100 protein-coding genes, 3 tRNA genes and 5 pseudogenes (1 of these 108 cut by a window edge) are annotated in these 114,421 nt (G+C 68.7%); 56 read left to right on the forward strand and 52 right to left on the reverse strand.

The window, feature by feature from the left end; genetic code table 11:
- The 11 genes and pseudogenes from HQM25_RS18065 to HQM25_RS00050 form a co-directional block, all read left to right on the forward strand.
- Positions 1-169 (forward strand): annotated as a pseudogene (locus HQM25_RS18065) (chromosomal replication initiator protein DnaA); the annotation flags it as partial.
- Positions 142-1,479 (forward strand): annotated as a pseudogene (dnaA, locus tag HQM25_RS00005) (chromosomal replication initiator protein DnaA); the annotation flags it as partial. The pseudogenes HQM25_RS18065 and dnaA, both read left to right, overlap by 28 nt.
- Positions 1,480-1,938: 459 nt before the next feature.
- Positions 1,939-3,090, forward strand: coding sequence for a DNA polymerase III subunit beta (gene dnaN, locus HQM25_RS00010; protein WP_172988339.1), 1,152 nt, complete (start codon positions 1,939-1,941; stop codon positions 3,088-3,090).
- Between the two features lie 28 nt (positions 3,091-3,118).
- The gene (gene recF / locus HQM25_RS00015; protein ID WP_172988340.1) at positions 3,119-4,276 is read left to right on the forward strand and encodes a DNA replication/repair protein RecF; all 1,158 of its coding nucleotides are present in this window, start codon (positions 3,119-3,121) and stop codon (positions 4,274-4,276) included.
- The gene (locus HQM25_RS00020; RefSeq protein WP_172988341.1) at positions 4,269-4,787 is read left to right on the forward strand and encodes a DUF721 domain-containing protein; all 519 of its coding nucleotides are present in this window, start codon (positions 4,269-4,271) and stop codon (positions 4,785-4,787) included. Before recF ends, HQM25_RS00020 begins: the two co-directional genes overlap by 8 nt.
- Before the next feature lie 122 nt (positions 4,788-4,909).
- Entirely contained in the window at positions 4,910-6,937 is a 2,028-nt protein-coding gene (gene gyrB, locus HQM25_RS00025; RefSeq protein ID WP_172988342.1) for a DNA topoisomerase (ATP-hydrolyzing) subunit B, read from the forward strand.
- A gap of 32 nt (positions 6,938-6,969) precedes the next feature.
- Positions 6,970-9,519, forward strand: coding sequence for a DNA gyrase subunit A (gene gyrA / locus HQM25_RS00030; protein WP_172988343.1), 2,550 nt, complete (start codon positions 6,970-6,972; stop codon positions 9,517-9,519).
- Positions 9,516-9,920, forward strand: coding sequence for a DUF3566 domain-containing protein (locus HQM25_RS00035; protein WP_172988344.1), 405 nt, complete (start codon positions 9,516-9,518; stop codon positions 9,918-9,920). Before gyrA ends, HQM25_RS00035 begins: the two co-directional genes overlap by 4 nt.
- A gap of 104 nt (positions 9,921-10,024) precedes the next feature.
- Positions 10,025-10,101: transfer RNA gene (locus tag HQM25_RS00040), tRNA-Ile, on the forward strand.
- A 14-nt stretch (positions 10,102-10,115) separates the two neighbouring features.
- Positions 10,116-10,188, forward strand: a tRNA-Ala gene (locus HQM25_RS00045).
- A gap of 70 nt (positions 10,189-10,258) precedes the next feature.
- Positions 10,259-10,711: an NUDIX hydrolase gene (locus tag HQM25_RS00050; RefSeq protein WP_172988345.1), complete on the forward strand. Its 453-nt coding sequence runs from the start codon at positions 10,259-10,261 to the stop codon at positions 10,709-10,711.
- On the opposite strand, the gene HQM25_RS00055 is transcribed toward HQM25_RS00050, so the two are convergent.
- Both HQM25_RS00055 and HQM25_RS00060 read right to left on the reverse strand, forming a co-directional pair.
- Positions 10,694-11,167 (reverse strand): aminoacyl-tRNA deacylase, encoded by a 474-nt coding sequence (locus HQM25_RS00055; protein WP_172988346.1) that lies wholly within the window; start codon positions 11,165-11,167, stop codon positions 10,694-10,696. The two genes, HQM25_RS00050 and HQM25_RS00055, sit on opposite strands and share 18 nt — an antisense overlap.
- Positions 11,164-11,754 (reverse strand): DNA helicase, encoded by a 591-nt coding sequence (locus HQM25_RS00060; RefSeq protein WP_172988347.1) that lies wholly within the window; start codon positions 11,752-11,754, stop codon positions 11,164-11,166. Before HQM25_RS00060 ends, HQM25_RS00055 begins: the two co-directional genes overlap by 4 nt.
- A gap of 97 nt (positions 11,755-11,851) precedes the next feature.
- Here HQM25_RS00060 and HQM25_RS00065 point away from each other — a divergent pair, with 97 nt between their 5' ends.
- Both HQM25_RS00065 and HQM25_RS00070 read left to right on the forward strand, forming a co-directional pair.
- Positions 11,852-12,424, forward strand: coding sequence for a peptidylprolyl isomerase (locus HQM25_RS00065; RefSeq protein WP_172988348.1), 573 nt, complete (start codon positions 11,852-11,854; stop codon positions 12,422-12,424).
- 13 nt (positions 12,425-12,437) lie between these two features.
- A complete protein-coding gene (locus tag HQM25_RS00070; RefSeq protein ID WP_172988349.1) occupies positions 12,438-13,316 on the forward strand; it encodes a rhomboid family intramembrane serine protease in 879 nt (292 codons plus the stop codon).
- Between the two features lie 152 nt (positions 13,317-13,468).
- Here the strand turns inward: HQM25_RS00070 and HQM25_RS00075 are convergent, their stop codons facing one another.
- Complete coding sequence (locus HQM25_RS00075; RefSeq protein ID WP_172988350.1) at positions 13,469-13,708, reverse strand: cell division protein CrgA; 240 nt, start codon at positions 13,706-13,708, stop codon at positions 13,469-13,471.
- A 54-nt stretch (positions 13,709-13,762) separates the two neighbouring features.
- On the opposite strand from HQM25_RS00075, the gene HQM25_RS00080 reads away from it, so the two are divergent.
- Genes HQM25_RS00080 through HQM25_RS00090 form a run of 3 tightly spaced genes read left to right on the forward strand, consistent with a single transcriptional unit; the run spans position 13,763 to position 15,332 of the window.
- Positions 13,763-14,542, forward strand: coding sequence for a class E sortase (locus HQM25_RS00080; protein ID WP_254359443.1), 780 nt, complete (start codon positions 13,763-13,765; stop codon positions 14,540-14,542).
- Positions 14,542-14,697, forward strand: a complete 156-nt coding sequence (locus tag HQM25_RS00085) for a hypothetical protein (protein WP_172988351.1) — start codon at positions 14,542-14,544, stop codon at positions 14,695-14,697. The genes HQM25_RS00080 and HQM25_RS00085 overlap by 1 nt, the downstream gene beginning before the upstream one ends.
- A complete protein-coding gene (locus HQM25_RS00090; RefSeq protein ID WP_172988352.1) occupies positions 14,694-15,332 on the forward strand; it encodes an anthranilate synthase component II in 639 nt (212 codons plus the stop codon). Before HQM25_RS00085 ends, HQM25_RS00090 begins: the two co-directional genes overlap by 4 nt.
- A gap of 11 nt (positions 15,333-15,343) precedes the next feature.
- On the opposite strand, the gene pknB is transcribed toward HQM25_RS00090, so the two are convergent.
- The 7 genes from pknB to HQM25_RS00125 all read right to left on the reverse strand — a co-directional run bounded on the left by pknB (position 15,344) and on the right by HQM25_RS00125 (position 24,362).
- Entirely contained in the window at positions 15,344-17,041 is a 1,698-nt protein-coding gene (pknB, locus tag HQM25_RS00095; RefSeq protein ID WP_172988353.1) for a Stk1 family PASTA domain-containing Ser/Thr kinase, read from the reverse strand.
- Between the two features lie 66 nt (positions 17,042-17,107).
- Complete coding sequence (locus HQM25_RS00100) at positions 17,108-18,901, reverse strand: serine/threonine-protein kinase (protein WP_172988354.1); 1,794 nt, start codon at positions 18,899-18,901, stop codon at positions 17,108-17,110.
- Complete coding sequence (locus HQM25_RS00105; RefSeq protein WP_172988355.1) at positions 18,898-20,355, reverse strand: peptidoglycan D,D-transpeptidase FtsI family protein; 1,458 nt, start codon at positions 20,353-20,355, stop codon at positions 18,898-18,900. Before HQM25_RS00105 ends, HQM25_RS00100 begins: the two co-directional genes overlap by 4 nt.
- A gap of 78 nt (positions 20,356-20,433) precedes the next feature.
- The gene (locus tag HQM25_RS00110; protein ID WP_172988356.1) at positions 20,434-21,825 is read right to left on the reverse strand and encodes an FtsW/RodA/SpoVE family cell cycle protein; all 1,392 of its coding nucleotides are present in this window, start codon (positions 21,823-21,825) and stop codon (positions 20,434-20,436) included.
- Positions 21,825-23,060, reverse strand: a complete 1,236-nt coding sequence (locus tag HQM25_RS00115; RefSeq protein ID WP_172988357.1) for a PP2C family protein-serine/threonine phosphatase — start codon at positions 23,058-23,060, stop codon at positions 21,825-21,827. Before HQM25_RS00115 ends, HQM25_RS00110 begins: the two co-directional genes overlap by 1 nt.
- 19 nt (positions 23,061-23,079) lie before the next feature.
- The gene (locus HQM25_RS00120) at positions 23,080-23,619 is read right to left on the reverse strand and encodes an FHA domain-containing protein FhaB/FipA (protein WP_172988358.1); all 540 of its coding nucleotides are present in this window, start codon (positions 23,617-23,619) and stop codon (positions 23,080-23,082) included.
- Positions 23,616-24,362 (reverse strand): FhaA domain-containing protein, encoded by a 747-nt coding sequence (locus tag HQM25_RS00125; RefSeq protein WP_172988359.1) that lies wholly within the window; start codon positions 24,360-24,362, stop codon positions 23,616-23,618. Before HQM25_RS00125 ends, HQM25_RS00120 begins: the two co-directional genes overlap by 4 nt.
- A 145-nt stretch (positions 24,363-24,507) precedes the next feature.
- On the opposite strand from HQM25_RS00125, the gene HQM25_RS00130 reads away from it, so the two are divergent.
- A tRNA-Leu gene (locus HQM25_RS00130) sits at positions 24,508-24,591 on the forward strand.
- Between the two features lie 282 nt (positions 24,592-24,873).
- Here HQM25_RS00130 and HQM25_RS17920 read toward each other — a convergent pair.
- Together HQM25_RS17920 and HQM25_RS00135 are read right to left on the reverse strand one after the other, a co-directional pair.
- Entirely contained in the window at positions 24,874-25,002 is a 129-nt protein-coding gene (locus HQM25_RS17920) for a hypothetical protein (RefSeq protein WP_302182833.1), read from the reverse strand.
- Positions 25,003-25,217: 215 nt separating this feature from the next.
- On the reverse strand, positions 25,218-25,766 hold the full coding sequence (locus tag HQM25_RS00135; protein WP_172988360.1) for a type 1 glutamine amidotransferase domain-containing protein: 549 nt from the start codon (positions 25,764-25,766) through the stop codon (positions 25,218-25,220).
- Positions 25,767-26,003: 237 nt separating this feature from the next.
- Here HQM25_RS00135 and HQM25_RS00140 point away from each other — a divergent pair, with 237 nt between their 5' ends.
- A complete protein-coding gene (locus HQM25_RS00140) occupies positions 26,004-26,285 on the forward strand; it encodes a hypothetical protein (protein WP_172988361.1) in 282 nt (93 codons plus the stop codon).
- Positions 26,286-26,356: 71 nt separating this feature from the next.
- Here HQM25_RS00140 and HQM25_RS00145 read toward each other — a convergent pair whose 3' ends face one another.
- Genes HQM25_RS00145 through HQM25_RS00155 form a run of 3 tightly spaced genes read right to left on the reverse strand, consistent with a single transcriptional unit; the run spans position 26,357 to position 28,863 of the window.
- Positions 26,357-27,712, reverse strand: coding sequence for an amidase family protein (locus HQM25_RS00145; RefSeq protein WP_172988362.1), 1,356 nt, complete (start codon positions 27,710-27,712; stop codon positions 26,357-26,359).
- Complete coding sequence (locus HQM25_RS00150) at positions 27,712-28,203, reverse strand: GNAT family N-acetyltransferase (RefSeq protein ID WP_172988363.1); 492 nt, start codon at positions 28,201-28,203, stop codon at positions 27,712-27,714. The genes HQM25_RS00145 and HQM25_RS00150 overlap by 1 nt, the downstream gene beginning before the upstream one ends.
- 27 nt (positions 28,204-28,230) lie before the next feature.
- Positions 28,231-28,863: a GntR family transcriptional regulator gene (locus HQM25_RS00155; RefSeq protein WP_172988364.1), complete on the reverse strand. Its 633-nt coding sequence runs from the start codon at positions 28,861-28,863 to the stop codon at positions 28,231-28,233.
- A 311-nt stretch (positions 28,864-29,174) separates the two neighbouring features.
- Here HQM25_RS00155 and HQM25_RS00160 point away from each other — a divergent pair, with 311 nt between their 5' ends.
- Positions 29,175-29,381 (forward strand): cold-shock protein, encoded by a 207-nt coding sequence (locus HQM25_RS00160; RefSeq protein ID WP_172988365.1) that lies wholly within the window; start codon positions 29,175-29,177, stop codon positions 29,379-29,381.
- A gap of 58 nt (positions 29,382-29,439) precedes the next feature.
- Here HQM25_RS00160 and HQM25_RS00165 read toward each other — a convergent pair whose 3' ends face one another.
- The 5 genes from HQM25_RS00165 to HQM25_RS00185 form a co-directional block, all read right to left on the reverse strand.
- Entirely contained in the window at positions 29,440-31,530 is a 2,091-nt protein-coding gene (locus HQM25_RS00165) for a bifunctional lysylphosphatidylglycerol flippase/synthetase MprF (RefSeq protein WP_172988366.1), read from the reverse strand.
- Positions 31,531-31,544: 14 nt separating this feature from the next.
- The gene (locus HQM25_RS00170; protein ID WP_254359444.1) at positions 31,545-32,828 is read right to left on the reverse strand and encodes a hypothetical protein; all 1,284 of its coding nucleotides are present in this window, start codon (positions 32,826-32,828) and stop codon (positions 31,545-31,547) included.
- On the reverse strand, positions 32,821-33,552 hold the full coding sequence (locus HQM25_RS00175) for an HAD hydrolase-like protein (RefSeq protein WP_172988368.1): 732 nt from the start codon (positions 33,550-33,552) through the stop codon (positions 32,821-32,823). Before HQM25_RS00175 ends, HQM25_RS00170 begins: the two co-directional genes overlap by 8 nt.
- A gap of 104 nt (positions 33,553-33,656) precedes the next feature.
- Positions 33,657-34,352 (reverse strand): endonuclease NucS, encoded by a 696-nt coding sequence (gene nucS, locus HQM25_RS00180; RefSeq protein ID WP_172988369.1) that lies wholly within the window; start codon positions 34,350-34,352, stop codon positions 33,657-33,659.
- 59 nt (positions 34,353-34,411) lie between these two features.
- On the reverse strand, positions 34,412-35,644 hold the full coding sequence (locus HQM25_RS00185) for an MFS transporter (protein ID WP_172988370.1): 1,233 nt from the start codon (positions 35,642-35,644) through the stop codon (positions 34,412-34,414).
- Positions 35,645-35,724: 80 nt separating this feature from the next.
- Here HQM25_RS00185 and HQM25_RS00190 point away from each other — a divergent pair, with 80 nt between their 5' ends.
- The 7 genes from HQM25_RS00190 to mnhG are packed head-to-tail and all read left to right on the forward strand — an operon-like array spanning position 35,725 to position 43,153.
- Complete coding sequence (locus tag HQM25_RS00190) at positions 35,725-36,822, forward strand: LacI family DNA-binding transcriptional regulator (RefSeq protein ID WP_172988371.1); 1,098 nt, start codon at positions 35,725-35,727, stop codon at positions 36,820-36,822.
- Between the two features lie 54 nt (positions 36,823-36,876).
- Complete coding sequence (locus tag HQM25_RS00195) at positions 36,877-39,813, forward strand: Na+/H+ antiporter subunit A (protein ID WP_172988372.1); 2,937 nt, start codon at positions 36,877-36,879, stop codon at positions 39,811-39,813.
- Complete coding sequence (locus tag HQM25_RS00200) at positions 39,813-40,304, forward strand: Na(+)/H(+) antiporter subunit C (RefSeq protein ID WP_172988373.1); 492 nt, start codon at positions 39,813-39,815, stop codon at positions 40,302-40,304. Before HQM25_RS00195 ends, HQM25_RS00200 begins: the two co-directional genes overlap by 1 nt.
- A complete protein-coding gene (locus HQM25_RS00205; RefSeq protein WP_172988374.1) occupies positions 40,301-41,908 on the forward strand; it encodes a Na+/H+ antiporter subunit D in 1,608 nt (535 codons plus the stop codon). Before HQM25_RS00200 ends, HQM25_RS00205 begins: the two co-directional genes overlap by 4 nt.
- Positions 41,905-42,534, forward strand: coding sequence for a Na+/H+ antiporter subunit E (locus tag HQM25_RS00210; RefSeq protein WP_438803611.1), 630 nt, complete (start codon positions 41,905-41,907; stop codon positions 42,532-42,534). The genes HQM25_RS00205 and HQM25_RS00210 overlap by 4 nt, the downstream gene beginning before the upstream one ends.
- Positions 42,531-42,800, forward strand: a complete 270-nt coding sequence (locus HQM25_RS00215) for a monovalent cation/H+ antiporter complex subunit F (protein WP_172988375.1) — start codon at positions 42,531-42,533, stop codon at positions 42,798-42,800. Before HQM25_RS00210 ends, HQM25_RS00215 begins: the two co-directional genes overlap by 4 nt.
- On the forward strand, positions 42,797-43,153 hold the full coding sequence (gene mnhG / locus HQM25_RS00220) for a monovalent cation/H(+) antiporter subunit G (RefSeq protein ID WP_172988376.1): 357 nt from the start codon (positions 42,797-42,799) through the stop codon (positions 43,151-43,153). Before HQM25_RS00215 ends, mnhG begins: the two co-directional genes overlap by 4 nt.
- A 62-nt stretch (positions 43,154-43,215) precedes the next feature.
- On the opposite strand, the gene HQM25_RS00225 is transcribed toward mnhG, so the two are convergent.
- Positions 43,216-45,921 carry a penicillin acylase family protein gene (locus HQM25_RS00225; RefSeq protein WP_172988377.1) on the reverse strand — a complete coding sequence of 902 codons (2,706 nt, stop codon included), beginning with the start codon at positions 45,919-45,921 and terminating at the stop codon, positions 43,216-43,218.
- Between the two features lie 451 nt (positions 45,922-46,372).
- On the reverse strand, positions 46,373-47,815 hold the full coding sequence (argG, locus tag HQM25_RS00230) for an argininosuccinate synthase (protein ID WP_172988378.1): 1,443 nt from the start codon (positions 47,813-47,815) through the stop codon (positions 46,373-46,375).
- Positions 47,816-47,986: 171 nt separating this feature from the next.
- On the opposite strand from argG, the gene HQM25_RS00235 reads away from it, so the two are divergent.
- Entirely contained in the window at positions 47,987-55,066 is a 7,080-nt protein-coding gene (locus HQM25_RS00235) for a DUF5979 domain-containing protein (protein ID WP_172988379.1), read from the forward strand.
- 51 nt (positions 55,067-55,117) lie between these two features.
- Here the strand turns inward: HQM25_RS00235 and HQM25_RS00240 are convergent, their stop codons facing one another.
- A complete protein-coding gene (locus HQM25_RS00240) occupies positions 55,118-55,822 on the reverse strand; it encodes a Pr6Pr family membrane protein (protein WP_217275167.1) in 705 nt (234 codons plus the stop codon).
- Between the two features lie 214 nt (positions 55,823-56,036).
- The gene (locus HQM25_RS00245; RefSeq protein WP_172988381.1) at positions 56,037-57,050 is read right to left on the reverse strand and encodes a TerC family protein; all 1,014 of its coding nucleotides are present in this window, start codon (positions 57,048-57,050) and stop codon (positions 56,037-56,039) included.
- Between the two features lie 299 nt (positions 57,051-57,349).
- On the opposite strand from HQM25_RS00245, the gene HQM25_RS00250 reads away from it, so the two are divergent.
- A complete protein-coding gene (locus tag HQM25_RS00250; protein ID WP_172988382.1) occupies positions 57,350-58,636 on the forward strand; it encodes an adenylosuccinate synthase in 1,287 nt (428 codons plus the stop codon).
- A 364-nt stretch (positions 58,637-59,000) separates the two neighbouring features.
- Positions 59,001-60,200, forward strand: a complete 1,200-nt coding sequence (locus tag HQM25_RS00255) for a lactonase family protein (RefSeq protein WP_172988383.1) — start codon at positions 59,001-59,003, stop codon at positions 60,198-60,200.
- Positions 60,201-60,480: 280 nt separating this feature from the next.
- On the opposite strand, the gene HQM25_RS00260 is transcribed toward HQM25_RS00255, so the two are convergent.
- Positions 60,481-61,605 carry an AI-2E family transporter gene (locus HQM25_RS00260; RefSeq protein ID WP_172988384.1) on the reverse strand — a complete coding sequence of 375 codons (1,125 nt, stop codon included), beginning with the start codon at positions 61,603-61,605 and terminating at the stop codon, positions 60,481-60,483.
- Between the two features lie 80 nt (positions 61,606-61,685).
- On the opposite strand from HQM25_RS00260, the gene HQM25_RS00265 reads away from it, so the two are divergent.
- On the forward strand, positions 61,686-61,979 hold the full coding sequence (locus HQM25_RS00265) for a chorismate mutase (RefSeq protein WP_172988385.1): 294 nt from the start codon (positions 61,686-61,688) through the stop codon (positions 61,977-61,979).
- A gap of 26 nt (positions 61,980-62,005) precedes the next feature.
- Here the strand turns inward: HQM25_RS00265 and HQM25_RS00270 are convergent, their stop codons facing one another.
- From HQM25_RS00270 to HQM25_RS00280, 3 genes are read right to left on the reverse strand one after another with little or no spacing between them, the layout of a single operon-like run.
- On the reverse strand, positions 62,006-62,701 hold the full coding sequence (locus tag HQM25_RS00270; protein WP_172988386.1) for a hypothetical protein: 696 nt from the start codon (positions 62,699-62,701) through the stop codon (positions 62,006-62,008).
- Positions 62,698-63,612, reverse strand: coding sequence for an ABC transporter ATP-binding protein (locus HQM25_RS00275; protein WP_172988387.1), 915 nt, complete (start codon positions 63,610-63,612; stop codon positions 62,698-62,700). Before HQM25_RS00275 ends, HQM25_RS00270 begins: the two co-directional genes overlap by 4 nt.
- On the reverse strand, positions 63,609-63,998 hold the full coding sequence (locus tag HQM25_RS00280; RefSeq protein ID WP_172988388.1) for a GntR family transcriptional regulator: 390 nt from the start codon (positions 63,996-63,998) through the stop codon (positions 63,609-63,611). Before HQM25_RS00280 ends, HQM25_RS00275 begins: the two co-directional genes overlap by 4 nt.
- Before the next feature lie 111 nt (positions 63,999-64,109).
- Between HQM25_RS00280 and HQM25_RS00285 the strand changes: the two genes are divergently transcribed.
- The 6 genes from HQM25_RS00285 to HQM25_RS17645 all read left to right on the forward strand — a co-directional run bounded on the left by HQM25_RS00285 (position 64,110) and on the right by HQM25_RS17645 (position 71,772).
- Positions 64,110-64,898, forward strand: a complete 789-nt coding sequence (locus tag HQM25_RS00285) for a patatin-like phospholipase family protein (RefSeq protein ID WP_254359446.1) — start codon at positions 64,110-64,112, stop codon at positions 64,896-64,898.
- Entirely contained in the window at positions 64,895-65,953 is a 1,059-nt protein-coding gene (locus HQM25_RS00290; RefSeq protein WP_172988389.1) for a 1-acyl-sn-glycerol-3-phosphate acyltransferase, read from the forward strand. The genes HQM25_RS00285 and HQM25_RS00290 overlap by 4 nt, the downstream gene beginning before the upstream one ends.
- Before the next feature lie 301 nt (positions 65,954-66,254).
- Positions 66,255-67,583: a quaternary amine ABC transporter ATP-binding protein gene (locus HQM25_RS00295; protein WP_254359447.1), complete on the forward strand. Its 1,329-nt coding sequence runs from the start codon at positions 66,255-66,257 to the stop codon at positions 67,581-67,583.
- On the forward strand, positions 67,583-68,482 hold the full coding sequence (locus HQM25_RS00300) for an ABC transporter permease (RefSeq protein WP_172988391.1): 900 nt from the start codon (positions 67,583-67,585) through the stop codon (positions 68,480-68,482). Before HQM25_RS00295 ends, HQM25_RS00300 begins: the two co-directional genes overlap by 1 nt.
- Positions 68,483-68,630: 148 nt before the next feature.
- Entirely contained in the window at positions 68,631-69,542 is a 912-nt protein-coding gene (locus HQM25_RS00305) for a glycine betaine ABC transporter substrate-binding protein (protein ID WP_172988392.1), read from the forward strand.
- Positions 69,543-69,657: 115 nt separating this feature from the next.
- A complete protein-coding gene (locus HQM25_RS17645; RefSeq protein ID WP_172988393.1) occupies positions 69,658-71,772 on the forward strand; it encodes an alpha/beta hydrolase in 2,115 nt (704 codons plus the stop codon).
- Between the two features lie 4 nt (positions 71,773-71,776).
- Here the strand turns inward: HQM25_RS17645 and HQM25_RS00315 are convergent, their stop codons facing one another.
- Complete coding sequence (locus tag HQM25_RS00315; protein ID WP_172988394.1) at positions 71,777-74,527, reverse strand: helix-turn-helix transcriptional regulator; 2,751 nt, start codon at positions 74,525-74,527, stop codon at positions 71,777-71,779.
- A gap of 131 nt (positions 74,528-74,658) precedes the next feature.
- Here HQM25_RS00315 and HQM25_RS17985 point away from each other — a divergent pair.
- The 3 genes and pseudogenes from HQM25_RS17985 to HQM25_RS00325 all read left to right on the forward strand — a co-directional run.
- A pseudogene (locus tag HQM25_RS17985) lies at positions 74,659-74,814 on the forward strand (SAM-dependent methyltransferase); the annotation flags it as partial.
- 54 nt (positions 74,815-74,868) lie between these two features.
- Complete coding sequence (locus HQM25_RS00320) at positions 74,869-75,600, forward strand: class I SAM-dependent methyltransferase (protein WP_254359449.1); 732 nt, start codon at positions 74,869-74,871, stop codon at positions 75,598-75,600.
- An 89-nt stretch (positions 75,601-75,689) separates the two neighbouring features.
- The gene (locus HQM25_RS00325) at positions 75,690-77,090 is read left to right on the forward strand and encodes an AAA family ATPase (RefSeq protein ID WP_254359450.1); all 1,401 of its coding nucleotides are present in this window, start codon (positions 75,690-75,692) and stop codon (positions 77,088-77,090) included.
- A gap of 24 nt (positions 77,091-77,114) precedes the next feature.
- Here HQM25_RS00325 and HQM25_RS00330 read toward each other — a convergent pair whose 3' ends face one another.
- The 3 genes from HQM25_RS00330 to HQM25_RS00340 all read right to left on the reverse strand — a co-directional run bounded on the left by HQM25_RS00330 (position 77,115) and on the right by HQM25_RS00340 (position 78,888).
- Positions 77,115-77,684 carry a GNAT family N-acetyltransferase gene (locus HQM25_RS00330; protein ID WP_172988396.1) on the reverse strand — a complete coding sequence of 190 codons (570 nt, stop codon included), beginning with the start codon at positions 77,682-77,684 and terminating at the stop codon, positions 77,115-77,117.
- 104 nt (positions 77,685-77,788) lie between these two features.
- Complete coding sequence (locus HQM25_RS00335; RefSeq protein WP_172988397.1) at positions 77,789-78,370, reverse strand: hypothetical protein; 582 nt, start codon at positions 78,368-78,370, stop codon at positions 77,789-77,791.
- 59 nt (positions 78,371-78,429) lie between these two features.
- A complete protein-coding gene (locus HQM25_RS00340; protein ID WP_172988398.1) occupies positions 78,430-78,888 on the reverse strand; it encodes a MarR family winged helix-turn-helix transcriptional regulator in 459 nt (152 codons plus the stop codon).
- 121 nt (positions 78,889-79,009) lie between these two features.
- On the opposite strand from HQM25_RS00340, the pseudogene HQM25_RS00345 reads away from it, so the two are divergent.
- The 3 genes and pseudogenes from HQM25_RS00345 (at position 79,010) to HQM25_RS00355 (ending at position 81,427) form a co-directional block, all read left to right on the forward strand.
- Positions 79,010-80,043, forward strand: a pseudogene (locus tag HQM25_RS00345) (LLM class flavin-dependent oxidoreductase).
- Positions 80,044-80,059: 16 nt separating this feature from the next.
- Positions 80,060-80,716 (forward strand): hypothetical protein, encoded by a 657-nt coding sequence (locus HQM25_RS00350; RefSeq protein ID WP_172988399.1) that lies wholly within the window; start codon positions 80,060-80,062, stop codon positions 80,714-80,716.
- A 30-nt stretch (positions 80,717-80,746) separates the two neighbouring features.
- A complete protein-coding gene (locus HQM25_RS00355) occupies positions 80,747-81,427 on the forward strand; it encodes a pentapeptide repeat-containing protein (protein WP_172988400.1) in 681 nt (226 codons plus the stop codon).
- A gap of 176 nt (positions 81,428-81,603) precedes the next feature.
- Here the strand turns inward: HQM25_RS00355 and HQM25_RS00360 are convergent, their stop codons facing one another.
- The 3 genes from HQM25_RS00360 to HQM25_RS00370 are packed head-to-tail and all read right to left on the reverse strand — an operon-like array spanning position 81,604 to position 82,647.
- Complete coding sequence (locus HQM25_RS00360; RefSeq protein ID WP_172988401.1) at positions 81,604-81,960, reverse strand: iron chaperone; 357 nt, start codon at positions 81,958-81,960, stop codon at positions 81,604-81,606.
- A gap of 13 nt (positions 81,961-81,973) precedes the next feature.
- On the reverse strand, positions 81,974-82,366 hold the full coding sequence (locus HQM25_RS00365) for a VOC family protein (RefSeq protein WP_302182834.1): 393 nt from the start codon (positions 82,364-82,366) through the stop codon (positions 81,974-81,976).
- Between the two features lie 2 nt (positions 82,367-82,368).
- Positions 82,369-82,647 carry an ArsR/SmtB family transcription factor gene (locus tag HQM25_RS00370; protein WP_217275168.1) on the reverse strand — a complete coding sequence of 93 codons (279 nt, stop codon included), beginning with the start codon at positions 82,645-82,647 and terminating at the stop codon, positions 82,369-82,371.
- A gap of 120 nt (positions 82,648-82,767) precedes the next feature.
- Here HQM25_RS00370 and arr point away from each other — a divergent pair, with 120 nt between their 5' ends.
- Positions 82,768-83,193 (forward strand): NAD(+)--rifampin ADP-ribosyltransferase, encoded by a 426-nt coding sequence (gene arr / locus HQM25_RS00375; protein WP_254359452.1) that lies wholly within the window; start codon positions 82,768-82,770, stop codon positions 83,191-83,193.
- Positions 83,194-83,215: 22 nt separating this feature from the next.
- On the opposite strand, the gene HQM25_RS00380 is transcribed toward arr, so the two are convergent.
- From HQM25_RS00380 to dinB, 4 genes are all read right to left on the reverse strand, one after another.
- A complete protein-coding gene (locus HQM25_RS00380) occupies positions 83,216-83,356 on the reverse strand; it encodes a hypothetical protein (RefSeq protein WP_172988402.1) in 141 nt (46 codons plus the stop codon).
- A gap of 20 nt (positions 83,357-83,376) precedes the next feature.
- Positions 83,377-83,532 (reverse strand): hypothetical protein, encoded by a 156-nt coding sequence (locus tag HQM25_RS00385; RefSeq protein WP_172988403.1) that lies wholly within the window; start codon positions 83,530-83,532, stop codon positions 83,377-83,379.
- A 23-nt stretch (positions 83,533-83,555) separates the two neighbouring features.
- Entirely contained in the window at positions 83,556-84,260 is a 705-nt protein-coding gene (locus HQM25_RS00390) for a lipoate--protein ligase family protein (RefSeq protein WP_172988404.1), read from the reverse strand.
- A gap of 324 nt (positions 84,261-84,584) precedes the next feature.
- Complete coding sequence (gene dinB, locus HQM25_RS00395) at positions 84,585-85,781, reverse strand: DNA polymerase IV (protein ID WP_172988405.1); 1,197 nt, start codon at positions 85,779-85,781, stop codon at positions 84,585-84,587.
- Between the two features lie 97 nt (positions 85,782-85,878).
- On the opposite strand from dinB, the gene HQM25_RS00400 reads away from it, so the two are divergent.
- On the forward strand, positions 85,879-87,120 hold the full coding sequence (locus tag HQM25_RS00400) for a low temperature requirement protein A (protein ID WP_172988406.1): 1,242 nt from the start codon (positions 85,879-85,881) through the stop codon (positions 87,118-87,120).
- Positions 87,121-87,132: 12 nt separating this feature from the next.
- Here the strand turns inward: HQM25_RS00400 and ppk2 are convergent, their stop codons facing one another.
- The gene (gene ppk2, locus HQM25_RS00405; RefSeq protein ID WP_438803612.1) at positions 87,133-88,041 is read right to left on the reverse strand and encodes a polyphosphate kinase 2; all 909 of its coding nucleotides are present in this window, start codon (positions 88,039-88,041) and stop codon (positions 87,133-87,135) included.
- A 321-nt stretch (positions 88,042-88,362) separates the two neighbouring features.
- On the opposite strand from ppk2, the gene HQM25_RS00410 reads away from it, so the two are divergent.
- Positions 88,363-88,995, forward strand: a complete 633-nt coding sequence (locus HQM25_RS00410) for a hypothetical protein (protein ID WP_172988408.1) — start codon at positions 88,363-88,365, stop codon at positions 88,993-88,995.
- A gap of 8 nt (positions 88,996-89,003) precedes the next feature.
- Positions 89,004-89,963: a hypothetical protein gene (locus tag HQM25_RS00415; protein ID WP_172988409.1), complete on the forward strand. Its 960-nt coding sequence runs from the start codon at positions 89,004-89,006 to the stop codon at positions 89,961-89,963.
- A gap of 267 nt (positions 89,964-90,230) precedes the next feature.
- Here the strand turns inward: HQM25_RS00415 and HQM25_RS00420 are convergent, their stop codons facing one another.
- The 4 genes from HQM25_RS00420 to purL are packed head-to-tail and all read right to left on the reverse strand — an operon-like array spanning position 90,231 to position 94,667.
- Positions 90,231-91,061 carry a hypothetical protein gene (locus tag HQM25_RS00420; protein ID WP_254359454.1) on the reverse strand — a complete coding sequence of 277 codons (831 nt, stop codon included), beginning with the start codon at positions 91,059-91,061 and terminating at the stop codon, positions 90,231-90,233.
- Between the two features lie 43 nt (positions 91,062-91,104).
- Positions 91,105-92,085, reverse strand: coding sequence for a hypothetical protein (locus HQM25_RS00425; RefSeq protein WP_172988410.1), 981 nt, complete (start codon positions 92,083-92,085; stop codon positions 91,105-91,107).
- A 42-nt stretch (positions 92,086-92,127) separates the two neighbouring features.
- Positions 92,128-92,265 (reverse strand): hypothetical protein, encoded by a 138-nt coding sequence (locus HQM25_RS00430; protein ID WP_172988411.1) that lies wholly within the window; start codon positions 92,263-92,265, stop codon positions 92,128-92,130.
- 53 nt (positions 92,266-92,318) lie between these two features.
- On the reverse strand, positions 92,319-94,667 hold the full coding sequence (gene purL, locus HQM25_RS00435) for a phosphoribosylformylglycinamidine synthase subunit PurL (RefSeq protein WP_172988412.1): 2,349 nt from the start codon (positions 94,665-94,667) through the stop codon (positions 92,319-92,321).
- A 128-nt stretch (positions 94,668-94,795) separates the two neighbouring features.
- On the opposite strand from purL, the gene HQM25_RS00440 reads away from it, so the two are divergent.
- Positions 94,796-95,695 carry a TerC family protein gene (locus HQM25_RS00440; RefSeq protein ID WP_172988413.1) on the forward strand — a complete coding sequence of 300 codons (900 nt, stop codon included), beginning with the start codon at positions 94,796-94,798 and terminating at the stop codon, positions 95,693-95,695.
- An 18-nt stretch (positions 95,696-95,713) separates the two neighbouring features.
- Here HQM25_RS00440 and HQM25_RS00445 read toward each other — a convergent pair whose 3' ends face one another.
- From HQM25_RS00445 to HQM25_RS00455, 3 genes are all read right to left on the reverse strand, one after another.
- Entirely contained in the window at positions 95,714-97,384 is a 1,671-nt protein-coding gene (locus tag HQM25_RS00445) for an alkaline phosphatase D family protein (protein WP_172988414.1), read from the reverse strand.
- Between the two features lie 340 nt (positions 97,385-97,724).
- A complete protein-coding gene (locus tag HQM25_RS00450; protein WP_172988415.1) occupies positions 97,725-97,985 on the reverse strand; it encodes a Txe/YoeB family addiction module toxin in 261 nt (86 codons plus the stop codon).
- Entirely contained in the window at positions 97,982-98,233 is a 252-nt protein-coding gene (locus tag HQM25_RS00455; protein WP_172988416.1) for a type II toxin-antitoxin system Phd/YefM family antitoxin, read from the reverse strand. Before HQM25_RS00455 ends, HQM25_RS00450 begins: the two co-directional genes overlap by 4 nt.
- Positions 98,234-98,836: 603 nt before the next feature.
- Between HQM25_RS00455 and HQM25_RS00460 the strand changes: the two genes are divergently transcribed.
- The 5 genes from HQM25_RS00460 to HQM25_RS00475 all read left to right on the forward strand — a co-directional run bounded on the left by HQM25_RS00460 (position 98,837) and on the right by HQM25_RS00475 (position 104,861).
- Positions 98,837-99,790: an ABC-three component system protein gene (locus HQM25_RS00460; RefSeq protein ID WP_172988417.1), complete on the forward strand. Its 954-nt coding sequence runs from the start codon at positions 98,837-98,839 to the stop codon at positions 99,788-99,790.
- Positions 99,777-100,016 carry an ABC-three component system middle component 8 gene (locus HQM25_RS17990; protein WP_367948285.1) on the forward strand — a complete coding sequence of 80 codons (240 nt, stop codon included), beginning with the start codon at positions 99,777-99,779 and terminating at the stop codon, positions 100,014-100,016. Before HQM25_RS00460 ends, HQM25_RS17990 begins: the two co-directional genes overlap by 14 nt.
- The gene (locus tag HQM25_RS00465) at positions 100,013-101,794 is read left to right on the forward strand and encodes a DUF2326 domain-containing protein (RefSeq protein WP_172988418.1); all 1,782 of its coding nucleotides are present in this window, start codon (positions 100,013-100,015) and stop codon (positions 101,792-101,794) included. Before HQM25_RS17990 ends, HQM25_RS00465 begins: the two co-directional genes overlap by 4 nt.
- A gap of 477 nt (positions 101,795-102,271) precedes the next feature.
- Positions 102,272-103,276, forward strand: a complete 1,005-nt coding sequence (locus tag HQM25_RS00470) for a hypothetical protein (protein WP_172988419.1) — start codon at positions 102,272-102,274, stop codon at positions 103,274-103,276.
- Positions 103,277-103,361: 85 nt separating this feature from the next.
- Positions 103,362-104,861, forward strand: coding sequence for a serine/threonine-protein kinase (locus tag HQM25_RS00475; RefSeq protein WP_172988420.1), 1,500 nt, complete (start codon positions 103,362-103,364; stop codon positions 104,859-104,861).
- Here HQM25_RS00475 and HQM25_RS18070 read toward each other — a convergent pair.
- Positions 104,836-105,483, reverse strand: a complete 648-nt coding sequence (locus HQM25_RS18070) for a DoxX family protein (RefSeq protein WP_438803613.1) — start codon at positions 105,481-105,483, stop codon at positions 104,836-104,838. The two genes, HQM25_RS00475 and HQM25_RS18070, sit on opposite strands and share 26 nt — an antisense overlap.
- Positions 105,484-105,616: 133 nt before the next feature.
- Here HQM25_RS18070 and HQM25_RS00485 point away from each other — a divergent pair, with 133 nt between their 5' ends.
- The 3 genes and pseudogenes from HQM25_RS00485 (at position 105,617) to HQM25_RS00495 (ending at position 108,468) form a co-directional block, all read left to right on the forward strand.
- The gene (locus tag HQM25_RS00485) at positions 105,617-105,946 is read left to right on the forward strand and encodes a hypothetical protein (protein WP_172988421.1); all 330 of its coding nucleotides are present in this window, start codon (positions 105,617-105,619) and stop codon (positions 105,944-105,946) included.
- 211 nt (positions 105,947-106,157) lie between these two features.
- Positions 106,158-107,722 (forward strand): annotated as a pseudogene (gene istA / locus HQM25_RS00490) (IS21 family transposase).
- Positions 107,719-108,468 (forward strand): ATP-binding protein, encoded by a 750-nt coding sequence (locus HQM25_RS00495; protein ID WP_172988422.1) that lies wholly within the window; start codon positions 107,719-107,721, stop codon positions 108,466-108,468. The pseudogene istA and the gene HQM25_RS00495 overlap by 4 nt, the downstream one beginning before the upstream one ends.
- Before the next feature lie 177 nt (positions 108,469-108,645).
- Here the strand turns inward: HQM25_RS00495 and HQM25_RS00500 are convergent, their stop codons facing one another.
- From HQM25_RS00500 to HQM25_RS00510, 3 genes are all read right to left on the reverse strand, one after another.
- Positions 108,646-109,704 (reverse strand): hypothetical protein, encoded by a 1,059-nt coding sequence (locus HQM25_RS00500; protein WP_172988423.1) that lies wholly within the window; start codon positions 109,702-109,704, stop codon positions 108,646-108,648.
- 469 nt (positions 109,705-110,173) lie between these two features.
- Positions 110,174-110,926 (reverse strand): phosphotransferase, encoded by a 753-nt coding sequence (locus tag HQM25_RS00505; protein ID WP_172988424.1) that lies wholly within the window; start codon positions 110,924-110,926, stop codon positions 110,174-110,176.
- 139 nt (positions 110,927-111,065) lie between these two features.
- Complete coding sequence (locus HQM25_RS00510) at positions 111,066-111,746, reverse strand: LysM peptidoglycan-binding domain-containing protein (protein ID WP_172988425.1); 681 nt, start codon at positions 111,744-111,746, stop codon at positions 111,066-111,068.
- Positions 111,747-111,995: 249 nt separating this feature from the next.
- On the opposite strand from HQM25_RS00510, the gene HQM25_RS00515 reads away from it, so the two are divergent.
- Entirely contained in the window at positions 111,996-113,009 is a 1,014-nt protein-coding gene (locus HQM25_RS00515) for a LacI family DNA-binding transcriptional regulator (protein WP_172988426.1), read from the forward strand.
- Positions 113,010-113,092: 83 nt separating this feature from the next.
- On the opposite strand, the gene HQM25_RS00520 is transcribed toward HQM25_RS00515, so the two are convergent.
- Positions 113,093-114,421, reverse strand: the 3' portion of a protein-coding gene (locus HQM25_RS00520; protein ID WP_172988427.1) for an RICIN domain-containing protein. It continues 876 nt past the right edge of the window; 1,329 of the gene's 2,205 nt are visible here — the last part of the coding sequence; the start codon falls outside the window, past its right edge; its stop codon occupies positions 113,093-113,095.

A 114,421-nucleotide genomic window follows, 5' to 3' on the forward strand; every position in this document is an offset into this window, starting at 1 on the left:
ATGTCACTGCACGAGAATCCGGATGTCCCGGTATGGACTGCGGTGCTGGGCGAACTCGCCGCCGACGATCGCATCGGCCCCCAGCTGCAGGGGTTCCTGAACCTCGCCGTACCCCAGGGAGTCATGGGCGGCACGCTGTACCTCGACGTGCCTAATGACCTGACCGCGGCGCAATTCACGAAGCGGATGCGCGTGCCGATCATGGAGGGGCTCGCCCGCGTCGCGAACAGCGTGCCCGAACCGGCCACCAGCTTCCGCGTCGTCGTGAATCCGGAGCTCGCCGACATGCAGTTCACGGCTCCCATCGCAGTGCAGTCGGTGGCGGCATCCGCGTCGTCGTCCCCGATTTCATCCACAGGCTCATCCACAGGCTCATCCCCGATCTCACCGACGATTTCCCGACCGGGAATGGAAGATCCGGTGGATGCCGTCGGCTCGGTCTCCCGCAGCGATACGCGTCTGAATCCGAAGTACACGTTCGACAACTTCGTCATCGGCCAATCCAACCGATTCGCCCACGCGGCCGCCGTCGCCGTCGCCGAGGCGCCCGCAAAGGCCTATAACCCGCTCTTCATCTACGGCGACTCGGGCCTGGGCAAGACCCATCTTCTCCACGCGATCGGCGACTACGCGCTGAGCCTCTACGCCGGCATCCGCGTCCGCTACGTCTCGAGCGAGGAGTTCACGAACGATTTCATCAACTCGATCGCGAACAACCGTGGATCCGCGTTCCAGGCGCGCTACCGCGACGTCGACATCCTCCTGATCGACGACATCCAGTTCCTGCAGGGTCGCGCCGAGACCCAGGAGGCGTTCTTCCACACGTTCAACACGCTGCACGATCACGACAAGCAGGTCGTGATCACCAGCGACGTGCCGCCCAAGCACCTCACGGGCTTCGAGGACCGCATGCGCAGCCGCTTCGAGTGGGGCCTCATCACCGACGTGCAGGCGCCCGACCTCGAGACCCGCATCGCGATCCTCCGCAAGAAGGCGCAGTCCGAGCGGCTCCACATCCCCGACGAGGTGCTCGAGTACATCGCGACCGTGGTGTCGAGCAACATCCGCGAACTCGAAGGCGCCCTCATCCGCGTCTCCGCCTTCGCGAGCCTCAACCGCTCGACGCTGGACATGTCGCTGGCGCAGACCGTGCTGCGCGACATCGTCGACCAGGACGACGCGAACATCATCTCGCCGACCGACATCATCACGGCCACCGCCGCCTACTTCAAGCTCACCGTCGACGACCTGTACGGCTCGAGCCGCTCGCAGGCGGTCGCCACGGCCCGACAGATCGCGATGTATCTGTGCCGGGAGCGCACGAACCTCTCGCTGCCCAAGATCGGCCAGCTCTTCGGCAATCGCGACCACACCACCGTGATGTACGCCTACAAGAAGATCAGCGACCTCATGAAGGAGCGTCGCTCGATCTACAACCAGGTCTCGGAGATCACCGCTCAGCTCGGCCGCACGCGCTGACCCCGCGTCCCTCACACCCCGGAGCCCCGGTGCACGCCCCCTGCGTGTGCACCGGGGCTCTTGACACGCCGTCGGACGCACGCCAAAATTCCCGTTCTTCACATGTGGACAACTTGTGGATAACTGGGGATCGATGCCGGAACTCTGTGGGTGAATCGACGAAAGCCTGTGGATGACGTCGGGGGAGAGTGGATGCCGCGCCCGCCCGATCCCGAGGCCTTCCGCAGCCGCTCCACAACTCACAAGCATGTGGTTCCCGTCTCCCGACTGGCATCTCGAGAGTTATCCACACTTTCCACAGCTGTTAACACCATGACAAGAAGAAAGAGAAGGGGGAGAGATCCGATGACCTCCTGGGGACAGTCGCCGTGCGAACGCCCTCTCCGCAACCGAAGCACTGGTTTCGGCGGTTCGTGCCACTAGCATGAGAAACCCCAACCCGCTGTCGAGGGAGCATTCGTGAAGTTCCACGTCAATCGCGATGTGTTCAGCGAGGCCGTGTCGTTCGTCGTCAAACTCCTGCCGCAGCGCAACCCGCAGCCGATCCTCGCGGGCGTGCTCATCGAGGCCGGCGCTCACGGCCTCTCGCTCGCGGCCTTCGACTACGAAGCCTCCGCACGAACGACGATCGAAGCCACCGTCGACGAACCGGGCACGATCCTCGTGCACGGCCGTCTGCTGTCCGAGATCGCCAGTCGCCTGCCCAACGCGCCGATCCAGATCGAGGTGGATGCCGAGGACGGCATCGTGCTCACGTGCGGCTCTGCGCGATTCACCCTGGCTTCGATGCCGGTGCAGGAGTACCCCGCCATTCCCGAAGTCAGCGGTGACTCCGGACTCGTCCCTGCGGAGGACTTCGCCACGGCCATCGCGCAGGTCGCGTTCGCCGCGTCGCGTGACGACGTGACCCCGGTGCTCACCGGCGTGCAGCTCGAAGTCACCGGCACCCGCCTCAGCCTGGTCGCCACCGACCGCTACCGCGTCGCGCTGCGGGAGATCCCGTGGGACGGCGGTGCTGCGGCATCCGATGAATCCACGACCGCGCTCGTACCGGCGCGCACGCTCACCGAGGTCGGCAAGACCTTCGCACACTCCGGAGACATCTCCGTCGCGTTCTCGGGATCGGGCGATCGCGAGATCATCGCGTTCACCGCCGGCAACAAGACGGTCACGTCGCTGCTGATCAAGGGCAACTTCCCGCCGGTGCGCCGTCTCTTCCCCGACGTCAACGAGCACCACGCCGTCGTCAACACCGCCGACCTCACCGAGGCGGTGCGCCGCGTGTCGCTCGTGCTCGATCGGTCCGCACCGCTGCGGTTCACGTTCACGACCGACAGCGTGTCGATGGATGCCTCGGGCACCGAGCAGGCGCGGGCATCGGAGTCGGTCGATGCGAACCTCGTCGGCGAGGATGTCACGCTCGGCCTGAACCCGCAGTACCTGCTCGAGTCCCTGTCGGCCGTCCGCAGCGAGTTCGTGCGGATCACGTTCACCTCGAGCGACAACGCGAACAAGCTCAGCCCGGTGCTGATCACCCCGCAGACCTCGGTCGACAAGGGTGGCGAGGAGTCGTTCAAGTACCTGCTGCAGCCCAACCTCCTTCTCAGGTGACGTCGGCGCCGATCATTAGGCTTGTCCGGTGATCGTGGAGCACCTGAACCTCGTCGACTTCCGCAACTATGCGGCCGCCGACGTGGCGCTCACCCACGGTCCGAACGTCTTCGTGGGCCGCAACGGTCAGGGGAAGACGAATCTCGCCGAAGCGATCGCGTTCTTCGCGACGCTCGGATCGCACCGCGTGACCTCGGATGCGCCGATGGTCCGCGACGGCGCCGAGTCCGCGATCGTGCGGGCCCGACTCGCCCACGGCGAGCGGCGCGTGCTCCTGGAGGTGCAGGTCAACCGGCAGGGATCGAACAAGGCACGGGTCAACGGCGCCGCGGTCAAGCCCGCCGAGCTTCCCCGCTACGCGCAGGTGGTGCTCTTCGCACCGGAAGACCTGCAGATCGTGCGCGGCGATCCGACAGCGCGCCGCCGCTTCGCCGACCAGCTGCTCGTGCAGCGCGCGCCGCGCATGTCGGGCGTGCTGGTGGATTACGACCGGGTGCTCAAGCAGCGCACCGCGCTGCTCAAGTCCGCACGTGCGCGCGGAATGAGGCCCGACGCCCTGCCCACTCTCGATGTCTGGGACGACAAGCTCGTCGCACTCGGCACCGAGGTGATCGAGGCGCGCCTCGCTCTGGCGAGCGATCTGTCCGGTCCGGTCGCGGCGGCGTACACGTCCATCGCGGGCGCCGATCACCGGCCCGAGCTCGAATGGGCCCTCTCCGTCGCCGGCGGCGATCCGGAGGAAGACGCCGATTCCGCGCGCGCCGAGGAGGCTCCGGCTCGCATCGCGGACCAGTTCCGCCGTTCCCTCGCCGACAAGCGCACCGCGGAGTTCGAGCGCGGCGTGACGCTGGTGGGACCGCACCGCGACGACCTGCGCCTTCGCGTGCGCGCGTTGCCGGTGAAGGGGTACGCCTCGCACGGCGAATCGTGGTCGTTCGCCCTCGCGCTCCGCCTCGCCTCGGCGGAGCTGCTGCGCGCCGAGTCGCGGCTGGGCGATCCCGTGCTGATCCTCGACGACGTCTTCGCCGAGCTCGACGCCGATCGACGCTCGCGTCTGGCGGGCCTCGTCGCCGATTACGAGCAGGTCATCGTGACCGCCGCGGTCGAGGCGGATGTGCCCTCGGGTCTGCGTGCACGGCTCGTCCACGTCGAGGCGGGCACGATCGTGGAGTCGATGGATGCCTGATCCCGACGACTCCGCACCGATCGCCGACCGCACCCAGGTGCCGGAGACGGTCGCGACCTACCTTCGGCTCCGCGGTCTCGAGCCGTCGCCGCGCGCCTATCGACGTAAGAAGCGCCGTCGCACCGAGGACGACGAGAACCAGCCGTTCACCTCGGGCCGCGACCCGCGCGGACTCGGCGACGTGCTCACGAATCTCACGCGCGAATCCGGTTGGGACGCCCAGTTGGCGCGCGAAGACGTGGTGCGGCTGTGGAGCGAGGTCGCCGGCGGAGACACCGCCGGGCACACCCGGCCGGTCGCCTTCAACGACGGCACGCTGACGGTTCAGGCTGATTCGACGGCGTGGGCGAAGCAGCTGCAGCTCATGCGCGCGCAGATCCTCACGGAGATCATCCGTCGCTTCCCGGAGGCGGGTATCAAATCGATCCGCTTCATCGGACCGGACGTCCCCTCCTGGAAATGGGGTCCCAGAGCCATTCCAGGGCGGGGTCCGCGCGATACCTACGGCTGAACCACGTCGGCTCTCGTCGGTGAAGGTTTGCGCGCGCCACAGGGGCGTACACGGCGCGTTGAGGTCCGTCGCTTGATAGACTGTCGAGGCGTACGTCGAAACGATTTGGAGCGCCCACGAACATGACGTCTGATAACCCCGGAAGCGTTCCCGAGCATTCGACATCGGCAGGGAAGGCGCCCAACGAATACGGGGCAGACGCCATCCAGGTGCTGGAAGGACTCGAAGCGGTCCGCAAGCGCCCCGGCATGTACATCGGTTCCACGGGCGAGCGCGGTCTCCACCACCTCGTCTACGAGATCGTCGACAACTCGGTCGATGAGGCCCTCGCGGGCTACTGCGACACGATCGAGGTCACCATCCTCGAAGACGGCGCCGTGCGCGTCATCGACAACGGCCGCGGCATCCCCGTCGACATGCACCGCACCGAGGGGAAGTCGACCGTGGAGGTCGTGCTGACCGTGCTGCACGCCGGCGGGAAATTCGGCGGGGGCGGCTACGCGGTGTCCGGCGGCCTCCACGGCGTCGGCTCATCTGTTGTGAACGCCCTCTCGAGTCGGCTCGAGGTCGAGGTCAAGCGACAGGGCCACGTCTGGCGCCAGTCGTACCGCGACGGCGGTCAGCCGCAGGCGCCCCTCGCGCAGAGCGAGCCAAGCGAGGAGACCGGAACGACGATCACGTTCTGGCCGGACGAGGGCATCTTCGACACCGTCGACTTCGACTACGACACCCTGCGCACGCGGTTCCAGCAGATGGCGTTCCTGAACAAGGGGCTGCGCATCACGCTGCGCGACGAGCGCCCGCAGGCGTACACGGAGGAGACCGAGCCGGGTGAGGACCCGCAGCCGCGTCACGACAGCTTCCTCTATGAGCGCGGCCTCGTGGACTACGTCGAATACCTCAACAAGGTGCGTCACTCCGACGTCGTCAACGACGAGATCATCGAGGTCGAGTCGGAGGACACCGAGCGCAAGATCGCGATGGAGCTCGCGATGCAGTGGACCACGAGCTATACCGAGAACGTGTTCACCTTCGCGAACACGATCAACACGCACGAGGGCGGCACGCACGAGGAGGGATTCCGGGCGGCGCTGACCACGCTGGTCAACCGCTACGCACGCGCGAACAACCTCCTCAAGGAGAAGGACGACAACCTCACCGGCGAAGACATCCGCGAGGGGCTCACCGCCGTCATCTCCGTGAAGTTGTCCGAGCCCCAGTTCGAAGGACAGACGAAGACCAAGCTCGGCAACACCGAGGCCAAGGCCTTCGTGCAGAAGGTCGTCGGCGATCAGCTCGGCGACTGGTTCGACCGCAACCCGCAGCAGGCGAAGAACGTCATCCGCAAGGCCATCGATGCGGCGTCCGCGAGGATGGCCGCCCGGAAGGCGCGCGAGACGGCGCGCCGCAAGAGCGTGTTCGAGTCCGCCGCAATGCCGGACAAGCTGAAGGACTGCACGTCGAAGGACCCCTCGATCAGCGAGATCTTCCTCGTCGAGGGAGACTCGGCGGGCGGTTCGGCCGTGTCGGGCCGCGACCCGCATACGCAGGCGATCCTGGCGCTCCGGGGCAAGATCCTGAACGTCGAGCGTGCGCGCCTGGACAAGGCTCTGTCGAACAAGGAGGTCCAGGCGATGATCCAGGCCTTCGGCACGGGCATCGGCGAGGACTTCGACATCGACAAGGCGCGGTACCACAAGATCGTGCTGATGGCCGATGCCGATGTCGACGGCCAGCACATCACGACCCTGCTGCTGACGCTCCTGTTCCGGTACATGCGCGGACTCATCGAGGCCGGCTTCGTCTACCTCGCACAGCCGCCGCTGTACCGCCTCAAGTGGTCGAACGCGCCGCACGAGTACGTCTTCAGCGACCGGGAGCGCGATGCGCTGCTGGCCGACGGCGCCGCGAACGGCAAGCGCCTGCCGAAGGACTCCGGCGTGCAGCGCTACAAGGGCCTCGGCGAGATGAACGCCAAGGAGCTGTGGGAGACGACCATGGATGTCACGACCCGCACCCTCAAGCAGGTGACGATCGACGATGCCGCGGCCGCCGACGAGATCTTCTCGGTGCTCATGGGCGAAGACGTCGAATCCCGCCGCGGATTCATCCAGCGCAACGCCAAGGACGTGCGCTTCCTCGACATCTGAGTCGGCGCCCACGGAACTGAGAACGAGAAGACATGGCTGACGAACAGCGCCCCACGCCCGAGCACGATCACGGCCGGATCGACCAGGTCGACCTCCAGCTGGAGATGCAGCGGAGCTATCTCGACTACGCGATGGCGGTCATCATCGGCCGTGCCCTCCCCGACGTGCGCGACGGCTTGAAGCCCGTGCACCGCCGCGTCATCTACGGCATGTACGACGGCGGGTTCCGTCCCGACAAGTCGTTCTCCAAGTGTGCCCGTGTCGTCGGCGAGGTCATGGGCCAGTATCACCCGCACGGCGACTCCGCGATCTACGACGCCCTGGTGCGCCTGGTCCAGCCGTGGTCGCTGCGCTACCCGCTCGCACAGGGCCAGGGCAACTTCGGCTCGCCCGGAAATATGGGGGCGGCCGCCCCGCGGTACACCGAGACGAAGATGGCTCAGCTCGCGCTCGAGATGGTGCGCGACATCGAAGAGGAGACCGTCGACTTCCAGGACAACTACGACGGCCAGACCCAGGAGCCGTCGGTCCTCCCGGCCCGGTTCCCGAACCTCCTCGTCAACGGCTCCGTCGGCATCGCGGTCGGCATGGCCACGAACATCCCGCCCCACAACCTGCGGGAGGTGTCGGCCGGCGCGCTGTGGGCGCTCGAGAACCCCGACGCACCGCGCGAGGAGCTGCTCGACGCGCTCATGGAGCGCATCCCCGGCCCGGACTTCCCAACCGGCGCCCAGATCCTCGGAACGAAGGGCATCCGCGAGGCCTATCGCACCGGCCGCGGCTCGATCACCATGCGCGCCGTGGTGTCGATCGAGGAGATCCAGGGACGCACGTGCCTCGTGATCACCGAGCTGCCGTACCAGGTCAACCCCGACAACCTCGCCGTCAAGATCGGCGACCTCGCCCGCGAGGGCAAGATCACGGGCATCGCCGACATCCGCGACGAGACGAGCGACCGGACCGGTCAGCGACTCGTGGTCGTCCTCAAGCGGGATGCCGTCGCCAAGGTCGTGCTGAACAACCTGTACAAGCACACGCAGCTGCAGGAGAACTTCGGCGCGAACATGCTCGCGATCGTCGACGGCGTGCCGCGCACTCTCGCCCTCGACGCGTTCATCACGCACTGGCTCGATCACCAGAGCGAGGTCATCGTCCGCCGCACGCGCTATCGCCTCCGCAAGGCCGAGGAGCGCATGCACATCCTGCGGGGCTACCTCAAGGCGCTGGATGCCCTCGACGAGGTCATCGCCCTCATCCGCCGCTCGCCTACGGTGCAGGATGCGAACGAAGGCCTGCAGGGACTCCTCGAGATCGACGAGATCCAGGCGCAGGCGATCCTCGACATGCAGCTGCGACGCCTGGCGGCGCTGGAGCGCCAGAAGATCGTCGACGAGGCGACCGAGCTCGAAGCGCGGATCGCCGACTACAACGAGATCCTCGCCGACCCGGCTCGACAGCGCGCGATCGTCCGCGACGAGCTGACCGCGATCGTCGACAAGTTCGGCGATGACCGTCGCACACACATCCTGCACGGCTTCGACGGCGATGTCTCGATGGAAGACCTCATCGCCGAAGAAGAGGTCGTGGTCACCGTCACGCGTGACGGTTACATCAAGCGCACCCGCAGCGACAACTACCGCTCGCAGCACCGTGGCGGCAAGGGCGTGAAGGGTGCGCAGCTGCGCGCAGACGACGTCGTCGAGCACTTCTTCGTGACGACGACGCACCACTGGCTGCTCTTCTTCACCACCAAGGGGCGTGTCTACCGCTCGAAGGCCTACGAACTCCCCGAGGCCGGACGTGATGCGAAGGGTCAGCATGTGGCCAACTTCCTCGCGCTCCAGCCCGACGAGGAGATCGCGCAGATCCTCGATATCCGCGACTACAGCGTCGCGACCTACCTCGTGCTGGCCACCGAGGGCGGCCTGGTGAAGAAGACCCGCCTGACCGAGTACGACACCAACCGCCAGGGCGGCGTCATCGCCATCAAGCTGCGCGAGGGCGACGAGGTGGTCAGCGCGCTGCTGGTCGACCAGGGCGATGACATCCTGCTCATCAGCCGCCACGGCATGTCGCTGCGCTTCACGGCGTCGGATGACGCCCTGCGGCCGATGGGTCGATCGACCGAAGGCGTCAAGGGAATGTCGTTCCGGGATCGCGACAGCCTGCTGTCGGCATCGGTCGTCAGCGACTCCGGATTCGTGTTCGTCGTCACCGAGGGCGGCTACGCGAAGCGCACCGCGGTCGAGCAGTACCGCATCCAGAGCCGTGGCGGACTGGGCATCAAGGTGGCCAAACTGCACGAGGATCGCGGCGACCTGGCGGGCGGTCTGATCGTCTCCGAGGACGACGAGGTCTTGGTGGTTCTTGCCAGCGGCAAGGTGGTACGCTCTGCCGTGGCCGAGGTGCCCGCCAAGGGCCGCGACACCATGGGTGTCGTTTTCGCACGTGCCGGCGATGACGATCGCATCCTCGCGATCGCCCGCAACGGAGAGCGCGGCATCGGCGAAGAGACTGAGGCCGTCGAGGCGGACAACCCCCCGGCCGCCCCCGAGATCCCCGAAGAGAGTGTTGACGCATGAGCACGGTAGCCGACAAGCTCGCGAGAAAGTCCAGCCACAAGACCACCGCCAAGCAGGTGCGCCTGCGCCTGGTGTACGTCGACTTCTGGTCGGCTGTGAAGCTCTCGTTCCTCGCCGCGATCGCGATCGCGATCGTCACCGTCGTCTCGATGGTCATGGTGTACCTCGTCGTGCAGACCACCGGTCTGATCGATCAGGCTGACGAGTTCCTGGGCAGCTTCTCCGACGGGAGCTTCCTGCTTTCGCAGTTCGTGAGCCTCCCGCAGGTGCTCGCGTTCTCGGCGGTCGTCGCCATCCTCAACCTCGTCGTCGTCACGGTGCTCGGCGCCGTCATGGCGGGCATCTACAACCTCGCGGTGAAGGTGACCGGCGGACTGCTGGTCGGGTTCACCTCCAACTGATCAGCGCTCTCGATCGGCCGAAAAGACCCCTGGCGCCCTCGATTGGGTAATTCGACGAGAGTCAGGTAAAGTCTTGGAGGTTGACAGCGAGAGCTGATCACAACGGGGCTATAGCTCAGGCGGTTAGAGCGCTTCACTGATAATGAAGAGGTCCCAGGTTCAAGTCCTGGTAGCCCCACCACATAACTGAAATTCGGGGCCTTAGCTCAGTTGGTAGAGCGCCTGCTTTGCAAGCAGGATGTCAGGAGTTCGAATCTCCTAGGCTCCACAGTCAGAGAGAGCCCGCCGATCGGCGGGCTCTTCTCGTCTCCGTCGCACGCGCCTCGATAGGGTGAAGCATGGATCTGCGCGTCGCCGCCTATGCCATCATCACCGACGACGACGGACGCGTGCTGCTGGCGCACTGGAACGAAGGCCGCCGCTCCGGATGGACGCTCCCGGGAGGCGGGATCGAGCCTGGGGAGGATCCCCTCGACGCGATGCGCCGAGAGGTGCGCGAGGAGACGGGCTTCCGCGTCGTCAGCGACGGCTTGCTCGGCATCCACTCGCGTGTCATCCCCGCTGCCCATCGCACGAGCGAGGACACAGACGTGCCGCTGCACGCGATCCGCATCGTCTACCGCGCGAGCATCATCGGCGGCCGGCTGCGCAACGAAGTCGATGGATCGACCGACCGCGCCGAATGGTTCGCCCCGCACACCATCGACGCGCTCCACAAGGTCAAGCTGGTGGGCGTCGGGCTGGAGATGGCCGGCATCGCGACCCGAGCGCCGTCAATCGATCGGCTGTGAGATGTCGGCGACGGTCGCACCGTAGGCGCTGATGAGGTCATCGGCCTCGACGAACATGCTGTAGCCGTGGGCCCCCGCGCCCATCGCGATGCGCTCTCCGACGATGCGCTCGTCGGCGAACACCGGCCAGTCCGTCGTGCTGCCGACCGGGACGATCGTGCCCCGCTCGTAGCCCGTCGCCGCCAGCGCGCGCGCCGGGTCGGGCAATTGGAGCTTGTTCACTCCGACCACGGCGCGCAGCTTCGGCCACGAGATCGCCCGGTCGCCGGGCACCAGCGCGAACAGGTACGTGTCGTCGCTGCGTTTGACCACGAGCGTCTTCACGATGCCCGACGGAGGGATGCCGAGGATCTCGGCCGCCTCCGGAAGCGACTTCGCGGCCGGGCGCTCGCGGAACTCCACCGGGAGACCGCGGGCGTCGGCCGCGTCGCGAATTCTCGCGAGAGGGTCGGTCACGCGTCGGGAGCGCGCAGCGGGTCGTCGGCGACCCAGAGCTCGTCATCGGCGCGCAGCGTCTGCCACGCGGCGTAGATGACACCCGCTGCCGCGGCGATGCCGAGGATCAGTGCGATCACCCCGCCGGCGCCCATGCCCTGCTTCTGGGATGCCGGCTCGATCGCGGACAGCTTCTTCGAGAGCTTCTTGGTGGCGCTCTTCGAATACTTGTCGGCCTTCTTGGCGTAGGTCTTGGCGTCGGGCATCTGCAGACCCTTGCCGGCGGCGAGACGCTCGCGCGTCTCGTTCGCGGCATCCCAGACAGACAGGGCCGAGCCGACCACGGCACCGGCCGTGGGCACGATCTTGTTCTCGAGCACGTTCTTCGAGTACTTCATGCTCTTGTCGACATAAGGTGCGGCGTACTGGTCGTACGTGGCCTGCACGGTGGGGGCCACCTGCTCGCGCCCGAAGTGGCCGAGCTGTCTGCTCGCCTCGCGCGCCACCGAGGCAGCCTCTCCGACCAGAACCTGCTGAGACTCCCACAGCGTGTTGGCCTGCTTCTGCAGCTGCTTGAGTTCCTTCTTGCGCTTACGGCTGAGGCTCACAGTGCCCTCCCGGTAGATGGGGACGTCGGTGCGACCCATCTTGCCAGAGGTCTCCGGCAACGGGAGGGGTTGGCACGAACTCTGAGACAATGGCACAATGCCGATTCACACCGCAGTGGCCACGTTCCACACCAACTACGGCGACATCGTCGTCAACCTCTTCGGGGACCACGCGCCCCGCACCGTGCAGAACTTCATCGGCCTCGCCGACGGCTCGGGCGAGTGGAAGCATCCCGCAACCGGTCAGGCTGGCGAGGGCGCCCTGTACAAGGACGTCATCTTCCACCGCATCATCGCGGGCTTCATGATCCAGGGCGGTGACCCGCTCGGCGTCGGAACCGGCGGCCCGGGCTACACGTTCAACGACGAGATCAGCCCCGAACTCACCTTCACCGACCCCTACAAGCTCGCGATGGCCAACGCCGGGCTGCGCCGCAACGCCATCACCGGCAAGGCCGAGGGCACCAACGGCTCGCAGTTCTTCATCACCGTCCCCGGCCAGGGCGGCCGCGGTCCGGAGTGGCTGCAGGGCAAGCACACGATCTTCGGCGAGGTCGCCGATGACGCCTCGAAGGCCGTCGTCGACACCATCGCGGAGGTTCCGACCGCCGCCGGCGACCGTCCGATCGAGCCGGTCGTCATCTCGTCGATCGACATCGCCGCCGTCTGACGCCGCGACAGACGTGACCACCGACGACTTCCGCCGCAACCGAGACAACTTCTGCTACCGGCATCCCGACCGGCAGAGCTTCGTGCTCTGCCAGCGATGCCTGCGCACGATCTGCCCGGAGTGTCAGACTCCCGGTGCGGTCGGGGTGATCTGCCCAGAGTGCCTGCGCGATCAGCAGAAGCAGCAGTCTCCGGCACAGCGCACGGCGGAGCGCCGGTGGTCACGTCCCCGCGCCGTGGCCGTCGCCGACGGCCGGCCCGTCGTCACGTACGCGATCATCGGGATCACGGCCTTCGCCTATCTGCTCGGGCTCATCCCGGGCATCGGCGACGACGTGCGCGGATCGCTGCTGTTCTGGGCGCCGCTGCTGTATCCGGACCTCAGCGGAGCCTTCCAGCCCTGGCGTGCGCTGAGCGTCGCCCTCGTGCACTCCGGCATCTGGCACGTCGGCCTGAACATGCTGGCGCTGTGGCTGATCGGGCGCAGTCTCGAACCGCTGCTGGGGCGGTGGCGGTTCCTCACCCTCTACGTGCTGAGCACGCTGGGCGGATCCGTCGCCGTGACGCTCCTGTCGTTCGGGACACAGGTGGTCGGCGCGTCCGGCGCGATCTTCGGTCTGTTCGGCGCGCTGCTGGTCATCGGTCGGCACCTCGGCGCGAACATCTCCGGCATCGCGATCGTGCTCGGCATCAACCTCATCCTGGGTTTCATCCCGGGGTTCAACGTGTCGTGGCAGGCGCATGTAGGAGGGCTGGTGACCGGCGCGCTCGTCGGGCTCATCTTCGCGCGCACGCGCGGCGTGCGCCAGCGAGGACTGCAGATCGGCCTGCTCGTGGCGGTGGGCGCGGTGCTCGTCGCCCTGCTGTTCATCCCTCCCCTGTTCTGGTTCTGATTCCACTTCTCCCCAGAGTTATCCACAGGCTGGGGAGAATTACACCGGTGTGATTCGCCCCGCGGTCGAGTTGTTAACAAATCCACAGGGTTGTTAACAGGCGAAGAGCCGCACCCCGGAGGGATGCGGCTCTTCGCGACGTCGGGTGGCGGCTAGCGCCAGCGTGTGGTCATGAGGAAGCCGATGAAGGCGATGCCGAAGCCGATGACCAGGTTCCATCCCTGGATGCCGGGAATCGGGAACTGCTGGTTGCTCAAGTAGAAAACGAGCACCCACACCAGACCGACCAGCATGAGGCCGATCATGATGGGCTTGAACCACACCGGATTGGGTGCAGCTTCGCCTTCTGCGCGCTCGACGAGCGAGTCGTCGTCTTTGCCGGGTCGTGCCATTCCGACATTCTAACTGCCAGCCGCACTCCAGTTCGTGCTGACTAGACTCCCCCTGTGGACGAATCCGTCGGCGCACGTGCGCGCACCCGCCCCCGGGTGTCGGTGATCGGCGTGATCGGCGAGATCCTCATCACGATCGGCGTCATCACCCTGCTCTACGTCGTGTGGCAGCTCTGGGTGGGTGACGTGATCTACGGCGCCCAGCGCAACGCCGCCGGGCAGGAGCTCTCGCAGGCGTGGGCCGAGGAGTACATCGACACGGTGCCGGCGCCCACCGACGCCGGCGAACCCGAGCCCGAGGCCGAGGCCCCGGTCACGGTCGATCCCGTCATCCTTCCCGAGCCCGCCGACGCGGAGGTCTTCGCGATCATGCGCGTCCCGCGCTTCGGCGAGGACTACGCCGTCGAGATGGCCGGCGGCGTCAGCCGCGCCCGCACCCTCGATCCGATCGGCATCGGCCACTACCCCGGCACCAAGATGCCCGGCGACGTGGGCAATTTCGCCGTCGCCGCCCACCGCACCACCTGGGGCAAGCCCTTCAACCAGATCGCGGAGCTGCAGGTCGGCGACCCCATCTACATCGAGACACCGGACGGCTGGTACACCTACCGGTTCCGCACCCTCGAATACGTGACCCCGAACGAGGTGGAGGTGCTCCTTCCGGTGCCGCAGAAGCTGGATGCCGCGCCCGGCACGCGCTACATGACCATGACCTCCTGCAGCCCGATGTACGCGATGACCGAGCGGATCGTGGCCTACAGCGTGTTCGATTCGTTCACCCCCCGCTCGGCGGGGGCGCCCGAGGGTCTTGTGACCGACGCGGCGGGTGCCTGATGTACGCGGCGCTGTGGAGAGTCCTGCCCGGTCCGTGGTGGGTGAAGCTGCTGATCGTGCTGATCCTGCTGGCCGCGGTGCTCTACGGACTCCTGTTCTACGTCTTCCCCTACATCAGCCAGTTCATCGTGCCCCAGGAAGTCACCGTCGAGTGATCGGCCCGGGCGGCATCCTCGTCGTCGACAACCACGACAGCTTCGTCCACACCCTGGAGGACTACCTCCACGAGCTCGGAGCGGTCACCGACTTCGTCGAGGCGGACACGATCGATCGCGAGCGGGCATCGGCGGCGATCGAGGGCTACTCGGGCGTGCTGATCTCGCCCGGACCCGGGACGCCGGCCGACGCCGGCGCGTCGATCGCCGTCGTGCACGCTGCCGCGGCCCGCGGCATCCCTCTCCTCGGCGTCTGCCTCGGTCACCAGGCGATCGCTGAGGCGTTCGGCGCGACCGTCGACCACGCGCCGGAGCTGATGCACGGGATGACCTCACCAGTGAGCCACGACGGCTCCGCGCTCTTCGCCGGGCTCCCCGACCCGTTCACCGCGACCCGCTATCACTCGCTCGCCGTCGTCGAGGCGACCCTCCCCCGGGAGCTCGCGGTCACGGCGCGCACCGAATCCGGGATCATCATGGGTCTCGCGCACCGTGAGCTGCCCATCACGGGCGTGCAGTTCCACCCCGAGGCCGTGCTCACCGAAGGGGGATACCGGCTGCTCGGAAACTGGCTGGCCGCAGCCGGCTACCCGGAGGCGCCCGCCCGCGGCGCCACCCTCACGCCGCACCGCTGACCGGGCTGCGCTCAGCTGGTGCCGGTGCAGAAGACCAGGGTGATCTCGGAGCGGATCGGCACGTCGCCGGGCGCGAGTGACTGCGTCGCGACCGTCGGCGGGTCGGTGGCCGCGCAGCCGGGATCCTCCTGGGTCGCGATCGTCAGCCCGACCCCCTCGAGCTCGCGCGTGGCTGCGTCGATCGTGTAGCCGCTGACGTCGTTGATCGTGACCGTCCCCGACGCGACGACGAGGTTCACCGTGGTGCCGACGGGCACCTCGGCACCCTCGGTCTGGTCCGCGGAGATGACGGTGCCGGCGGCGAGGTCGGGGTCGCTCTGCTGTCGCACCGTGCCCAGCTGCAGGTCGGCGTCGGCGAGGGCCTGGCGCGCGGCATCCTCCCCCAGTCCCGTCAGGGTGGGGACGGTCGCCGTCTCCTGCCCCTGCGACACGAAGACGCGCACCTCCTGCTGCGGGCTCACCGATGTGCCCGACTCGGGATCGGTGCGGATGACGTTGCCCTCGGCGACGTCGGAGTTCGCCTCGTCGAGGCGGATGGGAACGAGATCCTCGTCTTCGAGCTCGGTGGTCGCGCGCTCGTACGTCATGCCCGACACGTCGGGAACGATACGCGAACTGGAGGGCACGGCATCGCGCGGCTGGATGGAGAGCACCCAGAACAGGAGCGACAGCAGCAGCACGGCCAGCAGTGCGACACCGGTCCAGATCCAGGCCACGGGCGGACCGGGCTGGGTGCGCTTCATCGTCGTGTCGGTGCTGAGCTGGCGCAGCGACCGGGCCGTCTCCGCCGCCTGGCGCGGGTTGGGTCCGTAGAGCTCGCTGGTGAGCGCGCCGACCTGACGCTTGGAGGGCGCCTTGCCGTCGACGGTGGCATCGAGTGCCTCACGGAAGCCGGCAGCGTCCTGATAGCGCTGGAAGGGGTCCTTCGCCAGTGCGCGCAGGGCGACGGCGTCGAGCGCGCGCGGCACGCCCTCCCGCACCTCCGACGGAGGCAGCGGTGTCTCACTCACGTGCTGGTAGGCGACCGCGACCGGCGTCTCGCCGCGGAAGGGCTGGCGGCCGCAGAGCATCTCGTAGAGCACGACACCCGTCGAGTAGAGGTCGGAGCGGCCGTCCACGGGCTCCCCCTTCGCCTGCTCCGGGGAGAAGTACGCCGCGGTGCCGATGATGGCGGTCGTCTCGGCCACGGTCGATGAGCTGTCGGACACCGCGCGGGCGATGCCGAAGTCCATCACCTTGACCTGGCCGGCGCCGGTGACCATCACGTTGCCGGGCTTGATGTCGCGGTGCACGACGCCGGCGCGGTGCGAGTACTCCAGAGCCTCGAGGATGCCGTCGATATAGCGCACCGCGTCGCCGACCGGCACCGGCCCCTCGGCGATGATGTCCTTGAGCAGTCGCCCGCGGACGAGCTCCATCACGATGAACGGGACGGCGCGCACGATGCCGTCGGGGGTGGTCTCGGAATCCTCGCCCGCGTCGTAGACGCGCACGACCGAGGGGTGTGCCATGCGGGAGGCCGCCTGCGCCTCGAGGCGGAACCGCGTGCGGAACGTGTTGTCGCCGGCGAGCTCGCGATCGAGGACCTTGATCGCGACCTCTCGCCCGAGGGTGAGGTCGTATCCCCGGAAGACGCTGGCCATGCCGCCGCGCCCGATGGGCTCGTCGACGCGGTAGCGCCCCGAAAGCACGCGCGGCTCTGATGTCACGGTCACTCCCTGGATGGCACCTTCAGCCAGCGTAGCCGAGGCCGCATGGATGCCGCGCCGAGCGCGTCAGCCCTGATCGCCGCCGCCGCTCCCGTCGCCCGGGCCGCCGCCACCGTCCGCTCCGGGATCGGGCGTCGGGGTGGGCGTCGGGGTCGGCGCCACGATCGCGGCCGTCGCCTCACCCGAAGTGCCCGACGTGCGCTCGCCCGACGGACCGCCCGAGCAGGTCACCGTGTAGGTCACGATGACGCTGCCGCTCGCGTTGCCCGGCACGGTGATCTGCGCGTTGCGGGCATCCGCCCCGAACGCCGACGACGACTGGCCGTTCGGGAAGGTCCCGTTGGTGGTGGTCAGGTTGTACGCGCTCGGCGAGCCTTCGCCGGCGGGGCAGGTGTAACCGGGCCAGCTGACCTCGATCGTGCCGCCGGGGGCGACCTCCGAGGAGTTGAGCGCCGGCGCGCCCGGGTCGGGCATCGCGACCTGTGCTCCGTAGAAGGTGAGGGTGATCGTCGTGCCGGTCTGCACGCGACCGGTCGGGTCCACGGCGTAGACGACGTTCTCGTCCGCCGCTGTGGGCGCGGGGTTTCCGGCCACGCAGCTGGCGACGAGGTCCGCCCCCTCGACGAGCGCACGCGCGTCATCGCAGGTCTTGCCGGTGAGCCCCAGCGAGCTGACGTCGACCCGCTCTTCCGTCGGCGACGGCGTCGGGGTGTCGCTCTGCGTCGCAGTGGGCGTCGCCGAGGTCGACGACGCGATCGGCGTCGGGGTGTCGCCCTGATTCGCCACGAGCGCCCAGATCGTTCCGCCGAGCACGAGCAGCAGCAGCACGATCAGGGCGATGAGCGGCCACGTCCACGGGCTGCGCTTCTTCTTCTCGGGCTCCCCCTCCTCCTCGTCGGTCGGGAGGGCGCCGGTGGCGGGCATGAGCTGGGTGGCGGCGCCGGTCGCGGCACCCGCGGTGAGCAGCTGCGTCACCTCGTCGCCGCCCGCGGCGCCCGCGAGCAGCGCGAGTGCGGGCACGGCGGCCGCCGCAGCGGCGAGATCGCCGCGACGCAGCGCGGTCGCCGCTCGCGCCACGGCTGCAGCCGATGCAGGGCGGTCTTCGGGCTTCTTGGCGATCATCGCCATCACGAGGCCCTGCACCGGCGTGGAGATCGTCGGCGCCAGCGGCGGCGGCTGCTCGTTGATCTGCGCCATCGCGATGGCGACCTGGGACTCGCCCGTGAACGGGCGCTTGCCGGCCAGCGACTCGTAGGCGACGATGCCGAGCGAATAGATGTCGGTCGCCGGGGATGCCGGGTGGCCCGAGGCCTGCTCGGGCGACAGGTACTGCACCGTGCCCATGACCTGGCCGGTGGCCGTGAGCGGCACCTGGTCGGCGATGCGTGCGATGCCGAAGTCCGTGATCTTCACCCGGCCGTCGGGTGTGATCAGCAGGTTGCCGGGTTTGATGTCGCGGTGCACGAGGCCGGCGGCGTGCGCCGCCTGGAGCGCCGCAGAGGTCTGTGCGACGACGTCGAGCGTCTTGTCGGTCGACAGGCTGCCGTCGCGCTCGAGCACGGTCGACAGCGCCTCGCCGGGCACCAGCTCCATGACGAGGAAGGCGCTGCCGGCCTCCTCGCCGTAGTCGAAGACGCTCGCGATGCCCTCATGGTTGACGAGGGCCGCGTGGCGGGCCTCGGCGCGGAAGCGCTCGAGGAACCCGGGGTCGCCCATGTACTCGTCTTTGAGGATCTTGATCGCGACCGTGCGGCCGATGACGTGGTCGGTGGCCTCCCACACCTCGCCCATGCCGCCGATGGCGATCCGCGAATCCAGTTCGTAACGGCCGCCGAAGGTCACACCCTGCGTCGGTCTCATCTGCCCAGCACCGCCTCCATGACCTTCTTCGCGATAGGAGCGGCGATCGTGTTGCCGCTTCCCGACTGCCCCTGCCCGCCCCCGTCTTCGACGACGACCGCAACAGCGACTTCGGGGTTGTCCGCCGGTGCGAAACCGGTGAACCACAGCGTGTACGGATCGCCCGCCCCGTTCTCCGCGGTTCCGGTCTTCCCGGCCACGTCGACGCCGTCTATTCTTGCACCCGACGCGGCGCCCTCTGTGACATTGGCGACCATCATGCGCACCATCTCCTCAGCGAGGCCGCTGTCGAGCGCGCGCCCGAATTCGACATCCTCGAACGTCTGCTGGACCGACAGGTCCGGACCGATGACCCGGTCGACCATCCGCGGCGTCATCACGAGTCCCTCGTTGGCGATGCCGGCTGACACCATGGCCATCTGCAGCGGGGTCGCCGTCGTCTGTCCCTGGCCGAAGCCGGTGAGCGCCGTCTGCGCGTCATCGAGGCCGCGCGGATAGCTCGACGCCGTCGAGACCAGCGGCAGCTCGAGAGACTGGTTGAAGCCGTACTTCTCGGCCTCTTCGCGGATCGCGGTGTCTCCCAGCTCGACGGCGAGCTCCGCGAACGGGATGTTGCAGCTGAGGCGCAGGGCGTCGGCGATCGAGACCGTCTCCCCGGCACCGCACGCGCCGCCGCTGGCGTTGAAGATCACCGAGCTGGACTGCGGAAGCGTGTAGGAGGCCGGGTTCGGCAGCTGCGAGTCGGGAGTGTAGTCGCCCGACGCCAGCGCCGCCGAGGCGACCACGAGCTTGAAAGTGGATCCCGGAGGATTCAGGTCGCCCGCGATCGCGCGGTTGAACAGGGGGTCTCCGGGATCTGCGAGAAGGGCCCCGTACGCGTTCTCGACCTCAGTCGCATTGTGGGCGGCGAGCACGTTGGTGTCGTAGCTGGGTGTGGTGACCATCGCCAGCACGCGACCGGTGGCCGGCTCGATGGCGATCACGCCGCCCTGAAGTCCGCCCAGCGCCTCGAACGCCGCCCGCTGCACATCGGCGTCGAGCGAGAGCACGACGTTCGACCCGCGCGGCGGCTGGCCGGTGAAGATGCGCTCGACGCGGGTGAAGAACTGCGAATCGGCCTGTCCGCTGAGCACGGGGTTCATCGCCTGCTCGATGCCCGTGGACGATCCCAGCGCCGGGTTGATGTACCCGGTCACCGGCGCCCACATCGCGGCGTCGGTGTACACGCGCTGCCACGCGAACACGTCGTTCGAGGGAACCGAAGAGGCGATCGCCGATCCGCTCGCGATGATCGACCCGCGCTGCACCTCGTACGAGTCGTAGAGCGCACGGGTGTTGCCGGAGTTCTCACCCAGGGCATCGGCCTCGACGACCTGGATCCAACTCGTGGCCGCGAAGAGCGAGAGGAACATCAGCAGCATGATGATGCTGAGGCGACGGAGTTCTTTCGTCACCGGTCGCACCTCCTTGGGGTGCGACGCATGCTGGTCCCTGAGTAGGTCGCGAAGCGACCGTATCGAAGGGTGGTCATGTCAGCCGATCACCACCCGCGGGCGGCTGCGCACGGCATCCGAGATCCGCAGCAGGAGCGCCACGATGATCCAGTTCGCCACCAACGAGGAGCCACCGGCCGCGAGGAACGGCGTCGTGAGTCCGGTGAGCGGGATGACCCGGGTGACGCCGCCGACCATGATGAACACCTGCAGGGCGATGGTGAAGGACAGGCCCGTGGCGAGCAGCTTGCCGAAGTCGTCCTGACCGGCCAGGCCGATCCGCACGCCGCGGCTGGTGAAGACCATGTACAGGCACAGGATCGCGAAGACACCGATGAGGCCGAGTTCTTCGCCGAGGCTCGCGAAGATGTAGTCGCTCTCGGCAACGGGCGTGAGGTATGGGCGGCCCTGACCGAGCCCCGTGCCGAGGAGCCCGCCCTGCGCGAGACCGAAGATGCCCTGCACGAGCTGATAGCTGCCGCCGGTCGCGGCGATCACCTCGGGATCGAACGCGTTCAGCCAGTTGTTGAACCGCCAGCCCACATAGGTGAGCACCTGCGAGGCGAGGAGGGCGCCGGCGACGGCGAGCGTGACACCGAGCACGACCCAGCTGGTCTTGCCGGTGGCGACGTAGAGCATCGCCACGAACATCCCGAAGATGAGAAGGCCCGTGCCGAGGTCGCGCTGCATCACGATGATGCCGAGCGAGACCAGCCACACCACCAGCAGAGGGCCGAGCTCACGGGCGCGCGGCCACGTCATGCCGAGGAACTTCGTCCCCACCGAGGTGAGGGCCTCGCGCGTGCGCACGAGGTAGCCCGCGAAGAACACCGCGAGGAAGATCTTGGCGATCTCGCCGGGCTGGAACGAGAAGATGCCGAATGAGACCCACACGTCGGCGTTGGCGTCGGTCCCGAGGCCGGGCACGATCGGGAGGATCAGCAGCAGGATCGCGACCAGACCGGAGAGGTAGGTGTAGCGGAAGAGCACGCGGTAATTGCGCAGCAGGATCACGACGGCGATCGACAGCACGAGCGCGATCCCGGCCCACGCGAGCTGGCGCGTGGAGAAGGCATCCCAGCCGTGGTCGTCGGCGGCGATGTCGAGGCGATAGATCATCGCCAGCCCGAGCCCGGTGAGCAGGGTCGCGATCGGCACGACGAAGGGGTCGGCATCCCGTGCCCGCAATCGCAGCACGATGTGCAGCGCCACCACCAGCGCGGTGGGCCCGCCGCAGTAGACGAGGAAGGTCCAGTCGATCGCGCCGATCGCACCCAGCTGCACCAGAGCGATCGCGATCGCATTGATGGCGAACGCGAACACCAGGAGGGCGAGCTCGCGGTTGCGCTGGGTCTGCGGCACCCGGATGCGCTTGAGCGCGCGCACCACCGCGGTGTCGGTGGAGATCTGGTCGGTGGGCGGGGCGGTCATCAGTCACCTCCCGAGACGGCGCGGAGGCGATCGACGATGCTCTGCGCCTCCTCGAGCGACGATGCGCTGATCGTACGCTCCACGGTCGCGCGGGTGAACGGCGACAGATCGTCGAGACGGATGTCGGTCTCCTCGTACTCGGTCGACAGCGAGATCGGTCCGATGTCCTGCTGGATGCCCTGGAAGATCACGACCGTGTCCTCATCGGCGCCGACGAAGTAGCGGGTCTGCGTCCACTGGTAGGCGACGAAGGCGACGATCGCGAAGGCCACCAGCACCAGCAGCACGCCGGCGATCCAGCCCCAGCGACGGCGCTTGGCGCGACGGCGGTCCTCCTCGATGAGCTCCTCGAGGAACTCCGCGGCCGGTTCGAAGTGGGTCGGCTCGTTCGCGGCCTGCCGATTCGGGTGCAGCCAGCTGGCGCGCCCGGGGCGCGCCGCGGGAACGTCGACACCGGCGGGGGTCGACGCCGACCCGACGATCGTCGGTGTGCCCGAGAAGAGGGGATGCTGCCCCCCGACGTCGACGATGACGATCGTGACGTTGTCGGGTGCGCCGCCGTCGAGGGCCTGCTTGAGGAGGTTGTCGGCGGTGCGTCCGGGAGCCAGTCCCTGCGAGAGCGCCTTCGCGGTGTGGGGGTCGTCGACGACGCCCGACAGGCCGTCGGAGCACAGCAGCCACCGGTCGCCGGGCTGGGTCGGCATGATGAACGTGTCGATCTCGGGATCGGGGTCCATGTCGCCCAGCACGCGCATCAGCACCGATCGCCGCGGGTGGTACCGCGCCTCTTCCGGTGTGATGCGGCCCGAGTCGACGAGCCGCTGCACGAACGTGTGGTCGGTGGTGATCTGGGTGAGCGCGTCATCGCGATACAGGTAGATGCGCGAGTCGCCGATGTGGGCGATCACCGCGTAGTCGTCGACCATCACCAGGGCGCTGACCGTGGTGCCCATGCCGGCCAGCTCGGGGCGCACGTGCACCGTGTCGATCAGCTCGCGCGCGGCATCCGTCACGGCGTCGCGCAGCTCGCGCTCCGCGGTGGTCGTCGAGTCGAAGGGCTGGTCGACCTGCTCGAGCCGGTGCACCGCCAGGCTGGAGGCGACATCGCCGCCCGCGTGGCCACCCATGCCGTCGGCGACGGCGAAGAGGTTCGAGCCCGCGTATCCCGAGTCCTGGTTGTTGGAGCGCACCTTTCCGGTGTGCGAGATCGCGGCGCTCGAGCCCTGGAAGACCATGCGTGAGGGTTCCGCCCGCTTACTTCCGCAGCTCGAAGGTCGTCGCGCCGACCTTGATCGGGGCGCCCACGACGACCGGCGTGGGCGTGCTCACGCGCACTCCGTCGTGCCAGGTGCCGTTGGTCGAGTCGAGGTCCTGGATCATCCACTGCTGGCCCCACAGCACGAGGCGGGCGTGGTGGCTGGAGGTGTAATCGTCGCGGATCACGAGGCCCGACTCGCTCGAACGCCCGATCGTCAGCGGCTCGTCGCCGAGGGGCAGCTCGAGCCCGGACTTCGGCCCGCTCGTGATGACGATGCGCGAGACGGCGTCGGTGGTCGCGGGCCCGCCCTTGCTGGGCGCCTTGGGCTGCGCCGCAGATGCGACGGGCGCGGTCGCGCCCTTGGGCCGGGATGCCGCGGCCGGCGCGCCCGCAGGGGCCGCGTTCGCGGCATCCGGCATCTTGCGCACCTTCACGCCGAACAGATCGGCGCGCAGGGAGTAGACCACCGAGAACACGAAGGCCCACAGCAGGACGAGGAACCCGACCTGCAGGATCAGGTAGGTCAGTTCGCTCACGTCAGCGGCCCCTGTTCGCGGAGGTTGTAGGCGCGGGTGACATCGTCGGGGAGCGGCGGCTTGGGCGGAGCCACGGGGGCGGCCTGGGCGATCACGTGGAAGACGATATCGGTGCGGCCGATCGTGATCGTGGAGTCGGGGGCGAGCGGCGCCTCGGTCACTTTGCGCCCGTCGAGCTTGGTGCCGTTCGTCGAGCCGAGGTCGCGCACCATGCCGTGCTCGCCGTCCCACAGCACCTCGACGTGCTTGCGGCTGGTGCCGGCGTCGGAGATCGTGATGTCGGCGTCGCTCCCCCGGCCGATGACCGTGCGGGCGGCGCGGAGCGTGTGGCGCTTGCCCTCCACGTCGAGCACGCCGCGCCACGACACGCGCCCCGCGGCCGACGACGAGTCGACGCGCAGGGTTCCGGTCGAGAGCTGTTCGTCGCGCACGAGGGAGATCGTCACTGGGCCGGCGAAGGAATAGCCCTGGGCCTTGGCGTGCTTGTGGACCAGTGTGTCGAGTTCGTCGCCGAGAGCGGGGCCGATGGCAGCCATGCGCTCGTCATCGGCGGGGCTCAGACTCACGGTGAACGCGTGCGGAGCGAGGATGCGGTCGCGGCTCACCACGGCAGCCTTCTTGTCGAGTTCGCTGCGCAGCGCGCTGGCGATCTCGACAGGTTGGATGCCGCTGCGGAAGGTCTTCGCGAAGGCGCTGTTCACGGCGCGCTCGAGACCCTTCTCGAAGCTGTCAAGTAGTCCCACGGGGCTCCTCGGGCAGGGTGTGGCCAGTTGCTACATGCTAGTTGCACAGGATGGATGCGGTGGGAACGCACCACGATTCGGGCTCAGGAGAAGACCGTGATATCCTCGGGAAGTTGAATTCGGAGCGATCCGGAAGAGACGAACTGCGCGAGTGGCGGAATAGGCAGACGCGCTGGCTTCAGGTGCCAGTGCCCGAAAGGGCGTGGGGGTTCAACTCCCCCCTCGCGCACAGTTGTGATGTCTCAGGACATCGTGAACGGATGAACCCCCGGTTTCGGGGGTTCATCCGTTTTTGCGTTGCCTGCAGTAAACCTCTTGTCGTCAGATGAAGCCATCGTGGGAGCGCTGCACGACGCCGGCATGAATCCCGTCGATCAGGGTGACGAAGTCCCCGTCAAGTTCCACACATCTGGCCAGCGGGCTGGTGGATGATCGCGCCCATATGGATGGACCCCCGTCACCGGGGGCCCATCCATTCGTCACATCCGGCATCCCGTGCCGGGCGAGGCGATCAGTTGGCGACGTCTCCGCGCCAGGAACCGGTCGCGATGCGGACGGGCACGTCCACGTCGATGGTCTCGATGATCTGCGCCATGAGTTCCTCCTCTGATCGGCGTTCGGTGATGGGGGCCGCGGTCACATGGGTGGCCTCGGCGCCTCGGGCGGCGACGGGATGGTCGGCTCGTCCGGGTGCGGCGCCGTCGGCTCCTCCGGGTGCGGAGCGGCCGGCTCCGGCGGATGCGGGGCGGGTTCGGGACTGCTCGGCGGCTCCGGTACGCCGGGTGGGCCGGGTGCGTCCGCGGCCGGGAAAGGGGTGTTCATCTGCCACTTCTCCGTTCTTCAGGCTTCAGCCGCTCACGCCGTCTGCGCGGCGTGGGTTCCTTCAGCGACCTCTTCGAGCAGCTTCGCGTTGAACGCGGGAAGGTCGTCGGGCGTGCGACTCGAGACGAGTCCGGCGTCGACGACCACCTCCTCGTCGACCCAGTCGGCGCCCGCGTTGCGCAGGTCGGTCGCCAGGCTGGGGTAGCTCGTGATCGTGCGGTCGCGCACCACGTCGGCCTCGATGAGGATCCACGCACCGTGGCAGATGACGGCGACCGGCTTGTGCTGCTCGAAGAACGTCTTCGTGAACGCGACCGCGTGGTCGTCCATGCGCAGATGGTCGGCGTTCACGACGCCGCCGGGCAGGACGAGCGCGTCGAACTCGTCGGCCTGAGCGTTCCCGACCGCGGTGTCGACGGACTGCGTGTGCCCGTTCTTCCCGGTCACCTCGCCTGCGCGGGGCGAGACGAGCGTCGCGCGGGCGCCCGCTTCGGTCGCAGCCCTCCACGGGGAGGTCAGCTCGCTGTCTTCGAATCCGTCGGTGAGCAGGAACGCGATGCGCTTTCCGTCGATTCGTGCCATGTCGCTTCTCCTTCGTCGATCCGGCCGGCTCGCAGCCGGTCGCACCACGCTATGTGCGATGGATGCCGGTGGCACGGGGGTTGCGTCAGAACCGCGCCCGACGTACATTTCGCCGCCCCGCGAGGGGGATGGCGCCGATGTCAACCCACTCGCGCCGCGCCTGGCACTGTGATGTGCTCGCATTCACGACGGCATGCCGAACCGGTGTGTCGCCGTCGACGAGACGGAGGTCACGCGATGGGCGACGAAACGAACGCCACAGCGCAGAACGATCCGGACGGCGAGCCGAAGCCGGGCGGACTCGGTCCGGATGGGACGATCCCAGCCGCGCCCGACGGGCCCGCGGCCGGCCACACCGGCGAGCCGTCGACGTTCGAGCCCGAGGAGGACCCGGGGTCCGGGGTCGCGGACGAGACCGGCGGATCCGATACGCGCGGGACGGGCGCGGTTGAGCCCGATCCCGGCGTGTCCGACCCGGACGAGCCCGATCCCGATCTGCACATCGGCGACCGATCCTGACATCGCGGCTGCGAGAGCGGAGCCGCCTGAGGGACGATCGCGAATCGCCGGGCGCGTCGGCGAGCCTCGAGCTACGCGAGTTCGCCCGCGAGCGCCGCGGCGAAGGCGATCGTCGTCAGGTCGCCGCGATGGGGGCCGATCACCTGCACGGACAGCGGCAGGCCCTCGGCGGTCAGCCCCACGGGCACAGCGGTCGCCGGCAGATTGCCGAAGGTCGCCAGCGACGGCCAGGCCAGCTGCGGCTCGTACGGCTCGTCGCGGCCGTCGATGCGCAGCATCCGCTCGTCGTTGGCGACGGACTCGTCGAACAGCGGGAAGGCCACCGTGCCGTACACCGGCGCGACGATGACGTCGAACTGCTCGAACAGCGCGGCCCACTGGCGTCGCACGGCGCGCTGGCGGTCGACGAGGTCGAACCAGTCCTTGACCGGCAGAGACGGGGTTCCCTCGGGCGCACGCCGCGAGCCCACCGCGGCGAGCATCACCCGATAGTCGTCGAGCAGCCGGGCCAGGTCGGGCAGGAGGTCGCTCGACCGGGCGACGGCGGCGCCGGATGCCGCGACCGCGCGTGCCACGTCATCCACCGCCGCGCGCACGACCGCGCCGGTGGCGGCTGACGGGTGCTCGTCGAGCACCAGCACGCGATGCGCGCCGAGCCGATCGTGGCGGGGCGGCGGGAGCTCGAGGCGATTCGCGGGTGAGAAGTCGTCCGGCCCCGCGACGATGCCGAGCGCGAGCGAGAGGTCTTCGGCGGTGCGCGCCAGCGGGCCGATCACCGCGAGCGGCGCGGCCTCCCCGTCCCATCCGCCCGGCGAGTGGCCCTCGTTCGGCACGATGCCCCAGGTCGGCTTGTGGCCGAACACCCCGCAGAAGGCGGCGGGCACGCGCACGCTCCCGCCGATGTCGGAGCCGAGCTCCAGGGCGGAGTATCCGAGCGCGACCGCCGCCGCGGATCCGCCCGACGACCCGCCCGGCGAGCGATCGAGGTCGAATGGGTTGCGGGTGCGCCCGTAGATCGGGTTGTCGCTCTGCCAGTCGTTCAGGGCGACGGGAACGTTCGTCTTGCCGATGACGACGGCCCCGGCATCCTTCAGCCGACGCACGACCAGTGCGTCGCGCTCGGCGCGGTGACCGACGAGCTCGGCAATGCCCCACGTGGTCGGGTGGCCGCGAAGATCGAAGCTCTCCTTGACGCTGATCGGCACGCCCTGCAGCGGCCCACCCTCACCGCGGTCGAGCACGTCGTCGGCGGCCCGCGCGTCGGCGCGAGCGCGGTCGAAGTCGTGCACGACCAGCGCGTTCACCGCGCCATCATGCTCGGCGACCGCGGCCAGCGACTCGTCGAGCAGCTCCACCGCGCTGATCTCGCGGGCGCGGAGCGCGGCGGCGAGGGCGCGCGCCGAGGCGCGCCGGGGATCGAGCGCCATCAGCTGCCGTCCACGGCGGGCACGAGCGTGAAGACGACCTCTTCGACCTCGCGCCCGAGCCCCGGCGCGTATGCCGTGCCGCGCGAGACCTCGGTGAAGCCGGCGCTCCGCAGCACGGCGATCGCCGCGCCGTTGTGGGCGGCGGCTCGCGCGTACAGCGGTCGCTCGGGCTCGTGCGTGACCAGTTGCTGCAGCGCCGCTGTCGCAACCCCGCGGCCCCACGCGTGGCGTGCGATCCAGACGCTCACCTCGCGGTCGCCGTCGACGGTGAACGCGGCCGCCGTGCCGGCGAAGCCGCTGTTCTCGGTCACGACCGCGTACCGCACGTCTTCGGCCTCGCGCTCCCGCGCGATCCAGGCGTCGAAGGTCGCGCGGTCGTCGGGGTCCTCAGCCGTGAAGGCGGCCATCGCGATCGCGTCGCGGTCGCGCATCATCTCGAAGATCGCGTCGAGATCGTCATCGTCGAGGTCGCGCAGCTCGATGTGGCCCACGGCTTCACCGTAGCGAGGGCGTCGGACTCAGGCCAGTCCGTGGATGCGGCGCAGCACGTCTTCCGCGACAGCGCCGTCGCGGGCAGCCAGGGCGTCGCGGTACTCCTGGTAGAGACCCCCGCGCGCGACGGGGCAGTCGACGAACGGGCGCCAGTCCTTGATGTCGCGTCGGATCGCCACCTCCGCCTCCTTCATCACCCTGCGCACGGCGACGTTGTCGGCGGCGCGGGTGAGAAAGGAGAAGAACGCATAGCTGCGCTCGGCGAGGGCGGCGCGATCCTCGCCGCGCGCGGCGTGCACCATGTCGTCGGCGTACGTGAGCGCCTCGCGCAGCGTCTCGTCGGTCGCGCGCGCGGCGGTCATGCGGGTGAGGTTGCCCATGAGATAGGCCACGAACTCCATCGTGTCGTCTTCGGCCCGCGGCAGGGCGACCCGCGTGTAGCGGTGCGGGATCACCTCGACGAGCCCCACGCGCTCCAAGCGCTGCAGCGCTTCGCGCACCGGCGTGCGGGAGACGCCGAGCCATTCCGCGAGCTCCTGATCGCGCAGCTGCTCGCCGGGGGCGAGGGTGCCGTCGAGGATGGCGTCAGCGAGTCGCGCGTGCACCTCGTCTCCGAGTGCTGCTCCCCGCGGCGCGAGAGGGGCGAACTTCTGCGTCATGACCTCGACATTCTACGCACCGGTTTCCCTACCCCGGCCACTGATATATCGGTAGAGTGTGCGTGTCACGCCTCGCGTGGCCTATCCGGGGGGATCCGTCGGCGCCCGGGCTTCGAGCATCGCTCAGCCCGGGCGCGCGATGGTTCCGGGGCGGAGCCACCGGCATCCACCTCCTGTGCAACATTTCTGTCACCTCTCTGTGCAACATTTCTGTCACCTTCGGTCACCGGTATCGCCAGCCTGCGCGCGGATCAGTACGTTGGAAATCGACTCGCTGCATGAGCGCGGGCATCCCCGAAGAACGGCAAGTAATGAGCACGCAGGGCACCGTCAAATGGTTCAACTCGGAGAAGGGCTTCGGCTTCATCGCTCCTGACGAGGGCGGCGCAGACGTCTTCGCGCACTACACCGCGATCGACTCGAAGGGCTATCGCTCGCTCGAGGAGAACCAGCGCGTCGAGTTCGAGATCGCGCAGGGACCCAAGGGTCTGCAGGCGGAGAACATCCGTCCCCTCTGACGCTCGGGGCGACTGAGCCGGGCGTGCGTCTGTACCGTCCGGCTCGGTCCCTCTCCGTTCAGTCCTTGTCGCCGCGCACGAGCTCCAGGCCTGCGCCGGCGAATTGGCGCAGTGTCGCCTCGGGCAGGAACGCACGCGTGAGCGCCCCGCCGATGCGGGAGAGGTCCGCCTCGTCGCGGTACAGCAGGTACAGCGTCTCGTATCGCGGGTGGAACTTCTCCTTGAATCGGTGGAGCGAGCGGAAGCCGTACACCGGCTCGAGCATGTCGGCGAGCCGGTCGCTCAGCGACGCGATCATGCCGGCATCCTCCGGGTAGTCGTGTGCCAGCGGCGCGCCCGACAGCGACATGATCTGCGCGCCCTCGTCGGAGAACGTGCGCGCCGACATGCCGATGAGGAACTCCATCACGGGTCCGAATCCGCCTTCGCGCCTGCGCATGAGGTCGAGGGTCCAGCCGCGCACCTTCCCGTCGCCGGCGTAGACCGGCAGCCACGACAGGAAGCCGTCGACATCGCCCGACGGCGAGACGGCCAGCGCGAGGCGCACCTCCGGGTCCTCGGCCTCGACGAGCGTGCCGAGTGTGAAGCCCATCTCGGGCAGGCCCTTGTCGCCGACCCACATCTCCGAGATTGCCCGCAGCTGCTGCTGAACGCCCCAGGGCTCCTCCTTGAGCCGCGTCAGGCGGAACGTCATCTCCTCGCGGCCCGCGCGGTTGAGCGCGGTGCGCACCGAGTTCCAGCGCTTGCCGGTGAACTCCAGGCCCGGCAGATCGACGATCGTGTCGTCGGCGACCACGAGGCTCCGCCACGTCGGCGGCACGGCCGCGCGACTCGACTCGTCGGCGCTGAAGAAGCAGGGGATCAGACCGGCGGTCTCGGACATGCGGATGAACTCCGAGATGGATGCCGCGCGCGACGACTCCGGCCCGAGGGGATCCGCCAATGCCAGCGCCACGCCCAGGCGCCGCTGATAGGTGACGATGCCGCCGGCGGTGCGCGCGTAGGAGTTGCCGTCCCACGTCGTCATCCAGGAGAGTGTGCCGCCGCCGTGGGTGCGCAGCGCCTCTTTCACCTCGTCGACACCGGGCGGGGGCGGCTGGCCGATGCGGGAGCGGCGCCGCGAGCGGAACGCCCCGCGCACCCAGACCAGGTAAACGAGCATCAGCAGCCAGAGCACGCCGCTGGCGAGGGCGAGCTCCGTCTCGCCGTCGATCGTCGCCTCGACCTGAGCCTGGGTGGTGATCACGATCGCGGTGATCACCAGGCCGGCGGTGAGGATGTTGAGGATGCTGATGATGAGCGTGACCACCCACGCCCAGCGCCGGCCGCGGCGCAGGCCGTTCGCCACGAAGAGGATGATCGCGGTGTCGACGGCGAAGTCGATGAAGCCGCCCGTGGCAGGTTCGGTCGTACCGAACAGGCCATCGGTGGGGACGAGCGCCGAGATGATCTGCACGGCCCCGAGCACGAGCACCGCGATGAACGCGATCAGGCGCTGCTCGCGCACCGTCGTGTGCTGCACGCGCAGCGACCGATCGACGAACAGCACGAGCACCACGGCGAGCAGGTGCTCGAGGTCGGCGAGCTCGCCCCAGAAGAGCATCGCGACGAACACGAATCCGAGCAGCACCAGCCAGGCGCGCACGCGCCACGGGGAGACGAACAGACCCACCGCGGCGGCGATGCACGCCATCGTGCCGCCCGAGGGTCCGACATCGAGCGCGGTCGCCTGGGTCTGCGCCCACGCCCACGGCATCAGCGAGAGGGCGGACAGCAGGAGCGCGGAGCCCAGCACGGCGAACAGCTGACCCACCCAGAAATACGCGAGGGCGACGCGCCAGCCCCGCAGCGACTCGAGGAACGCCATGCCGGCGAAGCTCGCGATCGTGAAGACGTAGACCCAGGGCTGGTTCACGAAGAACGTGCCGACCACGGGAGTCCACCATCTCCCCTCCTGCAGGGCTGGGAGGCCGTAGGCCACCGCATCCCACCAGGGGCCGTCCTCGAACGGCGCCCACAGGCCCGCGCCGATCACCCCGGCCAGAAGCAGCGCCGCGAGCATCGCGAGGGTCGCCGGGATGCGGGCGAGCGCGGCGACCACCCGGCGGGAGCGCGGCGGGACGACGGTGGTGGCATCCGACGAGGTCATCGCGCTCCTTGGGTTCAGCGGGCCGGTGCGGCCTCGGGTGTCTTCGGCGCCGCCACGGCGTCGGCATCCGACATGGCGCGCCGCGCCGCATCGAGCGCCATCACCGGATCATGGGCCTGGCGGGCGGTGGCGAGTTCGATCTGGGCAGCCGACAGCAGCGCACGCGCATCGGCCGACGCGTCGCCCGTCGACAGGCGGGCCTCGGCGCGGGCGACGAGCGAGCGCGCGGCGGCGAGGGTTCCGGGCAGTGCGGTGCGGGCGGCACGCAGCCGCTGCTGGTCGGTGCGCCCGGCGTCGAGAGCGTGGTCGAGGCGCCGGCGCAGCCGCGCGATCCGGTCGATCGCCCCGGTGGGGTTGCGCGCCGCCGTCGCGGTGAGGTCATCGACCTCGTTCGCGATCGCGCGGATCTCGTCCTCGAGCGCGGTCCCCTCCACCGGATCGAGGTGCTCGCGGGTGGCCATCGCCTGCCGCACGGCCGTGCGGGCGGCATCCACCTCTTCCGGCACGGCCTGTGCGGCCTGCGTGACGAGCCGGTGACGCTCTTCGAGCACCCGCAGGGCGGTCTCGGCGCGCCGGCGCGCGCGCTCGGCGGAGACGAGGTCGGCATGCGCGTCGCCGCGCCCGGCTCCCTCCGCCCCCGCACGGGTCACGTGCGCCTCGGCGGCGTCGAGAAGGCGCGCGGATTCGGAGGCCTGGGCGACGGTGGTGCGTGCGGCCTGGGCGGCATCCCGCCACTCCTGCTCGGCGAACCGGGTCGACAGATCGGTGACGAGCGCGGTCGGCTCGCCCATCTCGTCGTGCAGGTGCGCGAGCCGCGCGCGGGCCGCGTCGAGCTGGGTGCGCGCCGACACGTGCTGCGCCGCCCAGGCACGGTGCTCGGCCGCGGCCGCGGTGACCTGCTCGAGGGCGGCATCGCAATCGTGCTCGACGCGGTGGGCACCGCGGCGCACGTCGGTGGGATGCAGCGCCACGGCGCTCAGCGCGCGGTAGGAGGCGAAAGACTCGTCGCGCGCCCGCTGCGCCGTGCGCCGGGAGCGACGAAGGGTCGGCGGCGCGGACTCGTCGATCAGTGCGCCCGACAGGGTCAGCTCGACGTCGAACGCGGCGACGGCGTCGTCGAGCCGCACGAGGGTTGCACCGGCGCGGCGGCGCGCCTGCTCCGCGGCGGCGCGAGCCCGCGGCGATCGCCGCGATCGCCGCACCGCCCACACCGTGATCGAGAGCGCGAGTGCGGCCACGACGAAGCCGACCAGGACCGGGACGACCCAGCCCAGCGCGGCGGCGAGCAGATCAGGCATCGGCGGCGACATCTCCGTGATGCTCGGCGGAAGGGGATGCCGAGCTCGCGGCATCCGGGAACAGCAGCAGATCGCGCAGCTGCGAGACGTCGTCGACCGCGGCCTGCGCCCCGTCTGCCTCGTGCGGCCAGCTGAACCCCCAGCGGACGAAGATCACCGGGACCCCGTGCTCGGCGCCGCCTTCGACGTCGTGGTGGCGGTCGCCGATCAGCACCGGACGACTCGTGTCGACGCCCGCGGACCGGAGGCGGCGCAGCGCCTCGGCCACGATGTCGCTCTTCGCGCTGAGGGTCTTCTCGTCGGGGGTCGCGCCCACGATCGCGGTGAACGATGTCGACAGATCGAAGTGGTCCATGAGCGCGACCACCTGGATCTCGGGCTTCGAACTCGCCGTCGCCTGCGGGATGCCGGCGGCGTGCACCTCGTGGATCAGATCGCCTACGCCGTCGAACAGCTTCGCGCCGGTCGTGTACCCGTCCGCCTTGCCGAGCACCCGGTAGAACGCCACCGCCTCGGACGACTGCTCCGGCGTCATGCCGACGTTGACCTGGAACGACTCGTACATGGGCGGGCCGATCCAGTGCACGAGCTCGGCGCGCGTCGGCGGACGCCTGCCGAAGTGCTCGAGCGTGATCGTCAGCCGGCGCAGGATCCCGTCGGACGCATCGACGATCGTGCCGTCCACGTCCCAGAGAATGCAGGTCCAGGGCGAGCGGTGTGGCATGGCACCCACCCTATCGGCGCGCCCGCGCGCTCCGCCGGGCGGGAGCGGCGCGCGGTTCAGAACGGGCCGCGTTCAGAACGGGCCGCGTTCAGAACAGGCGCGGTTCAGAACAGGCGCGGGGCTCCCGACTCGATCCCCTTCATGCCCTCGTAGTCGAGCGTGACGCAGCGGATGCCGCGGTCGGCGGCGAGCACCTTCGCCTGGGGCTTGATCTCCTGTGCGGCGAACACGCCTGTCACGGGCGCCAGGTGAGGGTCGCGGCCGAGCAGCTCGAGGTAGCGCGTGAGCTGCTCGACGCCGTCGATGTCGCCGCGGCGCTTGACCTCGACGGCGATCGTGCCGCCCGCCGGGTCGCGCAGCAAAAGGTCGACCGGGCCGATCGCCGTCGGGAACTCGCGGCGCACGAGCGTGAGCCCGTCGCCGATGACCTCGACCTGCTCGGCGAGCAGACGCTGCAGATCGGCCTCCACGCCGTCCTTCTGCAGCCCGGGGTCGATGCCGAGCTCATGCGACGAATCGTGCAGCACCTCGTAGATGCGCACGAGGAGGGCATCCCCCGTCTTCGCGTGGGTGACGCGCCAGTGCTCCTGCACGCCCGCCGACGCGGACTCCTCGTCGGGCTTCTCGACCTCGAGCCGGCAGGGCGGGCTCATCCAGTTGAGCGGCTTGTACGAGCCGCCGTCGGAGTGCACGAGCAGCGAGCCGTCGCCCTTGTGCACGAGCAGCCGCGTCGCGAGCGGCAGGTGCGCCGAGAGCCGGCCGGTGTAGTCGACGGAGCAGCGGGCGATGACGAGGCGCATCCGACGAGCCTAACCGCGGATGGATGCCGCCGCCCGGCCGCCCACGGCTGCGGGCCTGCTCAGTGCCGGACGTGTCCGGCGCCGACGGTCGAACCGGCGATCGGCTTGGCTGCGCCGGAGGCCAGGCCCGACATGACGATGAGGCCGACGATCACCCAGAGGGTGGGGAGGATGCCGACCTGGTGGCTGATCCAGCCGAGCACGGGCGGTCCGCACAGGAACGCGATGTACCCGATCGTCGCGGCGGCCGACACCGAGGCGGCGGCCTTCTTCGGGTCGTCGGCGGCTGCCGACATGCCGAGCGGGAAGCCGAGCGAGGCGCCCGCACCCCACAGGGCGATGCCCACGAAGGCGATCGGCAGAGACGGGGCGAGGATGAACATGATGAGGCCCGCGGCGGAGAGCACCGCGAGGATGCGCAGTGTCCACACGCGACCGAGGCGGTCGACGAGCGGACCGCCGAGCACGCGGAACGCGGTCATCGCGACCGAGAACACGGTCAGGGCGATCGCGCCGACGGCCTCTGTCTCGCCGTGGCCGTCGACCATGGCGATCGTGAGCCAGTCGTTGGCGCTGCCCTCGGCGAACGCCATGCCGAGCATGATCGCGCCGATCGCGTAGGTGCGCGGGTCGCGCCACACCTCGAGGATCTGGCCGAACCGCTCGCGGCGGGTCGAGACCGGGGCGTCGTCATCGTCGTGCGCGATGGCGCGGTGCGGCACGAACCGCAGGGCGACCAGTCCGGCGATGAGCACGGCGATCGCGGCGCCGGTGAGGTGCCAGCCGACCCCGACGCTCCACGCGGCCATCGCGATGCCGACGCCGGCGCCGGCGACCGTGCCGAAGGAGAAGAAGGCGTGGAACAGCGGCATCAGCGTCTTGCCACTGGCCTGCTCGACGGCGGCGGCCTCGACGTTCATCATGACGTCGGTCGCGCTCATGCACAGCCCCATCAGCGCGAGGCCCACGGCGGTCACGCCGAACGACTGCGCGTACTCGACGCCCATGCCCGCGACCACCATGCCGCCGGCGAATCCGATCACGGTGACGTACATGCCCCGACGGGCGCCCCAGCGCGCGACGACGAGGTTCGCGAGCGAGAGTCCGATGATCGAGGCGACGCCGATGACGAACAGCAGCACACCGATCTGGAAGTCGTTCGCACCCAGGTCGACCTTGACCGCCGGCAGGCGCGAAGCCCACGAGGCGAAGCCGACGCCGCACACGAGGAAGATCGTGAAGATCGCCGTGCGCCACTGCACGAGGGTCGTGCGGGTGAGAACCTGTTCCATGCGGGCCATCGTACCGAATCGATTCGACAATCGTCGAATCGATTCGGCGGATTCCGAGCGAGCCAGGTAGCATCGGGCGCATGGGCACCCGAGCCACGATCGCCGACGTCGCGAGAAAGGCCGGCGTCTCGCCGTCGACGGCCTCCGTCGTCTTCAGCGGCAAGACCCCGGTCTCCGATGCGACGCGTCGGAAAGTGGAGGATGCCGCGGCTGAACTGGGCTACACCGGCCCCGACCCGCGTGCGGCGTCGCTGCGCACCGGGCGCTCGGGCATCGTCGGGGTGGTCTTCGAAGAGCACCTCGGCGCCGCGTTCCTCGATCCGGTGAAGACCCTCATGATGGACGGCCTCGCCGACGCCGTCTCGCCCCTGGGCGCAGGACTCCTCCTGCTGCGCGACCACGAGCCCTCGGGCCGCGGCGCCACCCTCACGACTGCCCCGATCGATGCCGCCGTGCTCGTCGGGTGCAGCGGGCGCCTCCGCGAATCCCTCGACGCGGTGCTGGGGCGCGGCATCCCGGTGGTCGTGATGGAGGGGGATGCCGGCGCCGACGTGCCGCGCATCGATCTCGACAACGTCGAGGCGCAGCGACAGGCGGCCAGCCACGTGCGCACGCTCGGACATTCCGCTGTCGTCATCCTCACGCTGCCTCACCGTGCCGACGGGCCCGCGGGCTGGGTCGAGGGCGCCGCCGACGACGAGATCACCGTCGACGTCACGCGCGACCGCCTGCGCGGGGCCCGCGAGATCTACCCGTCGGCGCCCGTGTACGCTGCGGCGGCGAGCTCGATCGACGAGGGTGTCGCCGCCGGCCGCGCGATCCTCGCCGATCCCGCCGCTCGCCCTACCGCCGTCATCGCACAGAGCGACCTCCTCGCCGTGGGAGTGATCCGCGCGGCGGAGGAGGCGGGGCTGCGCGTGCCCGAAGACCTCAGCGTCACCGGCTTCGACGGCATCGAGATCGACGGCCTCGCTCCGTACGAGCTCACCACGCTCGTCCAGCCCGCCGCCGACAAGGGGCGCGCCGCCGGCGTGGCGGTGGCCGCGATGCTCGAGGGCCGGGAAGCGGCATCCATCCGGTTCACGTGCGTGTTCCGCGAAGGCAACACCACCGCGGCAGCGCCGGTCGAGACGGGCCTCGCCGCGTCGGGGGCCGCTAGACTGTCGCCGACACCCTGATCGCCAGAGCCGTAGAGTTCCTGCACTCCGGCCGACGACCATGAGGAGGCCGACATGCTCCTCATCCTCGGCGCGTTCGCGATCGTCCCCCTGCTTCTTCCCTGGCTCGTGGGCCGCGTCGGCGCCCGGGCGTTCTACGTCGCAGCCGTCCTTCCCGCCGTCGCCTTCGTGCACGCCGTGCTGCAGACGCCCGACGTCATGGCGGGAGACATTCCGTTCCAGTCATTGACCTGGATCCGGCCGCTCGGCATCGACCTGTCGATGCGCATGGACACGCTCTCGTGGCTGATGACGCTCATCGTGACGGGCGTCGGCGCCCTGGTGATGCTCTACTGCCGCTGGTACTTCCAGGGCGGCCGCGAAGGCGTCGGGCAGTTCTCGGCCGTGCTGCTCGCGTTTGCGGGTGCCATGTACGGCCTCGTGCTCACCGACGACCTCGTCGTGCTGGTGATGTTCTGGGAGGTCACGAGCGTGCTCTCCTACCTCCTCATCGGCTACTACAACCGCCGTGCCGCGAGCCGCCGCGCCGCGCTTCAGGCGCTTCTGGTGACGACCCTCGGCGGCCTGGTGATGCTCATCGGCGTGGTGCTGATCGTGGTGGATGCCGGCACCTCGAGCATCTCGCAGCTGCTGACCGCGCCCCCCACAGGTGCCGTCATCGACGCGGCGCTCGTGCTGGTGCTCGTCGGTGCGCTCAGCAAGTCCGCGATCTTCCCGTTCCACTTCTGGCTGCCCGGAGCCATGGCGGCGCCGACCCCCGTGAGCGCCTACCTCCACGCGGCCGCGATGGTGAAGGCGGGCATCTACCTCATCGCACGGCTCGCGCCCGTGTTCGCGCTGTCGCCGGCCTGGCGACCCATCGTCATCGCCCTGGGCGTGTTCACGATGCTCCTCGCCGGATTCCAGGCGCTGCGCGAGACCGACCTCAAGCGTGTGCTCGCGTTCGGCACCGTGAGCCAGCTCGGCATGCTCACGGTCGTGCTCGGCTACGGCACGCGCGATGTCGCGCTCGCGGGCCTGGCGCTACTGCTCAGCCACGCCCTCTTCAAGTCGGCGCTGTTCCTCGTCGTGGGCGTGATCGACCACCAGGTCTCCACCCGCGACATCGGCGACCTGAGCGGCATCGGGCGCAAGGCGCCGGCGCTCGCCGGTGCGTCGATCGTCGCGGTCGCCTCGATGGCGGGGGTCATCCCGACGATCGGCTTCGTCGCCAAGGAGGGCGTACTCGCGTCTCTGCTGCACGAGGCCACCGGCGGCGAGGTCTGGGCGTGGGTCGCGCTCATCGGCATCGTCGTCGGCAGTGCGCTCACGATGGCCTACGGCCTGCGCTTCGTCTGGGGCGCTTTCTGGACGAAGAAGGAGGCCGACGGCTCCCGCCGTGAGCCCACCGAGTGGCCGCGTCCGTCGGCCGGCTTCGTCGCCGCACCCGTCGTGCTCGCCGCGCTCACCCTCGTCGCCGGCGCCTTCGCCGGCTGGCTCGACGGCGCCTTCGCTCCCTACGCGGATCTCGCGCCGGAATCCAGCCCCGGAATCCCCGCGCCCGAGCATCCCGCCCACCTGGCCCTGTGGCACGGACTCGAGCCCGCACTGTGGATCTCGCTGTCCACCCTCGCCGTCGGCGCCGTGGTGTTCTGGGTCATGCCGCGCGGCGCCTGGAACCGGCGCATGCTCCCCTTCTCGGCCGCCGACGGCTACAACCTCGTGCTGCGGGCCGTGGCGAAGGTGTCGGTCGCGGTCACGAGCTTCACCCAGCGCGGGTCGCTGCCGGTGTACGTGGGAACGATCTTCGTCGTGCTCGTCGCCGCTGAGGGCACGGCGCTGATCGCGGGAGGCGCGTGGCAGGCCCAGCTGGCTGCGTATCAGAACCCCATGCAGCTGTTCGCCGCGCCGATCATGATCGCCGCAGGGCTCATCGCCGTGCGGGCGCGCAAGCGCTACACCGGCGTGGTGCTCGTGTCCGTCACGGGCCTGGGCATGGTGGTGCTGTTCGCCACGAGCGGCGCACCCGACCTCGCGCTCACGCAGATCCTCGTCGAGACGGTGACCCTCGTCGCCTTCGCGCTCGTGCTGCGGCGCATCCCCTCGCGCATGGGAGATCACAACGCGTCGGTGTGGCCCGTCGCCCGCGCCGTGCTCGCCGGTGCCGTCGGCGCGACCATGGCCGCCGTCGCGATCGTGGCGACCTCGGCGCGCGTCGACGCGCCCATCTCGACGGAGTGGACCGACCTCGCCTACGAGCTCGGCCACGGCCGCAACACCGTGAACGTCGCGCTCGTCGACATGCGCGGATGGGACACGATGGGCGAGCTGTCGGTGCTCATCCTCGCCGCGACGGGCGTGGCATCCCTCGTCTTCGTCACCCACCGCGCCGACACGCTGCCCACGCTCACCGCGCCACTGCCCCTCTCGGGCCTCCGATCGCGCGTGCCGCTGGTGGAGACCGCCGAAGGCGTGCGCCCGCGCGGCCGCGGCGACTCCCGGCAGCAGGCGTGGCTCGTGGGCGGGCAGCGCGTGAGTCCGGAGAGCCGCTCGATCATTCTCGAGGTGATCGTGCGCATCCTCTTCCACACGATCATCGTCGTCTCGCTCTACCTGCTGTTCGCGGGCCACAACCTGCCGGGAGGCGGGTTCGCAGGCGGCCTGGTCGCCGGCATGGCCCTGGTCATGCGGTACGTCGCGGGCGGCCGATTCGAGCTCGGGGCCGCGGCGCCGACCGATGCGGGCCGGCTGCTGGGCGTCGGCATGACGATCGCGGTCGCCTGCGCGATCGTGCCGCTGCTGTTCGGCGTGGCGCCGCTGACGAGCGCCTTCTTCGAGGTGGAGGTCGCCGTGCTCGGCCACATCGAATTCGTCACCTCGACGATCTTCGACATCGGCGTGTACCTCGTCGTGATCGGGCTCGTGCTCGACGTGCTGCGCAGCCTCGGCGCCGAAGTGGACCGGCAGCGCCTGGCATCCACCTCGCCCGCCGCTCGGGGGGTGAGCGTCTGATGGAGTCGTCGCTCGTGCTCATCGTCGTGATGGCGGTCCTCTTCGCCTGCGGTGTCTACGCGATGCTCGAACGCAGCCTCACGCGCGTGCTCATCGGATTCCTGCTGCTCGGGAACGCCGCCAACCTGCTGCTGCTGATCGTGATGGGACAGCCGGGGATCGCCGCCTTCTACGGAGCCGGCGATACCGAGGACATGTCCGATCCGCTGCCGCAGGCGCTCATGCTCACGGCGATCGTCATCACGTTCGCGGTGTCGGCGTTCCTGCTCGCCCTCATCTACCGGTCGTGGCAGCTCGGCCAGGCCGACACCGTCACCGACGACGAAGCCGACCTCGAGGTGCGCGAGCGCACCGCCGCCGACGAGGACCTCATCGACGACGCGACCGAGATCGAAGACGAAGACGACGACGCCACGACCGACTTCGACGTGATCACCGGCTCGGGCACCCCGGGTGCGACCGCCTCCGGCACGGCGGAGGAGGAACGATGAACCTCACCGCCATCGCCCCCGCGCTCGTGCCGCTCCTGGTCACGCTGCCGCTCCTCGGCGCCGCCATCGCCCTCATCGCGGGGCGCCATCGTCGCACGCAGGTGGTCGTGTCGGTCGTGACGCTCTCGGTCGTGTGCCTCATCGCCGCGACGCTGCTGACCGTGGTCGACGTGGGCGACCAGCCCATCGCGGTGTCGGTGGGCGACTGGCCGATCCCGTACGGCATCGTGCTCTACGTCGACCGGCTCGCGGCGCTGCTGGTCATGGTGTCGAGCATCGTGCTGCTCGCCGTGCTGCTCTTCTCGGTCGGGCAGGGTGCGGCCGACGGCGACGACGACACCCCGGTGTCGATCTTCCACCCGTCGTACCTGATCCTCGCGGCGGGCATCTTCACCGCGTTCATCGCGGGCGACCTGTTCAACCTCTACGTCGGCTTCGAGATCCTGCTCGTCGCCTCGTTCGTGCTCATCACGCTCGGCTCGACCGAGTCGCGCATCCGCACCGGCGTCGTGTACGTCGTCGTCTCCCTCGTCTCGTCGATCCTGTTCCTCGCGGCCATCGCGATGATCTACGGCGCCCTCGGCACCGTGAACATCGTGCAGATCGCCGAGCGCATGACGCAGCTGCCGCAGGAGACGCAGTTCGTGCTGCACGTCCTGCTGCTCGTGGCCTTCAGCATCAAGGCCGCGATCTTCCCGCTGTCGTTCTGGCTGCCCGACTCGTACCCGACGGCGCCCGCCCCGGTCACGGCGGTGTTCGCGGGTCTGCTGACGAAGGTCGGCGTCTACGCGATCATCCGCACCGAGACGGCGATGTTCCTCGACAACAACGTCAACTTCGCGCTCATGATCGCGGCGCTCGCCACGATGATCGTCGGCGTGCTCGGTGCGGTCGCGCAGGCCGAACTCAAGCGCATCCTGTCGTTCACGCTCGTGAGCCACATCGGCTACATGATCTTCGGGCTCGCGATCGCGACGCCCGCTGCGATCGGCGCGACGATCTACTACATGGTCCACCACATCGTGGTGCAGACGACGCTGTTCCTCGCCGTCGGTCTCGTCGAGCGCAAAGCCGGCAGCACCTCGATCCTGCGGGTCAAGGGCCTCATGCGCGGGGCGCCCCTGATCGCGGTGCTCTACTTCGTGCCGGCGGTCAACCTCGGCGGCCTCCCGCCGTTCTCCGGCTTCATCGGCAAGTTCGCGCTGTTCGACGCGGCGGCCCAGGTGGGCACGCCGATCATGATCGTGCTGATCGTCGGCGGCATCCTCACCTCCCTGCTCACGCTCTACGCGCTCATGCGCGCGTGGAACCTCTCGTTCTGGCGGGAAGAGGACGACTCGGCCGAGACCGAGGCGCGCATCTCGTACCTCGGCGACGCCCCCGCCGCGGGGGTGCAGACCGAGAAGCGCGTGATCCCGCGTATCATGACCGCCGCCACCGCGGGCATGGTGGGGGCCACGATCGCGCTCACCGTGTTCGCCGGGCCGCTCTACGACATCTGCACCCGCATCGGCGGAGCCCTGCTCGAACCCGTCACCCTGCAGCAGCTCCAGCAGGAGCATGAAGACAGCACCGGCGGCGACGACAAGGCGGTGACCCCGTGACGACTCCGGACCTCGCCCAGAACGCGCCCGCGGAGGCGCGGGGGACGCGCGCGCTGCTCGCCCGCACCTGGCGGCAGCTCCCATTCCTGCTGTGGCTGGTCGCCCTGTGGATGCTGCTGTGGGGCCAGCTCACATGGCTGGCGTTCTTCACCGGGGTGATCGCCGCGATCGTGGTGACGCGGGTGTTCCGCCTGCCGCCTGTGGAGCTGTCGGGCCGCGTGCATCTGTGGCACGGACTGGTGTTCGTGCTCGAGTTCATCGGCTCGCTCGTGCTCGGCTCGCTCACCGTCGCATGGCAGGTGCTCGATCCGCGCCGGCTGCCGCAGGCGGCGATCATCGCGGTGCACCTGCGCACCGACGACGACCTCATCATGACGCATACGGCGGTCACGGCATCCCTCATCCCCGGCTCCCTCGTGCTCGACGCCGACCGCGACCGCCGCATCCTGTACCTTCACGCCATCGGGGTCAGCAGTGACCGCGACGTCGAGAAGCAGCGCGACAGCGTGCTGCGCTGGGAGAAGCGCATCGTGCAGGCGGTCGGCTCGCGGGCGCAGGTCGCCAGCGTGAAGCAGGCGGAGATGGATGCCGCGGCCCGCCGGTCTTCGGGAGGTGGCCGCCGATGAGCGCGATGCTGATCGTGATCTACGTCGTCTTCGCCGTGGCGGCGCTGCTGACGCTGTGGCGCATCGTGGTCGGGCCGTCGATCCTCGACCGGGCCGTCGCGAGCGACGTGCTGCTGACCCTCATCATGTGCGCGCTCGGAGCGGAGATGGCCATCAACCATCACACCCGCACGCTGCCGGTGCTGCTGATCATCGCCGCGGTCGGCGTCTTCGGTTCGATCTCGATCGCGCGGTTCGTGGCGAGAAGGGACAACGACGCGAAATGACCGACGTGCTCGACGTGATCGCGCTGATCCTCATCCTCATCGGCGCCCTGCTGTGCCTCACCGCGGCGATCGGCCTGCTGCGGTTCCGCGATGTGCCGACGCGACTGCACGCGGCCACCAAGCCCCAGGTGCTCGGCGTGATCCTGATCTGCCTCGCGATCGCGCTGTCGCTGCGGTCGTGGCCGGTCGTCGCGTTCCTCGTGCCGGTGGCGCTGATCCAGCTCGCCACCGCACCGCTGTCGGCGCACATGGTGGCCCGCCAGGCGCACCGCAACGGCACGGTCGACGAGGCCGGCTTCTACGTCGACGAGCTCGCCGAGTCGAAGCAGACCCCGCCCGCGGCCGGCGGCTGATCGCGCTGACGCGGGGTGCGGGTCGCGCGGCTTTCGCGCGACCCGCACCCCAAGCGAATGGCTCAGCCCGCGGGGGTGAGCGTCAGCGTGTTCGTCGTCGCATCGGTGACAGCGTCGCTCGTGTAGGCCCACGGGGTCATCTCGGCGCGCTGCCAGGTCTCGGTCTGGTCGGTGTAGTTCGGGTGGAACGTGTGACCGCTCGTACCGGTGAGGTGATTCCACTGCGACGCGTCGAAGTCCGACAGGTCGATCACCATGCGCATCGACGGGACCGTATTCGTCTCGAAGCCGTCGCCGAGGCGCCAACCGGTGGCGTTCACGATCGACGTGCCGCCGCCGACCGCGTAGGGTCCGCGGTTGAACAGCATCTCGATCGGCGCGATGCCGCTCGAGCCGAATGTGTCGCTCGTGAGGGTGAGCGCGTGCAGAGAACCCCAGTTCCACCGCGAGGGAGTGTCGCCCTGCAGTTCGGCGAGCCGGTCGTAGGCGCCTTCGGCAGCGGCGAGGAGCATCTCCTCCTGGCCGTTGATGCCGACTGCTTCGTTGGTCCACCACTCCGACGTCGGCTCGTCGAACAGGTCGCCGACCACGAGGAACAGCCGCGATTGATCGGTCGAGGGGGCAGGAGCCTCGCGGTCGCGCACGAACATGAGCTGTACGAGCTCGTCCCACAGCACGTTCGCGTACGCGGCGGCGTCGGAGTCGGCGTTGTTCTGGGCGTCCCACGTCTGCAGCAGGTCGAGCGCGGCATCCACATCGGCATCGCCGGTGCGCAGGGTCATGAACTCCGCCGACAGCAGCTTGCCCATCAGGAACTCGTTGTCGGCCATGATCTCGCGCATGTGCTCCGCGGTGAGCTGGCCGTTGGTCTCGGCGGCCTTGCGCTGGATCATGTCGTCGATGCGGGCGGCACGCCAGCCGTAGTCCCAGTCGTTGGTGAGGAAGTGCGCGTAGTCGTCGCCGACGATGGCGTTGTTCGCCGTGACGATGTAGTCCTCGTCGGGGTTGTAGACCACCGGGAGCTCCTCGAAGGGGATGAAGCCCTGCCAGTCGTACGTCGAGTCCCAGCCCGGCTGCGGCATCGACCCGTCGCCGGCGCCGCGTATCGGCAGCTTGCCCGGGGTCTGGTAGCCGATGTTGCCGTCGACGTCGGCGTAGATGAGGTTCTGCGCCGGCACATCGAAGAGGGACGCCGCGTGGCGGAAGCCCGCGAAATCCTGGGCCTTGTTGAGCGCGAAGATCGCCTGCGCGGTCGTCGTCTGCTGCAACGCCGTCCACTTGAGGCTCACGGCGTACTCGCCCGTCGCGGGAGCGGTGGTCGGCGCGGCGGCCGCGGCGGTGCTGCCGACGAAGGGATCGGCGGCGATCTGCGTGAAGTCGCCCGTGAGCCCCGACACGATCGGGCCGTTCACCGTCGAGCGGATCTCGAGTTCGACGTCGTCGCCGCCGGCGACCTTGACCGTCTCGGTGCGCACCTCGAGCGGCACGAGCGCGCCGTCACGCCAGTACTGCTCGCCCTCGATCTTCTCGATGTAGAGGTCGGTGACGTCGGTCGTGAGGTTCGTGAAGCCCCAGGCGATGCGCTGGTTGTGGCCGATGATCACGCCGGGAAGGCCCGAGAAGCTGAAGCCGGCGACGTCGAACGGGCACTCCTCGCTGAGGGTCTCGCACTTCAGCTGCACCTGGTGCCAGACGCTGGGCAGCGAAGCGCCCAAGTGCGGGTCGTTCGACAGGAGCGGCATCCCGGATTCGGTCAGGTTGCCGCCGATGACCCACGAGTTGGAGCCGATGCCTTCGCCGGCGCCGCCGACGAGCTCGCTGACCGCGTCGATCACGCTGCCGACCTCGGTCCACTCGACCGAGGCGACCGTCTCGACCGGGATGCCGGATGCATCGGCATCGGTTTCGGGCTCGGTCTCGGTCTCGGTCTCCTCGGCGTCGGGATCGGTCGCGCCGGCCACCGGAATGGTGCTGACGGCGGCCACCGGCGCGTTCTCGGTGATGGACGGGACGATCACCGGGTTCTGCTCGAACGGATAGGTCGGGTACAGCGCCGCGATCTGCGCGGCGGTGAGGGTCTGAGCGGCGATCGCGCGCTCGGTCTCGTCCTCGATGTTGCTGCGGAGGTCCCAGGCCATCGCCTTCAGCCACGCGACGGAGTCCGCGGGGGTCCACGGCTCGATCTCGTAGTCGCCGTTCTGCAGGCCCAGCACCGCGTACTCGAACGAGGCGTCAGCGCCGTCGTTCTCGGCGAGGTAGGCGTTCACGCCCTCTGCGTACGCGTCGTAGTAGGAACGCGTGGTCTCATCGAGCGCGTCGACCTCGGCCTGGGCGATCTCGTGCCAGCCGAGGGTGCGCAGGAACTTGTCGGTCGCCAGCTGCGACTCGCCGAACAGCTCGGCCACGCGACCGCTGGTCACGTGACGGCGGAAGTCCATCTCCCAGAAGCGGTCCTGCGCGTGCACGTAGCCCTGCGCGAAGAACAGGTCGTCGGTGGTCGCCGCCGTGATCGTCGGGATGCCGAGCACATCGCGCTGCACCGTGACCTCGCTGTCGAGCGCGGCCGCCACGATCGTGCCGTCGAGCTGCGGGAACGAGCGCTGGATCGTGTAGACGAGCGTGCCCGCCGCGATCAGGGCGATCACCACGAGTCCGGCCACGATGCCGTACACGGTGAGGCCGATCGTGCGGCCGCGAGAGCGCTTTCGGGGTGGTGTCTGTGGGTCGTCCACCAGGGGGGTGAGAAGGTCGGGGTCTTGCGTCAGCATCGAAGCTCTTTCGGTTCGTGTCGCGACGCGCGGCGGGCATCGCGAGAAAGCCGCACGCTGTTCGGGCAACGGCGACCGTCAGGAATCGTAACCCGCCGTCCACGTCCTGGACGAATGCCGTTCGGTTTCGGGGCCGGTGCGCGGCATCCACCCCAACGCACCCGGCGCGGCATCCCCCCACCTGCCCGGCGCGGCATCCCCCCACCTGCCCGGCGCGGCTTCCCCCCCACGCACTCGGTCCATCCGGAAACCGGACCACGCGAGGGTTACCGGGCTCAGCGCGCGATCCGGTCCGGAGAACGTGCGGACATCCGGTTTCCGGATCGAGGGCGGGGCGCTGGCGCGGCGCGGCGCGCCGCGGGGCGCTGCGCAGCGCGAAGACGGCGGGGCTGCGGCGCGCAGACCGGCCGAGGCAGTGGATGCCGCACCCGCGGCATCCACTCACCCGGCGTCAGTCGGTGCCGAGGTCGAAGGCCGAGGCCTCGTTGGCGGCGTCGGTGGCCTCGGCGAGCTCCTCGCGCTCGGCGGTGTAGCCGGCCGCGTGCTCGGTGATCTCGTCGGCGGCACCCTGCTCGAGGCGGCCGACGAGCTCGCCGGTCGCGCCGCCGATGATGCCGGCGGCGGCGTAGTGCTCCAGGCGGGCGCGCGAGTCGGCGATGTCGAGGTTGCGCATGGTGAGCTGGCCGATGCGGTCGGTGGGGCCGAAGGCGGCATCCCCGACGCGCTCCATCGAGAGCTTCTCAGGCGCGTACGACAGGTTCGCGGCGGTCGTGTCGAGGATCGTGTAGTCCTCGCCGCGGCGCAGGCGCAGCGTGACCGAGCCGGAGATCGTGGAGCCGACCCACTTCTGGATCGACTCGCGCAGCATGAGCGACTGGGGCTCGAGCCACCGGCCCTCGTACATGAGGCGGCCCAGGCGCCGACCCTGCTCGTGGTAGGTCGCGAGCGTGTCCTCGTTCAGGATGCCGTTGACGAGCCGCTCGTACGCGGTGAACAGCAGCGCCATGCCGGGGGCCTCGTAGATGCCGCGCGACTTCGCCTCGATGATGCGGTTCTCGATCTGGTCGCTCATGCCGAGGCCGTGGCGGCCGCCGATGCGGTTGGCCTCGAAGACCAGCGCGACCGGGTCGGAGTACTCGATGCCGTTGAGGGCGACGGGGCGTCCGGCCTCGAAGGTGACGGTGACGTCTTCGGTCTTGATCTCGACGGCCGGGTCCCAGAACCGCACGCCCATGATGGGCTCCACGGTCTCGAGCGAGACGTCGAGGTGCTCGAGCGTCTTGGCCTCGTGCGTGGCGCCCCAGATGTTGGCGTCGGTGGAGTACGCCTTCTCGGCGGAGTCGCGGTACGGGAAGCCGTGCTCGACGAGCCACGCGCTCATCTCGGCGCGGCCGCCGAGCTCGGTGACGAAGTCGGCGTCGAGCCACGGCTTGTAGATGCGCAGCGCGGGGTTGGCGAGCAGACCGTAGCGGTAGAACCGCTCGATGTCGTTGCCCTTGTATGTGGAGCCGTCGCCCCAGATGTCGACGCCGTCCTCCTTCATCGCGCGCACGAGCAGCGTGCCGGTGACGGCGCGGCCGAGGGGCGTCGTATTGAAGTAGGTGCGGCCGCCCGAGCGGATGTGGAACGCGCCGCACGCGAGCGCGCCGAAGCCCTCCTCGACGAGAGCGCGCTTGCAGTCGACCAGGCGCGAGACCTCGGCGCCGTACTCGAGGGCGCGGCCGGGGATCGCGTCGATGTCGTCCTCGTCGGGCTGCCCGAGGTCGCCGGTGTACGTGCAGGGGATCGCGCCCTTGTCGCGCATCCACGCGACCGCGACGGAGGTGTCAAGGCCTCCCGAGAAGGCGATGCCGACGCGCTCGCCGACGGGCAGGGACTGGAGGACCTTCGACATGGCTTCCAGTCTAGAGAAGAAGTGGATGCCGCCCGGGGTCCGTGTCGGACGGGCGGCCGCCCGCGCATTCGTCACACCAATCACACAAGTTTTCACGGACCCCACTGGCGGGCCCGCCCGAAAGCCTTTACCCTAACCCCGGGGGAAACAGGAGATCCGGGGGATTCGTCTGTGACCAGGAGATTCGTTCGCGAGGCGCACCATCGACGCTGGACGCTGTCTGCGATCGCCACGGCGATCCTCCTCGCGATCGGATTGGTCGCACCGGGGGCGGCCGTCGCGCTGCCCGATCCGGCGCCCGACGACATCACCGCGCTCGCCACGCTCGAGAAGGAGACCTCGGCCACCGAGGTCGTCCCGGGCGAGCAGTTCGCCTACACGCTGACGATGGGATGCTCGGCGATCACCGACCTCGGATGCCGCGGGGCCGTGCTCTCCGACACCGTGCCCGCGCCGTTCGTGCTCGTGGGCGCGAGCGTGGGCGGCGGGGAGAACATCGCCGACGCGCCGATCATCTCGGGCAACAGCGTCACGGTGAACTGGACGACCCCGCTCGGTGACGGCACCGTGGGCCTGCTCGACGCGACGACGGGGATCGTCGTCGTCACCGCGGTGCTCCCTCTCGACACGTCGTACGACGTGAGCGGCATCCCGGTTCTCAACAACGCCCTGCTGGAAGGCACCAACTTCGCCGACGTCGACTCCTCGGTTGAGGTGACCCCCGTGATCGAGCTCGCCCTCGAGACGATTCCCACCAAGACCCTCACTCCCGACACGGCGATCGCGATCCCGGGAACCGAGGTGGATGCCGCACTCAGCGCCACCAACGACTCGAACGCGACGGTCGAGAGCCTGGTGATCCAGGATCCGATCGATCCGCTCGCGGCGCCGAACCCGTTCGAGTACCTCGGGTTCGTCGGCTTCGGCACGGTGACCCCGCCGCCCGGGACGACCGGCACGACGTACGAGGTGTTCGTCGACGGCGCGTGGGTGGAGGCGCCCGGGGGAGTTCTGCCCGCCGGCGTCGACCCCGCCGATGTGCGCGGCACCCGCGTGACCTTCACCGGAGCGATCCCGGCCGGCACCTCGGGGTCGGTCGCACTCGATCTGGCCCTCACCGATGCCGCGGCCGCACTCGACGACGGCACGGTGGTCGACAACACCGTCCAATCGACCGTGTCCCGCGACGGGCAGATCGACACGGGGGAGTCGTCGGATCAGTTCACGATCCGCCAGAACACCGTGACGACGACGGCATCCAAATCATTCGATCCGGCCCTGCTGCTGGCGGGCGACAGTTCAGAGGTGACCATCGGCGGCACGAACAGCTCGGCGATCCCGATCGAGTCGTTGAGCTTCCGGGAGCCGTCGAGCGGAGTGTTCCCCGATGCCTATACCTTCACCGGCATCAGCGGCGGCATCACCTACCCGGCGGGGGCGACGACGGGCACGATCATCTACCACACGGCCGGCGGCGGAACGGAGTCGTTCGACTTCCCGAGTGGCGCCGACCCGCCAGACCCGGCGGCCGGCGTCGAGAACGTCGAGTGGTTCGAGGTCGTCTTCACCGGTGAGATCGAGGTGGGTGCCGGAACGACGATCCCCTTCACTGTCGAGACCGATCCCGACCTGACGCCGCTGCCGCAGACGGTGCCGAACGAGGTGCTCGTGACCGGCGAGAACGCCGGTGTCACCGGACCCTCGACCGCAGACGACAACCTCTTCATCTACGACGAGGTCATCGAGACCTACATCGACAAGACCATCCGCCCCTCGCAGATCCTCGCGATTCCGGGCGAGGTCATCACGGTCTCGCTCGCGGGCGGGCTCACCGAGAGGCCGAACCCGCCGGATCAGCCGACCGGCACCACAGGCCGCACCGACCAGGTCGTGATCCAGGATCCCGACGATCCGGTCGAACCCGACGACTTCTGGAACGCCTTCGATCTCACCTCGATCGCGCAGACGGCGGTGCCTGCCGACTCCACCTTGACGATCGAGTACTACGACACCACCGACGACACCTGGAAGGTGCTGGCCGGCCCCATCGACGGCCCGACGATCTTCACGACGGAGGTGCCCGCCGACATCCAGGACGTCGCGGGCGGCATCCGCTTCACGTATGACTACACGGGTGCCGACGGCGGCTTCGCGCCGGGCACCGACTTCGCGCCGAACTTCACCGCCGAGCTGCGTCCCGACGGCCGGTACGAGCCGGGCCCGCCGTTCTCCGACACCGAGTCGACCTTCGTGCCGAACTGCGGGCAGACCTCTGCGACCGCATCCACCCCTGGTGTCGACAGCGACACCACGGCGATCCCCGAGGAGGAGTGCCCCGAGGTCGAACTCGTGCCCCCGCCGGGCGACCTCGGCGGGGCCGGTCTCATCGACAAGGAGTTCGGCACCTCGAGCTCGGGCGGCGTGAAGACCGTGATCGCGCGCAGCGGCGACACGATCCCCTCGACCCTGTTCTGGTCGACCGGCGGCCGTTCCGGATTCGAGCGCGTCATCGTGACCGACATCGCCGACCCGGAGGGCACCGCGCTCGCGGACTCCATGTTCGACGAGTTCGACGTGGTGCGGGTGCCGGCGATCACGACCGACCCGTACCTCATCTATGACGAGGTGCTCGCGGTCGAGCTGTTCGACGGCACGCAGTGGATCCCGGCGGCGAACGACCCGTGCCCCGCAGCGTGTATCGGCACCTTCCCGGGCGTCGACCTGACGGCCGCTGAACGCGCGTCGACCCTCGGCATTCGGCTGATCTTCGTCGAGAGCCCCGATCGCGCCGCCGCGTCGGCGGGCAACCTCGACGCCCCGCCGGTCGGCTCGGGCGTCGCACGCTCGCCGTCGCTGTCGCGCTCGTTCGACATCGTGTGGCAGGTGCGCGACGAGCGGCGCTCTGACGGCACCCCGATCCTCGAGGACGTCGAGTACAACATCCCCGGGCAGCAGGGCGTCGTGCGCAACACCGCGAACACCACTGGCATCCCGCAAGACGGCGGCGACCCGTGGTCGGCCGATCAGCAGGACGACGTCTCGATCGTCGACGTTCCGATCACGACCACCACCGACAAGAACTGGTCGGGCGGGCCACTCGCCGTGCCCGCCGACCCGAACCTGCCCGCCGTGGAATTCCCCGTCTCGCAGATGGTCGTCACCACCCGCAACACCACTCCCGCTCGTGTGGACACCCTGGCGATCATCGATCCCGCGCCGGGGTCGGTCACCGACCGCACGGATGACCCGTTCCAGGCGTTCACCTTCGTGCAGTTCGCCCGCATCACCCTGCCCAGCGGCGCCACCGACGCGACCGTCGAGGTGTTCTGCCCGGGCGGGAACGTCGAGTACACCCGAGACGAGGCGCTCGCTCTCAACGCGGCGAGCGTCCCCTGCGACATCGAAGGATTCCAGGTCGTCTTCACCGGACGGATCGCCGCCGCCGCGGCAGGTCAGGTCGCCGTGGACCTGCGACTGCGCGCGTTCTGGCGGGGCACCGACGACGAACGCGTCAGCATCGCCGACAATCCGCTCTCCAATACCGCGCTCGGCGTGGTCGCCGACGTCGACGAGCCTGACAGCTGCCCGCCCCCACTCGACGCCCGGTACGCCTGCGACCAGGCCACCGCCACGATCAACCTCATCGAAGCGTCCTTCGGGGTGCGGACCTCCAAGTCGATCACCCCCGCCACGCAGACCGAACCGGACGACACGCCGGTCACGATGACCCTGCGCGCGCAGCCGACTGGCTCGGCACGCACGCAGACTCTCACGATCCTCGACGACGACCCCACGTTCTGGAACGCATTCGACTTCGTCGAGATGGATGCCGCGTGGGAGCTCCCGCCGCCTGTCGCCCGAGTGCAGGCGTGCTATCTCGACGGCGGATCGTTCACGGCTGCGAACGTCGAGGCCGATACCGTCGGGGGAACGTGGACGTGCATGGACCGCCCGGGCGACCTCTCACTCGCCGCCGCGATCGCGTTCCTGGATGCCGCACCGGAGACCCTGCACGGACTCAGCTTCCAGTTCTGGAACGAGCTCGAAATCGGCTGGGACGGACCTGTCGATCCGCTCATCGAGGTGCCGATCACCATGCAGCGGCGAGCGGACCTCCGCACGGGAGGCCCGGTGCCGACGACCCGTGCAGACGAGACCCCGGCTCCGGGAGAGCAGACGCAGGGCATCTTCTTCAACACGGTGAACACGTCGTCGCTGTCGGTCGCGATCGCGCCGGGCGTGCGCCTTGACGCGGAGGCCAGCGCGAGTGCCGAGTACCGGTATCTCCACCTCGAGGCGTCGGTCAATGTGTCGAAGTCGCCGACCGGCCTCGTGGAGCCCGGCCAGGTCATCCCGTTCGAGTTGAGCTTCACCAACACCGGTCAGCGGCCGCTCGACACCATCGTGTTCACAGACGTGCTGCCCACCGATGACGTCGGGCGTCAACTCATCTTCGATCCCGACGGCGACCCGACAGTACCGCCGTGGTCGTTCGAACTCACCGGCGACGCCCCGGATCCGCCGAGCGGTCCGCCGCTGCCGACCGACCCGGCCGAGGTCGACGTGCAGGAGATCGGAGACACCATCGTCTTCACCATGCCTCCCGACGCGGTGCTCGAGGTGGGGCAGACCTACACGATCACATTGCAGATGGTGCTGCGCCCGGGAGTGACGAGCGACGATCTCGTGCGCAACGAAACGGCGATCGAGGTCAGCGAGCCGCTCGATGACTGCGTGCCGAACCTGGGGCCGGAGCCCACCCGCTGCTGGGACGACACGACGGTCACCCCTCTGGCCGTGCCCGCCCTCAGCACCGTGAAGCTGGTGCGCGCCGACACCCCCGTCGACGAGCCCGGCATCCCGACCGTGCTCAGCGACACGAACGGCTTCGACTGCGCGGGAACGGTCGATCCGGAGGGCTTCTACCGGTACCCGTGCGTGCCGATGACGCTGCCGGGCGACACCGAGACCTGGCGATTCCGGGTGACCAACTCCGGCACGCTGCCGATGGATGAGATCGTCGCGATCGACAACCTGCCGACTCCGGGAGATCAGGGCCTCATCGTCATCGTGCCGCGCGGCAGTGAATGGACGCCGGAGTTCGTCGGCGGCATCGAGCTCGTGCCCACCCCCTCGACGCCCGCCGGGGCGACGCTGACCACGTCGTACTCCACCTCGTCGGTGCCGTGCACGTCCGACCTCAATCCGGTCGGCACCCCGTGCGCCGCCGGTGCCTGGACGCCGTGGACACCCGACGTGGACCCGCTGCTGGTGCGCAGCCTCAAGTTCGAGGTGACGTTCGCCGACGGCGCCCTGTTCGAGCCGGGCAACTCGCTCACGCTGCAGTTCCAGACGCGCACGTCGCCCGACGCGCCGATCGACGCCGATTACCCGCGGGCCTACAACACGGTCTCGACCGGAGGTGCCGCGCTCGATGACGACACCCGCATCGTGGTTCCCGCCACCGAGGGTCGTCGCGTGGGCGTGACCTACCCGACGGGCCCGATGCAGCTGCAGAAGATCGTGACCGGCCCGGAGGATGAGCTCGCTCCTGACAGCTTCCCCGTGCAGCTCGTGTGCACGACCGTCGACGGCGACCCGGTCGAGCCGCTGCCGGAGCTGGTGCTCGTGCCGGGCGACCCGCCGACGGTCGTCGAAGGGCTGCCGTGGGGGGCCACGTGCACCGCGACCGAGGGTGAGTTCGGTCAGACCGACGTCGTCATCGGCACCGCGGTGGTCGGCGGGCCCGAGGACGAGATCGGACTCGTGACGGTCGAGAACATCTACGACACGGCCGCGCTGCGCGTGGTCAAGGTCGTGGACGCAGCCGGCCTCGACAGCCTGGGTAACCCCATCGAGTACGGCCCGTTCCCGTTCAGCGCCCAGTGCTTCTTCCTCGGCGAGGAGGTCTTCGCCATCCGGTACGGCCCCGACGCCCCGATGCAGGTGATGCTCGAGCCGGGTCAGCTGTGGGCGCTGGCCGGACTCCCCGTGGGGGCCGAGTGCACGATCACCGAGGACGACGCCCTCGGCGGCACGGTGACGTGGACGGTCGATGGATCAGGCGACCCCGTCGGGCCGACCGACGGCTCGTCGGTCGAGGTCGTCGTCGAAGACGGTGCGGTCGTCGCCGTGACCGCGACCAACACGTTCACGGCCGGCTCGCTCGAGCTCGAGAAGGTGATCGAGGGTCTCGCCGGGCCGGACTTCGGCGCCGGGCCGTTCCTGTTCTTCGTGAGCTGCGTGCTCGACACGGGCGACGGCCTCGCCATCGTCCGCACCGCCCGCGTGGAGCTCGGCGGCGACCAGCCGCTCACCGCGACGATCGACGACATCGCCACCGGCGCCCGCTGCTTCGTGCGCGAGCTCGACGACGGCGGCGCCACCGACCGCGTGATCGAGCCCGGCTCGGTCGTAATCGGCGGCGACGGCACCACCGTCACGGTGACGGCGACGAACATCTTCGCGGCCGGATCGCTCGTGGTGACCAAGGTCGTCGACGGCGACGGTGCCGAGCTGTGGGGCGCAGGACCATTCGAAGTGACCCTGTCGTGCCTCGACGAAGACGGGGCGTCCGTCGACATCCCGGGCGGCGCCGTGCGCGAGCTGTCGGCGGAGAACGGCTACACCACCACCTACGATCCGCTGCTGATCGGACTGGAGTGCACCCTCACCGAGACCGGCACGGGCGGGGCGACCACCACCGTGGTCGCCGACGCGGACGGCATCGAGGTCGACGTGATCGAGGTCGTCGACGGCGAGACGGCGATCACGGTCACCAACACGTTCGAGGTGGGCGGCTTCGAGGTGGTCAAGACCGTGTCCGGCGGCGACGGGCCGCTGCACGTCGACGACGTGTTCGAGATCGCCGCCGACTGCGTCTGGAACGGCGCCGTGATCGAGGTGCCCGGCGGCGGGGTACGCGCACTCACCGTCGACGAGCCGGTCGCCTTCGAGGACCTCCCCGTCGGCGCGGTGTGCACCGTCACCGAGACCGACGACATGGGCGCCGACGCCGTCACCTTCACCCCCGCGAACGACGACGACCCGCTGTCGGCGACCGTGGAGATCGGGGCGGACGCCGCGGCATCCATCACCATCGACAACCGCTTCGACACCCCGCCCCCGCCCCTGCCGCCGACCGGCGTGGACGGGGATCGGGCAGTCGCGGGAGTGCTCATCGCGCTGATGCTCATCGCGGGCGGAGTCGGCGCTGTCGTGATCGGCCGACGCAGGCTTCTCGCGAGCTGACGCGACGAGGGGTGGATGCCGCGGGCCGCGGCATCCACCCCTCGTCTTCGTCTACGCGGACAGAGGCCGCGCCGTCGGCGCGTGGCCGCCGTGGCTGAACGCGCGCTTCGCGCGATAGCGGGCGACGAGGATGATCATCGCGCCGATCGCGAGGAAGGCGACCAGGATCGCGCCGATGTAGAGGAACGCCGACGGGTAGCCGCCGGGGCCGTGCGGATCCAGGAACGGGTACGGGTACCACCACGGCGCGCTGCCGTCGGGGTTCGCGACGAGGTCGCCCCGGATCATCGTGTACGCCGTCCAGACGAGCGGGTAGCCCACGAGCACGGCGAGCGACCACCAGGGCAGTGCACGCCGACGCGGGGCCAGGAGCAGGTCGACGACGAAGTAGAGCGGCAGCGCGACGTGCAGCACCTCGATCCCGTAGGCGTCGAGCAGGGCGATGCCGGCGGAGTCGCCGAGCGCGACGGTGGAGGGGAGGCCCCGCAGGAGCGCGTTGTAGACGACGCCGAGCAGCAGCACGGGGCCGGCCGTGGCGGCCAGCGACAGGGCGACTGACAGCGGCTCGGGCGTCGTGCCCGGGTGGCGCAGCGACCACTCCGCCGCGCCGATGAGTGCCGCCATCGCGAGGATCGTCGAGACGATGGTGAACATGCTGAAGTAGTTCGCCAGCACGTCGGCGAGCACCTGATTCTCGCGCCCCGCGCGATCGATGTTGACGATCAGCCCGGCGAGCACGCCCGAGAGGGCTGTCATCGCCGCTGCGATCCGGACCAGTGACCAATGCATCCGAAGAACTCCTTCGCTCTCCATCTGGTGTTTCCCCTGACAGAGAGGTACTCCCGGCGTGCGGCGATACGTCGAAATGTTGGCGCCGACAACGCGCGCGGAGACGCCGGGAACGGCATCCGTTTGTAGACGAATCACAACCTGTCCGCCGAATGGGGGACAGAATCCACAAACGCCGAAACTACGGTCGGGTGCGGTGGGTCTCCGAGGGCGTCGTGGCGGCGAGGCGGGCGCGCTCGCCGCGGGTCTTGAGGAGGCTCGCGGCGGTGGCGACGGCGATCGTCGCGGCGATGAACAGCAGGGAGAACCAGATGGGGATCTCGGGCGCCCACAGCATCGGCTCGCCGCCGTTGATGAACGGGAGCTCGTTGACGTGCATCGCGTGCAGCACGAGCTTCACGCCGATGAACGCGAGGATCACGGCGAGGCCCTGAGCGAGGTACACCAGACGCTCCAGGAGCCCGCCGATGAGGAAGTAGAGCTGGCGCAGGCCCATGAGGGCGAACGCGTTCGCCGTGAACACGATGTACGCCTCCTCGGTGAGGCCGTAGATCGCGGGGATGGAGTCGACGGCGAAGATGAGGTCGACGAAGCCGATGGCGATGATCGTCAGGAGCATCGGCGTGACGAAGCGGCGGCCGTTCCTGCGGACCGTCAGGCGATCCTCGTGGTACTCGTCGGTCACCGGCAATGCACGGCGCACGAGTCGCATGAAACGGCCGTTCGACGGATCGGTCTCGTGATCGCCGAACGCCTGACGGTAGGCGAGCACCAGCAGCAGAGCGCCGAAGAGGTAGAAGACCCACGAGAAGTTCGCGATGAGGGCGGCGCCGACCGCGATGAAAAGACCCCGCAGGAGGAGGGCGATCACGATGCCGATCATCAGCACCTTCTGCTGGTAGATCTTCGGCACCGCGAAGCCGGTCATCACGATGAGGAAGACGAAGAGGTTGTCGACCGACAGCGCCTTCTCGGTGAGATAGCCGGCGAAGTACTCACCCCCGTAGGTCCATCCCGAGACGATGCCGACGCCGACGCCGAACAGCAGCGCCAGACCGATGTAGAAGGCCGACCATCGCGCGGATTCGCCGATGCTCGGCTCGTGGGGCTTGCGCACGTGCGCGTAGAACTCGTAGACGAAGAAGGCGACGGTGATCGCGATCGTGATGACCCACACGAGCGGGGTGATGTTCACGGGAGGACTCCTGACCTGGCGCTGCTGATGGCGTCAAGGTCTTCTCCATCCTCGAACGAGGACCGGGGGCCCGGGATGCCACGTGCATCCGTAGTGACGAGCCGACCGTTTCGGAGTACTCCCCTTGGGTTCCGGCAGGCTAGTGGGTCGCGCCGAACGTCACCTGGGAAGACGCCGAGCATGCCGGTTGCAGGCGGGGTGCGGCATCCTGAATGACGCGGCCGGATCGCCTCGCCCGAGTTTGTCGGTGCCCGCCCGATAGGATCGGGTGTAACCGTCCGACAACGGGGGAGAAGGCCATGCCAGGCATCGTGATCGTCGGCGTCCAGTGGGGCGATGAAGGCAAGGGCAAGGCGACTGACCTGCTCGGAGACCGCACCGACTGGGTCGTGAAGTTCAACGGCGGCAACAACGCCGGCCACACGGTCGTGATCGGCAACGAGAAGTACGCGCTGCATCTGCTGCCCAGCGGCATCCTGTCGCCCGGTGTCAACGCGGTGATCGGCAACGGCGTGGTCGTCGACCTCGAGGTGCTGTTCTCGGAGCTCGAGGCCCTGCACGCTCGAGGCCTCGACACCTCGCGCCTGCGGGTGAGCGCGAACGCGCACCTCATCACGCAGTATCACCGCACGCTCGACAAGGTCACCGAGCGCTTCCTCGGCAAGCGCATGATCGGCACCACCGGCCGCGGCATCGGCCCCGCCTACGCCGACAAGATCAACCGGGTCGGCATCCGTGTGCAGGACCTCTTCGACGAGAACATCCTGCGCCAGAAGGTCGAGGGCGCTCTCGACCAGAAGAACCACCTGCTCGTGAAGGTCTTCAACCGTCGCGCGATCACGTGCGACGAGATCGTCGAAGACCTGCTGTCGTACGCCGAGCGGCTGCGCCCGATGGTCGCCGACACGGGACTCCTGCTCAACAACGCGCTGGATGCCGGAGACGTCGTCGTCTTCGAGGGCGGCCAGGCCACCATGCTCGACGTCGACCACGGCACCTACCCGTTCGTCACGTCGTCGTCGGCGACCGCGGGCGGCGCGTCGACCGGGGCGGGGGTCGGCCCCAACCGTCTGGACCGCATCGTCGGCATCGTGAAGGCGTACACCACGCGCGTCGGGTCGGGTCCCTTCCCGACCGAGCTGTTCGACGAGAACGGCGACTTCCTGCGCTCGCGCGGGTTCGAGTTCGGCACCACGACTGGGCGGCCGCGCCGCGTCGGCTGGTACGACGCCCCGATCACCCGCTACGCCACTCGCATCAACGGCATCACCGACCTCGTGCTGACCAAGCTCGACATCCTGACCGGTCTCGACCAGATCCCCGTGTGCGTCGCCTACGACGTCGACGGCCGGCATTTCGACGAGGTGCCGGTGAACCAGTCCGACTTCCACCACGCAAAGCCGGTGCTGGAGTACTTCCCGGGCTGGAAGGAAGACATCTCCGGCGCCCGCACGTTCGACGACCTCCCGCAGGCGGCGCAGGACTACGTGCTCGCCCTGGAGGCGATGAGCGGCACCCGCATCTCGGTCATCGGCGTAGGCCCCGCCCGCGACGCCGTGATCGTGCGCCACGACCTCGTCGATTGATGAGGTTCGCAGCGGTCGTGCACTCTGCGTCAGCCGCGACGTGCCGGGGTCGCGCGCGCGCCACGTGCCGGGGTGGTGCGCGTGCCACGTGCCGGGGTCGTGCGCGTGCCACTTGCCGAAATCAGGTGATCCGGCGAGGACAGGACGCTGCGGCCCGCAATCAGCCTGTCTACGGCGGATCACCTGTTCTGGGCAAGCGTCTGGGCAAGGGGTTGCGCGAGGGGTTGCGCGAGGGTCTGGGCAAGGGGTTGCGCGAGGGGTTGCGCGAGGGTCTGGGCAAGGGGTTGCGCGAACGGTTGGGCGAAGCTCTGGGAAAGAGCTTGCGCGAGAGCGGGTCGCGCGCGGGACACCGGGGGGCTGAGGCATGAGGTTCCTCCTGGGCGGCTACACCGCCGACATGGATGGCCGCGCCGACGGCATCGGCGTGCTGCTGGCCGGCGCAGCCGACGACGCCCTGGCGGGCGGCACGCTGGCCCTCGCCGACGACGTCGTCACGACCGGCGGATCACCCTCGTGGCTCACCCCGCACCCGACACTCGACGTCGTCTACGCAGCGCTCGAGGGCGACGGCACGGTGCAGGCGTTCCGCCGCACCGGCGAGACGACGTACGTGCCGCTTGGAGCGCCGGTGGCCGCCGGCGACTCGCCGTGCCACGTTGCGGTGTCGCCCGACGGGTCGTTCCTGGTGGTCTCCTGCTGGAGCGACGGTCGCGTGGTGCGCATGGCAGTGGATGCCGCGGGCCGCCCGCACACGCCCGTGATCGCCCCGATGCCCGCCGATCCCTACGACGCCGATGCCGGAGCGACCGTCTCGTTCGCCGCCCCGGGACTCGACCTCGCCGCTGCGGCCCGCGCGCTGCGCGAAGCCGCCGGCGAGGAGTACGCGCACCTCGTTCCCGACCACGACCGCGAACCGGTTGAGGACGTGGATGCCGGGGGCGCGGCATCCACTCGTCCGCCGCATGCGCATCAGGCGGTGTTCCTGCCGGGCGGCCTCATCGCGACCACCGACATGGGCTACGACCTGGTGCGGTTCTGGCGCGACAGTCCGGCCGGGCTTCGCCTCGTGCAGGACGTCGTGCTGCCGCAGGGGAGCGGACCCCGGCACATGCGCCGCCACCCGAGCGGACACCTCTACGTCGTGGCCGAGCTCTCGTGCGAGGTGTTCGCACTCGCATACGACCCGGCCGCGGCGCAGGGTGCGGGGGCGTGGCGCGTCGTCGCGGGGTCACCCCTCGGGGCGGGAACCCTGCCGGGCGACACGGCCGCCGAGCTCGCGCTCTCGCGCGACGGCGAGTTCCTCTACGCGGGCGTGCGCGGCTCCGACACCCTCGCGGTGCTGCGCGTGCGCGGTGCGGGCGACGCGGTGGCTCCGGTCGCGCTGGTCGAGGCGGGCGTGCACTGGCCCCGCCACCACGTGGTCGAGCGCGACACGCTGCTGGTGGCCGGGCAGCTCGGCGACGAGGTCGCCTCGCTCACGCTCGACCTGCGCACCGGCGTTCCGGGTCGTGTGCGGCACCGCGTCGCCGCTCCCAGCCCCACCTGCCTCCTGCCGCTGCGCTGACCCGCCGCGCCGCGGCATCCACTCCCCTGCGCCCGGCGCCCGGCGCCCCTCGCCCTGCGCTCTGCGCCCTGCGCCCTGCGCCCCGCGCCCCTGCACCCCGCGCTCCTCTGCCGATCCGGAAACCGGAGTACGCGACGTTTCCCGGATCGAGGACGCCCGGTGATCCGGAGAAGCGCGGGGGATCCGGTTTCCGGATCCGGCGCAGGGGGTTGCGCAGGGGTTGCGCAGGCGGGTTGCGCAGAGGAGACGGGGCGCGAGCCGCCGCGCCCGCGGGCGAAAGCTAGACCTTGGCGTCCTGCCGGGGGATCACGACCTGCTTGATGATTAGCAGAATGGATGCCGTCACCGGAACCGCGACGAGGGCGCCGAGAAGTCCGAGCAGGGTGCCGCCGACGAGGGCTCCGATCACGACGAGTGATCCGGGCACCGAGACCGCCTTGTTCATCACCCGCGGCGTGAGCACGTAGGCCTCCACCTGCATGTAGATGAGGTAGGCGAGCGCGAAGATCAGGGCCGACACCGGGTTGAGGATCAGGGCGACCGACGAGCCGATGATCCAGAACAAGACCGGACCCACGAGCGGGATGATCGTGATGGAGAACGCGACCACGGCCATCAGCGCCGCGAACTGCAGCCCCAGGATCAGATACATGATGAAGGTGAAGGTCGCGTTGAAGAACGCGAGCGTCACCATGCCCATGAGGTATCCGCCGATCGAGTCGGTGATCTGCTCGGTGAGGGAGGCGACCTTGGCACGGCTGCGGGCGGGGGCGAGCTGGTACATCCCCTGCTTCATCGACTGCAGGGATGCCAGGAAGTACAGGCTCAGCACGATGACGATGATCCCGCCCGAGATCGCGGTGCCGACGCCGACCACGACCTGCAGTACGCCGCCGCCGACCGCCGCGATGTTGCCGGGGTCGGAGAGGAACTTCACGACTTCGCTGGTGAGCGTTTCGATCGGGTCGCCGAAGGTCGTCGAGAGCCAGGTGTAGACGTCGGTCTGCTGGAAGTTCTCGACGATCGAAGGGATGTCCTTGATGAACTGGGTGATCTGCGAGATGACCGTCGGGATGATCAGCAGCAGCACGCCGATCAGCACGATCGCGAAAGCCGAATAGACGATCACGATCGCCCACGTGCGCCCGACCTTGCGGCGCGAGAGCATGCGCACGGCCGGATCGAGGCCGAGGGCCACGAACAGCGCGAGGGCGATGTAGATGATGATCGTCGACAGGCTGCCGAACGCGAGTCCCAGGACGACGGCGACCAGACCGCCGAGAGTGAGGGAGAAGCCGACGGCGAACGGGTTGTTCAGATTCGCCCAGCGCTGGAGCCGGCTCATGGTCGCGGGGGTGGGGTCCTCGGCGTGATCCGCGGGCGCGGAATCGGTCGCATCGGTCATGCGTCACACTCTAGGGGTGCGACGCTCCGCGCAGGAGTACCGATGCGCGACTCGGGTAGGGTCGTGGCCGAGGAGGCGCCATGACCGAGGACCCGACGACGACGCTGCACCGCCTGCGCGGCAGCATCGACAACATCGACGCCGCCCTGATCCACCTCCTCGCCGAGCGGTTCAAGGCGACGAAGCAGGTCGGGCAGCTGAAGGCGGAGCACGGGATGCCGGCGAGCGACCCGGCTCGTGAGGAGCAGCAGGTCGCCCGCCTCCGTCAGCTGGCCGAGGCCGCCGACCTCGACCCCGCGTTCGCGGAGAAGTGGTTCAACTTCGTGGTGGCCGAGGTGATCCGCCACCACACCGAGGCCGCCGACGGCCGCTGACGAAGTGCGCCCGACCGGCCGGGGGCCTACGGAACCGCGCGGCGCAGCGTGAGGTACGAGATGCCGCCGAGCACCGCGATCACCAGCAGTCCCCACAGCGACAGGCCGAGGGATCCCTGCGTTCCGAACCACCCGAACACCTGCGCCCACGCGTTGGCGCGCCCGATGAGGAACATCACCCCCACCAGCAGCGCGCCCAGGCCGATCAGCACGGTCGTGAGCACCAGCGAGCCGAAGCGCTTGTAGATCGTCGCCGACCAGAAGCCCACGACGAAGAACGCCATCGCGACCGTGAAGAACGACACGGCGGCGCCGAGGGGCCCGGCCTCCCACATGAACGGCAGATAGAAGAAGTACCCGTTCATGCCCCAGCCGCCCGTGGCCTGTTCGATCAGCCCGCCGATGACGAACACGATCGCAAGCAGCGCGCTGGTGGCCACCGCGGTGAGCAGCGTGCCGAGGTAGAACTCCCGGCGGGTCACGCTCATCGCCTGCGAGAACGGGAACGTGAGGGTGAGGGATTGGATGCCGACGACGCCGAAGTACCACAGCGGCGCCTGCGCGCCGCCGCCGTACAGCGGGCCCGGCACCCCGGCACCCGCGATCATCGCGTAGACGGCCAGGGTGATCAGCAGCGATCCGCCGAGCACCATCAGCGGCACCCAGATATAGGTGTTCCGGTTGACGAGCTGCATGCGGACGACGTTGAGGGTACGGCTCATCGGAGTGCTCCTTCGTCTTCGGCGGCCGACGGGGCGGTGTCGGCGGCGTGCTGGGTGATGCGGACGATCAGCTGCTGCAGCGAGACCGGCCCGACGTCGAGGCCCGCGGCCGCCAGACGCGCGCGATCGTCGTCGGTGAGGTGGCCGAGAACGGTGACCGAAGCCACCCGGCCGAGAGTCTCGCGATGGAGCACCTCGCGCCCGGCGACGAACGTGTCGACGGCGGCGGCATCGCCGACGATGGCGGCGGCGCGATCGCGCACGTCGTCGGTCGCCTCGTCCATGAGGATCCGCCCCCGGTCGATGACCAGCACGCGCTCGATGAGGTTGGAGACCTCGTCGATCAGGTGGCTCGAGAGGATGACGGTGCGCGGGTGCTCGCTGTAGTCCTCGAGCAGCCGGTCGTAGAAGATCTGCCGGGCGACGGCATCCAATCCGAGGTACGGCTCGTCGAAGAAGGTGATGTCGGCGCGGGAGGCCAGGCCGATGATCACCCCGACCGCCGAGAGCTGTCCGCGCGAGAGCTTCTTGATGCGGCGCTTCATCGGCAGCTGGAAGTCGGCGATGAGACGGTCGGCGAACTCCTGGTCCCAGTTCGGGTAGAACAGGCGGGCCATGCGGAACGCGTGCGTGGCCGTCGCGTCGTCGGGGTACTTCTGGCTCTCGCGCACGAAGCACATGCGGCCGAGCACCTTGGCGTTCTCGTACGGCTGCTCGCCGAACACGCGCACCTCGCCGCGGGTGGCGAAGTTCTGCGCGGTGAGGATCGACATGACGGTGGTCTTGCCGGCTCCGTTGCGACCGAGCAGGCCGTAGATGGTGTCCTTCTCGATCGTGAAGCTCACGTCGTCGACGGCGAGGGTCTCGCGGTAGCGCTTGGTGAGGTTCTTCACCTCGATGACAGCGGTCATCGTGCGGTTCCTTCCGTGGTGGATGCATCGTGCGCGGCGCGCTCGCGGATGAGCGTGCCGAGATCGTCGGGGGTGAGGCCCAGGGTGCGGGCCTCGGCGAGGAGGGGGGCGACGAAGCGGTCGGCGAAGGCCGCCCGGCGCTCGGCGAGGAGCAGCTCGCGTGCCCCCGGGGCGACGAACATGCCGATGCCGCGCCGCTTGTAGATCACGCCCTTGTCGACGAGCATGTTCACTCCCTTGGCTGCGGTGGCGGGGTTGATGCGGTGGAATGCCGCCAGTTCGTTCGTCGACGGCGCCTGGCCCTCTTCGGGCAGGGAGCCGTCGACGATCGCGTCCTCCACGCGCTCGGCGATCTGGAGGAACAGGGGTCGGCCTTCTTCGACCACGTCGACCTCACTTCTTGGGTTAGTTACTCGACTAGGTAACCATCGAACCAAGGAGGTGTCAACCCCTAGAGTGTGGATCATGACGGTCGCGTTCGTGCTGGGCGGGGCGGTGTGCGCGGCTCGGTCGAGATCGGCATGCTCCGCGCACTGCTCGAGCGCGGCATCCACCCCGATCTCGTCGTGGGCACCTCGATCGGCGCCATCAACGGCGCGATGGTCGCGCACGACCCGACGCCCGAGGTGATCGAGCCGCTGACCCGCGCGTGGGCCAGCCCCGAGGCGTCGGCGGTGTACGGCGACGGGTTCATGACGCAGGCGGGCCGGTTCATCCGCACCAAGACCCACCTCAACTCGCCCGAGCCGCTGCGGCGGCTGCTGGAGCGTCAGCTCGGCGAGGAGGCGAGCTTCGAGGCGCTCGCTGTTCCCCTCAAGGTCGTGGCCGCCTCCATCGAGCGCGCGGCCGAGCACGTGTTCGAAGCGGGTCCGCTCGTTCCCGCGATCCTCGCGTCGGCGTCGGTGCCGGGACTCCTGCCGGCGACCGAGATCGACGGGGAGCACTACCTCGATGGCGGGATCGTGAACTCGATCCCGATCTCGCACGCGGTGGATGCCGGCATCCGCACCATCTACGTGCTGCAGGTCGGCCGCATCGAGCAGTCGCTGGTCGCCCCGCGCACGCCGATCGAGACGGCGAAGGTGGCGTTCGAGATCGCGCGGCGGCACCGCTATGCCCACGACCTCGCGACCCTTCCCGACGGCGTGCGGCTGCACGTGCTGCCCAGCGGCGGAGAGCTCGAGGGCGATGACTCGCTGATGTCGTACCGGCGCATGACCACCGTGCAGCGCCGCATCGACCGCGCGTACGAGGCCAGTGCCGCGTATCTCGAGGGCGTCGCGTGAGGCTCCCGCCGCCGTGGCTGCGGCGGCTCGTGCTCGCCCCGACCGTGATCGTCGCGGGACTCCTGCTGCTGACGACCGCGCCGCTGTGGCTGCTGATCGCCCTGGCGCTCACCTCGCTCGTGCCGGGCCGGTTCCGCCTGCCGCGCGTGCTGTGGCTGGTGACCGTGTACCTGCTGTGGGACTCGCTCCTGCTCGCCCTGCTGTTCGCGCTGTGGGTGGGGTCGGGCTTCGGATGGAGGCTGCGCTCGCCCGCCTTCACCGCCGCGCACTACCGCGTCGGGGCGTGGGCGCTGCGCGTGCTGTTCTGGGTGTTCGGTGCGGTGCTGCGGCTCGAAATCGTGGCCACGGGCTCCGACGACGAGGATCCGGATGCCGCGGGCCGCGCCTTCGACGCACTCCTGGCCGCCGGGGTGCCGGTCGTCGTCGGCTCCCGGCATGGCGGACCCGGGGATTCGTTCATCCTCATCCACACCCTGCTCAATCGCGCGGGGCGCGAGCCGCGGATCGTGCTCAAGGACACGCTGCAGTGGGATCCGGCGATCGACGTGCTGCTCAACCGCATTCCCACGCGGTTCATCACGCCCACCGGCTTCGCGGGCAAGGCGCGCGGCGGCGGCGCCCGGGTCGAGCACGAGATCGCCGCGCTCGCCGCCGGCCTCGACGCCGACGATGCGCTGGTCATCTTCCCCGAGGGCGGCCAGGTGTCGGCGCGGCGACGGGAGTCGCGCGTCGCGCGGCTGCGCGCGAGCGGCCGTGACGACCTCGCCGTGCGGGCGGAGGGGCTCCGCCACGTCATGCCGCCGCAGCCCGGCGGCGTGCACGCGGCGCTGGGTGCGGCATCCACCGCCGACATGGTGTTCATCGGCCACACCGGGCTCGACCAGCTGCTCACGCTCGGCGACATCTGGCGGGAGCTGCCGATGGACAAGCGCATCACCATGCGCGCGTGGCGGGTGCCGGCCGCGGAGATCCCGCGCGATCGCGACGCGCAGGCCGAGTGGCTGTTCGCCTGGTTCGAGCGCATCGACGCGTGGATCGACGCCCACGGAACGTGAGCGCGTGAATGTAACGATTCGGAAACCATCTCGCCCTCGGTTTTGCATGCATGTGCATGGTGGCTAGCGTGGAGGCGCCCTTCGGGGCATGACGACCAGTCCGCGGTCGTCGCGTGATGAGTGTGGTCCTGGGGATCCCGGCGCGACGAACGTATGGTCGGCGGTCTGGGCGACGAACCCGATGTTGCGTCGCCGGATGCGTGGTCGCGTCGCGTGTGTGCGGCGCTGTCTCCACGTCGATGATCGCCACCCGGGCGCAACCGAAGACGCGTGCGACTGCACGCGCGCCGAGGTAAAGCACGTGACCGTCGAACCCGCCCTCGAGGCGCGAAATCTCTACAAGGTGTTCGGGCGCAGCCCGAAAGACGCCGTCCGCCGGCTGCAGGCCGGCCAGACCCGGGCCGAGGTGGCCTCCGCGGGCACCGCTGCCGTCATCGACGCGAGCTTCACGGTTCAGCCCGGTGAGATCTTCGTGATCATGGGCCTTTCGGGCTCGGGCAAATCCACCATCATCCGCATGCTCAACGGCCTGCTCGACCCCACTGCGGGCGACGTGCTCGTGCAGGGGCGCAGCATCGGCTCGGCATCGCCGAAGGAGCTGCGCGATATCCGCCGTTCGTCGATCTCGATGGTGTTCCAGCACTTCGCACTGCTGCCGCACCGCACCGTGCTCGACAACGCGGCCTACGCGCTCGAGATCCAGGGTGTCGGCCGCGACGAGCGTCGCCGCCGCGCGCAGGAGATCCTCGAGAAGGTCGGACTCGGCGACCGCGCCGACGCGATGCCCGACGAGCTCTCCGGCGGCATGCGCCAGCGCGTGGGCCTCGCCCGGGCGCTCACCGCGGGCACCGACATCCTGCTCATGGACGAGGCGTTCTCCGCGCTCGACCCGCTCATCCGCCGGGAGATGCAGGAGCAGCTCGTCGAGCTGCAGCGCGAGCTCGGCCGCACCATCATCTTCATCACCCACGATCTCAACGAGGCGATGTTCCTCGGCGACCGCATCGCGGTGATGCGCGACGGGCGCATCGTGCAGAACGGCACGCCCGAGGAGATCCTCACCGATCCGGCCAACGACTACGTGGCGCAGTTCGTGCAGGACGTCGACCGCGCCCGCGTGCTCACCGCCGGCGCCGTGATGGCGCCCGCCGTCGCGACCACACCGGTCAGCGCCGGAGTGCGGGGCGCGCTCAAGGTGATGCGCGATCTGCAGGTGGGCTCGGTCGCCGTGCTCGAGAACCGCCGCTACCTCGGGGCGGTCACCGACCGTGCCGTCGTGCGCGCCGTCAAGGCCGGCACCACCGACCTGCGCTCGCTCGTGAGCACCGCGCAGCCGGTCGTGAAGGCCGACGAGCCGCTCACCGATGTGGTGGAGCGCTCGGTCGAGAGCGCCATCCCGATCGCCGTCGTCGACGAGGAGAACCGCCTGCTCGGCACGATCCCGCGCGTCACGCTGCTCGCCGCGCTCGGCAACGTCGACCCGCAGACCACGCCCATCCCGATCGTCGAGGCGCCGGTGACGGTGCCGGAGGCCGAGTTCGCGCAGACCCTGGCAGCCGTCGGCGAGCCGACGCTCGCCGTCGCCGGTGCGGCCGTGCCCGCGGCATCCACGACGGAAGGAGGCCTGTGATGGAGAACCTCCGCCTGCCCCTCGGCGACTGGATCGAAGGCGTCGTCGACTTCCTCGGCGACACCCTCGGCTGGCTTTTCGACGCCATCGCCATCGTTCTCGGCTCGGTCTACGAAGGACTCGAGTGGATGCTGCGTACGCCGCCCTTCTGGGTGATCATCGTGCTCATCGCCGCGGTCGCCTACCTCGTGAAGGGCTGGAAGCTGGCCGTCGGAACGATCGGCGGACTGCTGCTGATCGTGCTCGTCGACCAGTGGGAGAACGCGATGGACACCCTCGCGCTCGTGCTCGTCGCCTCCGTCGTCGCGACCGCGATCAGCATCCCGGTCGGCATCTGGGCCGCGCGCAACGAGCACGTCTCGCGCGTGGTGCGCCCGGTGCTCGACTTCCTGCAGACGATGCCCGCGTTCGTCTACCTGATCCCCGCGATCATCTTCTTCGGCGTGGGCGCGGTGCCCGGCATGATCGCCACGATCCTGTTCGCCCTCGCCCCCGGAGTGCGGCTCACCGAGCTCGGCATCCGCGGCGTCGACAAGGAGGTGGTCGAAGCCGGCCACGCGTTCGGCGCCACCCCCGGCCGCATCCTGCGCCAGATCCAGCTGCCGCTCGCGATGCCCAGCATCATGGCGGGCGTCAACCAGATCATCATGCTCAGCCTGTCGATGGTCGTGATCGCCGGCATCGTCGGCGCCGGCGGCCTCGGCGGCGAGATCACCCGCGCCATCGGGCGCATCAACGTGGGCCTCGGCTTCGAGGCGGGCATCTCGATCGTGATCATCGCCATGATCCTGGATCGCGTCACCTCCGCCTTCGCGACTCCCGACCGCAAGCGCAAGGTCGGCAAGCCGGTGCGCGGGTCGAGCACGGCCACCGAGCAGGCGCAGCCCGCCTCGGCCTGACGCCGACACCGACGGGATGCCGCATCCCCGGCATCCCGAACACCCAGACCAGGCGGGTGCATCAGCCCGCCGGAGGTGCGCGAGATTCGCGTGCCTGACAAACAACGACCGATCCGCGGACAGCAACGCGGATGGAGAGGACGTCACCATGATGACCAAGAGAAAGCACCTCGCGACCGGAGCAGCCCTCGTCGGCGCTTCCGCGCTCGTGCTCACCGGCTGCGCCGGATCCGACACCGACGCCGCCGACAGCGGCTCGTCGGAGGGCGGCGCCGACCGCGCCATCGAGCTGGCCGTGTTCAACGGCTGGGACGAGGGCATCGCCGCGTCGTACCTGTGGGAGGCCATCCTCACCGAGCAGGGCTACGACGTCGAGCTCACCTACGCCGACGTGGCACCCGTGTACGCGGGCCTGGCCGAGGGCGACTTCGACCTCGTGCTCGACACCTGGCTGCCGATCACGCACGCCGACTACATGGAGCAGTACGGCGACGACCTCGTCGACCTCGGTGCCTGGAACGAAGAGGCCGCGCTCACCATCGCGGTGAACGAGGACGCGCCGATCGACTCGCTCGAGGAGCTCGCCGCCAACGCCGACGCCTTCGGCGACGAGATCGTCGGCATCGAGCCCGGCTCGGGCCTGATGCGCATCACGGGCGAGAACGTCGTTCCGGGCTACGGCCTCGAGAAGCTGAACCTCATCGAGTCGTCGACCCCGGCCATGCTCGCCGAGCTGCAGTCGGCCACCGACGCGGGCGAGAACATCATCGTCACCCTGTGGCGCCCGCACTGGGCCTACAACGCGTTCCCCATCAAGGACCTCGAAGACCCGCAGGGCCTCCTCGGCGACGCCGAGGGCATCCACTCGGTGTCGTCGACCTCGTTCGGCGAGGAGTTCCCCGAGGTGAGCGAGTGGATCTCGAACTTCGAGATGCCCAGCGACCTGCTGTACTCGCTCGAGGACGCCATGTTCAACCAGTACGACGGCGACGACTACGGCCCCATCGTGGAGCAGTGGATCGCCGACAACCAGGAGTACGTGGACGGCCTCACCTCCTGAGGCTTCCCGTTCGGCGGCCGGGGCGCGTATCGCGCCCCGGCCGCTTCGCGTCTGCGGTGCACACTAGGGGCCCTCCCCGGATGCCTCCCCGTGTGCCGGCTCGTACGCTCGGACCATGAGAGCTGCCGAACCGACATCGAGCGGGTCGCTGGAGCGCGCCGGGGCCACGATCCACTACGACGTGTACGGTGCGACGGGACCGACGATCCTGCTGCTCCCGACGTGGGAGATCGTGCATGAGCGCGCCTGGAAGATGCAGCTCCCCTATCTCGCCCGGCACTTCCGCGTGGTGAGCTACGACGCCGCTGGGGCAGGGCGATCGTCGCGACCGCTGGTTCCCGAACGTTACACGTTCGGGAACCGGATGGCGGATGCGCTGGCCGTGCTGGACGCGACCGGGACCGACCGCGCGGTCGTCGTCGGATTCTCGATGGGCGGCGAGACCGCGATCAACCTCGCGGCGCTGCATCCCGATCGCGTGCTCGGTCTCGTGTCGATCGGCGGCAGCCATCCCTGGCGCATCGAGCTTCCGGGACGAGAGGGCCGAGTTGCGTACGACCCGGTGTCGAACCCGCATCCCGAGGGCTGGGACAAGTTCGATCCCGAGTACTGGCTGGCGGACTGGCCGGACTTCATCCGGTTCTTCATGTCCGAGGTCGCCTCCGACCCCCATTCGACCAAGGCCGTCGAAGACCTCGTGAGCTGGGGGCTCGACCAGCGGCCCGACGTGCTCGCCTGGACGCTCGACGACCTCTACGAGCACGACGTCGACGACCTGCGCGCGCGGCTGGAGTCGCTCGACCGGCCCGCCCTCTTCATCCACGGGACCGACGACCACATCACCGGGTTCGACAACGCCGAGCTGATCCAGCGCATGATCCCGGGCGCCGAACTGCTCGCCCTCGACGCGGCCGGCCATGTGCCGCAGGTGCGCTTCCCGGTGGTCGTCAACCAGGCGATCCGCGACTTCGCCGACCGCGCCTTCGGAACGCGACGACTCGACGCGACCTGGTGGATCGCCCCGGGCCGAGACACCCGCGTGCTGTATCTGTCGTCGCCGATCGGGCTCGGCCACGCCCGCCGCGACCTCGCGATCGCCCAGGAACTGCGCGCGCTGCATCCGTCCGCGCAGATCGACTGGCTCGCGCAGGATCCGGTCACGCGCGTGCTCGACGCCGCGGGCGAGCGGCTGCATCCGGCATCCGCCGCCCTCGCCAGCGAGTCGTCCCACATCGAGCACGAGAGCGGCGACCACGACCTGGCGGTGTTCCAGGCGCTGCGCGATATGGACGAGATCCTCGTCCACAACTTCATGCTGTTCGACGAGGTCGCCGCCGCGGGCCAGTACGACCTCGTCATCGCCGATGAGGCCTGGGAGGTCGACCACTTCCTCTTCGAGAACCCGCAGCTCAAGCGCGGCGCCCTCGCCTGGATGACCGACTTCGTGGGCTATCTCCCGATGCCCTCCGGAGGGGAGCGGGAGGCGCGACTGACCGCCGACTACAACCTGGAGATGATCGAGCACGTCGATCGCTACGGGCGGATGCGGGATGCCGCGGTCTTCGTCGGCGCGGCCGACGACATCGTGCCCGATACCTTCGGACCGGGGATGCCGCGCATCCGGGAGTGGACGGAGCAGCACTTCGACTTCTCCGGGTACATCACCGGCTTCGACCCCGCCGCGCTCGGCGGAAGGGAGGCTCTGCGCGCGCGACTGGGCTACCGTGACGACGAGCGCGTCTGCATCGCCGCCGTCGGCGGCTCGGGCGTCGGCTCGGCGCTGCTGCGCCGCATCGTCGCCGCCGCTCCCGCCGCCCACCGCGCCATCGACGGACTGCGGATGATCGTCGTCACCGGTCCACGGATCGATCCCGCCACGCTGCCCCAGGTGCCGGGCGTGGAGTACCGGGCCTATGTGCCCGACCTGCACCATCATCTCGCCGCGAGCGACCTTGCGATCGTGCAGGGCGGGCTGACGACGACGATGGAGCTCACCGCGGCGAAGGTGCCGTTCATCTATGTGCCGCTGCAGCAGCACTTCGAACAGCGCTTCCACGTGCGGGCGCGTCTGGACCGCTACCGCGCCGGGCGGCTCATGGAGTACGACGAACTCACCCCGGAGGTGCTCGCTTCGGCGATGGCCCAGGAGATCGGCCGCACGGTCGACTATCGCGACGTCGAGACCGACGGCGCCGCGCGGGCGGCGGCGATCCTCGCCCGGTTGCTCTGAAGGCTCACGCCTCCCCGTTCGCACCGCCGGCGATGAGGGCCGCGAGCTCGGGGCGCGATCCGATCCCGAGCTTCACATAGACCTTCCGCAGGTGGTACTCGACCGTCTTCGGGCTGAGGAAGAGCGCCGCCGCGGCCTCTCGGGTCGTGTGCCCGTCGACCAGCAGCAGGCTCACCTGCAGCTCCTGCGGTGTGAGCAGCGACGTCGCGTTCGCGGCGGCGGCGGGCACGCGGACACCGGCAGCGGCGAGTTCGGCGGCGGCCCGGTCTTGCCAGAGCGCGCAGCCGAGCCGGTGGAAATGGTCGTGCGCCGCGCGCAGCGGCTCGCGCGCATCGACGTGCCGGCGCGCTCGGCGCAGCCGCTCCCCGTACGCGAGGAGCGTGCGTGCTGTCTCGAACACATCGGGGGTGTCGCGGTGCCGCTCCAGCGCGGCACGGAACCAGCGGTCGATGTCGTCATCGGCGGCGACCAGCCCCATCGCACGGTCCGCCCGCGCGCGCGCCCACGGCTGGCCTTTGCGGTGCGCATCCGCGGCGAGTCCCTCGGCCGTGCTGCGAGCCTCGTCTTCGCGGCCCACGCGCACCAGGGCGTCGACCAGCTCGGGCGCGGGCACGAGGTCGGGGTCGTCCAGCCCGCGCTCGCCGAGCAGCGAGAGCAGCGACCCGAAGAGATCGATCGCCCGCTCGGGCTCACCCATCGACAGCGCGAGGTCGCCGGCAGCGTACGTCAGCCACGCCTCGCCCAGATGGATGTCGCGCGCGCGGCAGAGCCGGCGGGCCTCTTCGGCATGCACCCGGCAGTCGTCGGGTCGACCCAGGCGCGCCTCGAGGCGGCTGAGTCCGGCCAGCGCCATCGCCAGTTCGGTGGTCTGCCCGGTCTCGCGGGCCAGGCGCACCGCCTCGGCGTAGTTCGCCTCGCCCCGCGGGTACGCGGCGGTGGTCGCCTGGTCGAGCGCGACGTGGAAAAGCACGGCGGGCAGGGCGCCGATCCCGGCGGCGCCGCGAACCTCGTCCACGAGTTCGCGCAGACGGTCCCCGCTGGTGGCGTCGCGCAGGAAGAGCGGTGCGAGCATCAGCCAGAACAATCGTCGCGGTTCTTCGCGCACGCCGGGGTCGGTCTCGAACAGGGCGGCCGCCGTGTGGATGGCGTCGATCCCGCCGCGGCCCGCCAGGACACCGGCGATCCCGGTCGCCATCAGCGTCACCGCACGCGCGCGCGCCCCGACGACCCGCGGTGCCACCGCGGCGAGCCTTTCGGTCAGCGTCGCCGCCGCGCGGGCATCGCCGAGGTACATCGTGGTGTGGACGGCGTCTGCGAGCGCGACCGCCGTCTCGTCCGCACTCTCGGCGCGGTCCGCGGCGGACTCGAAGAGCTCGACGGCATCGCGCAGCGATCCCGTGTGCGCGGCGATCGACGCGCGAAGCCGCACCGCAGCCGCCGTCGCCGCGACGTGCGAAGACTCCACCGATGGGAGTTCGTCGAGGAGTCCCTGCGCCCATCCGCCGTCGCCTGCCACCCATGCCAGTTCGGCGGCACGCAGCATCCTCTCGCCGCGCCGGCGGTGAGCGACGGTCAGATGCGCCGACCTTTCGTACGCCGCCGCGGCGACGGCGAACGCGCCGCGGCCGGCGGCCCGATCGCCTGCTTCCGAGAGAAGGTCCGCGATGTCGTCGTCGGGGTGCCACACCGCTTCGGCCAGGTGCCACGCCCGTCGATCGCTCTCGGCCGCGGGAAGCACCTCTGCCGCGGCGCGGTGGGTCTCGCGCCGCGCGGGCGCCGATGAGGCCGAGTACGCAGCGGCGCGCAGGAGTGGATGCCGGAACTCGACGCGTCCGCCCGAGAGGGCGACGAGGCCGTGCTCCTCGGCGTCGGCGAGACGCGCCGGGTCGAGCCCGAGCCGCTCGCACGTGGCGACCACGAGCCGCAGGTCGGGGCCGCTCACTGCGGCGGCAAGCAGCACCGCGCGGCATTCGCCGTCGAGGCCGTCGAGCCGGCGGCCGAACGCGTCGGCGAGCGCACCGGGCACGCGCAGGGGGAGACCGCTCTCGACGCTGTCGAGCACCGCGCGGTCGCCGGCGCCGAGCTCGAGGAGGGCGAGCGGATTGCCCTGTGTCGCCCGGTGGAGCAGCTCCAGCTGCTCGTCGGTGACCACGCGTGTCGACGACACCAGCGCCCTCGCGTCGTCGAGGCCGACCCCGCTGATGCGCAGCGCCGGCAGATCGGCCACGATCCCCTCGCCGTCCGGTGTGCGGACGCCGAGGATCACGGCGACCGCGTCGGCCCCGAGCCGCCGCGCGGCGAAGACCAATGCCTCGACCGAGGGTGCGTCAGCGAGGTGCAGGTCGTCCACGATGACCGCCGCAGGGACGTCGTCGGCGAATCGGCACAGCAGGCTCAGCACCGCGGCACCGACGGCGAACCTGTCGACGGGGCCGGTCGGGCTCGGGCCCGGCGATCGCGGAAGCGCGAGGGCAGCCGCCAGCACCTCCGCCTGAGACGGCGGAATCGCGTCGAGCACGTCGAGAGCGGGTCGCAGCAGCTGCAGCAGCATCGCGAAGGGGATCTCGCGCTCGGCCTCGACACCCGTCGCGCGCAGCACGCGCATCTCGCCGAGGACCCCCACAGCCTGCTCGAGCAGTGCGGTCTTGCCGACCCCGGCCTCGCCGGTGAGAGCGAGCACGCCGCTCGTCCCCAGGCGTGCCGCCGCGATGAGGCTGCCGATCGCCTGCTGCTCAGCCTCGCGACCCACCAGCATCCCCCGAGTGTAGGACGCGCAAGGACTAGGGGGTGGGCCCGGATGCGGCGACGGCGGCCTGATTCCTAGCGTCGAAGCATCCCATCCTTCACATCGAACAAGGAGTTCACGATGACCATCACCGCCGGGCGATCGCCGAGCACGGCCCCATCACGCCGGCTGAGCTGGCAGCGGCGACCGATACCGCGCAGCCGTATGCGCGCGAGTGGCTGAACGCGCAGGCCGCCGGCGAGTTCGTCGACTACAGCCCCGAGACGGGGCGGTACACGCTGCCCATCGAGCACGTCATCGCCCTCACAGACACCGAGAGCCCCGCGTTCCTTCCCGGCCTCTTCCAGACGGTGCTCGGCAGCGTCCAGGCGGTCTCGCACATCGTCGACGCTGCGCGCAGCGGCACCGGCGTGGGCTGGCATGAGCACGACTCCGACCTGCATGACGGGTGCGAGCGGTTCTTCCGCCCCGCCTACCTGGCGAGTCTCGTCGACGAGTGGATCCCCGCTCTCGACGGGGTCGAGCAGAAGCTGCGTGACGGCGCCCTCGTGGCCGACGTGGGCTGCGGGTACGGCGCCTCGACGATCCTGCTCGCGCAGGCGTTCCCGAACTCGACCTTCGTCGGCTTCGACTACCACGTCGCGTCGATCGAGACCGCGCGGGCTCGCGCCGTCGAGGCGGGGGTAGCAGATCGCGTGCGCTTCGAGGTGGGGGCGGCCGACGCGTTCCGCGGCGACCGCTACGACATCGTGGCGATGTTCGACTGCCTGCACGACATGGGCGACCCGGTCGGGGCGGCCCGGCACGTGCGCGAGATGCTCGCCGAGGACGGCACGTGGATGATCGTCGAGCCGATGGCCGGCGACCACGTCGAGGACAACCTCAACCCCGTCGGCAGGGTCTACTACGGGTTCTCGACCCTCGTCTGCACTCCGTCGTCGCTCTCCCAGGACGTGGGCCTGGCGATCGGCACGCAGGCCGGTCCTGCCCGCATCGGCGACGTCGCCGCCGCCGGCGGGTTCACCCGCTTCGCGAAGGTCGCGCAGACACCGCTCCACCAGGTGCTCGAGGCGCGTCCCTGAGTCGTCGAACAGGCTGCGGGGCCGGGTGACCGGCCCCGCAGCCGTGTGGGAGAGTCGGAGCCATGTTGCATGACGACGATCGTGAGCTGATGCGTGCTGTGTCGGGGTATCTGCGGCGGGTGAACGAGGTGAGCGAGCGGGAGGCGGTCTCAACCCGGACGCCCTTGGGCGACGTGATCAGCGAGCACCTGGGCGTCGACGCATCGCAGGTGCCGGTCGTCGTGGAGCAGATCGCGGATCATCGACTCGTGGACGCGGACCTCGCGCTGGATGCGCTGGGGGAAGGCGATGGGCGTCTGATCGGCGTGACCGGCGGGGATCAGCGGCATCACCAGAGACTGTCCGAGTGGATCACCAATCCGCATACGCGCTATGCACCCGGACCGGTCGACTTCGCCGAGCGGGCGACGGGGCCGAGTTCGAGCGCGCGTGTGGTCTCGTTGGGTGTTCGGCTGCTCCGCTTCGACGGCGTTCCGATCGCGCTCGCACAGCGTGCGGCCTCGCCGGAGTTCGGAAGGCCGGCGGCTCTGCTCGAGGTGCTGAGCGCCGACGACGCGGTTGTCACCCGCTTCCTCGAGACCCTGCGGCAGACGATGATCGAGCGCAGCGTCCTGCGCGGGCAGGTGCTGTCGTTCCAGCCCACGGAGTACGGGCGCGATGCCGGCGCCACCTTCGTGGAGCGGCCGGCGGTCGCGGCCGACGACATCGTGCTCGGCGCCGGCGTGCTCGAAGAGGTCGTGCAGCACGTGATCGGCATCGGCAGGAACAGCGAGGCGCTGCAGCGGGCGGGTCAGCACCTGAAGCGCGGCGTGCTGATGTACGGCCCGCCGGGCACGGGCAAGACGCTCACGGTCCGCCACCTCCTCACCGAGACCGCGGGTGTCACCGCGGTGGTGCTCACCGGGTCGAGCATCCGCTTCATCGGCGCGGCCGCCGAGATCGCGCGCACCTTCCAGCCCGCCATCGTCGTCCTGGAAGACATCGACCTGGTCGCCATGGAACGCCACAGTTCCCCGCAGCCGCTGCTGTTCGAAGTGCTCGATGCGCTGGACGGCCTCGACGGCGACGCCGACGTCGCGTTCATCATGACCACGAACAGGGTCGACGTGCTCGAGCGGGCCCTCGCCGAGCGTCCCGGCCGCGTCGATCTCGCGGTCGAGATTCCGCTGCCCGCGCCGGCCGAACGCCGGCGTCTGTTCCGCCGGTACGCGCAGGCCCTGCCGTTCACCGAGGATTCCCTCACCGCGGCGGCCGAACGCGCCGAAGGAACGACCGGGTCGTTCGCGAAGGAGCTCATGCGGCGCAGCGTGCTCCGCGCGATCAGGGAGGAACGCGAACCTCGCGACGAGGACCTCGCCGAAGAGCTCGACCGCCTGATGGACGCACGTCAGCACCTCACCCGCGCCATGCTGGGCTCCGCCGGCGAGCAGGACTCGGACCTCCCGCCGGACGGGCACCACGCGGCGAGCTTCGGATGGTTCGGCGGCTGATCCGCGCGAGCGCGCAACCGGCGCTCAGCCGCGCGACGCGCGCCACTCGCGTTCGAGGATCGCGTAGTGGCCCGTGTCGGTCCACTCGTCCTTGAGCCACATGTGCTCGACGAAATGGCCCTCGTGCCGCATCCCGAGCGCCAGACACAGGGCGACCGAGGCGTCGTTGCGCGGATCGAGTTCGGCGTACACCCGGTGCAGCTCGAGCTCACCGAACGCGAGATCGAGCAGCAGCCCGGCAGCCTCTCGTGCGTACCCTCGGCCCTGCGCCTGCGGCAGGAGGATCCAGCCGATCTCGGCGGTCCGGTCGGGCGTGGCGCTGTGCAGCTCGAAGTACATCGTTCCGCAGAACCTGCCGTCGGAATCGCGGATCGCGGGCTGCAGGTAGTCGCCCGGATTCTCCAGGCGGGTCGCCGCGGCATCCCGTCGCAGCACCTCGGTCACCTGCTCACGCGACCTCGGCTCGTAGAGGAGGTAGCGACATACCTCGGGGTCGGACTGCATGGCATACAGCGGCTCGAGGTCGTCGTCGCGGAGAAGGTCGAGATGAACGCGCTCGCCGTGCAGCGGGCGGAAGTCCCAGGGGAGGCCCATGGCGACCATCCTGCCCGAGATGAGAGGTGTGCCTCAGGTGCCGTCGCCGGGAACGCTCAGTCGGCATGCCCAGTCGCGCTGGCGGCATCGGGACGATCGGTGACTCAGGGCATGTGCCGGTCGACGGCTGCGAGGTAGTCGGTGGGATCGTCCGTCCAGATTCGGATGACGTCGGCGGTCTGGGAGCCGCCTTTCGGCGGCCTGCCGGGGAGATGGAGGGTTGTCGATCGCTCGAGCCGGATCTCGATGTTGACTTCGTCCTGCATGCGCAGCGACAGCACCCTGCTGCCCTCGTGCTCGGTGAATCGGGGCGACTTCGGCGGATCCACCTGGCGGATGCGGGCGACCGAGGCGATGTCATCCCAGTCGAGGAAGAGGTCGGTCTCCAGTCCATCGCGGATGCGGATGCCGCCGGGGCCGACGACGTGCGGGCGCATGTAATAGGCGCACAGCAGCCCGATCATCCAGGTCAGTCCCCAGACGCCGATGATCAGGACCACGATGCGCGCGACCGGCCAGCGGTGCACGATGAGGTCAAGGATCGGGATCTCCAGCGCCGACAGAGCGATGAAGATGATCAGGATCGTCAGCACCGGCCGATGGTACGAGAACCCGGATCCGCCGCGATCGATCGCGGGGCGGCGTGCGATCGCCCGCCCGATGCTGTCGTAGATCCGCAGTTCCATGCGGACCGCGCGAGCCAGGAACGATAGCGCGGCCGATCGGGACGTCGTCGTAGCGCCGGTCACGATGCTTCCGCCTCGTCATCCGCCGCCTCGGCGACCAGCTGCGCCAGGCGCTCGGCGATCGCAGCGACCGCGCTCGCGACCCGGTCTCGGTCCGACGCGGGCACCGCGTCGAGGAGCGTCGCATTCAGTGCCGCGTGCTCCCGCACCGTGCGCTCCATCACCTTTTCGCCGACGGGGGTGAGAGCGACGAGCCGCGCGCGACGGTCGGTCGGGTGCGCAACCCGCGTCACATATCCGGCATCCTCCAGAGCATCCACCAGCGCTGTGATGTTCCGGGCGGACACGTTCAGCGTCTCCGCGATGGCGTGCTGTGCCACGGGGCCCGCGTGGTGCACCGTCCACAGCACCCCCATCCGCGCCGCGGACAGCGGGGTTCCCTCGTATTCGCGTGCCATGTCGCGCTGGAACAGGTCTGCGATCTGCAGCAGGCGGTCGAGAAGCAGCGGTTCGTGCATATCAGTACCTTAGTACATGATTACCTGGGTTCAGTATTGCGCCGACGCGTCAGCTGGTGCCGCGGACGCGGAATACATCCGCGCGGCGTGCGTTGCATGCGAACGAATGAAAGAGGGTGCGATGAGCGACGTGGAATTCGGGCTGGACACGTTCGGCGATGTCACGGCCGACGAGAACGGGAATCTGCTGTCGGACGCGCAGACGATCCGCAACGTGGTCGACCAGGCGGTGCTCGCCGACGAGGTCGGTCTGTCGTTCTTCGGGGTCGGTGAGCACCATCGACGCGAGTTCGCCGTCTCGAGCCCCGAGATCGTGCTGGCGGCCGCCGCGGCCCGCACCCGCAGCATCCATCTCGGCACCGCCGTCACCGTGCTCTCGTCGGACGACCCGGTGCGGCTGTACGAGCGCTTCGCGACGCTGGATGCCGTGTCGGCAGGGCGTGCGGAGGTCATCCTCGGTCGCGGTTCGTTCATCGAGTCCTTCCCGCTGTTCGGATACTCGCTGGCGGACTACGAAGTGCTCTTCGAGGAGAAGCTCGACCTGTTCAGCCGGCTGCTGAAGGAGGAGCCGGTGACGTGGCGGGGCCGCACGCGCGCGGCGCTGCAGGACGCGGATGTGTTCCCGAAGACGGAGAACGGCATCCGCGCGTGGGTGGGCGTCGGCGGGTCGCCCGAGTCGGTCGTGCGCACCGCGCGGTACGGCTACGGCCTCATGCTCGCGATCATCGGCGGGTCGGCCGGGGCCTTCCGCCCGTACGTCGACCTGTTCCATCGCCAGTCGGCCGAGTTCGGCCACGGCACGCTCCCGGTGGGTGTGCACTCGCCCGGTCACATCGCCGAGACGGACCAGGAGGCGTGGGAGACGCTCTTCCCGCCGATGAAGGTGAATCGCGACAAGATCGGCGCGGAGCGCGGGTGGCCTCCGTACAGTCGGCTCGCCTTCCAGCGCGACCTCGGCCCCGAGGGGCGGTGTACGCCGGGTCCCCGGAGACGGTGGCGCGCAAGATCGCGGACACGGTGCGTCTGCTCGGCCTCGACCGTTTCGATCTGAAGTTCTCGAACGGCCCGCTCTCGCACGACCACCTGATGCGCTCGATCGAGCTGTACGGCACCCGCGTGGTGCCGCGCGTGCGCGAACTGCTCGCGGAGGGCTGAGCGCTAGGGTCGGAGGATGCGACCCGCACGCCTGACGTGGACGATCGGCGGCATCGGTCTCGTGCTCTGCGCGGTGCTCGGGATGCTGCAGTACTCGGTGATCGGCATCGGTCCGGTCGTCGCGTTCGATGTCGCGACCGACGTGGTGTTCGCGCTGGCCGTGCTGGTCTTCACGATCGGATGGACGCGGGAGGCGAGCGTCGTCGCGCGGCGCCCGCTCGGCGTGATCGCGCTCGCCGTCGTCGCTCTGTGGCCGTTCGCAGCTCGCATCGCGCAGCCGTTCCTTCCGCGCATGGACAACGCGACGTTCGAAGCCGGCCTCGCGGCCTACCGCGCGGCCGAGAACGTGCTCACGGCGGTCTTCCTCGTGAACCTCCTCGTCTCGCTCGCCGCAGCGCTCATCGCGGTCGTGCAGATCGCGCGCGCCGGCGTCGTGCCGCCCCCGTGGCGGTGGGCGCCGTCGTGGGCGCTGATGGTCTCCGTGGCCGCAGGCGTGCTGCCGCAGATGCTGTTCGCGTCCATCGCGTCCGCCGACGCCCAGGCCTACGTCGCGTTCGCGACGATCATCGGCCTGATCGGATTCCTCGCACCGACCCTCGGGCTCGGCGTGCTCGCGCTGGTGCTCGCCGCCCGCGTGCCCGAGCGCACGGTCGAGGTTTACCGCTCGACGTGACCGTCGGAGCCCATGGCTAGGCTGGCCGGCATGGCATCGTCGAGATCCCGCCACGACCCGGGCCCGCAGGCGCCGCTGTTCGACTTCGACGCGCGAGCGCTCGACGGCATGCCCGCCGGAGACACCGCCGCGCTCGAGGCGGGTCGGCTTGAGGCGGTGGCGTACACCGACGTCGAGCTCGTGGACTGGCGCGTTCCCCTCGGCGACATGATCGATGGATGCCGCTTCGACGGCGTTCGCGCGCAATCATGGACGATCCGGGGCGTGCGTCTGGCCGAATCCGTGATCGAGCGGGCCGACATCCCTGTGGTCTCGGCCGCGCGCACCGACGCGCGTGATCTGATCGTCTCCGACAGTCGGCTGGGTTCGATCGAGGCGTACGACGCGTCGTGGCGCGGCATCCGGTTCCTCAGATGCCGACTGGGCTTCGTCAATCTGCGCGGCGCGGATCTGATGGACATCGCGTTCGAGGACTGCACCGTCGACGAGATCGACCTGCTCGACGCGAAGGCGCGGCGGGTCTCCTTCACGGCGACCGGCGTGCGATCGCTCAACGTGACCGGCGCCGCTCTGGCAGACGTCGATCTGCGCGGTGCACAGCTTCAGGAGATCGTGGGGCTCCCCGGGCTGCGCGGGGCGACCATCTCGGAGACGCAGCTGCAGCAGATGGCGCCGGCGCTCGCCGCCCTCGCCGGCGTCGACGTGCTCTGAGCGAGGGCCGGGCACATCGCCGCGTATCGTCCTCGCGGCGTCACTCGAGCGGGAGCGCTCGTACCCGATAGTTCCGCGGGCGCCGAAGCGTTGCCGGGCGAGAGCGGCGACGTCGACGCGCCCCCAGGCTAGCGGAGGTTGCCGGCGAGCGAGAGGGGGTCGGTGTCGGATGCCGGCTACAGGCCGGCATCCCTTCGCGAAGCGTGTGCGAGGCGTTCGACGAGTTCGGCGGAGGGTGGATCGTCGACGCGGAAGGTGATCCCCGTCTTGGTCGCCTTCAATCCTGCAGCGGCGATGTCGTCCGCGTGGGCGGTGAGCGCGCTTGCCGAGAGGTAGAGGCCGCACTGCTTGCTGAAGGCCGCGTAGGCGGCGACGATCGTCCGCCCGATCCGGAACCCCGGCATTCCGTATTGCACGACCTCCTCGGCGTCGGGCAGCGCTTCGGAGAGCTGCGCGCGCAACGTCTCCAGTACGGGGCGGAACTGCGCGGGGGCAGCCGCGATGTATCCGTCGTGGTCGGTGGTGTCCGTCATTCCGACCTCGGCCTCAGGCCGGGCTCGTGAGCTGCACGAGGTTGCCGCACGTGTCGTCGAGCACCGCGGTGATGACCGGGCCCATCGGGGTCGGCTCTTGGGTGAACCGCACGCCCTGCGCGGAAAGTTCCGCGTGCACGGCCGTGACGTCGTCGACCGTGAAGGATGCCGCGGGAATCCCGTCTTCGACGAGGGCCGCCGTGTACGCCTTCGCCGCCGGGTGCTGGTCGGGCTCCAGCAGCAGTTCGGTGCCCGACGGCTCGTCGGGGCCGACGACGGTGAGCCAGCGGAACTCCCCGAGCGGGATGTCGTTCTTCACCACGAAGCCGAGCTTCTCGGTGTAGAAGGCGAGAGCCTTGGCCTGGTCGTCGACGAACACGCTCGTCACGGTGATGCGGATGCCCATGGTCAGTCCTTCGGGTGCAGAATCCAACGCTCGGTGATCTCGCGCAGGGGTTCGGTGTGGAGGTGGTGGATCTTGGTGCGGCCGGAGCGGTGCGAGCTGACAAGACCCGCCTCTTCGAGCACCGCGAGGTGCTGGGAGATGGCCTGGCGGCTCGACGAGATGCCGTACCGCATCGTCAGACGCCCGCACAGTTCGAACAGGCTCTGCCCGTCTCGCTCCGTCAGTTCGTCGAGGATGCGCCGTCGCGTGTCGTCGGCGAGTGCCTGGTACACGTCTCCCACGGCCTCAAGAATAGGCAAGTGGATGCTTGCATGTCAAGTGGGTCGGAGGGTGTGCTGGTACGCGCGGATCTCGCTCCGCCAACCATGCACAGCGAGGGGACCCGATGCGAGAATGACCCCGTGACCGAGACTTCCCGACTCGATGACGGGCCCTTCTTCCACGGCACCCGCGCGGCGCTCGGCGCCGGCGATCACCTTGTGGCGGGGCATCCATCGAACTACCGGTCCGAGGTCCTCATGAACCACGTCTACTTCACCGCGCTGCGCGATGGAGCGGGGCTTGCGGCCGAACTGGCGGTGCTGCTCGGGCCCGAGGGTGCGGAGCCGCACGTGTACCGCGTCGAGCCGACGGGCGACTTCGAGGATGACCCGAACGTCACCGACAAGAAGTTCCCCGGCAACCCCACGCGCTCATTCCGCACGCGCGCGCCGATGGTCGTGGTGGAGGAGATCCACGACTGGACGCGGCTGACCCCCGAGGCGCTCGAAGAGTGGCGCGTCAGGCTCGACGCGCTCCGCGTGAGCAACGCGGAGATCATCAACTAGCCGAGTCTCTCGGCCCGGCGTCTCAGGCCGGCTCGGTCGTGCGGATGAGTCCGCAGTTCACGCACGACCACGCGACGAGGAAGCGCTCGTCGTCGAGGATCTCGAACCGCAGCGGATCGCCGCACGTCGGGCAGGCGCGCGGGTCCGGGGCATCCCGCTTCATGCCCGGCCCCTTCGCACGCGCTACTCCGCCGCCCGCTCTTCGAGCCAGCGGGTGTGCGACCGCAGGGCGTGCACGACGGCCACGCGCACAACGACGTAGAGGGCACCGCCCACGACCGCGACGATGACCAGATACGTGAGGATGACGAAGAGCCAGCCGTTGAGCCCCATGAACATGGATCGAGCGTACCGGCCCCGCGTCAGCGCCCTGCGAACTCTGCCGCGATCGCAGCTTCGACGGCCCGCCGCGGCAGCCCGTCGACCTCGGCGGCGAGACTGCCGAACGTCGCCGGGTCCCAGTCGAGGCCGAGAGCGGCGTTGACCTCGGTGAGCACCGCGACGAACGAGTGGATGCCGCCGAGTGGCAGCATCCCGCTCAGCAGGCGCGCTCCCCGCACGGCGCGCTGGGACGTGCCGATCAGCTTGACCGCGTCCCGCGCGTTGATGCTGAACTCACCGGGGCAGTACTCGCCCGGAACGTCGCCGACGCGGGCATCGACCCCGAGGCCGCGCAGCGCGCGCACGAGCGCGTCGCCGACCTCGCGGAACAGCGCCGCCTGGCCGATCGAGCTCTCATCCTCGCGGGTCACGAGGTCGAACACCAGACACGTCTCGTCGTAGGCGACCGCGCGCCCGCCCGTCGGGCGGATCACCGGGTCGAACCCGTGCGCGCGCGATGCCCGGACGGCGGTCTCGAAGCCCGGGAGGCGGCTCTCGCGCCTGCTCATCGCCACCGTGGGAACCGGGGTCGCGAGCCGCAGCACCCGATCCTCGCGGATAGACCCGTCGGCCACCGCACGCAGCAGCTCAACCGAACGTGCGAGGTCGGTGGCGGCATCCACCTGTTCGTCCTGTCGGATGACGAGGGCGCGTGCGTTCGCAGGCAGCTCGTCGGTTGCGGCCATGCGCCCAGACTCTCACGGTGGGAAGGGTCGTGGCACACTGAGCACGGAGACCGCTGCGCGGCCGTCGGGTTGCGCTCGCCGCGGGCTGAGGCGGGCTCGGCGATACTGAGAGCACGAGTCTTCGAACGGAGGACGCCGATGTCCATCAACTTCGAGCCTGGCCCCGGTCCGCACATTCCGGCTCCCGGTGAAACGAGCGTTCCGGAGCTCGAGGCCGACGAGTCGGTCCCCCCACGTCCTGAGGAGGACATCGCCGATGTCGCGCGGGCGGAGCCCGATGCGGCGGATCACGGCCCGCGGCCCACGGGCTGATTTCGCCCGCGATCACTCGTGCTCCGGCAGCAGGGGCGCCGTGATCCCCGGATCACGACCGAGCACGGCGGCCCTGGCGACGGAGGCCGCGCCGAAGCGGTCGCGCACGGCATCCAGCACCGTGTCGAGGCGTGCACCGTCGCTCCAGTCGATGGGCAGTTCCGGCGGCACGCTGTCGACGTGGCCAAGTTGCGACAGCGAGACCCCGATCAGGGTGATCCCGCGCTCAGCGATCTCGGGCATCGCGGCGGCGAGCAGCCCCTGCGCGACGCCGAGGAGCACCGCTGTGCGGTCGGTCGCGATACGGACGCTCCGTGACCGCGTCGCCTTCGCGTAGTCGCTGAAGCGGAGGCGCAGCACGACCGTGCGGCACACCCGGTCGCGATCGCGGAGGCGCCGCGCGAGGCGGTCGACGATCTGGGTGAGGATGACCTCCAGCTCGTCAGCCGTGCGCGGGCGGTTGCCGAGCGCTCGCTGCGAGCCGATCGAGCCGCGTCGCCGGGTGGTGTCGACAGGCCGTGGGTCGCGCAGGCGCGCCAGCGCGTGCACGTGCGCGCCGGTCGCCTTGCCGAGGAGCCGCTCGGCTGCCGACGCCTCGAGCTCGGCCAGTTCGCCGACAGTGTGGATGCCGAGCCCGTGCAGCTTCTCGGCCGTCACCTTGCCCACACCCCACAGCCGCTCGACCGGCAGCGGCAGCAGGAACGCCTCCTCACGCTCCGGCTCGACGACCAGCAAGCCGTCGGGCTTGCTCACCGCGCTCGCCACCTTGGCGAGGAACTTCGTTCGCGCGACGCCCACCGAGATCGCCAGCCCGACCTCGGCGCGCACGCGTGCCCGCAGCCGCACCGCGATCTGCTCGGGCGTGCCCGCGATGCGACGGAGCCCGCCGACCTCGAGGAACGCCTCGTCGATCGAGAGGCCCTCCACCAGCGGGGTCGTGTCGCGGAAGATCGCGAAGACCTCCTTGCTGGCCGCGGAATAGGCCTCCATCCGCGGCGGCACCACCACGGCATCCGGGCACAGCTCCCGCGCCTGCCGCCCGCCCATCGCCGTGCGCACCCCGCGCGCCTTCGCCTCGTAGCTCGCCGCCAGCACCACGCCGCCGCCGACGATCACGGGCCGCCCGCGCAGCTCGGGGGCGTCGCGCTGCTCGACCGAGGCGTAGAACGCATCGAGGTCGGCGTGCAGCACCGTCGACTCGCCTCGCATGGCATCCTCTCTCGAACATCTGTTCTACGAATCGTGACACGCACTTCCGACATCGGGACCGTCGCGCGCCACGCGGTTTCGCCCTAGGGTGAGCGCCATGACCTCCGGCAGCACCCGCCCCCGGCGCCCGCACGGCCTCGTGCCCATGTCGGGTCGCAACCCCCGCGACGCCCACCGGGCGGCCACCCCGCTCGAACTGCTCTACGATCTGACCCTCGTCGTCGCGTTCTCGATCGCGGGGTCGGAGTTCGCGCACAGCCTCGCGGCCGGCCATGTGGTGTCGGGCCTTCTCGCCTTCCTCTTCTGCATGTTCGCGATCATCTGGGCCTGGATGACCTTCGCGTGGTTCGCGTCGGCCTACGACACCGACGACTGGGGCTTCCGTATCGCCACGCTCGTGCAGATGCTCGGCGTCACGATCCTGGCGCTCGGCATCGGCGACCTGTTCGCGGGCTTCGACGAGGGGCGCCTCGATAACGCGGTGATCGTCGTCGGCTACGTCATCATGCGTCTGTCGATGATCAGCCTCTGGCTGCGCGCGGCGCGCAACGACCCGGAGCACCGACCCGTGCTGCTCGGCTACGTGAAGATCATCGGCGCCGCCCAGATCGGGTGGATCATCACGGCGTTCCCGCTGCCGGTGCCCGTGCTGCTGGCCCTCATGACCACCCTCTACCTGACGGAGGTCGGTGGGTCGGCGATCCTGGAGTCCCGCGAAGGGCGCCTGCCCATCCACCCGCACCACATCGCCGAACGGTTCGGCCTGCTGGGCATCATCACCTTCGGCGAGGTCGTGCTCGGCACGACCACCGCGGTCGGCGCGGTCACCGTCGAGGTGGGGTGGACCGTGGATGCCGCGGTGCTGGCGTTCTCGGGCATCGCCATGGTGGTCGGCATGTGGTGGGTGTACTTCGCGCTCCCGCACGGGGAGATCCTCAGCCGCCGGCGCGACCTGGCCGTGCGGTGGGCCTATTCGCACCTCGTGCTCTATTCAGCGATCGCCGCTGTCGGCGCGGGGCTCCACGCGGTCGCCTACTACCTCGAACACCACAGCGAACTCGATGCGGTGGCCACGACCCTCACGGTCGCGATCCCGCTGCTGGTGTACGTGCTCGCCCTTTACGCCGCCTTCCACCTGGTGCTGCCCGGGCGTGACCCGGTCCACACGTGGCTCATCGTCGCGACGGTCGCGACGATCGCCGGCGCCGTGGGCCTGGCCATGACGGGGGTGTCGATCGCCTGGCCCGTGCTGGTGCTGACCGCGGCGCCGTGGATCAGCGTGGTCGGCTACGAGGTCTACGGCGACACCCACGCGCGTCGGGTGCTCGAGACCCTCTGAGCTGCCGAGCGGTCACTCGTCGGCGGTCTCGCGGATGCCGCGCATCACCAGCAGCGGATCGGGCTTGCTGAGGACGGCGTCGTTGCGGCCTTCGTAGTCGAACTGCCTCAGGAAGTGCCGCATCGCGTTCAGCCGTGCGCGCTTCTTGTCGTTGGAGCGCACGATGATCCATTGCGCGTGCCGCTTGTCGGTGCGGTGGAACATCTCCTCCTTCGCACGCGTGTAGTCCTCCCAGCGGTCGAGCGAGGCCAGGTCCATGGGCGACAGCTTCCAGCGGCGCACCGGGTCGAGCTGACGGATCGCGAATCGGGTGCGCTGCTCGGTGCGCGAGACCGAGAACCAGAACTTGGTGACATGGATGCCGGAATCCACGAGCATCCGCTCGAACTGCGGCGCCTGCACCATGAACTGCTGGTACTCCTCGTCGCTGCAGAACCCCATGACCCGTTCGACGCCGGCGCGGTTGTACCAGGACCGGTCGAACATGACGATCTCGCCCGCGGTCGGGAGGTGCTCGATGTAGCGCTGGAAGTACCACTGGCCGCGTTCGCGCTCGGTCGGCTTGTTCAGGGCGACCACTCGGGCCGTGCGCGGGTTGAGGTGCTCGGTGAACCTCTTGATGGTGCCGCCCTTGCCCGCGGCATCCCGACCCTCGAACAGGATGATCGCGCGACGGTCGTTGTCTTCGAGCCAGTACTGGAACTTCAGAAGCTCGACCTGGAGGGCGTACTTCTGATGCTCGTAGTCGTCGCGGTCCATCAGCTCGGGGTAGGGGTAGCCCTCCTGCCACGTGTAGATCGGATTGCCGTGCGGATCGATGAGGTCGGGGTCGGCCGTGTGCCCATCGCGGACGGAGTACCCCTCCTGCCGCAGGTGCTCGATGTATTCGCGCAGGCCCTCCACGGGAACGTTGTCCTTCACTTGGGCCTCCTCCGGCGGACTTCGCCGCCTCGTGCGCATTATGCCGTGCCGCGGTGACGCGTGGGTGCGTCGGAACGTGACGCGCGTCCCGTCGCCCGTCTCACCACTTGCCGAGAAGAGGTGATCTGCCGGAGACAGGCTGGTCTGTTGCCAAGAACAGGTGATCTGCCGGAGACAGGCTGGTCTGGCATCCATCGTCCTGTGTTCGCCAGATCACCTGATCTCGGCCACGAACGGGCGGGTCATCGCGCGGCGAGGTATCAGGCGGGCGGGCAGCGGCTTCCTTATCAAGGGGCGGATCCGACACGAGGAGACGACACCATGCGAGTCCAGGACCACGATCGACGCCGAGGCGCCGTGAGCGCCGCGGCACTGGCGGCGCTGTGGGTCAGCGGGATGCTGCTCGCCGGGTGCGGCGGGACGATCGACCCCCTCACGCTGCCGAGTCCGGCTCCGTCGCCTCCGGCGCCGACGGGCACTCCGACCGCAACACCGTCGCCGACCGCAGGTCCGACGCCGACGCCTCCACCGCCGACGCCTCCGCCGCCGACCGGGGGTGCGGTGCCGAGCCCGGTCGACATTCCGGAGATCAACGTGGTCATCGGCAGCAGCTGGACCGACAGCGTCACCCAGGGGGTCGTCTTCTCGGCGATCTACGACGCGTGCGGCGAACTCGGGCCGGGATGTGTGGATGTCGAGGTCGTGGTCGACCCCGACCCCGAGTTCGAATCCTCCACCGACTGCGCCCTCCTCGAGGTGCGGTCTCCGGATCCCACGTACGACATCGACATCCCGGAGACGCCGCACCGCGACGACCTGGTCACGATCCTGATCAGCGATCCCTGTGACGACCCGACGCCGACTCCGACGGAGGCGCCCGTTCCAACGGAGGAGCCGTCGCCGACTCCGACGGAGGCGCCGACCGAGGCTCCGACCCCGACGCCGTCGGGCTAGGAACCGCCATGTCCCGGCCCCGTCCCGCCGCCGCCACCCGCCTGGCCGGGTCGCGGCGGCGCCCCGCGCACCCGCCCGAGGCCGAGTCGAATGCGCAGCTGATGAAGGCGCTGCGTGGTGTCGCATCCGTCGTCGCCCCGATCACGCTGATCACGGCGCTGATGTTCTACTTCGGCGTGCAGCATGCGTACTGGTACTTCCACTACTTCGGCATCAACTACACCGTGATGGGACTCACGACCCAGGACTACCTCGTGCGCAGCGCCGACGGACTGTTCGTTCCGATCCTGGGTATCACGCTCCTCCTGCTGCTGGGGTTCTGGACGCTTCGGATCCTCGCCGGGCGCCTGACGGCCGAGCGACGGCGGGCGGTCCAGCGCGTGGGAGCCGTCGTGGCCCTCGTGCTGGGTGTGATCGCGTTCGGCGTCGCCGTGCGCGGCATCCTTCGACCCGAGACCTTCGACCAGATGAAGGCCGTCCCGGGCCTGTGTCTCGCCGGCGGGGCTCTGCTGCTGGCGCTCGCCTCGAATCTGCACTGGCGGCTCCGGTCGGCGAGCGGGGCGACGCTGCCCGGCTGGATCGCCGTCGCCGAGTGGGGCGCGCTGTTCGTCGTCGTCGGCATCGGCCTCTTCTGGTCGGTGACGAACTACGCCGGTGTCGTCGGCGAGACGCGGGCATACCGCACGGTGATCGAGGCGCCGGAGGAACCGCACGCGATCGTCTACAGCAAGGAGAAGCTGAGCATCCCGGCCGCCGCGGCGAGCGAGCGCACCTGCGTCGCTGCCGCCGAAGGGGGAGCCGCATACATGTACCGCTACGAGGGCCTCAGGCTGGTCATCGCCACCGACTCCGCGTACTTCCTGCTCCCGGCCGGCTGGCCGACGGGCGGCGCGATCGTGCTCCCGCGCAGCGATCCGGTGCGGGTCGAGTTCGTCAGGCCGGAGTTCGCGCAGGACTTCGACTGCTGATCCACTTGCCGAGATCAGGTGATCTGCCGGAGACAGGCCGCAGCGGCATCCCATCGTCCTGTCCTGCGCGGATCACCTGATCTCGGCAAGCGAGGAGGGCGCGGATCACCTGATCTCGGCACGTGAGGAGGCGCGGATCACCTGATCTCGGCACGTGAGGAGGGCGCAGATCACCTGATCTCGGCAAGCGAGGCTGCGCGGATCACCTGATCTCGGCACGTGAGGAGGCGCGGATCACCTGATCTCGGCACGTGAGGAGGGCGCAGATCACTCCGGCCGCTCCGACCGGTCGTGCCGCTCCGGCCGCTCCGGCCGGTCGTGCTGCACCGGCGGCGGGGTCGCGATCTCGAGCATCACCTTCTTCTCGAGCCCCTCGATCGCGTCGTCGGACAGGGCGATGAGGCCGTTGAGCTCTTCGCGCACGCGACGGTAGGCGATCTGACGCTCCGCGGGTGTCGCCGCCTGGTCCACCGCGACGGTGAGCAGCTGCTTGGCGGTGTCGAGGCGCTTGCGCTCGCCGGCGCTGAACTCGGAGTCGCGGATGCGGCGCGCATCCCGCTCCGCGAGGTCGAAGGCCACGTCGAAGTCGGTGACGGCCGCGCGGTAGGCCGCGAGCTGCTCCGGCGCGAGCTTCGCCTTGGGCGACGCCGGCCGCAGGCCGTCGGCCACGCGCTTCGCCCGCAGGAAGGCCGCGGTCAGCGGCTGGCGCCCGTCGCTCATGGCCGGGAAGGCGATCACCTTCGCCACGTCGAGCTCGTACTCCAGCCAGCGGGCCGCGATGTCATCGTGCGTCGCCATCAGCTTCTGCAGCTCGGCCTGCACCGCGTCGGGGGCCGGCTTGGCGGCATCCATCGCCTTCGCGGCGCTGGATGTCGCGGTGGCTCCCGTGATCGTCGGGAGGGATGCCGCGGGCACGGGCTTGCCGCGCGCCGCAGCCTGAGCCGCCTTCAGCTCAGCCTTGGCGTGCATCACCTCGAGACGCTGCTTGTGGCGTCGGCGGGCGCCGCGCTCCCAGGCGTTGCCGGCCGCAGCCAGCAGCCCGAAGGCCGGAAACGCCAGCCACCAGTAGCTTCCGAGGAAGTCGAAGAACGGCTCCACCCGTTCATGCTAACCAGGCTCGCCCCGTCGGGGAGCGGTCGCGTCAGGTTGTGCGCCCGTCGTGGCTGCGCGAAGGCACCGGCCACACGGGATTCGGCCCTCTGCTCGGCGTCTGTCGCGGGGGTCGGGGCGCGGGCTCGGGCGTCGGGGGTGGCGCCGCGGAGGCATCCTGCCGCTTCGTCGACTCACCGGTGCGGGCCGCCATAGCCGCCGCTGCGGTCTCGGCGGCGCGGGTCAGGGCGTCGGTCGAACGGGCGAGCACTTCCTGGGCGACGGCGCTCCAGTCCACCGCCGGCGTCTGCGGCCGCGGGTCGGACGGACCGGCCGCGCCCACGGGCACGGTGCCCTCGGCGCGCGCCTGCCGCCACGCCTCCGCCTCGGCGGTGTGGAACGCGTGCTCCAGGCGCGAGACGGCGGCCCGGTAGGCGGCGAACTCGGCGGGGGTCATGCGAAGGCGAGTGGATGCCGGGCGCAGCCGCGCGGCCTCGGCATGCGCGGCGGCGAGGGCGGCGGTCGCGGGCTGACGCCCGTCGCTCATGGCGGAGAAGGCGATGCGGCGCGCGGGATCGGTCTCGTACTCGAGCCAGCGCGCGGTGACCGCATCGTGGGCAGCCACGGTGCGGGCCAGCGGCAGCTGCGTCGGGTCGGTGGTCGCGGGCACGGCGGCGCGGGCGGCCGTGACATGGGTGCGCTGCACGCGCACGCTCGCGGTCGCGGCCTTCACCTCGCGCTGCGCGGCGGAGAGGTCCTGCCGTGCGGAGGCCACCTGATCGGGGGTCGCGCGGGCGGCGGCGCGTTCGGCCTGCAGCCGTGCGAGCTCGGCGCGCGCGACCTTCGCCGACATGCGCGCGCCGGCAGCACGCGCGCGCGCGTCGTGGAGTTCGAGGCGGGCGGCGTCGTATTCGAGGCGCCGCGCATCGAGGCCGCGCTGGTAGCGCAGCCCGAAGAAGCCGAGCGTGCCCGCGCCCGCCGCAACGGGCCCGACCCACCAGAACTCGGCGATCATCGCCCAGAGCGGATCCACGAGCCCCATGCTAGTCCGGTCGTTCGCCGACCGGGCTGGGGATCAGCCGAACAGCAGCGCGAAGACGGTGGCGCCCCCGCCGACGAGGATGAGCGCCACGATGACCACCCAGGCCACGACCTTCACGCGGCGCTGCCGGGTGTCGTTGAAGCCGCGGTACTCGTCGTCGTCGGTTGTCATGCGATCCAGTCTAGGTGCGGCGTGTCGTCGGAGCGGTCGCCCTCCGAAGGCGCTCAGGCGACGGGCTCTGCCACGATCGGGCCGAACGCAGCGGGAAGGGTCGCCTGCGACAGCTCGCGCAGCTCGGCGAGCGGCACCGTGAACAGGCCCTGCACCTCGAGAGCGGCCGGGTCGCCGTCGGCGGCGGTGTCGGTCACGCCGATGCGCAGCACCGGGTAGCCGCGTCCCTCGCACAGACCGCGGAACTTCACGTCGTCCTCACGGGGCACCGACACGATCACGCGGCCGGTCGACTCCGAGAACAGTGCGGATGCGGCATCCACCCCATCGCGTTCCATGATCTCGTCGAGCCACACGCGGGCGCCTACGCCGAAGCGCATCGAGCTCTCGGCGAGGGCCTGCGCGAGGCCGCCCGACGACAGGTCGTGGGCGCTGGAGACGAGCGACTGCAGCGACGCGGCGTGGATGAGGTCGGCGAGCTTCTTCTCGCCGGCGAGGTCGACGGCCGGCGGGCGTCCGCCCAGGTGGCCGTGGATCGTGCCGGCCCACTGGGAGCCCGAGAGCTCCGTCGACGTGACGCCGAGGAGGTAGATGTTCTCGCCGGCGTCCTGCCATCCCGAGGGGATGCGGCGGGCGACGTCGTCGATGATGCCCATGACGCCCACGACCGGGGTCGGGAAGATCGGCTGGTCGCCGGTCTGGTTGTAGAACGACACGTTGCCGCCGGTGACCGGGATGCCGAGTTCGAGGCATCCATCGGCGAGGCCCTCCACGGCCCGCGAGAACTGCCACATGACCTCGGGGTTCTCGGGGGAGCCGAAGTTCAGGCAGTCCGTGACGGCGGCGGGGGAGGCGCCGGTGACAGCGACGTTGCGGAACGCCTCGGCGAGGGCGAGCTTGGCGCCCTCGTACGGGTCGAGCTGGCAGAAGCGGCCGTTGCAGTCGGTGGCGATCGCGAAGCCGAGGCCGGAATCCTCGTCGACGCGGATCATGCCGGCGTCGTCGGGGAAGCTGAGGGCCGTGTTGCCCATGACGTAGTAGTCGTATTGGTTGGTCACCCACGACGTGTCGGCGAGGTTCGGGCTCGCGACCAGCTGCGTGAACTGGCGGCGCAGGGTCTCCCCGTCGACCGGCCGCGGGAGGGCGGCCGCGGAGTCGAGCTGCAGCGCGTCGATCCAGGTCGGGTAGGCGACCGGACGCTCGTAGACGGGGCCGTCGACGGCGACCGTCGACGGGTCGACGTTCACGATCTCCTCGCCGTGCCAGAAGATCTGCAGGCGGCCGTCTCCGGTGACCTCGCCGAGCACGCTGGTCTCGACGTCCCACTTGGCGACGACCTCGAGGAACGCATCCAGCTTCTCGGGGGCCACGATCGCCATCATGCGCTCCTGGCTCTCGCTCATGAGGATCTCCTCGGGCGTGAGGGTGGGGTCGCGCAGCAGCACGTTCTCGAGGTCGACGCGCATGCCCGAGCCGCCGTTGGCGGCCAGCTCGCTCGTCGCGCACGAGATGCCGGCGGCGCCGAGGTCCTGGATCGCCTCGACGAGCTCGCCCTGGTACAGCTCGAGGCAGCACTCGATGAGCACCTTCTCGGCGAAGGGGTCTCCCACCTGCACGGCGGGGCGCTTGGTGGGACCGCCGTCGGCGAAGGTGTCGGAGGCGAGGATGGATGCTCCGCCGATGCCGTCGCCGCCGGTGCGGGCGCCGAACAGCACGACCTTGTTGCCCGCGCCCGACGCGTTGGCGAGCTTGAGGTCTTCGTGGCGGAGCACGCCGACCGCGAGGGCGTTGACGAGCGGGTTGCCCTGGTAGACGGCGTCGAACACCGTCTCGCCGCCGATGTTCGGCAGACCCAGGCAGTTGCCGTAGAACGAGATGCCGCTGACCACGCCGTGCACGACGCGCGCGGTGTCGGGGTTGTCGATGGCGCCGAAGCGCAGCTGGTCCATGACGGCGACCGGGCGCGCACCCATCGAGATGATGTCGCGCACGATGCCGCCGACGCCGGTCGCAGCACCCTGGAACGGCTCGATGTAGCTCGGGTGGTTGTGCGACTCGACCTTGAAGGTCACCGCCCAGCCCTCGCCGATGTCGACGACGCCGGCGTTCTGGCCCATGCCGACCATGAGGCGCTCGCGCATCTCGTCGCTGACCTTCTGGCCGAACTGGCGCAGGTAGATCTTGCTCGACTTGTAGGAGCAGTGCTCGCTCCACATGACCGAGTACATCGCCAGCTCGCCCGAGGTGGGGCGGCGGCCGAGGATCGTCTTGATCTGCTCGTACTCGTCGGTCTTGAGTCCGAGCGCCGCGTACGGCTGCTCCTTCTCGGGGGTCGCGATCGCGTTGTCGACGGTGTCGGCCGAGGGGCGCGATACGGCGGTGGTCTCAGAGGGAGTGGTCATGGCGGCTGAGCTCCAGAAATTCGAGGGCGCCGGACCCGTCAAGTCTAGTTCGCGGCATGCCCGCCGATGACACCGTTCACAGAGTGGATGCCGCGGGCGCGGCATCCACTCACACATAGGATCGACGCGTGGAGTTCTCCCTCGAATTCACCCCGGATCTCGTCGCCGTCTTCGTGACGCTCTTCGTGCTCGAGGTCGTGCTGGGCGTCGACAACGTCATCTTCATCTCGATCCTCGCTTCCAAGCTCCCCAAGGAGCAGCAGGCGAAGGCCCGCAACCTCGGACTCACGCTCGCGATGCTCATGCGCGTCGTGCTCGTGCTGTTCGCCGGCTGGATCATCACGCTGAAGGAGGACGTGTTCTTCATCGGCGAGATGGGCTTCTCGTGGAAGGACCTCATTCTCATCGCGGGTGGTCTGTTCCTCGTCTACAAGGCCGTCACCGAGATCCACCACAAGCTCGAGGGGCACGAGGAGGAGTCCGCCGGTTCGAAGCGGGCCACCGTCACGTTCGGATCGGTGCTGCTGCAGATCCTGCTGCTGGACCTCGTGTTCTCGCTCGACTCGGTGATCACCGCCGTCGGCATGACCGAGAACCTCCTCGTCATCATCACGGTCGTCGTGCTGTCGTTCGGCATCATGCTGTTCGCGTCCCGCTTCATCTTCGCGTTCGTCAACAAGCACCCGACGGTGAAGATGCTCGCGCTGTCGTTCCTGCTGCTGATCGGCGTGTTCCTCGTGGCCGAGGGCTTCGAGGTGAAGATCGACAAGGCGTTCATCTACGGTCCGATGGCGTTCGCGATCTTCGTCGAGGCGCTGAACCTGGCCTACGCGGCGCGCAAGGCCGCGCGTGAGAAGAAGAGGCAGACCGCTGTTCAGCTGCGCCCGCAGTACCCGGACGTCGACGAGTCGGTCGCGGTCGCCGCGGCCCTGTCGAAGGACCCGGCCTCGGGTTCGGTGGGCCTGTCCCGCAAGCCCGTGTCAGGGGATGTCGCCGGTGCCGCGGAGGAGCGCCAGGGCCTGGGCTGATCAGCCGGGGTGCCCGGGTCAGGACGACACGGGAGTGTCTCGCTTCGCCGGCACCGTGATGGATGCCACTTCTTCGAGACGCGGATGGAGTTCGTCGCCGTGCTCGACCACGCCGGTGTGCCACGTCATCGTGAGGCCCTCGGGTTCCTCCTGAAGCAGTGCGACGTTGTTGTCGAACCACGGACCCTTCACCGTCCTCCAGCGGAAGGGCGGGTCGGGCACCTTGGCGGAATGCGCGGCGGCGGCGCCCAGCGGCGTCGCCGCGCCGTACGACATCACCACGGAGAACCAGCGCAGGAAGCGGGGCAGGGGGTTGCGCATGGGGGAGCACACCGCCTGCACGATGCGGCTGCCGCTGTCGCGCTCGACCTCGGCCAGGTACGAGTAGTGCACGTCGCCGGACAGGAATGTCACCGTCTGCGGGGCCGGCCCGCGCTCGCCGTCTGCGAGCTCCGTCGCGATCGCGGCAACCGCTTGGAAGCTGTTCTGGAACGCGGCCCAATGTTCGAGGTCGACGGCCTGCCGCAGCCGTTCCCCCACCCACGCGGCCGGCCGCCCCCACGCCCCCTGTGCGATCGCCTCATCCCAGGCCTCGACGTGGTGCAAACCCAGCGGCAGCAGGAACGGGAGCGAGGTGGCGACCAGGACGTGGCGGAATCCGCCCTGCATCCGGTCATCGAACCACTGCAGCTCGTGATCGTTCAGCAACCCCCGCGACGACGGGGTGAGATCTCTCGCGACGCGTGAATCCACGACGATCAGACGCGTCTCATCGAGGTCTCGGGAGAAGCTCCAGCGATAGCTCTCGGGATCCCTGTCGCAGCGGCTGGCGAACTCGTCGAGCGAGGCGCTGAGATCGGGGGAGGCGGCGGCGTCCTGCCGACTGACACGCTGCCACATCTCGTCGGCGGCGCGTTCGCGGGGCGAGAGGTTGCCGAGATGCTGGTACACCCAGTACGAGGCCAGGCCGGCGACCACGCGTTCGTGCCACCAGGAGGTGGCCTCCATCTTCTTCTTCCAATCGAGCGACGCGTTCCAGTCGTCGCGGATGTCATGGTCATCGAAGATCATGGCGCTCGGCACCGTGGAGAGCAGCCACCGATTCGCGTCGTCGGACCACGCCAGCTGATACAGGTGGGCGTACTCTTCGAAGTCCTTGAGCTCCTTGCCCGGTTCCTCATGGATGTCGCGGCGGCTGCGGATGAACTCCTGCATCTCCTTCGTGGTCACGTCGGCGTACACCTGGTCGCCGAGGAAGAGCAGCAGATCCGGGCGGGTCTCACGGTGTTCGGCGAGCGCGAGGGCGAAGGCGCGCAACGAGTCGACGCCATGTGTTCGGTTGCCCGACCGGTCGTGGGCGACGCTGGTGCGACACGACCCATAGGCGATTCGCTGCCGTTGCCCGGGCGTGCGTGTGGCGATCACCGAGGCGGGAAACTGGGAGCCCTGCTCGGGCCACACCGGGACTCCGTCGACCTCGACCTCGTACGGGGAGACGCTGCCCGGCTCAAGCTGGTCGACCTCGACGAGGGCGTAATGGTGCCCGTGCACAGTGAAGGTGCGGGCCTGCCAGGATCGTCCCTCGACTCGGACGTTCACCAGGCAGTCGGCTCGTGTCTCCAACCAGATGGCGGCCGACGTCTCATCGACGTAGCGCAGCATCGGCCCCAACAGCAGCGGGGATCCCATGAACCCGTTGTACCGCGAACGGCACCACAGCGGCCAGAGGTGCTCGCGGTGAAGTGGGGTTCACGCCAGGCGGGTCACCGATCTCACGTGATCGGGCATGGAGCGGCGCACATTCGCGAGGGGATGAGCGCGCGTCGTCGCCGGGGTGATCAGTGGAGCCCGTCGCCGTCGGCATCCGGCCGGCGGAGTGTCGGCTCGGCCGCCCGCTGGGCATGCCCTGAGCGTGCATGTCAGCGCGCCGGTCATTCGCACTCGCGTCGTCTCGCACGCGCCGGGGATTGATTCGGGGTACTGGAGTCGGGGAATGTGCGCGAAGCGCGACCGGATCTTCGGCAACCTGTCAGTAGTGGTCTCGCGCCTGGAGGATCACGATGTGGTCATCGGTCACGTAATAGACGAGTCGGTTCTTTTCGTCGATGCGTCGAGACCATGCCCCGGACAGGACGTGGCGGAGCGGTTCGGGTTTGCCGATGCCTTCGAACGGATCACGAACAACGTCCGCGATCAGCATGTTGATTCGCTTGAGGGTCTTGCGATCCTGCGTCTGCCAGTAGACGTAGTCCTCCCACCCGTGCGGGTCGAAGGCGAGCGCGCGGGTCACGCGTCGAGGAGGTCGTGCTGCTCGAACTCTCCGCGACGTGCGCGCTCGACGGCCTCCAGCAGCCGCTCCGCGTTCGCGGGGTTGCGCAGGAGGTAGGCCGTCTCGGTCAGTGCGTCGAAGTCGTCCTTGGACATGATCACGGCGTTGCCGCGGCGGGAGACGACTTCAACGGTCGTGTGGTCCTCATTGACCTGCTGAATGAGTCCGAACAGGCTCTTTCGCGCTTCGGTCGCGGTGATAGCGGACATGGATGCTCCCCCTCGGCTGAGTAGTACGTAAAACGGTACCACTCTGGCGTACGGTAGCCGACCGACCATCGGGCGGGCAGACTCTCGCCGCGATGAATGTCGGAAGTTACTGATAGTTCTGAGCGCGACGTCATGACGAGGGGGAACCATGATCGACATCGATCCGATCCGGGACGCGATGTGGCAGGCGCGCTGGGATGGCTTGGTCGTGCTCGGGCAAGCGATTTGGGTAGCTGCGCTCGCACACTGGTGGTTCGCACCACTTATGCTTCTCGCCCTCATGACAACTGGGCGAAAGCGGCTCCTCCGCTTGGCACACGGGGTCGGAACCGCATTCCTGCGAGCGAACACAGACTGATCACCTGCCGACCGGCTTGCGGTCAGGGGGAGATCATGAGACCTACCGGCTCGGCGTCAGACACACGAGCCTGGCGTGGCGTCCTGCGCCCGTCAGCGCGTAAGCGCCGAGTCACGCCCACGCCGCCTTCGCGGCGGTGGCGCTCTGCGTCGGCGAGCCGCGACGGCTGGCGCGGACGATGGACCCGCTCGTGTCCCAGCCGTGTGGCAGCGGGGGTACGATGCATGCCCCAATAGCATTGGGGAATGTCATATCCGTTCGAGGACCTCCACGAGGACCAGTTCGAACGCCTCGTCGTCGAGTGCGCACGCTACCTCTTCGGCGCCGGAGTTCAGGAGTTCGCGAAGGGTCCGGACGGCGGGCGGGATGCGCGCTTTCACGGCGTCGCTGAGCGGTTCCCAAGCACTGCCGGCCCATGGGGTGGCATCACCGTGATACAGGCGAAGCACACGAACGCACTCAATGCTCACTTTGCCGAGGGCGCATTCAGCGGCGCCAAGAAGAGTTCCGTGCTGTCGGAAGAGATCTCGAGGATCAAGGCGCTCGTGGACGCGAACGAGTGCGACAACTACTTGTTGGTGTCCAATCGCAGGCTTGGAGGAAGGACCGCGCCGCTGATCACGCGACGAATCTCCAGCGACGCGGGCCTCGCAATGGATCGGGTGAGCCTGATGGGCGTCGAGCGGTTGTCGTCCCTGCTGCGCGAAAGAGCCGACCTGATCAAGCTCGCAGGAATCACCTTCCCCGGTGGATCACTCTTGGTTTCGAGCTACGAGATTGCCGAGATCATCCTGGCGGTGGGCGCCGGCCTCGCGGACGACGAGGTCGCCGAGGAGCTCGCTGTGACGTCGCGCGTCTCCTACGCTGAAAAGAACCGTTCGAACCGGGTGGGCGTCGACTTTGCCAAGGAGCTGAGCGATCGGTACTTGTCCTACACCCCCGCGATTGACGCCTTCCTCGCGGATCCGATGAACGCGGACGTTAAGGATCTGTATGACGCCGCGGTGGAGGACTTCCAGCTGAAGATCTTGGCTGCCTACGACGAGCACAAGTCCTTCGAGCGCATCTTTAATCTCCTCGTCGATGCGCTTGCGAGACGCGATGGTGTGCTTGCGAGCAACAAGAAGAGTCTTCGCGCCCTGCTCTTCTATATGTACTGGCATTGCGACATTGGACGCGTGGCCCATGCTGGTCCCTAGCAAGCACTCCCACCCCGACCACACAGTCCTCGCGGCGGCCGGAGCCGCCCTGAAGCTTCTGCGTCGCACGCGCGTGGCAACGTACGACGAGGTGCATAACGCCGTGCAGGCAAGCACGAGTCGAGCGGACTACCTCCTGGTGCCGGCAGTTGACCTTCTGTACCTCGTTGGCTTGATTCGGTATCTACCGAAGGCTGACGCTTTCGAACTTACGGAAAGACAATGAAGATCACTCGTCTCTACTCGAACAAGCCGGAGATCTTCCAGCCGATCGAGTTCAATCACGGGCTCTCTGCTGTGGTGGCCGAGATCCACGCGCCTGATGTGCGTGATATTGACACGCACAATCTCGGGAAGACGAAGCTCGGCGAACTCATCGACTTCTGCCTTCTGAAGCAGAAGTCGAAGGACCAATTCCTGTTCGCAGTGCCCGCGTTCGACTCGTTCGTATTCTTCATCGAACTCGAGCTCGCTGAAGGCGGGTTCGTGACTGTTGCGCGGCCCGTCAACCCGGGCTCTCGCATTTCCATCGTTCGTAGCGAATCGTCGATCACCGACGCTCAGCTTGTACCTGCTGAGGATTGGGACCAGCATGGGCTTGCCTTCGAGCGTGCGCGCAAGATGCTCGACGGGATTCTGGGTTGGGGCGCACTATCGCCGTGGGAGTTCCGGAAGCTGGTCGGGTACCTGATCCGAACCCAGCAGGACTACCAGGACGTGTTTCAGCTGGGCAAGTTCTCGGGCAAGCACCAGGATTGGAAGCCATTCGTGGCTCACCTACTTGGACTAGGGTCGGCCGACGTCCGGGCGCTCTACGATCAACGCGAGGTAGTCGAGCAACTCAAGGGCAAGCTGGAGACCTTGGTGGCCGAGTGGGGCGGACACGACGACTCAGCATCTCTAGACGGGCTCATTGCGCTCAAGAAGGAGGCCCTGGTCTCGCGCTCAGCCGCCCTCGAGACCTTCGACTTCCACGAGGAAGATGCCAGGGTTTCCGAATCCCTCGTGGACGAGATCGAGCTGAAGATCCTGCGTGCCAATGAGGAGCGTTACGAGCTTCAGCAACTGCTGGCGAGGATCAGCTCGTCACTCGCAGAACGGACGATAACTGTCAAGCCAAAGCAGGTCGAGGCCCTGTTCGCAGAGGCGGGCGTGGTTCTCGGCGAACAACTGGTGCGCTCATTCGACGAGCTGGTCGCATTCAACCGCGCCATTACAGCTGAGCGGCGGGAGGCGCTTCAGGATCAAGCAGCGCGCGCTGCCGAGAGGTTTGACGCGCTGGAGGCCGAGCTCTCCGACCTAAACTCACGCCGCTCCCGGGCGCTGGCGTTCCTGCATGAGTCAGCCTCGCTCGAAAAGTACAAGGAGCTGAGTTCGGAGGTCTCGAAGCTATCGTCTGAACTGGCTGTTCTTGAGGCGCGGCGCGAGTCGGCGGCGCGGCTTATCAACGTGCGCCGGGAGCATCGGGAAGCGACCGAGGAGCTTGGTCGCCTGGAGAGCGAGGTCGAGGCCAACCTCTTGGAAGTGAGCGGCGACTCCTCGAGCCGATTCGCGAGGTTGAGATCCTACTTCAATGAGGTTGTCTCTCACGTGACGGGCCAGAGCGCAATTCTCGCGGCGAGGATGAATGCGTCCGGCGGTCTCGACTTCTCCGCAGAGTTTGTCGGGGAGTCGGGTATCGCGACGAGTGGAGACCAGGGAACGACCTACAAGAAGCTGCTGTGCATCGCGTTCGATCTGGCGATGCTGCGTTCATTCATCGATGTCCCCTTCGCGCGATTCGTCTACCACGACGGCGCACTCGAGCAGCTGGAGCCGCGAAAGCGCGAGAAGCTCCTCGAGGTGTTCCGGCAGTACGCCCAGTATGGAGTCCAGATCGTGTTCTCCGCTCTTGATAGCGACTTCCCTGGGCCGGTCAGCGATTCGCTCACCCCCAACGACATCGTCATAGCGCTGCATGACGATGGCGACGATGGCCGATTGTTCAAGATGCCCGCATGGTGAGCCGATACTTGCCCATCATTGAGCGGCGCTCGATCGTGCACGCGCGGAGTTGTTCTCAAGTATCCACTTGGGTCGGGTTATGGATGCCCGTCCAACAACGTCCGCACGAGCCCCACGAGCTCGCTTTCCCCCGTCGCCATAGCCGCGCCCGTCAGAATCGTGCCGAGCATGACAAGAATGACGAGGAGTCGCGCCGTGCTGCCCCAGCCCGATTGGACCGCGTCGGCGATCGTTGACCACATTCCGACCTTGATCTGCGTATCCGGTCGCGGTGCTTTGCTTGTTCCCACCTGCGGTCACCTCCTTCGCCCCTGGGTGGATTCTCGATGACCAAGTAACGCACACGCCGAGCGCTTCCGGGGATATGATCGATTTGCGCCTTAACCGGCCAGGACAATCAAGAAAGTCTGAGACAGTAAGAGAGATTCTGGCTGGTTGAAACGTCCAGCCTGAAGCGTCACAGATTGGACCAAGATTGTGCCTATCACGGTCGAATTCTCGCGTGCTCCCACCGCGAAGGAGTCCACGAAGCTCAACGCGCGGCTGCATCGACTGAGCCGGCCAGAACAGCTTCCGCGTATCGAGCGGGTATACGAGTCGATGGGTGCGGAGCTGCCCGCAGAGGGGCTCACGATTCGTCCCGGCTTCTCCTTCCGCGATGAGGGCATCGATCAGGATGCGTCAGATCGAAGCGCTCCGCCCCGCGAGCTGCGCCCGCCTGCTACTCGGCTCATGAGCAGTCGCGGCGCGGCACTCCGATTCGAGTTGACGCTGCTCGCGCTTGTTCAGACCAGACGCAAGCCGGGTGCCAGGGCGAAGCTCGTCGAGTTCGGATTCGAGGTGCGAGGCAGTTCCCGTTCTCGTGGATGGTCAGACCTGCTCGCCTCTGACGCGTCCGACAGCAATCGCGACGGAGTGCTCATGACCGCGCGCGATAAGCGCGCTCGCAGCGTTCGGAGCGCGCTCCTCGCGCTCTCGGATGCGGGATTGGTTGACTTCGCGGACGGGCCAGGTAGGCGCGACCGCTACGAGCGGTTCGTCCTCCTCGATGAGCGAGGGGTCGAAGCACTCGGAGAAGCCGACGAGTACCGAGTCCCCACCAAGGCCGAGCCGACCTTTGCCCTGCCCAGTGGATTCGTCACGAACGGATGGCTCCAGGTGCTCGAAGACTCGGAGATCGCGATCCTCTTGATGATGGCGTGCGCACGCGATGCATGGTGGGAGAACGGCGCCCTTGTGGTGCCTCCGGACGTTCGGTTGCGGAACTACGGGATTCATCGCGATGTCTACTCGTCGGCCCGCAAGACGCTCGACTGGTTTGGGCTGCTTGAGGTTCGCGAGGTCGGGAGGCACGCGGATGGGCGTGCTGAGAACGGCGAGCAACACACTCACCGACTTCGCCTCCTATCGGGCGGTTTCGATGCACCGGCCGTCACGACCGTGATCGAGGCGCTGAACAGTCAGTTGTCGAGGCGCCGATGATCGGACTTCAGCTCAATTGCTCGAATCGCACGATGTTCGTCACCCGGTTACGTCTGGGCAGCGGGCACTCACCGTACGAGGATCAATGATCGCCGAACGAGCCGGGTGCGCCGATATCGTTTCCGGTATGGGGATGACGCTCGATCAGGGAACCTGGGACGTCGTGGCGCCGTTCGACGCAGATGCCGGAGCTTTCGCCAAGTTGTACCTCGTGACCTCGGCGAATGGCGACGAGGCAGTTGCGAAATGCATGCCCGTCAAGCCAGGAGCTCAGCGCGAACTCCTCTTCAGCGAGTCGATCCAGGCCGCCGGGTACGCGAATGTCATGCCCGTCGTCGACTTCGGTGAGCACGAGGGCTACTACGTGGTCGTCATGCCGCGAGCCGAGATGTCTCTCAAACAGTATGTCGAGCGGCACCCGGCCGGTGTACCGCTAGAAAATTCGTTGGCTGTTCTCGACGACGTTGCGGCGGCGCTCGCGCAAATCAACGACAAGATCGTTCACCGCGATATCAAACCAGCGAACGTCCTCCTGCACGAGGGCAGCTGGAAACTGGCTGACTTCGGGGTCTCTCGCTATGTGGAGGCCGCGACGGCGACGGAGACCCGCCGAGCAAGTTTCACGCATGCGTACGCGGCGCCCGAGCAGTGGAGGCATGAGACCACTTCAGGCCGCACGGATGTCTACTCGTTCGGGGTGATGGCGTACGAGCTCATCGAGCGGCGCCGCCCCTTTCAGGGCCCACAGTTCCGCGAGGAGCATCTTCATGAGATTCCACCGGAGATGGATTCCGGAACCCCGAAGTTGCGCCAGTTGATTCGCGAATGCCTGCTAAAGGATCCTGCGACCAGGCCGGCACCGGATAGCCTCCAGAACCGACTCCGCGCCGCCGAGATCGACATCGCGAAGCATGGCACCGCCAAGCTCGCAGTGCTCAGAGCGCGACGCACCGCGCAGATTTCCGCAGAGCAAGCGCGTGATGCTGCCGAGCGAGACGCGAAGGAGCGACTGGAAAGCATCGTCGAGGACGCGGCGGCTTTACTCAATCCCATTGCGCGGGCCATTAGGGCTGAGCTTGTCGGAGCTGGGCTGGGGATCATGTTCGACACGGTGCTCGGAAACGCAGCACCAATCTTTCGTGCGAAGTACGAACGCGCATTGCTGGAGTTCGATCGCGTCGACCCGGTCGAATCCGCACAACTTCCGTTCACGGTGCACGCCTACGCGAGCATCACCGTCGACGCCGGAACCTCAGCAAACCAATATCGAGGCCTCAGCCACTCACTCTGGTTCTGTGACGCGCAAGAGCAGGGCCGCTTCGCATGGTACGAACTGGCGTTCAGATCTTCCACGGGCGGCCCGGATCGGTCCCGTCTTGAGCCTTTCTCCAGGCCGCCGTGGAGTGTGGAACAGGCCTTTGCGCAAGCCGCTGGCGACATCGAGCTGGCCTGGCCGCCGACCGAACTGGCCCTAGCAGATCCGAACGAGTTTGTTCAGAGATGGATCGGCTGGTTCGCGGACGCCGCCGACGGGAACCTTGCCAGACCGTCCACACCGGCTACCGGGCCGCGCCCCTTTCGCTGATGGCGTCCCCGTCGGAGTAGCGAGCTCTGTATCTCGGGCTCGAGGTCTGACGTCTCCCGGCGGGGTATGTTCGCGATGGCGCGAGGGACGCCAGCCCACAGACGACGCGCGGCTGCGCGAATCTCCCCACTAACGGGCATTGCCCGTATGGGGATCGTGACGGCGTGGTGGTGTTGGTCAGCTTCGCCTGCGCCCGCGCGGGCTCAGGGCCGCAGTCGTCGCTCGCGACCATGGCCCCGCACAGCGCCCACGCGATGAGGATCGGCTGGAGGAACAGCCTGATGAATCGGGCCCGATCAGTGCGCAGCAGCGGCGCCGAGCGTCCGGTTCGCCAATGGTGCACGTTTCCCGGGAACACTGCGACGAAGAACGCCGCCGTCAGCGCCCCGACGGTGCGCCGCTCACGCGGAAGTGCGATCAGCGCCCCGCCGAGCATGATCTCGACAACGCCTGAGGCCACGACGATCGCGTCCTTGTCGAGGCCGGATGCACGAGTGGCCCAGTCCGGGACGGCGATCTGGAAGCCTCGCCTCGCCCAGAACAGGTGCGCAAGCCCCATGTAGAGGAGAAACCCGCCGAGAAGCATCCGAGCGCCAGTCCGCGCGATCAGTCCCACCGTCATCGCGTCAGTCTGACAGGCTTCCTCCGCTTCGGATCGGATCGATCAGCTACACCGACAGCGCGCAGCGGCCCCAGTCGCGTGCACCGCCCGATAGCGGATCGGGAATGTCCGAGGTCGGCGGGACCATCGATACATGGGTAACCCGAACTACCACCTCACCAAACACGAGCGGGCGGAGATGATCCGTGCGCACGCTGGACTCGTCACAGCCCTCGTCGGCAATGATCCCGACGCACTCGATGGTCAACTCAAGTCAATCGTCCGTGAGCAGTCGGAGGCGTCGCAGGGAGATGTGAAGGCCTTCGCCGGAAGAATGGCAAAGCAGGTCGAAGCGGGGGCCATCGTCACGCGACACCTGCTGATGTCCCTCGCACCCCGACTCGAGATGACCGAAGCTGAAGCTCACGAACTCTTCGCGTCCATCTATGCCGACGACTCGATCACCGACCTAATGAGCGAATAGCCGCATCAGCGGCGCTGCGGCAAACCGTGCTCGGCGCGGGCCAGTCTGGGTGAATATTCGCTTCTCTGAGCGCCACGAGTATTGCGGTTGAGCGCCACTTGCTGGCGGGCGCGATCGCGTTGTTGAGTACCACCGGATATTCGGGTTCGGCGCCACGTTCCTAGGCTCCTTCTGCCGTGTGATTGGCCACGCGGCAGAAGGAGTAGTTCGGATGGTACGCAGGATCAAGGCGAAGCTGGTGTTGAGGCTTCGCGCGGAGGGACTCACGGGTCGGCAGATCGCGGCGCAGGGCATGTCTCGGCACTCGGTGACGGCGGTGCTCGACGCCGCCGACCGGGAGGGCATCTGCTGGGACGACGTAGCGGAGCTCGACGAGGCGGACGTGTATGCGCGGCTGTTCCCGGGGCGTGGTGAGCACGAGAGCGTTCATGCGCAGCCGGACTGGGATCGGGTGCATCGGGAGCTCGCCCGGGTCGGGGTGACGTTGAAGCTGCTGCATGGCGAGTACGTCGATGCCTGCCGGGGCAAGGGCGAGACGGCGATGGGCTACGACCGGTTCTGCAAGACCTACCAACGTCACGTCCTCGTGATCGGCGCGGCGTCGCGGGTCGGTCACAAGGCCGGGCAGACGGTCGAGGTCGACTGGTCGGGGAAGACGATGCAGCTCACGGACTCGGTGACCGGGCAGGCGACGAGGGTCTACCTGTTCGTCGCGACGCTGCCGTTCTCCCGCTACTCGTTCGTCGAGCCGACACTGGACATGAAGCAGGACACCTGGCTGCGCGCGAACACGGCGATGTTCGAATGGTTCGGCGGGTCCGTCCCGCGGATCGTCCCGGACAACCTGAAGGCGGGTGTGATCAAGCACCCTGCGGAGGGCGAGGTGGTGCTCAACGACGCGTATGGGAGCTCGCCGCGCACTATTCGGCGGCGGTGCTGCCGGGGCGGGTGAAGAAGCCGAAGGACAAGCCGAGCGTCGAAGGAACTGTCGGGAACGTCGCGACGGTGGTGATCGCCGCGCTCCGCAACCAGCGGTTCGCGACGCTCCCGGAGCTGCGCGCCGCGGTCTACGAGCGTGTCGCCGCTTACAACGCGGAGCCGTTCCAGAAGCGCGCCGGCTCCCGGCTTTCCGTGTTCGAGGGTGAGGAGAAGCCGCTGCTGCGGCCGCTGCCGGCCGTCGCGTTCGAGATCTCGCAGTGGCTCTACGGTCGCAAGGTTCAGAAGAACGGGCATGTGGTGTTCGAGCGGAACTTCTACTCCGTCCCTTACGAGAACATCGGCCGGTCCGTCGACCTGCGCATCACCGACACGACGATCGAGGTGTTCGCCGGGGATCAGCGGCTGACCAGCCATCTCCTCGCCCCGGCCGGGGTGGTCAACGAGTACCGGACGCATGACTCGGATCTGCCCGATGGGCCCCGCTACCAGCAGATGGACCCGGAACGGGCACGGGAGTGGGCCGCTCGGATCGGGGAGAACACCACGGTCATCCTGAACCGGATCTTCGAGTCCGTCCCCGTCGACGAGCAAGGGTTGGGAGCCGCGCTGGCAGTGCTCAGGTTGACTCGCCGCTACTCCGCCACGAGGGTCGAAGCAGCCGCCGGCATCGCACTCGAGTCGAGGGTGAGGTCGCCGCGGTATGCGCATCTGCGGCCGATCCTGGACTCGAACCAGGACCAGACCGGCAGGCGCCAGCCGAGGTTCGAACCGAGTCCTTGGGAGGAACCTGCCGGGTATGTCCGCGGCGCCGACTACTACGCAGGACAGACCCGATGAGCCGGCTCGATGCGGAGACGAAGCGGAAGCTGCGGGAGATGGGTGTCCCCGCCCTCGTCGACGCGTTCGACATCCAAGACGACGCACTGGCGATGGGGTTGGTGTTCGAGGAGCGGATCAAGCTCGCCGTCGACGACGCCCACGCCGCGTTCACCCACTCCAAAGTCGAAGGCCTCATCCGGCGGGCGGGTTTGCGTTACCCGAACGCGGACCTCCGCAGGGTCGACATGCTCGAACAGCGCGGCCTGGACCGCGGGGTGATCGCGCAGCTCGGGACCTGCCAGTTCATCACCCGGCACATGAACGTCGTGTTCCAAGGGTTCACCGGCTCCGGGAAGTCCTACCTCGGGTCCGCGTTGGCGAAGCAGGCCTGTCAGCACCGCTACCGGGCGCACTACATCCGCATGCCCGACCTCGAAGAGACCTGGGCGGCGGCGAAAGACCGCCCGGCGGGGCGGGAGAAGTGGTTGCGGAAGTACTCCACGTTCACGCTCCTCGTGATCGATGAGTGGCTGCTCGACCCGCCCACCGACGACGTCCGGTCCATGCTGCTCGAGCTCCTCGAACGCCGATACGACGCCACCTCGACCGTGTTCTGCACCCAGTACGCGAAGAAGGACTGGCACCAACGCCTCGGCTCAGGGGTCCACGCCGACGCGATCATGGACCGCATCGTCCACAACACCCTCTGGATCGAGACCGGCGACGTCAACATGCGCGAGCACACGGCCGCCGCGGCCAGCTGAACCATGCCGGTGAGCGTCGCGCCGACCGGGGTGGCGCTCACCGGCAATACCGGTGGCTCCGAGAGTGAATATCGACTGGCGCTCAACCGCAATAATCAGTGGCGCTCACGACTCCAAATACTCAGTCTGGGCGAACAGGCCCCGCTGGCGAGCCCCACCCCGGGGATGCGACCGCTCCTAGTGCTCGTCAACTACCTTCACGCGAAACGTCAGATATCCGTGTCCGAGGTACGCACCAGTCTCGTCGTGGCCGACCGGCAACTCGCCGTCGGCAGTGAACTGGCCGAGGAGCGCGCCTTGGTCGCTTGCGAGCTCATCGCCGACCGCAAAGCCGCCGTCCGGATTCGTGTGAAACCACCCGCTCCCTTCGACGAACTCCAGTGCGGTGCTTTCGCGTGTGAAGATCGTCGCGCCATCCCATACCTCGGTCGCATTCTTCGCGCTTAGAATGACCCCGATTACGTGTTCGTTCGATCCAGAGTTTGTGATGAACCGAGCCCGAAGTCCATGCACGGTTGCGACTGGACTCGCCAGATTGTCGGCCACGTTGTTCGCAACCCAGGCGTACACGACGTACTCAAGACCCGTCTCGCCGCGTAGCACCTCTCCGTATGTTTCGTTGGATGCTTCCGCCTGCCGAACCTGCACGAAGTTCCTTTCGTCCCCGTGCGCTGGGTTGTCCGTTATTGAGTTCAAGACGACGTAGATCGACGGACGTGCCGACGTAAAGAGATCCCGCTCTGGCCCCCATCCGCCAGCATACGAGCCAGATGGTGCGCTCGAATCTGGTGGTTGGGCCGGTGGGTCCGCGGTGGGAGTCCCTGGGATCGTCACCGCGTCACGAATCGCATCAAGAGTGTCGCCTTGATCGACTAGTTCGGCCCGTTCAGCGTTAGAGGCCTCGTCCTGGCTGGCGGCAATCGTTGCATCGTGAGCCATGCTCGCCCAAGCAGTGGCAACCGCGACAATGATGGCAAGCGCAGCCCACGCCTCGGCCGACGGACGATTCTTCTTCTCGTTCCACCCCCATCTCAAGCCGCGGCGAAGCCGTCGCCGTGAATTCGGAGCGTCGGCCGAATCACGTTCGTCAACTGCATTCTCGACCACATCGGGTTGGTCCGACCGGAGCGTGTGCGAATCCGTTTTTGCTCCGAGGGCGATGGCCTCCGACAGCGACAGGTCGTCCCCGCCAGACTGGCTATCCCCACTAGCCGGAGGTTCCGGAGACTTGTTCATGCCTGGAATCTAGCTGACCTCGACGCGGCTGACTCGCGTGCAAACGCTGACTGACACGACGTTTGCCCCAGTGGCGGCGGCGGGCTCGTCTCGCGCATCACCACCCTCGGATCGGTCATTCTGACCGCCGGGTTCCTCACGCTCTCGGCTCCGGACCTCGAGGTGACCAACGTCGCATCGATCGCCCCGGAGATCCTCGCCCCCGTTTCGCCGGGGCCATCGTCGTCATCACGGGGACCTTCGCTCCACTGTTCCCCATCGCGGGGCCGTCGCAATCGTCGGCGGTATCTCGTACTGAGTGTGAGGACAGTTCGCAGAAACACGACAGTGACCGGCAACCCGGCCAACCCCGCGATACCCAAAGCCGTGCGCTCGATGGCGCCTCCGACGATCATTGGGGTAAGCCGTGCGCGCAAGCTCCCTCCAGCGCGCATCGCCCGCAAGAGGATCCGGCGGATTCGGCCGCGGCTCAGGCGATACGGAGGGCCGATTCCCAGACCCGCTCGTATTGCGCCACGTACTCGGTGGCGGCACGCCAGTGCGCACCGTGGCCGTCGAGGTACATGGTCGCCCACGGCTGACGCCCCGTGAGATGAGCACTACGGAGGAGATCGTGCATCGCCTCGGTCCGCTCCGCCATCGTCCGAGGCAGCGCTTCGCGAAGGGCCCGATCAGCGCCGTACCCGTCGACGAGTGCGGCGAGACGATCGGCTGCGATCGTCGGCGACTCGGTGACATCGTTCAGGGTGAAGGCTTGAGCGGCGTACGCGAGGTCCCACAGTCGGGTGCTCGGCCCGGCGCCGTCCCAGTCGATGAACACCCACCGATCCCCGACGATCAGGTTCCACGGTGCGAGGTCGTTGTGGCAGATCAGGTCGGCATCCCGCGCAGGGATGAGGACATCCCACCGATCCGACGGCGACCCTCCCCCTTCGGCCGCGTCATGGATCGTACGGATCAGATGACCGACCCGTCGGAGATCGGAATCGCGCAACGGCAACAACTCCTCGGCCAGCCGCCCGGGAACGAACTCGATAATCTGCCGCCCGGAGCCATCCCGGCCCAACGTCCGCGGTACGTCGACCCCGCGGCCGGCGAGCACGTCGACGAAGTCGGCGACCTGCCGGGAAGCGGACGTCCACGGCTTGCGCACCGTATCCCCGACGCGCACCACCTCCGCTGCGGCGTTTCCGCCCTCAAGTGGAAGCTCACGATCAGTCACCGAACCACGGTATCGAGGCGGCTGGACCGACCTCGTCACTCAGAGAGCTCCTGCGGCTCAGGTGCTCAAGCGAGCGCCTGGCGAGGCTCCGCGCTCGGGCATTGAGCGAATGAGCGAGTGAGCTTCGGACGCGCCGAAGCTAGGCGAACATCTGGCGCAGTACGTCGAGGTCGCCCGCGTCAAGCGCCCGCTGTATCTCGTCCGCGTCCGCAGGATTGGGGAACAGCGCGGACAGTTCGTTTGCGAAGATCGATCGAAGTGAGTCGATGTCGCCCGCCGCAGCTGCGGTACTCATCGCCTCGATGGCGAGCTGGTAGGGAATCTGCTGGTACCCGGCAGGGGCGCCGGCGGGGTTGAAGTATGGCACCCACGGAATCGAACTGTCTGGGCTGAGCAAGAGCACTTCGTCGGGCTGAATCGTCCGAGTGTGGTTGAGCTCCGTGATCGCGCCGGGGTTGTCGATACAGAATCGCTCCGCGATCGCGAACACTGCGTCGCCCGTTGCGACCGTGTAGGTCACGACTCGACCGCTGTCATCTTTGCCAACGGCGCCCGCCGCGAACTCGCGCTCACCGGTATCGACGAGGTCCCCCGTGACGCTCGCGCTGTTCCCGCCGAGATTGATCCTGGCGTGGTTTGCGGGGCATTCGACTTCGTCAGTCTCAACGTTGTCTAGCGCGGTGCTCGCCGCGGTTGCGGGGGTCGCTTCCTGGGCGGTCGGACTGGCAGTGCATCCAGCGAGTGCGGCAATGGCAATGACCAGGACGGGAAGGGTCGTGGCGGATTTTCCGGCGGGCGGCATGGCGATAGTCTGCTCCATCAGGCCGCCGCGCCACGCTCCCGTTGCCGCAAATCACGTCTCGACGCAACGGCGACTCGCGAAAAGGCCGGGGCGGCGCCCGACAGCCCCCGCATTCGAGCAACGCCCGCATGGGGATCCACTCAGTCTCGGCCGTTCTCGATCTGATCGCGCCTACAACCCCGAACAAGGAGCCGTCTCGACTTACGACGTTGTAAAGACAGAGTAGGGTTGGGGCGTCAGTATCGAAATCGAGAAGATGGATGATTCATGGCTGCGACCCTCCACGACGTTGCCCAGCTTGCTGGGGTGTCCATCAAGACCGTCTCGAATGTTGTGAATGACTATCCGCACGTGCGGACAGCTACGCGTGAGCGCGTTCAAGCCGCGATCGCTCAACTCGGATACCAGCCGAACCTCTCCGCTCGGACTCTTCGCTCCGGTCGGAGCGGGGTGATCGGCCTCGTGTTGCCCGAGTTGAGTCTCAGTTACTTTGCCGAACTTGCCGACGCCGTCATTGCGCAGGCGGAGCTCCACGGTCTGGTTGTCATCATCGAGCGCACCGGCGCGGACCGAGCCAGGGAGCTTGCCGTGTTGTCGAGCCCCCGGATGCGGATGACAGACGGCGTCATATTCAGCCCGCTGGGAATGGGGCAGGCGGATGCTCACTTTCTCGAGGTCGACTTCCCGCTGGTGCTGCTCGGAGAGCGGATCTTCGGTGGGCCCGTGGACCACGTCACGATGCGGAATATCGAGGCCGCCCGCGCTGCGACCGAGTTCCTCCTGGGGTCTGGCCGCCAGCGAGTCGCCCTGATCGGCGCTCATCCTGACGAGGATCTCGGATCTGCCGCGCTGCGCCTCGAAGGCTATAAAGAGGCACTGGCATCGGCCGGGGTTGCGTACGACCCTGAGTTGGTGCGGTCGACGACCCTTTGGCACCGGGCGAACGGCGCGGCCGCTACCCGCGAGTTGATCGACAGCGGCGTCGACTTCGACGCCGTCTTCGGCTTGAATGACGCGCTGACCCTCGGCGTGATGCGCGTCCTCCAGGAGTCAGGGCGTCGGATCCCTGAAGATGTCGCTGTGATCGGGTTCGACAACATCGAGGAGGCTGAGTACGCAGTTCCGAGCCTGACGACGATCGATCCGGGTCGTGAGCTGATCGCGCAGCGGGCAGTCGATCTTCTGGTGCAGCAAATTGGCTCCGGCGCGCAGCGGCCTGAGCACCCGACCGCTGAGACTGTCGGCTTCGAGGTCATAGTGCGAGAGTCCGCCCCTGCCTGATGGGGCGGTAGCCCGCCCGCGCGTGAGGTGACGCGAGTGGGCGCGGTGCCGGAACGCGCCACGCCCACTCGCGTCAGCCCCTCCTACTGGATGCCCTCCTTCACGAGGCGCCATTGCTGGCATAGCCCGCTCGTCGGGCCCCACTGCTGAGCAACCGCACCGTCTGCGGTCGAGCAAGAGTCGATCTCCAGGTACTTACCGCTGTTCGCGTTGGTGATCGTCCAGAAGCCACTACTGTTCGGGACAAGGTTCCAACGTTGCGTCGCATGCCCTGTCGGGCCCCACTGCACAGCGTCGGTCCCGTCAGCAGTCGACGCGCTCGGGATCTCGAGGAGCTTTCCACTGTTCTTGTTGGCGAGCGTGAAAGCGCCCCCTGCTGCAGACTCGACCTTCCATATCTGAGTGGGGTTGCCAGTGGGGCCCCACTGGCCGGCGGCGGCCCCATCAGTGGTCGCAGCTGAGAGGATCTCGAGCATCTTGCCGCTATTCCGGTTGACGAGACGGAACTCCGGAGCGGGTGTCGTAGATGACGGGAAGACCTGGATCTGGTCCAATTCGGCGTAAGTGCCCGAGTAGGCGAATCTGATCGTGTTGTTCCCAGCGTTCAGCGAGAGATTCCTCTGCGCCCACAGGTAGCGACCCCAGTCAGCCGTTCGGGGATAGCTGATCGACGTGGACGTCCCTCCGTTGACGGACACGGAATGGCTACTTGTTGCCGTCGTACCGTTCGCGTAGCGGACGTTCATCGTGTACGTTCCTGCGGTCGGCACCTTCACCGTGAAGGTGACCGTGCTGTCTGAGAAGTTGATATTGCCGACCTTCGATCCATTCAACGCGTCACCATGCGTGACGATCGACGTGTTGACCCGAGCGGCATTCTCAGCCTCGTAGGCGGTGGCGTTGAGCGGTACCGTGCCCACGCGGATGTCGTTGTAGAGGTAGCCGGGTCGGTAGTTGTCGACGTTTGTGGCCTGATAGAGCGTTCGACCATCGGGGCTGTAGTCGATGCCTTGCGCGAAGCCGGTGATAGAGCTCTGACCGTTGAAGGTCACTGCGAACGGAAGCCGCTCCCAGGGCCCAACTCCGAGGTTGTAGTTGACGAAGAAGTTCTGCCCGCTGTCCAGGTTCCCGGCGGCATCGAGCCCCCACTTCGAAGCGACGACGACCATCCCCTTCGGGCCGCCCGTTGGCACCCAGGTGACCGTAGGCGAGGATCCGATTCCTCGTCCGTCAACGAGCTCGACGGGGGTGCCGAGGCTAGTGGTCGTGCCCCAGTTCAGCCCGTCCGGCGACTTCTTGTAAAACACTGGCGACGCGTTGGAGAACGCGTAACCGGAGGCGTTCACGACCTCGTAGGTAGCGAGGTAGGTGTTGTCCGGCAGCTTGGCGACTGTGATCATGCCCGGTCGGTG

Source organism: Microbacterium hominis (assembly GCF_013282805.1).
Lineage (GTDB): Bacteria > Actinomycetota > Actinomycetes > Actinomycetales > Microbacteriaceae > Microbacterium > Microbacterium hominis_B.

Excerpts from the sequence above, each read along its gene's own strand:
- HQM25_RS00315 (WP_172988394.1), bottom strand. The coding sequence starts at position 74,527 with ATGCTGGTGGGTCGCGAGGCTGAGCAGCAGGCGATCGGCAGCCTCATC.
- HQM25_RS00335 (WP_172988397.1), bottom strand. The coding sequence starts at position 78,370 with ATGGAACTGCGGATCTACGACAGCATCGGGCGGGCGATCGCACGCCGC.
- HQM25_RS00495 (WP_172988422.1), top strand. The coding sequence starts at position 107,719 with ATGAGCCGGCTCGATGCGGAGACGAAGCGGAAGCTGCGGGAGATGGGT.
- HQM25_RS00190 (WP_172988371.1), top strand. The coding sequence starts at position 35,725 with ATGGGCACCCGAGCCACGATCGCCGACGTCGCGAGAAAGGCCGGCGTC.
- HQM25_RS00185 (WP_172988370.1), bottom strand. The coding sequence starts at position 35,644 with ATGGAACAGGTTCTCACCCGCACGACCCTCGTGCAGTGGCGCACGGCG.
- HQM25_RS00065 (WP_172988348.1), top strand. The coding sequence starts at position 11,852 with ATGCCGATTCACACCGCAGTGGCCACGTTCCACACCAACTACGGCGAC.
- HQM25_RS00330 (WP_172988396.1), bottom strand. The coding sequence starts at position 77,684 with ATGGGCCTCCCCTGGGACTTCCGCCCGCTGCACGGCGAGCGCGTTCAT.
- HQM25_RS00260 (WP_172988384.1), bottom strand. The coding sequence starts at position 61,605 with ATGACCGATGCGACCGATTCCGCGCCCGCGGATCACGCCGAGGACCCC.
- HQM25_RS00350 (WP_172988399.1), top strand. The coding sequence starts at position 80,060 with ATGCGACCCGCACGCCTGACGTGGACGATCGGCGGCATCGGTCTCGTG.
- HQM25_RS00265 (WP_172988385.1), top strand. The coding sequence starts at position 61,686 with ATGACCGAGGACCCGACGACGACGCTGCACCGCCTGCGCGGCAGCATC.
- HQM25_RS00390 (WP_172988404.1), bottom strand. The coding sequence starts at position 84,260 with ATGGCCGCAACCGACGAGCTGCCTGCGAACGCACGCGCCCTCGTCATC.
- HQM25_RS00160 (WP_172988365.1), top strand. The coding sequence starts at position 29,175 with ATGAGCACGCAGGGCACCGTCAAATGGTTCAACTCGGAGAAGGGCTTC.
- HQM25_RS00175 (WP_172988368.1), bottom strand. The coding sequence starts at position 33,552 with ATGCCACACCGCTCGCCCTGGACCTGCATTCTCTGGGACGTGGACGGC.
- HQM25_RS00100 (WP_172988354.1), bottom strand. The coding sequence starts at position 18,901 with ATGAGACCGACGCAGGGTGTGACCTTCGGCGGCCGTTACGAACTGGAT.
- HQM25_RS00035 (WP_172988344.1), top strand. The coding sequence starts at position 9,516 with ATGAGCACGGTAGCCGACAAGCTCGCGAGAAAGTCCAGCCACAAGACC.
- HQM25_RS00225 (WP_172988377.1), bottom strand. The coding sequence starts at position 45,921 with ATGCTGACGCAAGACCCCGACCTTCTCACCCCCCTGGTGGACGACCCA.
- HQM25_RS00145 (WP_172988362.1), bottom strand. The coding sequence starts at position 27,712 with ATGGCGCTCGATCCCCGGCGCGCCTCGGCGCGCGCCCTCGCCGCCGCG.
- nucS (WP_172988369.1), bottom strand. The coding sequence starts at position 34,352 with ATGCGCCTCGTCATCGCCCGCTGCTCCGTCGACTACACCGGCCGGCTC.
- HQM25_RS00500 (WP_172988423.1), bottom strand. The coding sequence starts at position 109,704 with ATGAACAAGTCTCCGGAACCTCCGGCTAGTGGGGATAGCCAGTCTGGC.
- HQM25_RS00400 (WP_172988406.1), top strand. The coding sequence starts at position 85,879 with ATGACCTCCGGCAGCACCCGCCCCCGGCGCCCGCACGGCCTCGTGCCC.
- gyrB (WP_172988342.1), top strand. The coding sequence starts at position 4,910 with ATGACGTCTGATAACCCCGGAAGCGTTCCCGAGCATTCGACATCGGCA.
- HQM25_RS00140 (WP_172988361.1), top strand. The coding sequence starts at position 26,004 with ATGGGCGACGAAACGAACGCCACAGCGCAGAACGATCCGGACGGCGAG.
- HQM25_RS00465 (WP_172988418.1), top strand. The coding sequence starts at position 100,013 with ATGAAGATCACTCGTCTCTACTCGAACAAGCCGGAGATCTTCCAGCCG.
- gyrA (WP_172988343.1), top strand. The coding sequence starts at position 6,970 with ATGGCTGACGAACAGCGCCCCACGCCCGAGCACGATCACGGCCGGATC.
- HQM25_RS00445 (WP_172988414.1), bottom strand. The coding sequence starts at position 97,384 with ATGGGATCCCCGCTGCTGTTGGGGCCGATGCTGCGCTACGTCGATGAG.
- HQM25_RS00510 (WP_172988425.1), bottom strand. The coding sequence starts at position 111,746 with ATGGAGCAGACTATCGCCATGCCGCCCGCCGGAAAATCCGCCACGACC.
- HQM25_RS00410 (WP_172988408.1), top strand. The coding sequence starts at position 88,363 with ATGCGAGTCCAGGACCACGATCGACGCCGAGGCGCCGTGAGCGCCGCG.
- HQM25_RS00255 (WP_172988383.1), top strand. The coding sequence starts at position 59,001 with ATGAGGTTCCTCCTGGGCGGCTACACCGCCGACATGGATGGCCGCGCC.
- HQM25_RS00075 (WP_172988350.1), bottom strand. The coding sequence starts at position 13,708 with ATGGCACGACCCGGCAAAGACGACGACTCGCTCGTCGAGCGCGCAGAA.
- HQM25_RS17645 (WP_172988393.1), top strand. The coding sequence starts at position 69,658 with ATGAGAGCTGCCGAACCGACATCGAGCGGGTCGCTGGAGCGCGCCGGG.
- HQM25_RS00165 (WP_172988366.1), bottom strand. The coding sequence starts at position 31,530 with ATGACCTCGTCGGATGCCACCACCGTCGTCCCGCCGCGCTCCCGCCGG.
- HQM25_RS00270 (WP_172988386.1), bottom strand. The coding sequence starts at position 62,701 with ATGAGCCGTACCCTCAACGTCGTCCGCATGCAGCTCGTCAACCGGAAC.
- HQM25_RS00365 (WP_302182834.1), bottom strand. The coding sequence starts at position 82,366 with ATGGGCATCCGCATCACCGTGACGAGCGTGTTCGTCGACGACCAGGCC.
- HQM25_RS00385 (WP_172988403.1), bottom strand. The coding sequence starts at position 83,532 with ATGTTCATGGGGCTCAACGGCTGGCTCTTCGTCATCCTCACGTATCTG.
- dinB (WP_172988405.1), bottom strand. The coding sequence starts at position 85,781 with ATGCGAGGCGAGTCGACGGTGCTGCACGCCGACCTCGATGCGTTCTAC.
- HQM25_RS00195 (WP_172988372.1), top strand. The coding sequence starts at position 36,877 with ATGCTCCTCATCCTCGGCGCGTTCGCGATCGTCCCCCTGCTTCTTCCC.
- HQM25_RS00430 (WP_172988411.1), bottom strand. The coding sequence starts at position 92,265 with ATGACAACCGACGACGACGAGTACCGCGGCTTCAACGACACCCGGCAG.
- HQM25_RS00305 (WP_172988392.1), top strand. The coding sequence starts at position 68,631 with ATGATGACCAAGAGAAAGCACCTCGCGACCGGAGCAGCCCTCGTCGGC.
- HQM25_RS00205 (WP_172988374.1), top strand. The coding sequence starts at position 40,301 with ATGAACCTCACCGCCATCGCCCCCGCGCTCGTGCCGCTCCTGGTCACG.
- HQM25_RS00515 (WP_172988426.1), top strand. The coding sequence starts at position 111,996 with ATGGCTGCGACCCTCCACGACGTTGCCCAGCTTGCTGGGGTGTCCATC.
- mnhG (WP_172988376.1), top strand. The coding sequence starts at position 42,797 with ATGACCGACGTGCTCGACGTGATCGCGCTGATCCTCATCCTCATCGGC.
- HQM25_RS00355 (WP_172988400.1), top strand. The coding sequence starts at position 80,747 with ATGGCATCGTCGAGATCCCGCCACGACCCGGGCCCGCAGGCGCCGCTG.
- HQM25_RS00340 (WP_172988398.1), bottom strand. The coding sequence starts at position 78,888 with ATGCACGAACCGCTGCTTCTCGACCGCCTGCTGCAGATCGCAGACCTG.
- HQM25_RS00455 (WP_172988416.1), bottom strand. The coding sequence starts at position 98,233 with ATGTCCGCTATCACCGCGACCGAAGCGCGAAAGAGCCTGTTCGGACTC.
- HQM25_RS00115 (WP_172988357.1), bottom strand. The coding sequence starts at position 23,060 with ATGGTCTTCCAGGGCTCGAGCGCCGCGATCTCGCACACCGGAAAGGTG.
- HQM25_RS00415 (WP_172988409.1), top strand. The coding sequence starts at position 89,004 with ATGTCCCGGCCCCGTCCCGCCGCCGCCACCCGCCTGGCCGGGTCGCGG.
- HQM25_RS00360 (WP_172988401.1), bottom strand. The coding sequence starts at position 81,960 with ATGACGGACACCACCGACCACGACGGATACATCGCGGCTGCCCCCGCG.
- HQM25_RS00135 (WP_172988360.1), bottom strand. The coding sequence starts at position 25,766 with ATGGCACGAATCGACGGAAAGCGCATCGCGTTCCTGCTCACCGACGGA.
- HQM25_RS00380 (WP_172988402.1), bottom strand. The coding sequence starts at position 83,356 with ATGAAGCGGGATGCCCCGGACCCGCGCGCCTGCCCGACGTGCGGCGAT.
- argG (WP_172988378.1), bottom strand. The coding sequence starts at position 47,815 with ATGTCGAAGGTCCTCCAGTCCCTGCCCGTCGGCGAGCGCGTCGGCATC.
- HQM25_RS00240 (WP_217275167.1), bottom strand. The coding sequence starts at position 55,822 with ATGACAGCCCTCTCGGGCGTGCTCGCCGGGCTGATCGTCAACATCGAT.
- HQM25_RS00485 (WP_172988421.1), top strand. The coding sequence starts at position 105,617 with ATGGGTAACCCGAACTACCACCTCACCAAACACGAGCGGGCGGAGATG.
- HQM25_RS00460 (WP_172988417.1), top strand. The coding sequence starts at position 98,837 with ATGTCATATCCGTTCGAGGACCTCCACGAGGACCAGTTCGAACGCCTC.
- HQM25_RS00085 (WP_172988351.1), top strand. The coding sequence starts at position 14,542 with ATGTACGCGGCGCTGTGGAGAGTCCTGCCCGGTCCGTGGTGGGTGAAG.
- HQM25_RS00275 (WP_172988387.1), bottom strand. The coding sequence starts at position 63,612 with ATGACCGCTGTCATCGAGGTGAAGAACCTCACCAAGCGCTACCGCGAG.
- HQM25_RS00475 (WP_172988420.1), top strand. The coding sequence starts at position 103,362 with ATGATCGCCGAACGAGCCGGGTGCGCCGATATCGTTTCCGGTATGGGG.
- HQM25_RS00110 (WP_172988356.1), bottom strand. The coding sequence starts at position 21,825 with ATGACCGCCCCGCCCACCGACCAGATCTCCACCGACACCGCGGTGGTG.
- HQM25_RS00200 (WP_172988373.1), top strand. The coding sequence starts at position 39,813 with ATGGAGTCGTCGCTCGTGCTCATCGTCGTGATGGCGGTCCTCTTCGCC.
- HQM25_RS00155 (WP_172988364.1), bottom strand. The coding sequence starts at position 28,863 with ATGACGCAGAAGTTCGCCCCTCTCGCGCCGCGGGGAGCAGCACTCGGA.
- HQM25_RS00050 (WP_172988345.1), top strand. The coding sequence starts at position 10,259 with ATGGATCTGCGCGTCGCCGCCTATGCCATCATCACCGACGACGACGGA.
- HQM25_RS00020 (WP_172988341.1), top strand. The coding sequence starts at position 4,269 with ATGCCTGATCCCGACGACTCCGCACCGATCGCCGACCGCACCCAGGTG.
- HQM25_RS00250 (WP_172988382.1), top strand. The coding sequence starts at position 57,350 with ATGCCAGGCATCGTGATCGTCGGCGTCCAGTGGGGCGATGAAGGCAAG.
- HQM25_RS17990 (WP_367948285.1), top strand. The coding sequence starts at position 99,777 with ATGCTGGTCCCTAGCAAGCACTCCCACCCCGACCACACAGTCCTCGCG.
- HQM25_RS00170 (WP_254359444.1), bottom strand. The coding sequence starts at position 32,828 with ATGCCTGATCTGCTCGCCGCCGCGCTGGGCTGGGTCGTCCCGGTCCTG.
- HQM25_RS00325 (WP_254359450.1), top strand. The coding sequence starts at position 75,690 with ATGCGTGCTGTGTCGGGGTATCTGCGGCGGGTGAACGAGGTGAGCGAG.
- HQM25_RS00215 (WP_172988375.1), top strand. The coding sequence starts at position 42,531 with ATGAGCGCGATGCTGATCGTGATCTACGTCGTCTTCGCCGTGGCGGCG.
- HQM25_RS18070 (WP_438803613.1), bottom strand. The coding sequence starts at position 105,483 with ATGACGGTGGGACTGATCGCGCGGACTGGCGCTCGGATGCTTCTCGGC.
- purL (WP_172988412.1), bottom strand. The coding sequence starts at position 94,667 with ATGACCACTCCCTCTGAGACCACCGCCGTATCGCGCCCCTCGGCCGAC.
- HQM25_RS00300 (WP_172988391.1), top strand. The coding sequence starts at position 67,583 with ATGGAGAACCTCCGCCTGCCCCTCGGCGACTGGATCGAAGGCGTCGTC.